General features: G+C 62.4%; 112 protein-coding genes (1 of these 112 cut by a window edge). 63 read left to right on the plus strand and 49 right to left on the minus strand.

The features are described from left to right. Window positions 1–364: the 5' end (the start) of an alanine racemase gene (alr, locus tag QMY55_RS00975; protein WP_283486869.1), read on the minus strand. It extends 743 nt beyond the left edge of the window; the window shows 364 of its 1,107 coding nt (coding positions 1–364); the start codon lies at window positions 362–364; its stop codon lies beyond the left edge, outside the window. 132 nt (window positions 365–496) lie between these two features. Between alr and lplT the strand changes: the two genes are divergently transcribed. After that, the gene (gene lplT / locus QMY55_RS00980) at window positions 497–1,798 is read left to right on the plus strand and encodes a lysophospholipid transporter LplT (RefSeq protein ID WP_283486870.1); all 1,302 of its coding nucleotides are present in this window, start codon (window positions 497–499) and stop codon (window positions 1,796–1,798) included. A gap of 78 nt (window positions 1,799–1,876) precedes the next feature. After that, window positions 1,877–2,764, plus strand: a complete 888-nt coding sequence (locus QMY55_RS00985; protein ID WP_283486871.1) for a DMT family transporter — start codon at window positions 1,877–1,879, stop codon at window positions 2,762–2,764. Between the two features lie 51 nt (window positions 2,765–2,815). Here the strand turns inward: QMY55_RS00985 and QMY55_RS00990 are convergent, their stop codons facing one another. Together QMY55_RS00990 and QMY55_RS00995 are read right to left on the minus strand one after the other, a co-directional pair. Beyond that, on the minus strand, window positions 2,816–3,331 hold the full coding sequence (locus tag QMY55_RS00990) for an AmiS/UreI family transporter (protein WP_283486872.1): 516 nt from the start codon (window positions 3,329–3,331) through the stop codon (window positions 2,816–2,818). Window positions 3,332–3,444: 113 nt separating this feature from the next. Next, window positions 3,445–4,596, minus strand: coding sequence for a helix-turn-helix domain-containing protein (locus QMY55_RS00995; RefSeq protein WP_283488855.1), 1,152 nt, complete (start codon window positions 4,594–4,596; stop codon window positions 3,445–3,447). A gap of 161 nt (window positions 4,597–4,757) precedes the next feature. Here QMY55_RS00995 and QMY55_RS01000 point away from each other — a divergent pair, with 161 nt between their 5' ends. After that, window positions 4,758–6,884 (plus strand): PQQ-dependent dehydrogenase, methanol/ethanol family, encoded by a 2,127-nt coding sequence (locus QMY55_RS01000; RefSeq protein WP_283486873.1) that lies wholly within the window; start codon window positions 4,758–4,760, stop codon window positions 6,882–6,884. Window positions 6,885–7,229: 345 nt separating this feature from the next. Next, on the plus strand, window positions 7,230–8,660 hold the full coding sequence (locus QMY55_RS01005) for an aldehyde dehydrogenase family protein (RefSeq protein WP_283486874.1): 1,431 nt from the start codon (window positions 7,230–7,232) through the stop codon (window positions 8,658–8,660). A 55-nt stretch (window positions 8,661–8,715) separates the two neighbouring features. On the opposite strand, the gene QMY55_RS01010 is transcribed toward QMY55_RS01005, so the two are convergent. From QMY55_RS01010 to QMY55_RS01035, 6 genes are all read right to left on the minus strand, one after another. After that, window positions 8,716–9,504 (minus strand): ProQ/FinO family protein, encoded by a 789-nt coding sequence (locus QMY55_RS01010; RefSeq protein WP_283486875.1) that lies wholly within the window; start codon window positions 9,502–9,504, stop codon window positions 8,716–8,718. A gap of 97 nt (window positions 9,505–9,601) precedes the next feature. After that, window positions 9,602–10,855 carry a glycolate oxidase subunit GlcF gene (gene glcF / locus QMY55_RS01015; RefSeq protein ID WP_283486876.1) on the minus strand — a complete coding sequence of 418 codons (1,254 nt, stop codon included), beginning with the start codon at window positions 10,853–10,855 and terminating at the stop codon, window positions 9,602–9,604. Window positions 10,856–10,872: 17 nt separating this feature from the next. After that, a complete protein-coding gene (gene glcE / locus QMY55_RS01020) occupies window positions 10,873–12,024 on the minus strand; it encodes a glycolate oxidase subunit GlcE (protein WP_283486877.1) in 1,152 nt (383 codons plus the stop codon). A gap of 130 nt (window positions 12,025–12,154) precedes the next feature. Further along, the gene (locus tag QMY55_RS01025; protein WP_283486878.1) at window positions 12,155–13,498 is read right to left on the minus strand and encodes an ammonium transporter; all 1,344 of its coding nucleotides are present in this window, start codon (window positions 13,496–13,498) and stop codon (window positions 12,155–12,157) included. A 29-nt stretch (window positions 13,499–13,527) separates the two neighbouring features. After that, on the minus strand, window positions 13,528–13,866 hold the full coding sequence (gene glnK, locus QMY55_RS01030; RefSeq protein WP_283486879.1) for a P-II family nitrogen regulator: 339 nt from the start codon (window positions 13,864–13,866) through the stop codon (window positions 13,528–13,530). A gap of 18 nt (window positions 13,867–13,884) precedes the next feature. Further along, on the minus strand, window positions 13,885–14,637 hold the full coding sequence (locus tag QMY55_RS01035) for a TorF family putative porin (RefSeq protein ID WP_283486880.1): 753 nt from the start codon (window positions 14,635–14,637) through the stop codon (window positions 13,885–13,887). Window positions 14,638–15,133: 496 nt separating this feature from the next. Here QMY55_RS01035 and QMY55_RS01040 point away from each other — a divergent pair, with 496 nt between their 5' ends. Further along, complete coding sequence (locus tag QMY55_RS01040; protein WP_283486881.1) at window positions 15,134–15,652, plus strand: DUF2165 family protein; 519 nt, start codon at window positions 15,134–15,136, stop codon at window positions 15,650–15,652. 76 nt (window positions 15,653–15,728) lie between these two features. Here QMY55_RS01040 and QMY55_RS01045 read toward each other — a convergent pair whose 3' ends face one another. The 3 genes from QMY55_RS01045 to QMY55_RS01055 form a co-directional block, all read right to left on the minus strand. After that, window positions 15,729–17,057 carry a sulfatase family protein gene (locus QMY55_RS01045; RefSeq protein WP_283486882.1) on the minus strand — a complete coding sequence of 443 codons (1,329 nt, stop codon included), beginning with the start codon at window positions 17,055–17,057 and terminating at the stop codon, window positions 15,729–15,731. Window positions 17,058–17,264: 207 nt separating this feature from the next. Then, window positions 17,265–18,257 carry a Bug family tripartite tricarboxylate transporter substrate binding protein gene (locus QMY55_RS01050; protein ID WP_283486883.1) on the minus strand — a complete coding sequence of 331 codons (993 nt, stop codon included), beginning with the start codon at window positions 18,255–18,257 and terminating at the stop codon, window positions 17,265–17,267. 44 nt (window positions 18,258–18,301) lie between these two features. Beyond that, complete coding sequence (locus tag QMY55_RS01055) at window positions 18,302–19,288, minus strand: Bug family tripartite tricarboxylate transporter substrate binding protein (protein WP_283486884.1); 987 nt, start codon at window positions 19,286–19,288, stop codon at window positions 18,302–18,304. Between the two features lie 93 nt (window positions 19,289–19,381). On the opposite strand from QMY55_RS01055, the gene QMY55_RS01060 reads away from it, so the two are divergent. Together QMY55_RS01060 and QMY55_RS01065 are read left to right on the plus strand one after the other, a co-directional pair. Then, the gene (locus QMY55_RS01060) at window positions 19,382–19,918 is read left to right on the plus strand and encodes a MarR family winged helix-turn-helix transcriptional regulator (RefSeq protein WP_283486885.1); all 537 of its coding nucleotides are present in this window, start codon (window positions 19,382–19,384) and stop codon (window positions 19,916–19,918) included. A gap of 85 nt (window positions 19,919–20,003) precedes the next feature. After that, window positions 20,004–21,548 carry a YifB family Mg chelatase-like AAA ATPase gene (locus QMY55_RS01065; protein ID WP_283486886.1) on the plus strand — a complete coding sequence of 515 codons (1,545 nt, stop codon included), beginning with the start codon at window positions 20,004–20,006 and terminating at the stop codon, window positions 21,546–21,548. Window positions 21,549–21,561: 13 nt separating this feature from the next. Here QMY55_RS01065 and QMY55_RS01070 read toward each other — a convergent pair whose 3' ends face one another. After that, on the minus strand, window positions 21,562–22,491 hold the full coding sequence (locus tag QMY55_RS01070) for a LysR substrate-binding domain-containing protein (RefSeq protein WP_283486887.1): 930 nt from the start codon (window positions 22,489–22,491) through the stop codon (window positions 21,562–21,564). Window positions 22,492–22,599: 108 nt separating this feature from the next. Between QMY55_RS01070 and QMY55_RS01075 the strand changes: the two genes are divergently transcribed. The 4 genes from QMY55_RS01075 (at window position 22,600) to QMY55_RS01090 (ending at window position 26,830) form a co-directional block, all read left to right on the plus strand. Further along, the gene (locus QMY55_RS01075; protein ID WP_328517812.1) at window positions 22,600–23,805 is read left to right on the plus strand and encodes a YbfB/YjiJ family MFS transporter; all 1,206 of its coding nucleotides are present in this window, start codon (window positions 22,600–22,602) and stop codon (window positions 23,803–23,805) included. Between the two features lie 108 nt (window positions 23,806–23,913). Then, window positions 23,914–24,978 carry an NAD(P)H-dependent flavin oxidoreductase gene (locus QMY55_RS01080; RefSeq protein ID WP_283486889.1) on the plus strand — a complete coding sequence of 355 codons (1,065 nt, stop codon included), beginning with the start codon at window positions 23,914–23,916 and terminating at the stop codon, window positions 24,976–24,978. A gap of 141 nt (window positions 24,979–25,119) precedes the next feature. Beyond that, window positions 25,120–25,977, plus strand: coding sequence for an SDR family NAD(P)-dependent oxidoreductase (locus QMY55_RS01085; protein ID WP_283486890.1), 858 nt, complete (start codon window positions 25,120–25,122; stop codon window positions 25,975–25,977). 55 nt (window positions 25,978–26,032) lie between these two features. After that, on the plus strand, window positions 26,033–26,830 hold the full coding sequence (locus QMY55_RS01090; RefSeq protein ID WP_283486891.1) for a hypothetical protein: 798 nt from the start codon (window positions 26,033–26,035) through the stop codon (window positions 26,828–26,830). Window positions 26,831–26,957: 127 nt separating this feature from the next. Here QMY55_RS01090 and QMY55_RS01095 read toward each other — a convergent pair whose 3' ends face one another. The 4 genes from QMY55_RS01095 to QMY55_RS01110 form a co-directional block, all read right to left on the minus strand. Next, entirely contained in the window at window positions 26,958–27,701 is a 744-nt protein-coding gene (locus QMY55_RS01095) for an ABC transporter ATP-binding protein (protein WP_283486892.1), read from the minus strand. A gap of 171 nt (window positions 27,702–27,872) precedes the next feature. Further along, a complete protein-coding gene (locus QMY55_RS01100; protein WP_283486893.1) occupies window positions 27,873–28,646 on the minus strand; it encodes an ABC transporter ATP-binding protein in 774 nt (257 codons plus the stop codon). Continuing rightward, window positions 28,643–30,562 carry an ABC transporter permease gene (locus QMY55_RS01105; protein WP_283486894.1) on the minus strand — a complete coding sequence of 640 codons (1,920 nt, stop codon included), beginning with the start codon at window positions 30,560–30,562 and terminating at the stop codon, window positions 28,643–28,645. The genes QMY55_RS01100 and QMY55_RS01105 overlap by 4 nt, the downstream gene beginning before the upstream one ends. A 104-nt stretch (window positions 30,563–30,666) precedes the next feature. Beyond that, the gene (locus QMY55_RS01110; protein ID WP_283486895.1) at window positions 30,667–31,869 is read right to left on the minus strand and encodes an ABC transporter substrate-binding protein; all 1,203 of its coding nucleotides are present in this window, start codon (window positions 31,867–31,869) and stop codon (window positions 30,667–30,669) included. Between the two features lie 391 nt (window positions 31,870–32,260). On the opposite strand from QMY55_RS01110, the gene QMY55_RS01115 reads away from it, so the two are divergent. Then, complete coding sequence (locus QMY55_RS01115) at window positions 32,261–33,034, plus strand: ferredoxin--NADP reductase (RefSeq protein ID WP_283486896.1); 774 nt, start codon at window positions 32,261–32,263, stop codon at window positions 33,032–33,034. Window positions 33,035–33,127: 93 nt separating this feature from the next. On the opposite strand, the gene QMY55_RS01120 is transcribed toward QMY55_RS01115, so the two are convergent. Next, window positions 33,128–34,075, minus strand: a complete 948-nt coding sequence (locus QMY55_RS01120; protein ID WP_283486897.1) for a LysR family transcriptional regulator — start codon at window positions 34,073–34,075, stop codon at window positions 33,128–33,130. A 63-nt stretch (window positions 34,076–34,138) separates the two neighbouring features. Continuing rightward, window positions 34,139–35,122, minus strand: coding sequence for a YihY/virulence factor BrkB family protein (locus tag QMY55_RS01125; protein ID WP_407650585.1), 984 nt, complete (start codon window positions 35,120–35,122; stop codon window positions 34,139–34,141). A 379-nt stretch (window positions 35,123–35,501) separates the two neighbouring features. Between QMY55_RS01125 and QMY55_RS01130 the strand changes: the two genes are divergently transcribed. Then, window positions 35,502–37,067, plus strand: a complete 1,566-nt coding sequence (locus QMY55_RS01130; protein ID WP_283486898.1) for an acetyl-CoA hydrolase/transferase family protein — start codon at window positions 35,502–35,504, stop codon at window positions 37,065–37,067. A gap of 88 nt (window positions 37,068–37,155) precedes the next feature. Here the strand turns inward: QMY55_RS01130 and QMY55_RS01135 are convergent, their stop codons facing one another. Then, complete coding sequence (locus tag QMY55_RS01135; protein ID WP_283486899.1) at window positions 37,156–37,848, minus strand: LrgB family protein; 693 nt, start codon at window positions 37,846–37,848, stop codon at window positions 37,156–37,158. A gap of 4 nt (window positions 37,849–37,852) precedes the next feature. Further along, the gene (locus QMY55_RS01140; protein WP_283486900.1) at window positions 37,853–38,323 is read right to left on the minus strand and encodes a CidA/LrgA family protein; all 471 of its coding nucleotides are present in this window, start codon (window positions 38,321–38,323) and stop codon (window positions 37,853–37,855) included. A gap of 76 nt (window positions 38,324–38,399) precedes the next feature. Between QMY55_RS01140 and QMY55_RS01145 the strand changes: the two genes are divergently transcribed. Together QMY55_RS01145 and QMY55_RS01150 are read left to right on the plus strand one after the other, a co-directional pair. Next, entirely contained in the window at window positions 38,400–39,317 is a 918-nt protein-coding gene (locus QMY55_RS01145; RefSeq protein WP_283486901.1) for a LysR family transcriptional regulator, read from the plus strand. Between the two features lie 90 nt (window positions 39,318–39,407). Continuing rightward, on the plus strand, window positions 39,408–40,046 hold the full coding sequence (locus tag QMY55_RS01150) for a pseudouridine synthase (protein ID WP_283486902.1): 639 nt from the start codon (window positions 39,408–39,410) through the stop codon (window positions 40,044–40,046). Between the two features lie 9 nt (window positions 40,047–40,055). Here the strand turns inward: QMY55_RS01150 and QMY55_RS01155 are convergent, their stop codons facing one another. The 3 genes from QMY55_RS01155 to QMY55_RS01165 form a co-directional block, all read right to left on the minus strand. Then, window positions 40,056–41,159: a hypothetical protein gene (locus QMY55_RS01155; RefSeq protein WP_283486903.1), complete on the minus strand. Its 1,104-nt coding sequence runs from the start codon at window positions 41,157–41,159 to the stop codon at window positions 40,056–40,058. 134 nt (window positions 41,160–41,293) lie between these two features. After that, complete coding sequence (locus QMY55_RS01160; protein WP_283486904.1) at window positions 41,294–41,806, minus strand: hypothetical protein; 513 nt, start codon at window positions 41,804–41,806, stop codon at window positions 41,294–41,296. A 136-nt stretch (window positions 41,807–41,942) separates the two neighbouring features. Continuing rightward, window positions 41,943–42,581: an MBL fold metallo-hydrolase gene (locus QMY55_RS01165; protein WP_283486905.1), complete on the minus strand. Its 639-nt coding sequence runs from the start codon at window positions 42,579–42,581 to the stop codon at window positions 41,943–41,945. Between the two features lie 347 nt (window positions 42,582–42,928). Here QMY55_RS01165 and QMY55_RS01170 point away from each other — a divergent pair, with 347 nt between their 5' ends. Continuing rightward, window positions 42,929–44,527 (plus strand): Re/Si-specific NAD(P)(+) transhydrogenase subunit alpha, encoded by a 1,599-nt coding sequence (locus QMY55_RS01170; RefSeq protein ID WP_283486906.1) that lies wholly within the window; start codon window positions 42,929–42,931, stop codon window positions 44,525–44,527. A 26-nt stretch (window positions 44,528–44,553) separates the two neighbouring features. Further along, complete coding sequence (pntB, locus tag QMY55_RS01175; protein WP_283486907.1) at window positions 44,554–45,966, plus strand: Re/Si-specific NAD(P)(+) transhydrogenase subunit beta; 1,413 nt, start codon at window positions 44,554–44,556, stop codon at window positions 45,964–45,966. Window positions 45,967–46,068: 102 nt separating this feature from the next. Here the strand turns inward: pntB and QMY55_RS01180 are convergent, their stop codons facing one another. Then, window positions 46,069–46,695, minus strand: a complete 627-nt coding sequence (locus QMY55_RS01180; RefSeq protein WP_283486908.1) for a LysE family translocator — start codon at window positions 46,693–46,695, stop codon at window positions 46,069–46,071. Window positions 46,696–46,800: 105 nt separating this feature from the next. Between QMY55_RS01180 and QMY55_RS01185 the strand changes: the two genes are divergently transcribed. Continuing rightward, on the plus strand, window positions 46,801–47,256 hold the full coding sequence (locus QMY55_RS01185; protein ID WP_283486909.1) for an Lrp/AsnC family transcriptional regulator: 456 nt from the start codon (window positions 46,801–46,803) through the stop codon (window positions 47,254–47,256). 58 nt (window positions 47,257–47,314) lie between these two features. On the opposite strand, the gene QMY55_RS01190 is transcribed toward QMY55_RS01185, so the two are convergent. Beyond that, a complete protein-coding gene (locus QMY55_RS01190) occupies window positions 47,315–48,118 on the minus strand; it encodes an exodeoxyribonuclease III (RefSeq protein ID WP_283486910.1) in 804 nt (267 codons plus the stop codon). 10 nt (window positions 48,119–48,128) lie between these two features. Here QMY55_RS01190 and pyrE point away from each other — a divergent pair, with 10 nt between their 5' ends. Next, window positions 48,129–48,830, plus strand: a complete 702-nt coding sequence (gene pyrE, locus QMY55_RS01195; RefSeq protein ID WP_283486911.1) for an orotate phosphoribosyltransferase — start codon at window positions 48,129–48,131, stop codon at window positions 48,828–48,830. Between the two features lie 8 nt (window positions 48,831–48,838). Beyond that, complete coding sequence (locus tag QMY55_RS01200; protein ID WP_283486912.1) at window positions 48,839–49,501, plus strand: DUF4124 domain-containing protein; 663 nt, start codon at window positions 48,839–48,841, stop codon at window positions 49,499–49,501. A gap of 6 nt (window positions 49,502–49,507) precedes the next feature. On the opposite strand, the gene QMY55_RS01205 is transcribed toward QMY55_RS01200, so the two are convergent. The 5 genes from QMY55_RS01205 to QMY55_RS01225 all read right to left on the minus strand — a co-directional run bounded on the left by QMY55_RS01205 (window position 49,508) and on the right by QMY55_RS01225 (window position 53,229). Continuing rightward, window positions 49,508–49,855 carry a hypothetical protein gene (locus QMY55_RS01205; protein ID WP_283486913.1) on the minus strand — a complete coding sequence of 116 codons (348 nt, stop codon included), beginning with the start codon at window positions 49,853–49,855 and terminating at the stop codon, window positions 49,508–49,510. A 66-nt stretch (window positions 49,856–49,921) separates the two neighbouring features. Beyond that, window positions 49,922–50,188 carry a hypothetical protein gene (locus QMY55_RS01210; RefSeq protein ID WP_283486914.1) on the minus strand — a complete coding sequence of 89 codons (267 nt, stop codon included), beginning with the start codon at window positions 50,186–50,188 and terminating at the stop codon, window positions 49,922–49,924. An 88-nt stretch (window positions 50,189–50,276) separates the two neighbouring features. Next, window positions 50,277–51,419, minus strand: a complete 1,143-nt coding sequence (locus tag QMY55_RS01215; protein ID WP_283486915.1) for an HPP family protein — start codon at window positions 51,417–51,419, stop codon at window positions 50,277–50,279. 106 nt (window positions 51,420–51,525) lie between these two features. Continuing rightward, on the minus strand, window positions 51,526–52,041 hold the full coding sequence (locus tag QMY55_RS01220) for a nitroreductase family protein (protein ID WP_328517816.1): 516 nt from the start codon (window positions 52,039–52,041) through the stop codon (window positions 51,526–51,528). 147 nt (window positions 52,042–52,188) lie between these two features. Continuing rightward, window positions 52,189–53,229 (minus strand): hypothetical protein, encoded by a 1,041-nt coding sequence (locus tag QMY55_RS01225; RefSeq protein ID WP_283486917.1) that lies wholly within the window; start codon window positions 53,227–53,229, stop codon window positions 52,189–52,191. Window positions 53,230–53,527: 298 nt separating this feature from the next. Between QMY55_RS01225 and serA the strand changes: the two genes are divergently transcribed. Continuing rightward, window positions 53,528–54,757 carry a phosphoglycerate dehydrogenase gene (gene serA / locus QMY55_RS01230; RefSeq protein ID WP_283486918.1) on the plus strand — a complete coding sequence of 410 codons (1,230 nt, stop codon included), beginning with the start codon at window positions 53,528–53,530 and terminating at the stop codon, window positions 54,755–54,757. Window positions 54,758–54,842: 85 nt separating this feature from the next. Here serA and QMY55_RS01235 read toward each other — a convergent pair whose 3' ends face one another. Continuing rightward, on the minus strand, window positions 54,843–55,340 hold the full coding sequence (locus QMY55_RS01235; protein ID WP_283486919.1) for a YcxB family protein: 498 nt from the start codon (window positions 55,338–55,340) through the stop codon (window positions 54,843–54,845). Between the two features lie 97 nt (window positions 55,341–55,437). On the opposite strand from QMY55_RS01235, the gene QMY55_RS01240 reads away from it, so the two are divergent. From QMY55_RS01240 to QMY55_RS01260, 5 genes are all read left to right on the plus strand, one after another. After that, window positions 55,438–56,268 (plus strand): hypothetical protein, encoded by an 831-nt coding sequence (locus tag QMY55_RS01240; RefSeq protein WP_283486920.1) that lies wholly within the window; start codon window positions 55,438–55,440, stop codon window positions 56,266–56,268. 447 nt (window positions 56,269–56,715) lie between these two features. Beyond that, a complete protein-coding gene (locus QMY55_RS01245) occupies window positions 56,716–58,023 on the plus strand; it encodes a hypothetical protein (protein ID WP_283486921.1) in 1,308 nt (435 codons plus the stop codon). Window positions 58,024–58,068: 45 nt separating this feature from the next. Continuing rightward, a complete protein-coding gene (locus QMY55_RS01250; protein WP_283486922.1) occupies window positions 58,069–59,406 on the plus strand; it encodes a hypothetical protein in 1,338 nt (445 codons plus the stop codon). Window positions 59,407–59,921: 515 nt separating this feature from the next. Beyond that, a complete protein-coding gene (locus QMY55_RS01255) occupies window positions 59,922–61,922 on the plus strand; it encodes an OPT family oligopeptide transporter (protein WP_283486923.1) in 2,001 nt (666 codons plus the stop codon). 135 nt (window positions 61,923–62,057) lie between these two features. Continuing rightward, window positions 62,058–62,510: an acyl-CoA thioesterase gene (locus tag QMY55_RS01260; RefSeq protein ID WP_283486924.1), complete on the plus strand. Its 453-nt coding sequence runs from the start codon at window positions 62,058–62,060 to the stop codon at window positions 62,508–62,510. Here QMY55_RS01260 and QMY55_RS01265 read toward each other — a convergent pair. The 5 genes from QMY55_RS01265 to gatC form a co-directional block, all read right to left on the minus strand. Beyond that, window positions 62,507–63,307: an alpha/beta hydrolase gene (locus QMY55_RS01265; protein WP_283486925.1), complete on the minus strand. Its 801-nt coding sequence runs from the start codon at window positions 63,305–63,307 to the stop codon at window positions 62,507–62,509. The two genes, QMY55_RS01260 and QMY55_RS01265, sit on opposite strands and share 4 nt — an antisense overlap. Window positions 63,308–63,668: 361 nt before the next feature. Next, window positions 63,669–64,361 carry an excinuclease ABC subunit A gene (locus QMY55_RS01270; protein ID WP_283486926.1) on the minus strand — a complete coding sequence of 231 codons (693 nt, stop codon included), beginning with the start codon at window positions 64,359–64,361 and terminating at the stop codon, window positions 63,669–63,671. Window positions 64,362–64,513: 152 nt separating this feature from the next. Then, window positions 64,514–65,971, minus strand: coding sequence for an Asp-tRNA(Asn)/Glu-tRNA(Gln) amidotransferase subunit GatB (gene gatB, locus QMY55_RS01275; RefSeq protein WP_283486927.1), 1,458 nt, complete (start codon window positions 65,969–65,971; stop codon window positions 64,514–64,516). Window positions 65,972–66,085: 114 nt separating this feature from the next. Continuing rightward, window positions 66,086–67,576, minus strand: coding sequence for an Asp-tRNA(Asn)/Glu-tRNA(Gln) amidotransferase subunit GatA (gatA, locus tag QMY55_RS01280; RefSeq protein ID WP_283486928.1), 1,491 nt, complete (start codon window positions 67,574–67,576; stop codon window positions 66,086–66,088). Window positions 67,577–67,597: 21 nt separating this feature from the next. Then, window positions 67,598–67,897 (minus strand): Asp-tRNA(Asn)/Glu-tRNA(Gln) amidotransferase subunit GatC, encoded by a 300-nt coding sequence (gatC, locus tag QMY55_RS01285; protein ID WP_283486929.1) that lies wholly within the window; start codon window positions 67,895–67,897, stop codon window positions 67,598–67,600. Between the two features lie 213 nt (window positions 67,898–68,110). On the opposite strand from gatC, the gene QMY55_RS01290 reads away from it, so the two are divergent. From QMY55_RS01290 to mrdA, 4 genes are all read left to right on the plus strand, one after another. Continuing rightward, window positions 68,111–69,154, plus strand: a complete 1,044-nt coding sequence (locus QMY55_RS01290) for a rod shape-determining protein (protein ID WP_283486930.1) — start codon at window positions 68,111–68,113, stop codon at window positions 69,152–69,154. Window positions 69,155–69,326: 172 nt separating this feature from the next. Beyond that, window positions 69,327–70,310, plus strand: a complete 984-nt coding sequence (gene mreC, locus QMY55_RS01295) for a rod shape-determining protein MreC (protein ID WP_283486931.1) — start codon at window positions 69,327–69,329, stop codon at window positions 70,308–70,310. Next, a complete protein-coding gene (gene mreD, locus QMY55_RS01300) occupies window positions 70,307–70,825 on the plus strand; it encodes a rod shape-determining protein MreD (RefSeq protein ID WP_283486932.1) in 519 nt (172 codons plus the stop codon). The genes mreC and mreD overlap by 4 nt, the downstream gene beginning before the upstream one ends. Before the next feature lie 142 nt (window positions 70,826–70,967). Further along, window positions 70,968–72,920, plus strand: a complete 1,953-nt coding sequence (gene mrdA, locus QMY55_RS01305; protein ID WP_283486933.1) for a penicillin-binding protein 2 — start codon at window positions 70,968–70,970, stop codon at window positions 72,918–72,920. A gap of 34 nt (window positions 72,921–72,954) precedes the next feature. Here the strand turns inward: mrdA and QMY55_RS01310 are convergent, their stop codons facing one another. Continuing rightward, complete coding sequence (locus QMY55_RS01310; protein WP_283486934.1) at window positions 72,955–73,713, minus strand: sulfite exporter TauE/SafE family protein; 759 nt, start codon at window positions 73,711–73,713, stop codon at window positions 72,955–72,957. A gap of 453 nt (window positions 73,714–74,166) precedes the next feature. After that, on the minus strand, window positions 74,167–75,897 hold the full coding sequence (locus QMY55_RS01315) for a GMC family oxidoreductase (RefSeq protein ID WP_283486935.1): 1,731 nt from the start codon (window positions 75,895–75,897) through the stop codon (window positions 74,167–74,169). Window positions 75,898–76,186: 289 nt separating this feature from the next. Between QMY55_RS01315 and QMY55_RS01320 the strand changes: the two genes are divergently transcribed. The 5 genes from QMY55_RS01320 (at window position 76,187) to QMY55_RS01340 (ending at window position 80,613) form a co-directional block, all read left to right on the plus strand. Beyond that, a complete protein-coding gene (locus tag QMY55_RS01320; protein ID WP_283486936.1) occupies window positions 76,187–77,314 on the plus strand; it encodes an MlaE family ABC transporter permease in 1,128 nt (375 codons plus the stop codon). Between the two features lie 119 nt (window positions 77,315–77,433). Continuing rightward, window positions 77,434–78,294: an ABC transporter ATP-binding protein gene (locus QMY55_RS01325; RefSeq protein ID WP_407650586.1), complete on the plus strand. Its 861-nt coding sequence runs from the start codon at window positions 77,434–77,436 to the stop codon at window positions 78,292–78,294. Next, complete coding sequence (locus QMY55_RS01330) at window positions 78,294–79,247, plus strand: MlaD family protein (RefSeq protein ID WP_283486937.1); 954 nt, start codon at window positions 78,294–78,296, stop codon at window positions 79,245–79,247. The genes QMY55_RS01325 and QMY55_RS01330 overlap by 1 nt, the downstream gene beginning before the upstream one ends. 28 nt (window positions 79,248–79,275) lie before the next feature. Beyond that, complete coding sequence (locus tag QMY55_RS01335; protein WP_283486938.1) at window positions 79,276–79,953, plus strand: ABC-type transport auxiliary lipoprotein family protein; 678 nt, start codon at window positions 79,276–79,278, stop codon at window positions 79,951–79,953. A gap of 162 nt (window positions 79,954–80,115) precedes the next feature. After that, window positions 80,116–80,613, plus strand: coding sequence for a hemerythrin domain-containing protein (locus QMY55_RS01340; protein WP_283486939.1), 498 nt, complete (start codon window positions 80,116–80,118; stop codon window positions 80,611–80,613). Window positions 80,614–80,733: 120 nt separating this feature from the next. Here QMY55_RS01340 and QMY55_RS01345 read toward each other — a convergent pair whose 3' ends face one another. Continuing rightward, window positions 80,734–81,378 carry a MarC family protein gene (locus QMY55_RS01345; protein WP_283486940.1) on the minus strand — a complete coding sequence of 215 codons (645 nt, stop codon included), beginning with the start codon at window positions 81,376–81,378 and terminating at the stop codon, window positions 80,734–80,736. Window positions 81,379–81,620: 242 nt separating this feature from the next. Between QMY55_RS01345 and QMY55_RS01350 the strand changes: the two genes are divergently transcribed. Further along, the gene (locus QMY55_RS01350) at window positions 81,621–82,316 is read left to right on the plus strand and encodes a dienelactone hydrolase family protein (protein WP_283486941.1); all 696 of its coding nucleotides are present in this window, start codon (window positions 81,621–81,623) and stop codon (window positions 82,314–82,316) included. Window positions 82,317–82,396: 80 nt separating this feature from the next. On the opposite strand, the gene QMY55_RS01355 is transcribed toward QMY55_RS01350, so the two are convergent. The 3 genes from QMY55_RS01355 to hemB form a co-directional block, all read right to left on the minus strand. After that, a complete protein-coding gene (locus QMY55_RS01355; RefSeq protein ID WP_283486942.1) occupies window positions 82,397–82,900 on the minus strand; it encodes a hypothetical protein in 504 nt (167 codons plus the stop codon). A gap of 224 nt (window positions 82,901–83,124) precedes the next feature. After that, on the minus strand, window positions 83,125–84,297 hold the full coding sequence (locus QMY55_RS01360; RefSeq protein WP_283486943.1) for a magnesium transporter CorA family protein: 1,173 nt from the start codon (window positions 84,295–84,297) through the stop codon (window positions 83,125–83,127). 116 nt (window positions 84,298–84,413) lie between these two features. Next, a complete protein-coding gene (gene hemB, locus QMY55_RS01365) occupies window positions 84,414–85,424 on the minus strand; it encodes a porphobilinogen synthase (protein ID WP_283486944.1) in 1,011 nt (336 codons plus the stop codon). Between the two features lie 139 nt (window positions 85,425–85,563). Here hemB and QMY55_RS01370 point away from each other — a divergent pair, with 139 nt between their 5' ends. The 21 genes from QMY55_RS01370 (at window position 85,564) to QMY55_RS01470 (ending at window position 100,530) form a co-directional block, all read left to right on the plus strand. Then, a complete protein-coding gene (locus tag QMY55_RS01370) occupies window positions 85,564–85,980 on the plus strand; it encodes a CopD family protein (protein ID WP_283486945.1) in 417 nt (138 codons plus the stop codon). Window positions 85,981–86,052: 72 nt separating this feature from the next. Then, window positions 86,053–87,150 (plus strand): VanZ family protein, encoded by a 1,098-nt coding sequence (locus QMY55_RS01375; protein WP_283488858.1) that lies wholly within the window; start codon window positions 86,053–86,055, stop codon window positions 87,148–87,150. A gap of 12 nt (window positions 87,151–87,162) precedes the next feature. After that, the gene (locus QMY55_RS01380; RefSeq protein WP_283486946.1) at window positions 87,163–87,519 is read left to right on the plus strand and encodes a (2Fe-2S) ferredoxin domain-containing protein; all 357 of its coding nucleotides are present in this window, start codon (window positions 87,163–87,165) and stop codon (window positions 87,517–87,519) included. 151 nt (window positions 87,520–87,670) lie between these two features. After that, the gene (locus QMY55_RS01385) at window positions 87,671–88,309 is read left to right on the plus strand and encodes an alpha/beta hydrolase (RefSeq protein ID WP_283486947.1); all 639 of its coding nucleotides are present in this window, start codon (window positions 87,671–87,673) and stop codon (window positions 88,307–88,309) included. Between the two features lie 151 nt (window positions 88,310–88,460). Further along, a complete protein-coding gene (locus QMY55_RS01390) occupies window positions 88,461–89,633 on the plus strand; it encodes a D-alanyl-D-alanine carboxypeptidase family protein (RefSeq protein ID WP_283486948.1) in 1,173 nt (390 codons plus the stop codon). A 236-nt stretch (window positions 89,634–89,869) separates the two neighbouring features. After that, window positions 89,870–90,247, plus strand: a complete 378-nt coding sequence (rpsL, locus tag QMY55_RS01395; RefSeq protein WP_012202325.1) for a 30S ribosomal protein S12 — start codon at window positions 89,870–89,872, stop codon at window positions 90,245–90,247. Window positions 90,248–90,413: 166 nt separating this feature from the next. Next, complete coding sequence (gene rpsG / locus QMY55_RS01400; RefSeq protein WP_283486949.1) at window positions 90,414–90,887, plus strand: 30S ribosomal protein S7; 474 nt, start codon at window positions 90,414–90,416, stop codon at window positions 90,885–90,887. 144 nt (window positions 90,888–91,031) lie between these two features. Further along, window positions 91,032–93,140 (plus strand): elongation factor G, encoded by a 2,109-nt coding sequence (fusA, locus tag QMY55_RS01405; protein ID WP_283486950.1) that lies wholly within the window; start codon window positions 91,032–91,034, stop codon window positions 93,138–93,140. Between the two features lie 178 nt (window positions 93,141–93,318). Next, a complete protein-coding gene (gene tuf / locus QMY55_RS01410) occupies window positions 93,319–94,509 on the plus strand; it encodes an elongation factor Tu (RefSeq protein WP_283486951.1) in 1,191 nt (396 codons plus the stop codon). Between the two features lie 25 nt (window positions 94,510–94,534). After that, on the plus strand, window positions 94,535–94,846 hold the full coding sequence (rpsJ, locus tag QMY55_RS01415) for a 30S ribosomal protein S10 (RefSeq protein ID WP_003059431.1): 312 nt from the start codon (window positions 94,535–94,537) through the stop codon (window positions 94,844–94,846). Between the two features lie 212 nt (window positions 94,847–95,058). Next, window positions 95,059–95,733 carry a 50S ribosomal protein L3 gene (gene rplC, locus QMY55_RS01420; RefSeq protein WP_003059417.1) on the plus strand — a complete coding sequence of 225 codons (675 nt, stop codon included), beginning with the start codon at window positions 95,059–95,061 and terminating at the stop codon, window positions 95,731–95,733. Then, window positions 95,733–96,356, plus strand: a complete 624-nt coding sequence (gene rplD / locus QMY55_RS01425) for a 50S ribosomal protein L4 (protein ID WP_283486954.1) — start codon at window positions 95,733–95,735, stop codon at window positions 96,354–96,356. Before rplC ends, rplD begins: the two co-directional genes overlap by 1 nt. Next, window positions 96,353–96,667, plus strand: coding sequence for a 50S ribosomal protein L23 (rplW, locus tag QMY55_RS01430; RefSeq protein ID WP_003059415.1), 315 nt, complete (start codon window positions 96,353–96,355; stop codon window positions 96,665–96,667). Before rplD ends, rplW begins: the two co-directional genes overlap by 4 nt. 2 nt (window positions 96,668–96,669) lie before the next feature. After that, a complete protein-coding gene (rplB, locus tag QMY55_RS01435) occupies window positions 96,670–97,494 on the plus strand; it encodes a 50S ribosomal protein L2 (protein WP_003059414.1) in 825 nt (274 codons plus the stop codon). 10 nt (window positions 97,495–97,504) lie between these two features. After that, window positions 97,505–97,780 carry a 30S ribosomal protein S19 gene (rpsS, locus tag QMY55_RS01440; protein WP_010467177.1) on the plus strand — a complete coding sequence of 92 codons (276 nt, stop codon included), beginning with the start codon at window positions 97,505–97,507 and terminating at the stop codon, window positions 97,778–97,780. A 10-nt stretch (window positions 97,781–97,790) separates the two neighbouring features. Further along, window positions 97,791–98,123 carry a 50S ribosomal protein L22 gene (gene rplV / locus QMY55_RS01445; RefSeq protein ID WP_003059408.1) on the plus strand — a complete coding sequence of 111 codons (333 nt, stop codon included), beginning with the start codon at window positions 97,791–97,793 and terminating at the stop codon, window positions 98,121–98,123. A 16-nt stretch (window positions 98,124–98,139) separates the two neighbouring features. Beyond that, complete coding sequence (gene rpsC / locus QMY55_RS01450; protein WP_283486955.1) at window positions 98,140–99,000, plus strand: 30S ribosomal protein S3; 861 nt, start codon at window positions 98,140–98,142, stop codon at window positions 98,998–99,000. Window positions 99,001–99,002: 2 nt separating this feature from the next. Beyond that, window positions 99,003–99,419, plus strand: a complete 417-nt coding sequence (gene rplP, locus QMY55_RS01455) for a 50S ribosomal protein L16 (protein ID WP_003059405.1) — start codon at window positions 99,003–99,005, stop codon at window positions 99,417–99,419. A gap of 10 nt (window positions 99,420–99,429) precedes the next feature. Then, window positions 99,430–99,627: a 50S ribosomal protein L29 gene (gene rpmC, locus QMY55_RS01460; protein ID WP_166309895.1), complete on the plus strand. Its 198-nt coding sequence runs from the start codon at window positions 99,430–99,432 to the stop codon at window positions 99,625–99,627. Window positions 99,628–99,636: 9 nt separating this feature from the next. Further along, window positions 99,637–99,906, plus strand: coding sequence for a 30S ribosomal protein S17 (rpsQ, locus tag QMY55_RS01465; protein WP_003059401.1), 270 nt, complete (start codon window positions 99,637–99,639; stop codon window positions 99,904–99,906). Window positions 99,907–100,023: 117 nt separating this feature from the next. Beyond that, window positions 100,024–100,530: a peroxiredoxin gene (locus QMY55_RS01470; protein WP_283486956.1), complete on the plus strand. Its 507-nt coding sequence runs from the start codon at window positions 100,024–100,026 to the stop codon at window positions 100,528–100,530. 176 nt (window positions 100,531–100,706) lie between these two features. On the opposite strand, the gene QMY55_RS01475 is transcribed toward QMY55_RS01470, so the two are convergent. Next, on the minus strand, window positions 100,707–101,195 hold the full coding sequence (locus tag QMY55_RS01475; RefSeq protein WP_283486957.1) for a GNAT family N-acetyltransferase: 489 nt from the start codon (window positions 101,193–101,195) through the stop codon (window positions 100,707–100,709). Window positions 101,196–101,290: 95 nt separating this feature from the next. Then, entirely contained in the window at window positions 101,291–101,983 is a 693-nt protein-coding gene (locus QMY55_RS01480) for a cytochrome b/b6 domain-containing protein (protein ID WP_283486958.1), read from the minus strand. 138 nt (window positions 101,984–102,121) lie between these two features. Here QMY55_RS01480 and QMY55_RS01485 point away from each other — a divergent pair, with 138 nt between their 5' ends. Then, window positions 102,122–102,568, plus strand: coding sequence for a c-type cytochrome (locus QMY55_RS01485; RefSeq protein ID WP_283486959.1), 447 nt, complete (start codon window positions 102,122–102,124; stop codon window positions 102,566–102,568). Window positions 102,569–102,746: 178 nt separating this feature from the next. Here QMY55_RS01485 and QMY55_RS01490 read toward each other — a convergent pair whose 3' ends face one another. Beyond that, a complete protein-coding gene (locus QMY55_RS01490; protein ID WP_283486960.1) occupies window positions 102,747–103,259 on the minus strand; it encodes a TlpA disulfide reductase family protein in 513 nt (170 codons plus the stop codon). 152 nt (window positions 103,260–103,411) lie between these two features. Between QMY55_RS01490 and QMY55_RS01495 the strand changes: the two genes are divergently transcribed. From QMY55_RS01495 to QMY55_RS01515, 5 genes are all read left to right on the plus strand, one after another. Continuing rightward, window positions 103,412–103,984, plus strand: coding sequence for a hypothetical protein (locus QMY55_RS01495; RefSeq protein WP_283486961.1), 573 nt, complete (start codon window positions 103,412–103,414; stop codon window positions 103,982–103,984). Between the two features lie 100 nt (window positions 103,985–104,084). Next, window positions 104,085–104,540: a PTS sugar transporter subunit IIA gene (locus QMY55_RS01500; protein ID WP_283486962.1), complete on the plus strand. Its 456-nt coding sequence runs from the start codon at window positions 104,085–104,087 to the stop codon at window positions 104,538–104,540. Further along, window positions 104,509–104,778, plus strand: a complete 270-nt coding sequence (locus QMY55_RS01505; protein WP_283486963.1) for an HPr family phosphocarrier protein — start codon at window positions 104,509–104,511, stop codon at window positions 104,776–104,778. The genes QMY55_RS01500 and QMY55_RS01505 overlap by 32 nt, the downstream gene beginning before the upstream one ends. Before the next feature lie 191 nt (window positions 104,779–104,969). Next, complete coding sequence (gene ptsP / locus QMY55_RS01510; RefSeq protein WP_283486964.1) at window positions 104,970–106,742, plus strand: phosphoenolpyruvate--protein phosphotransferase; 1,773 nt, start codon at window positions 104,970–104,972, stop codon at window positions 106,740–106,742. 83 nt (window positions 106,743–106,825) lie between these two features. Further along, the gene (locus tag QMY55_RS01515; protein ID WP_283486965.1) at window positions 106,826–107,875 is read left to right on the plus strand and encodes a YwqG family protein; all 1,050 of its coding nucleotides are present in this window, start codon (window positions 106,826–106,828) and stop codon (window positions 107,873–107,875) included. A 576-nt stretch (window positions 107,876–108,451) separates the two neighbouring features. Here the strand turns inward: QMY55_RS01515 and lipA are convergent. The 3 genes from lipA to QMY55_RS01530 are packed head-to-tail and all read right to left on the minus strand — an operon-like array spanning window position 108,452 to window position 110,503. After that, complete coding sequence (gene lipA, locus QMY55_RS01520; protein ID WP_283486966.1) at window positions 108,452–109,432, minus strand: lipoyl synthase; 981 nt, start codon at window positions 109,430–109,432, stop codon at window positions 108,452–108,454. Between the two features lie 10 nt (window positions 109,433–109,442). Then, the gene (gene lipB, locus QMY55_RS01525; protein WP_283488859.1) at window positions 109,443–110,135 is read right to left on the minus strand and encodes a lipoyl(octanoyl) transferase LipB; all 693 of its coding nucleotides are present in this window, start codon (window positions 110,133–110,135) and stop codon (window positions 109,443–109,445) included. Window positions 110,136–110,182: 47 nt separating this feature from the next. After that, window positions 110,183–110,503 (minus strand): YbeD family protein, encoded by a 321-nt coding sequence (locus tag QMY55_RS01530; protein WP_283486967.1) that lies wholly within the window; start codon window positions 110,501–110,503, stop codon window positions 110,183–110,185. Between the last annotated feature and the right edge of the window lie 4 nt (window positions 110,504–110,507).

The raw sequence follows: 110,507 nt of genomic DNA on the forward strand, positions 1-110,507 counted from the left end.
GGAAGATACGGTGGCCGACCTGGGTCTTGTGGGCGGCCAGCCAGTCTATCTGTTCATCGCAGTGCACGGCATGCCAGATGGACAGGCGCGAGCACAGTTCCAGGTCGCGCGGCTCGAACACACCTTCGAGCAAAAGAATGGGGCCGCGCCAGCCCAGAGCGCGTATGCGCTGGGCTTCTTCGAGCTCCAGCATGGCAAAGCCGTCGGTTGCCCGCAGGCCCTCAAACACGTTTTCGATACCGTGGCCGTAAGCGTTGGCTTTGACGACAGACCACAATTTGGCGTCGGGGACGGCTTGCCGCACCCGCTCCAGATTGTGGCGAACGGCTTCAGGATGAATGGTGGCAATGATGGGACGGGGCATGGTTTTTCTCAATCAGACCAGTGGGATTCTGGCACTCCCTGCCGAAGCCTGCGTGATATAACCGCCAGTCACTTGCCACAGGGTCTCTTATTTCACCAGCATTGGTCCATCCAGTGTCGGTTCAGCTAATTCATGAAGCGCGGTTTCTACACCATCATGTCAGCGCAGTTTTTCAGCTCGCTGGCAGACAACGCCTTGTTTGTGACCGCTGTCGAGCTGTTGCGTGCCAATGGTGCTCCCGAGTGGCAACGTGCTGCCCTGGTGCCCATGTTCGCTCTGTTCTATGTGGTCCTGGCGCCCTTTGTCGGAGCGTTTGCCGACGCCTTGCCCAAGGGTCGGGTCATGTTCATCAGCAATGCCATCAAGGTGGTCGGCTGTCTGATGATGCTTTTCGGTCATCACCCGCTGATGGCGTATGCGGTCATCGGCCTGGGGGCTGCGGCCTATTCGCCGGCCAAGTACGGCATCCTGACCGAGCTGCTGCCTGCATCCCAGCTGGTCAAGGCCAATGGCTGGATCGAGGGCTTGACCATCACCTCCATCATCCTGGGCGTGCTGGTGGGCGGCCAACTGGTCGGGCCGATGATTTCCGATCACCTGCTGGCGCTGGATTTCCCTTACTTCGATACCGGCATAGATACGCCGGCCGAGGCGGCGATTGCCGTGCTCATCCTCATTTACGTGCTGGCGGCCTGGTTCAATCTGCATATTCCGCTGACCGGCGTGGCCATGCGTCCGCTGCGTCAGGACCCCAACAAGAGCCTGATGGCCAATGTGCTGGGCCTGCTGCCCGACTTCTGGCGCTGCAGCAGGCGCCTGTGGGGCGACAAGCTGGGCCAGATTTCTCTGTCCACCACCACGCTGTTCTGGGGCGCGTCGGGCAATCTGCGCTATATCGTGCTGGCCTGGGGCGCAGCGGCCCTGGGCTACAGCACCACCCAGGCATCGGCCCTGGTGGGCGTGGTGGCCATAGGTACGGCCGTGGGTGCCGTCATTGCCTCCATGCGCATGCGTCTGGACAATGCCACGCGGGTCATTCCGCTGGGCGTGATCATGGGCTTGCTCGTGGTCTGCATGATCTTCATCAACAATCTGTGGGTGGCCGTGCCATTCCTGATCGTGCTGGGCGGCCTCGGCGGCTTCCTGGTAGTGCCCATGAATGCATTGCTGCAGCACCGCGGCCACAACCTGATGGGCGCGGGCCGCTCGATTGCCGTGCAGAACTTCAACGAGCAGCTGGCCATCCTGGCCATGGGTGCGTTCTACAGCCTGTCCACCAAGATGGGCCTCACGGCCTTCGGTGCGATCACGGTTTTCGGCCTGCTGGTGGCCGGCACCATGGTGCTGATCGGCATGTGGCACCGCTATAACTGCAGGCAGCATCCGCAGGAGGTGGAAAAGCTGCTGGAAGTCGCCCGCCGCGATTGCCATTAAAGCCTGCGGCCACTGGCTGCAGAGATATTGAATTGATAGCTTCTAGCGCTTGGTTGACGGGCGCTAGAAGCATTTTTTATGCATAGTCCACTGCCTGTTTTCGCGCTATTGCTCAACGCCCTGATCTGGGGGCTTTCCTGGTGGCCGTTTCGTGCCATGCATGAGGCGGGTCTGCATCCGCTGTGGGCCACGGCCTTTATGTATGCGCTGGTACTGGCGGGCTTGCTGTGTCTGCGCCCTGCCGCGCTGAAGCAGGCCTGGAAGTACCCGGTGCTGATCCTGCTGGCGGCCAGCTCGGGCCTGAACAATATGGCTTTCAACTGGGCCGTGACGGTGGGCGATGTGGTACGCGTGATCCTGCTGTTCTATCTGATGCCCGCCTGGGCCGTGCTGCTGGCCTGGAGGATTCTGGGCGAAAAGCCCACGCCCATGGCGCTTCTGCGCCTGCTGTTGGCATTCGGTGGCGTGGTGCTGGTGCTGCTGCCGGCCGATGCTTCGCTGTCAGGGCTGTTTGCCGGACTGTCGCTGGCCGACGGGCTGGCCGTATTCGGCGGCTTTATGTTTGCGCTGACCAATGTGCTGCTGCGCCGCTTTCAGAGCATTCCTGCCCAGGCCCGCATGCTGGCCATGTTTGCCGGTTGCATGAGCATGGGTCTGCTGACCGCACTGGCAGCCAGCAGCCTGGGCGTGGTGCCGGCTTTCCCGGCCCTGGACAGCAGTTGGGTGACGGTGGCCCTGGGCTTGGCCGTGTTGCTGATGCTGGGCAACTGGGCACTGCAGTTTGGCGCGGCGCGCCTGCCTTCGGGCGTGACCTCGGTGGTCATGCTCTCCGAGGTGGTATTTGCCAGCGTTTCTTCGGTGCTGATCGCCCATGAGACTCTGTCGGGACGCACCTTGGCTGGTGGCGCGCTCATCATGGCTGCGGCGCTGCTGGCGTCTCTGGGTAATCTCAGAAAGCGTCGCTAAAACAGGCTGCAGCGCTTGCTCATCAAGCGCTGCAAGCTATGCTTTTGATACTCAGGCGAGCTTTCCGGCCAGAACCAGATAACCGGGCAGCCAGCCCGTCAGAATTCCCTGCGCAATGCACAGCCAGCCCGTGGGGCGGTCGATGCGCTTTTGCAGGCCCAGCAGCACAAAGAACAAGCCCCAGAGCACGGCCCAGGCCGCCCAGTTGATGCCCATCCACCAGTCCAGCGTGGAATGCGCGTCAGCCAAGGTATCCAGTGCCACGGGCACGGCGGTGATGGCGATGAACAGGCTGAACCAGCCCAGGCCGCGGCCATCGGCGCCGCTGAAGCGGTTGAACGCCACCCACAGATAGGTGAAGGCAAACAGCAGGGTCAGCGCGCCGCCCTTGACCGAGGCCGCATCAGTCGCAGGGCCGAAGATGCTGGCCATGCCTATGCATAGCGACACCACCCCGGTGAAGATATTGATGACCCAGATTTCCTTGTCGGCGATGCGTCCCAGCATCCACAGGCCGTTCAGGCACAGCACGGCGCCCACGTAGAACAACGACAAACCCAACCACATATGCGCTCCTCGGCTGCACGCTGGTGCAGCGCGGCCAGGATTGTGGGGCCGTGCGGGTCGGGCCAGAACCTTGGGTAAACGCAAAAGAGTCTTGCGCCATGGTCAGGAATGAGTCAGGAATGCTCAGCCCGAGCGCCGCGCAGGCGGCGGTACAGCGTGCCGCGCGAGATCCCCAGGGCGCGTGCGGCCTGGGAGACATTGCCGCCGTGGAGGCCCAGCGTTTCCCTGATCAGCTGTACGCTGTGCTCGCGCAGCGTCGCCAAGGGCTGCGCCTCGGCGACGGCAGTTGCTTCCGTGGCGACGGGGATGGCATCGTCTTCCGCGGCGCTGGCGTCCAGGTGCGTGCCCAGGCCGTGCGAGGTTTGCAGCTGCGCCTGCATCCAGACGCCCAGGCCGCTGGCCAGGCGCAGCGGTGTGGGGCCGGGCTGACCGCTCAGGCGCAGCAAGCAGGATAGATCATGGCCCAGCAGCTCCTGTGCGCTGCACCTGTCATGCACGGACTGGCCGATAAGCTGGGCGGCGGTGCCGTTCATCCAGGCGATGCTGCCATCGGCGGCCACGCCCATCAGCGCCTGCAGTGGCGTGTGCAGCAGGGCCGGCGTCACCTGAAAGCGCAGCACCAGATGCTCGTGGGACTGCGCCTGCAGCAAGGTGTTTTCGATGGTCGATGCATACATGCCGACCACGGGGCCGGCGTCGAAACTGAAATGCTGGTTCTCCACCATCAGATTGAGCACACCGGCCAGGCGGCCATGCACGTCGCGTATGGGAGCCGCTGCGCAGCGGAAGGCGTGCAGCTCGTCGAAGTAGTGCTCGCCGTTGCTGACGGTGCAGGCCTGACCCGTGGCGGCGACGATGCCGGGGGCGGTCGTGCCGATGGCCTGTTCGGACATGTTCAGGCCGACCCGCTCGTCGCGGGGCCGCATGGGCGCCGGGGAGATATGGAGCACGATGCCCTTGCCGTCGGTCAGCAGCACGCGCGTGCCGGTGCCTGCCAGCGCTTGTTCCAGGGTCGGCAGCTCGTGCCGCAGTGCCAGCAGCAGGCCGCGGCAGCGCTCCTGCGTGGCATGCAGCCGACTGGGACTGACGGGAGCCAGCGGCAGCCGTCGTCGATTACGGTGCTGGCGCTGGCTGCGCAGCCAGGACTGGATGACGGCCTCGCTGACCAGGCCCGAGGGGCGTATGCCGGCCTCGAAGAACTGGCGGCGCGCCTGCAAGGCCCGCTCTGCCCCGGTGTTCGAGAAGCACTGCTGTAGCGCGTCCATCGCGCGTGGCTCGCCAAAGCTCATGTCATTTCCAGGCAGTCCGAAGGAGGGACCAATGTGTCCCGCAATGGAACAGTTTCGGCCTGGGGAAATCCCGATCGTGAAGAAAAACAGGCGATACACCATGCTTTGCGGCATAGCAATCACAACAGGAGACATCGATGGAACGGCTGATCGACAACTCTCGCGGACGGCCAGGCCGCATGCTTTGGCTGCTGGCCGCCTGCCTGGGCAGCGCAGCGGCTTTCGCACAGACCGACCCCGCAGTCCAGGCCGCTGCCGCCGTGCAGCGCGTCGACGGGGCCTTCATCCGCGCCAATGCCGCCAAGACGCCCGACTGGCCCACCACCGGCGTGGACTATGCGGAGACCCGCTACAGCCGCCTCGATCAGATCAATGCCGCCAACGTCAAGGACCTGGGCCTGGCATGGTCGTACAACCTCGAATCCACGCGCGGCGTGGAGGCCACGCCTGTCGTCGTGGACGGCATCATGTACGTCAGCGCCTCGTGGAGCGTGGTGCACGCCATCGACACCCGCACCGGCCAGAGGATCTGGACCTATGACCCGCAGATCGACCGCAGCACCGGCTTCAAGGGCTGCTGCGATGTCGTCAACCGCGGCGTGGCGCTGTGGAAGGGCAAGGTCTTTGTGGGTGCCTGGGACGGCCGCCTGATCGCGCTCGATGCCGCCACCGGCAAGGAGGTCTGGCACAAGAACACCTTCGAGGGGCAAAAGGGGTCGCTCACCATCACGGGCGCGCCGCGCGTGTTCAAGGGCAAGGTCATCATCGGCAACGGCGGCGCCGAATATGGCGTGCGCGGCTATATCACGGCCTATGACGCCGAGACCGGCGAGCAGAAATGGCGCTGGTTCAGCGTGCCCGGCGATCCGTCCAAACCCTTCGAGGACGAATCCATGAAGCGCGCTGCCAAGACCTGGGACCCCAGCGGCAAGTGGTGGGAAGCCGGTGGCGGCGGCACCATGTGGGACAGCATGACCTTCGATGCCGAGCTCAACACCATGTATGTGGGCACGGGCAACGGCTCGCCCTGGTCGCACAAGCTGCGCAGCCCCAAGGGCGGCGACAACCTGTATCTGGCTTCCATCGTGGCCCTGGACCCCGACACCGGCAAATACAAGTGGCACTACCAGGAAACGCCGGGCGACAACTGGGACTACACCTCCACCCAGCCCATGATCCTGGCCGACATCAAGATCGCCGGCAAGCCGCGCAAGGTCATATTGCATGCGCCCAAGAACGGTTTCTTCTTCGTGCTCGATCGCATCAACGGCAAGTTCATCTCGGCCAAGAACTTCGTACCCGTGAACTGGGCCAGCGGCTACGACAAGAACGGCAAGCCCATGAACATTGCCGCGGCGCGCGACGGCAGCAAGCCCCATGATGCGGTGCCGGGCCCGTATGGCGCGCACAACTGGCACCCCATGTCCTTCAACCCCCAGACGGGCCTGGTGTATCTGCCTGCGCAGAACGTGCCCGTCAACCTGATGGACGACAAGAACTGGGAGTTCAACCAGGCCGGGCCGGGCAAGCCCCAGTCGGGCACCGGCTGGAACACGGCCAAGTTCTTCAATGCCGAGCCGCCCAAGAGCCAGCCCTTCGGCCGCCTGCTGGCCTGGGACCCCGTTGCGCAAAAGGCCGCCTGGAGCGTGGAGCATGTCTCGCCCTGGAACGGCGGCACGCTGACCACGGCAGGCAATGTGGTGTTCCAGGGCACGGCGGACGGCCGTCTCGTGGCCTATAACGCGACCAGCGGCGAAAAACTCTGGGAAACGCCCACGGGCACCGGCGTGGTGGCCGCGCCCAGCACCTATATGGTGGACGGCAAGCAGTATGTCTCGGTGGCTGTGGGCTGGGGCGGGGTCTACGGTCTGGCTGCGCGCGCCACCGAGCGCCAGGGCCCGGGCACGGTCTACACCTTCGCCGTGGGCGGCAAGGCCAAGATGCCGGAATTCGTGGCCCAGCGCACGGGCCAATTGCTGCAGGGCGTGAAATACGATGCCGCCAAGGTCGAGGCCGGCACCATGCTGTATGTGGCCAACTGCGTGTTCTGCCACGGCGTGCCGGGTGTGGACCGCGGCGGCAATATTCCCAATCTGGGCTATATGGACGCGAGCTATATCGAGAACCTGCCCAACTTCATCTTCAAGGGCCCGGCCATGGCGCGCGGCATGCCGGACTTCACGGGCAAGCTGTCGGGAGATGACGTGGAGTCCATCAAGGCCTTCATCCAAGGCACGGCGGACGCCATCCGGCCCAAGAACTAAGAACGTGTTGATGATCTCCTCGCGCCGCGACAGAGACTTTGCGGGATGGGATACAAGGCGCGATACCGCAGCAATAGCCACGCTATTGCGAGGATTCGCAACGCCGCAGACCGCCCGCAAAGCCACCGTCCCGAAGGGTTGGAGCGAAATCGGGCGATTTCTGCGCGCTGTCTCTTGCTTGCACCCCGGTGCAAGCGGCGAGCCATCCGCTTCGAACTCATCCCGATTGCGCTCCAACGCGGCTGCGTAGAGATCGTCAACACGTTCTAACGCCTGTTTTTCACCGCGCCGGTGCGCTTGAACCGCGCACCGGCTGCCTTACGAGTCAGTACCAAGGAATCTTTCATGCAAGACCATCTGCAGTTCTATATCGACGGCCAATGGGTGAATCCGGTCAGCCCGCGCAGCCTGGACGTCATCAATCCCTCCAACGAGCAAGCCATCGCCCGCATCAGCATGGGCTCGGCCGCCGATGTGGACAAGGCCGTGGCCGCTGCGCGCCGCGCCTTCGAGAGCTATTCGCGCAGCAGCCGTGAAGAGCGCCTGGCCCTGCTGGCCAAGGTGCTGGAGGTCTACCAGCGCCGTTACGGCGACTTCGTGCAGACCATCTCGCAGGAGATGGGGGCGCCGCTGTGGTTGTCCAAGGCGGCGCAGGCCGCCATGGGTGTGGCCCATCTGGGCTCCACCATCGAGGTCCTCAAGAACTTCGCCTTCGAACATGTGCAGGGCAGCACCGCCGTCGTGCACGAGCCCGTGGGCGTGGTCGGCATGATCACGCCCTGGAACTGGCCCATCAACCAGATCATGTGCAAGGTTGCCCCGGCCCTGGCCGCTGGCTGCACCATGGTGCTCAAGCCTTCGGAGGTCGCGCCGCTCAATGCCCTGCTCGTGGCCGAGGTGCTGCACGAGGCCGGCGTGCCGGCCGGCGTCTTCAACCTCGTCAACGGCGACGGCCCCGGCGTGGGCGAGGTCATGTCCTCCCACCCCGACATAGACATGATGACCTTCACGGGTTCCACGCGCGCGGGCATTGCCGTGGCCAAGGCCGCGGCCGACAGCGTCAAGCGCGTGGCCCAGGAGCTGGGCGGCAAGTCCGCCAACATCGTGCTGGATGACGCCAATCTGCAAAAGGCCGTGACCCAGGGCGTGCAGGCGGTGCTGATGAATTCGGGCCAGAGCTGCAACGCCCCCACGCGCATGTTCGTGCCGCGTGCCCTGCATGGGCAGGCCGTGGAGATCGCGCGCAGCGTCGCCGCAGCAGCGACCGTGGCCGATGCGCTGGCCGAGGGCATGCACATGGGTCCCGTGGTCAGCGAGGCGCAATGGGGCAAGATCCAGGCCCTGATCCGCAAGGGCATTGAAGAGGGCGCGACCCTGGTGGCGGGCGGCACGGGCCGCCCCGAGGGGCTGACCCGGGGCTATTTCGTCAAACCCACGGTGTTCGCCGACGTGAGCAATGAGATGACCATCGCGCGCGAGGAGATCTTCGGTCCCGTGCTGGTGATGATTCCCTACGATGACGAGGAAGACGCCATCCGCATGGCCAACGACACGGTGTACGGCCTCTCGGGCTATGTGCAGTCGGCCAGCCTGGAGCGCGCGCGCCGTGTGGCCGCGCGCCTGCGCACGGGCATGGTGCACCTCAACGGCGCGGGGCCCGACTTCAATGCGCCGTTCGGTGGCTACAAGCAGTCAGGCAATGGCCGTGAATGGGGCGAGCACGGTTTCCGCGATTTCCTGGAAACCAAGGCCGTCATGGGCTACGGCGCGGCCTGATCTTTTCAACTTTGCTAGCTGCTGGCGCTTCTCTGGTAAGCGCTAGCGGCTATTTTTATTGATTTTTCTGCTGGCGGCGGCGCGCACGTTCCAGCTGTTGCACGACCTGACGCGGGTTCATGCCGTACATCTCGGCAAATTCCTGCTCCGAAGTCTGACCGCTGAGCTCGAAGGAGCGCAGCAGCGCCTCGTCCTTGGCGGCACGGGCATCGGCTTCTGCCAGGGCTTGCGCGACCAGGGTGTTGGTGGCTTCGTTCTTGCCCAGAACGCGCTCGGCATATTCCTCGCGGCTCAGGCCCGAGGCCTCGTAGGCCAGGGCAATGCGGTTGCGCAGCTTGGGCGTCAGGTCTTCCTGGGTGCGCTGCTGGCGGCGGCGGAAGACTTCGATCAGCGCATGGTGCACATGCTCGGGCAGCGTGGCTTCCACGGGTCGGCCGCTCAGGTCATGGCGCTGCTGGCCGCTGGCCATGGCGGCCAGATAGCGACCCGAGCGCGTGTGCTGCTGCAGCGCGGTCTTGAGGGCGTCCTTGTCCAGCTCGGGGTGAGCGGCCAGCAAGTCTTCGAAGATGCCGCGCTTGAAAGGCAGCAATTGCTCGCCAAACAGGGCAGGGTACCACTGGGCCAGTTGCTCCAGCAGCGGATTGGCCGGGCGCTGAGCCTGCTGGGGCTGGGCAGCCTGGGCCGGCTTGGCGGCATTGCCATCACGGCCACCGCCACGGCGGCCGTCGCTACGGCGCGAGCGGCGCACGGCTGTACCTTGCTGCTCTTGTGCAACGCTTTGGGCTTCGGGCTGCTGGGCAGCCTGGGCTTGCTGTTCTTGTGGTTGAGACAGGATTTCAGTCATGGCAAAGCCCGTGGGCTAAGGGGAAAAACCCCCAATCATGCCAGCATCGGCAAACTGCAGTGGCAATCGGGGGTGTCGGGCCGCTCCTGGAACCTGTTTACGCCGTCGCCAATGACTGGTCCAGCAGCTCTACCCAGTGCATCACCGGCACATCGGTGCCGTTTTGCAGGTGAACGATGCAGCCCATATTGGCCGAGAGAATGGCGGCTGGTTTGGCCGGCGCGAAAGGCTCGTCCAGCGCGGCAATCTTGCGCTCGCGCAGCTGATGCGAAATCTCGGGCTGCAGCACCGAATAAGTGCCGGCGGAGCCGCAGCACAGATGCGACTCGGTACGCGCCACGCGCACGTCGAAGCCCAGCTCGCGCAGTGCGCCTTCCACGCCGCCGCGCAGCTTCTGGGCATGCTGCAGCGTGCAGGGCGGGTGGTAGCCCACGGGCGCCTTGGGCGTCTGCAACTGGCCTTGCAACCTGGCTACCAGTTCGGGCAGCATGGCCGGCAGCAGCTCGCTCAGATCGCGGGTCAGCGCGCTGATGCGCGCGGCCTTTTCCGCGTACTGCGGCTCCAGCCGCAGCAGATGGCCGTATTCCTTGACGGTGGCGCCGCAGCCCGAGGCGTTCATCACGATGGCCTCGACCTCGCCGCGCTCCACCAGCGGCCACCAGGCGTCGATATTGGCGCGCATCTGGGCCTTGCCGCCATCCTGGTCGTTGAGGTGGAACTTCACCGCGCCGCAGCAGCCGGCCTTGTCGGCAATCACGGTCTGCACGCCCACGGCGTCCAGCACGCGCGCCGTGGCGTAGTTGATGCGCGGCATCATGGCCGGCTGCACGCAGCCGGCCAGCAGCAGCACCTTGCGGGCATGTTCGCGCGTGGGCCATGTGCCTGCGTCCTGTGCGGCAGGGATTTTTTCGGCCAGCGACTCGGGCAGCAAGCCCTTGACGGCGCGGCCCAGCTTGAGTGCAGGGGCGAACAGCGAGGAGTTCATGCCCTCCTTGAGCAGCCAGCGCTGCAGCTTTTCACCCGCGGGGCGCTCGACCTGCTCATCGACGATCTTGCGGCCTATGTCGACCAGATGGCCGTACTGCACGCCGCTGGGGCAGGTGGATTCGCAGTTGCGGCAGGTCAGGCAGCGGTCCAGGTGCTCCTGGGTGGAGCGCGTGGGCGTCTGACCTTCGAGCACCTGCTTGATGAGGTAGATGCGGCCGCGCGGGCCGTCGAGTTCGTCGCCCAGGGTCTGGTAGGTGGGGCAGGTGGCGGTACAGAAGCCGCAGTGCACGCATTTGCGCAAAATGGCTTCGGCCTCCAGCCCTTCGGGTGTGGCGCGGTATTCAGGAGCGAGATTGGTTTGCATGGTTCTTCTCCTGTTTCTTACCAGTTCGCCGACAGCCGGCCCACGTTGAAGATGCCCGCAGGGTCGAACGCCTGCTTGAGCCGGGCATGAATCTGGGCCGCGGTGCGGCCTGCTGCGCTGCTTTGGGCGTGAGCATCAAGATCGCTGATTCCCGATATCTGGTCTGCGCTTTCAGCTCTGAAAAGCGAAGCAGATCCGCCCACGGACTGGGCCAGTTGCTGCAGTGCTGCGGCCGCCGAGCGCGGCGCGCGCACCCAGCGTTGGGCGCCATGCCAGTCTATGAACGGACCCACGGCATCCGCAGGCAGTTGCAGCGGTGCGGTGGTGGCGGGTACGGACAGTCGCCACAGGCAGTGGTCGGCGGCGCGCTCCTGAAACCAGGGCAGGTTCAGATCGCGGCTGGCACTCCAGTCGGCGGCTACGGCATCGCTGTCCAGCCGCTCGCCACCCAGGCGCTGGCAGGCGGCCTGCACGGCCGCGCGCGCACCGCGCAGGCGCAGGTAGAGCGTGCCGCCGCTGCCTTCTTCCTGCAGCCAGTTGCTGGCGTTCAGCGGCAGCGGCTGGCCGCCCCACTGGTTGAGCCATTGCAACGCCTGCTGCTGGCTGCAATCGGCAAAGCGCAGCGTGGCCTCGGCAGGAGCCACGGGTAGCACCTTGAGGCTGACCTCGGTAATCAGGCCCAGAGTGCCCCAGCTGCCCGCCATCAGCCGCGATACGTCATAACCGGCCACGTTCTTCATCACCTGACCGCCATAGCGCAAGACTTCGCCCTGGCCGTTGATCATCTCCAGGCCCAGCACAAAGTCACGCACGGCACCCACATTGGCGCGCGAGGGGCCGGACAGGCCTGCGGCCACCATGCCGCCCACGGTGCTGCCGGGGCCAAAGTGCGGTGGCTCGAAGGCCAGGCATTGGCCCTGGGCTGCCAGCGCGGCTTCCAGCTCGGTCAGGGGAGTGCCGGCGAGCACGGTGACTACCAGCTCGCTGGGCTCGTAGCTGACGATGCCGCTGAGCGCCCGGGTGTCCAGCAGCTCGCCCTGCAGAGACAGACCGTGGAAATCCTTGCTGCCGCCGCCGCGAATGCGCAGAGGGGTCTTGTCATGGGTAGCGGCGCGAATGCGCTCGCTGATGGCTTTGATGTGGCTGGTGGCTGAATCCATGGCCTGCATGGTAGCGGCTGCGCCTTTGCGCGGGGCGAGAGGCGGCTGTGATTTTTTTGAAACGAGCGCTTGAATAAAAAAGCCCCGCAGCACAAGCTGCGGGGCAACGTAATGAAACTGAACAGAAGGCCGCGGTGTCTCAGCGTGTATAGGCGACCTCCCCATGAGAGGTGATATCCAGGCCTTGGCGCTCGGACTCTTCGGAGACACGCAGTCCCACGGTCAGAGAGGCAATCTTGTAGGCCACCAGGGAAACCACGCCGGACCAGACGATGGTCAGCAGCACGCTCTTGAGCTGTACCCACACTTGATGGGCCATGTTGTAGCCATCGGGCTCGATGCCACCCAGACCCTTGGCGCAGAAAACGCCGGTCAGGATGGCCCCCAGAATGCCGCCGACGCCGTGGACGCCGAACACGTCGCAGACATCGTCAACACCCAGCAGGCGCTTGAGGCCCGAGACACCCCACAGGCACAGAGGCCCGGCGATGAGGCCCATCACGATGGAGCCCATGGGGCCGACAAAGCCGGCGGCAGGGGTGATGCAGACCAGACCGGCCACGGCACCCGATGCGGCGCCCAGCATGGAGGCCTTGCCGCGGTGCAGCACCTCGGCCGAGAGCCAGGACAGGGCGGCTGCGCCGGTGGCCAGGATGGTGTTGATGAAAGCCAGACCGGCGATGCCGTTGGCAGCACCGGCGGAGCCGGCGTTGAAGCCGAACCAGCCCACCCACAGCAGGGATGCACCCACCATGGTCAGCGTCAGGCTGTGCGGGGGCAGGGCTTCCTTGCCGAAGCCGATGCGCTTGCCCAGCATATAGGCGCCCACCAGACCGGCGATAGCGGCGTTGATGTGCACCACGGTGCCGCCGGCAAAGTCCAGCGCGCCGTCTTCGGCCAGTAGACCGCCGCCCCACACCATATGGGCCATGGGAATGTAGGCAAAGCTGAACCACAGCACCGAGAACACGATCACGGCCGCGAACTTGATACGTTCGGCAAACGCGCCCACGATCAGCGCCACGGTAATGGCGGCAAAGGTGGATTGAAAGGCCACGAACACATATTCGGGAATGGTCTTGAGGGCACTGGACAAGGTGTCCGGCGTGATGCCCAGCAGAAACAGCTTGTCAAAGCTGCCAAAGAACTTGCCTTCGCCGCCAAAAGCCAGCGTGTAGCCGTAGATGGCCCACAGCACGGTGATCAGCGAGAAGATGACAAACACCTGGGCCAGCACGGACAGCATGTTCTTGCTGCGTACCAGGCCGCCATAGAACAGGGCCAGGCCGGGGATGACCATCAGAATCACCAACATGGTGGAGGTCAGCATCCAGGCCGTGTCGCCCGCGCTCAGCGTGGGCACGGTCTCCACTGCAGCGGCAACGGCGGGAGCCGCTGCAGGCACGGCATCCTGCGCCCATCCAGCTGCGCTGGCAGCCAGCAGGCCCAGTCCCAGGCCTGCGCTCAAAAGCTTCTTGGTCATGACTGTTTTCCTTGGAAAGCGTGAGGCAGTTACAGCGCCGATTCGCCGGTTTCGCCGGTACGGATGCGGATGGATTGCTCCAGCGGTTGCACAAAGATCTTGCCGTCGCCGATCTTGCCGGTGCGGGCCGCGCCTTCGATGGCATCGATCACGGACTCCAGCAGATCATCGGCAATGGCGACTTCGATCTTGAGCTTGGGCAGAAAGTCCACCACGTACTCGGCACCACGGTACAGCTCGGTATGGCCTTTCTGGCGGCCAAAGCCCTTGACTTCGGTGACGGTGATGCCTTGCACACCGATCTGGGAAAGCGCTTCGCGGACTTCGTCCAGCTTGAAGGGTTTGATGATGGCGGTCACCATTTTCATGACAGTCTCCTCAGCAAATCAAAAAGTCTTGGCCAGCGTCACGATCAGACGCGCCTTGTTCACATCACCGAAATAGGCCTTTTTGTTGGCACCTGCCACGACCGCAGCGAGGGAGAAGCCGTCTCCGAGGTCATAGGCACCGCCCGCGCTGTAGTCCACATAGTTGGGTACGCCCAGGCTTTTGATATCGCTGGAGAAATGCGTGTAGCCCAGCGATGCCTTCAGTGTCACCTTGGGGGCGACTTCCTGGCTGTAGGACAGCTGCAGATAGCCGGTGTTGCGGCCCTTGAGACCCGAGCCATCACGTGCGCCAGCCCAGCCGAAATAGTCCTTGGAGACGGTGTGCGAGTACTTGGCCGTGAAAGGCCCGTAAGTACCCGAGCCATAGATCTCGGTGGTGTTGCCACGGGTGTTGCCCGAGTAGACATAGGTCAGTGCACCCACATCCCAGTCGATGTCGCCTGCCTTGAACTTGTAGCCGCCGTAGACGTCGGTTTCCAGCGAGTTGCCGGGCAGCCAGTCCACCGAGGAGTTCCAGTTGCCCACATAGAAGCCGCTGTCGCCAAAGCTGTAGTCAAAACCGCCCTGCAGCGCGGGCTTGACGGCGCGGCTGCGGCTGCTGTCCTGGTCCTGACCACGGAACTTGTAGTTGGTGGTCAGCGCCACATTGGCCGACAGCTGTGCATGGGCCCACAGGGGCGAGGCCAGCACACAGGCCAGGGCTGAGGTTTTGGCGAAGGTTTTGAAACGGCTGGCAGCGAGACTGGGCATTCGGGGTTCCTCCGGTTTGCAAAAAATTCTTGGACAAAGCGGATAAAGCACAGACCGTGCCAACTCTTGCTTCCGCTCACAACGACTGGGCAGCCGTCTGGAACCCCATGAAATCTGCACCGCTTGCATGCAGGCCTGGGCCGAGATGGTCACGAGTTCAGGACGCTGCCAGGGGCGTTGCAGAGAAAAGGCACCAAAAAAGTGCATTCCATGGAGAGGTAGAGGGAGTTGCGTACATTTATTGACATATATCGGCGTCTGGAAAGACAATCGAGCCCCTTCCTGGTGCGGTACTCGATCCAGTCGGTCCGAGAGTTTCCCCAGCTCTCAACCGGCTTCAGGTTTTCCAGTCCCGATCCCCGCGCCTTCTGTGCCCTGCGCACATGTCTCTTTGGCCAATCCCGTTGGCACCCTGCTCTGCTGCCGGGCGAACGTTATGCGTTCGCCGCCGCGTAGCTGTCTGCAAATCCTCATCCATCACAATTCGGAGTCTCGAATGATCATTCGTCTGTCCAAAGCCGCCATGGTGCTTGCCATGGCTTTCTTCGCCACGCTGGTTGCCTTCGGCAACATCACCGACTACGCCACCAACTTCGCGTTTGTCCACCATGTGTTCCTGATGGACACCACCTTCCCCGGCAACGGCATCATGTACCGCTCCATCCAGCAGGAATGGATACATCACGCGGGCTATATCGGCATCATTGCGCTGGAGGGCAGCACCGCCATCCTGTGCTGGATCGGCGGCATCAAGCTGCTCAAGGCCCGCAATGCCCGGCCTGCAGCGTTTCGCGCCTCCAAGGCCTGGGCCATCGGAGGCTTGACACTGGGCTTTCTGACCTGGCAAGTAGCCTTCATGTCCGTGGGCGGAGAGTGGTTCGGCATGTGGATGTCCAAGCAATGGAATGGCGTGCCCGATGCCTTCCGCTTCTTCATCACGCTGCTGATTGTGCTCATCTACCTGACCATGGATAACGATGCCCTGCCTGAGTCGCAGGACAGCGTGGCACGCTGAAATTCACCATTCCGTGAAATGAAAAAAGCCTGCTGGCAGTGCACCGGCAGGCTTTGAATAGAAGATCGCTTCAGGCTCAGTAACTGGCCTGAGGCAGGTCGTTCCTGGTGAACACCAGCGAGACCTTGGCCTCTTCGGGGATCGGCGGCAGGCTCTGGTTCCACTGCTGCCAGGCGGCGCGCAGTTCGGCCAGTTTCTGCGGCTCGCGATCACGCAGATTGGCGCGCTCGCGAGGGTCAACCGCAATATTGAACAGGTACTCTATGCCCTCGACTTGCAGATATTTCCAGTCACCGCGGATCAGCGCTTTTTGCTCGCGATGCTTCATGCGCCAGGCCAGGTCGCGCTCGGGCGTCCAGCGCGGGTTCTGCATCAGCGGCAGCAGGCTGATGCCGTCCTGCGGATAGTCGGGGTGGGCGTTCACGCCGGCAGCAGCCAGGAAGGTGGTGGACCAATCCATGGTCAGGTTGGGTGTGTCGCAGACGGCACCCGCAGTCATGCGGGCCGGCCAGCGGGCCAACAAGGGCACGCGGATGCCGCCCTCCAGCAGGTCCATCTTCTGGCCGACAAAAGGCCAGTTGTTGGAGAAGCGTTCACCACCGTTGTCGCTGGTGAAGACGATGAGCGTGTTCTCGCTCATGCCTTGCTCCTCCAGCGCATCGAGCAGCCAGCCTATGCCCTCGTCCATGTGGTGGATCATGCGCTGGTAGGTGGCGATGGAGCCGCCGTCCACATGCTTGCCCATGCCCTTGAGGCGCTCGGACTCCGCGCGGTCTTCGCGCGTCAGCCAGGGCCAGTGCGGGGCGCTGTAATGCAGCGACAGGTAAAAAGGCTTGTCGGCCGACTGGCGCTTGATGAAGTCCACGGCGCGGCGGCTCAGCAGATCGGTCAGATAGCCGTCTTCCTCATGCGGCTCTTCGTTGAGCCAGAAGTCGGGGCGGCCGCGCGGATCGCAATGCGCGAAGTAGTCGGCGCCACCGGCGTGAAAGCCGTAGAACTCCTCATAGCCCGATTGACGTGGACCAAAGTGTGGCGGGTAGCCCAGATGCCATTTGCCCACCAGGGCCGTGGCGTAACCGGCATCGCGCAGCAGCGAGGCCACCGTGGGGTGATCGGGCGGCAGGCCCAGCACCTTGTCGCCATGCGCGCTGGCAATCGGCTCCTCGGCCGCGCCGCGCAGACGGTATTGCCAGCGACCCGTGGCCAGCGCAAAACGCGTGGGCGAGCAGACGGCAGAGTTGGCGTAGCCGCGCGTGAAGCGCAGGCCCTGGGCGGCCATGGCGTCCAGTCTTGGCGATACGTCGGTGGCATTGTTGTGCGCATCGCGTGCGCCGGTACAGCCCAGGTCGGCGTAGCCCAGGTCGTCGGCAAGGATGAAGATCAGATTGGGGCGGGGATCGGTCATGGAAGAAATCAGGGAAAGCTAAAAACAGAAGCTGGCAGCGCCTGTCAACAAAGGGTTTGAGTGTGTTTTCAATATAAAACCCATGATTTAAAAGAGCAGGCAGCTCCTAAAAAGGCATGTCTCAAGCGAGAGACGCCGAGCAAGAGCCGCCTCGCGGCGACGGCGTCGTCCCCCTCAGGGGGAAGGCGCGCAGCGCCTCAGGGGGATTCAAGGTCTGAAGCCTGAACGCTGCACCACGGGTGCCCACTGCGTGCGATAGGCCTTGAGCATGGTCTCGGTCTGCGCGGCGCTGCTGACCACGGGGATCAGATTGGAGGCCGCAAACTTCTGCTGGGTGTCGGGATCCTTCATGACCTCCTGCACCAGCTCGGACAGGCGCTGCACCGTGGCCGGCGCTATGCTTTGCGGCGCGAACAAGGTGTTCCAGCCCGTGCCGACCAGGTTCACGCCCAGTTCCTTGAGCGTGGGAATGTTCGGCGCCATGGGACTGCGCTTTTCGCCTGAAGTGGCCAGCACGCGCAGCTTGCCTGCTTCGATCTGGGGGATTTGCGTATCGAAGGTGTCCACGGCGATCGGCACCTGGCCGCCCATCAGGTCGGTGAGCAGCGGGCCAGATCCCTTGTAGCCCACGACCTCGACGGGCACCTTGGCTGCCTCACCCAGCATCAGCGCGAAGAAGTGCGGCAGGCTGCCCGTGGCGGGGACGCCGAAATTGGCCTGTTGCGGATTGGCCTTGATCCAGGCCAGCAGGTGCGAAAGCTCCTTGACCGGCACGGCGCTGGCCACGGCCAGACCGAACTCGTAGCGGTTCACCTCGCTGATCGCACGGAAGTCCTTTTCCGGGTCGTAGCCAGAGTCATGAAAGACCAGCGGCGCCACCACCATGACGGCGGGGTTGGCCAGCAGGATGGCGGGTTGGGCTGCCGGAGCGTTTTTCACATACTGGGCCGAGAGGCGGCCGCCGGCTCCGGGCTTGTTTTCCACGATCACGGGGCTGCCGAGTTTGGCCTGCAGCTTGTCTGCCACCAGACGCGCCACGCGGTCGGTGGCGCCGCCTGGCGGGTAGCCCACGACAATGCGCAGCGGCGTCTTGGCGGGGAACAGCGGTGCTGCGGTCTGGGCCTGCGTCACAGCGGGCATCAGTGCGCAGGCGGTCAGCACGGCGCCTAGCGCCAGCTTGCTCAATTCTCTTCGCTGCATGGGGGTGTCTCCTGGTGTTTGGGGGCGGATGGCGGTTCTGCCATTTATTCAGCCTTGAGCTGAATTTTGCGGGTCAACGCTTCCCATTTCCCGGAGAGCTCCTTGGCTTTTTGCTGGGCCTGATCGGCAGTGCTGCCCACCATCTCGATGTCCACCGGCTTCACGCGATCTTGTTGTTCCGGCGAGCGGATGGCGACTTCCATGGCCTCTAGAAAGCGCTTCTGTATATCGGCGGGCACTCCCTTGGGGGCGGCCAGGAACAGCCAGAAAGTGCCATCGAATTCGGGGTAGCCTGACTCGGCAATCGTGGGCAACTGCGGCATCAGCGTGGAGCGCTGCTTGCCCGAGGTGGCCAGGGCCGTCACGCGGCCGCTCTGGATCTGCGGCAGCACGGTAGGGGCCGCCAGAAAACCGCAGTCCACCTGTCCGCCCATGAGGTCCTGCATGGCCGGGGCCGGGCCTTTGTAGGGGATATGCACCATCTTCACCCCGGTGGTGGAGAGCAGGGATTCCATGACCAGATGTCCTGGGGAGCCGGCTCCACCCGTCGCATAAGTCAGCTCCCGGGTCTTGGCCGCATCGATCATGTCTTTGACGGATTTGAAGCCAAGCTTGGGGTTGCAGATCAGCGTCTGTGAAAACCTGGCCGCGGCATTGAGCACCACGATGGCGTCGCTGGAGTAGCCAATGTTCTTGTAGATATGTTTGTTGACGGTCAGCACCGGGTCCATGGCCCACAGCCATGTATAGCCGTCAGCGGCCGCTCGGGCCACTTCGGCGGCTCCGATATTGCCGTTGGCTCCGGCTCGGTTTTCCACGATCACGGGCTGGCCCAGCGCCTTCTGCACTGCGGCAGCCAGAGGGCGGATCGCGATGTCGGAGGGGCCGGCCGGAGGGTTGGGAACGATGATGCGTATGGGCTTGAGAGGCCAGTTCTGAGTCGCATGCGCCGCTGTCGGCAGCGCGGGTGCCAGCAAAGAGGCTGCCGCCAGCGCGGCCAGGGCTCGGCGGATGATCGGACGGCGGGGCATGGTGTGTCTCCTGGTCGTTGTTCTGGAGGCCACTGTAAGCAGTGGCCGGATAATGGATCTAATCCATCATTCCTAGAGAAAACCCATAGCCCCATGTCCAAGGATCAGCGCCATCCATGGCGACAACCATCGCAGCTGGACGATCTGTTCCTCTATCAGCTCGCTCGCCTGATGAGTGCGGCAGGCAGCATGGTCGTGCGCCTGTGCGAGGGCGGATACGGCATCACCCGTCGTGAATGGCGCATGATAGGTTTGCTGGCGGAAAAGGGGCCCTTGCGGCCATCACAGCTTGCAGAACATGCACAGCTGGACCGCACCCGGACTTCACGCACCATCTCTGGCTTGATCGAGAAGGGCCTGCTGCAGAAACAGAGCATTGCTGCTGACAGGCGTCAGGCGCTGGTACAACTCACATCGTCGGGGATCAAGCTGCATGGGCAGCTGTTTCCGCAGGTTCAGGCCATCAATCAGGAACTGCTCGGTGATGTGAGCGATGCCGAGCTGCAAATGCTCTCCACGGTGTTTGAGCGCATCGGCCAGACGGCGGCGGGCATGGAGCAGCGGGGAGATTTTCCCAAGGCCGAACGCAGGCTAGGTCGGGCTTACGTGACCAAGGCGCTGAAGGACTAGCGGCGGTTGGGGCTGTGCTCATCCCTATTGCCTCCGGCACGGACTCCCGCATACCCTAGGCGCTCATCATGGAGCGAGGGCGCTTATGGGACTTGCACTGATTCAAAGCCGTGCCTTGCTGGGCCTGGATGCGCCCGGCGTCACCGTGGAAGTCCATCTGGCCAACGGCCTGCCGTCGTTCACCTTGGTGGGGCTGGCCGATGTGGAAGTCAAGGAAGCGCGCGAACGCGTGCGTGCGGCCATCGTCAATGCGGGGCTGGAGTTCCCCAATAACAAGCGCATCACCGTCAACCTCGCACCTGCCGATTTGCCCAAGGATTCCGGACGCTTTGATTTGCCGATTGCCCTGGGCATTCTGGCGGCCAGTGGCCAGATTGACGCGGCCAGGCTGGCGGATTACGAGTTTGCGGGCGAGCTTTCGCTGACCGGCGCGCTGCGCCCGGTGCGCGGGGCTCTGGCCACGGCGCTGGCCCTGCAACGTCAGCAGCACAGCGTGCGGCTGGTACTGCCGCCAGAAAGCGCGCAGGAGGCCGCTTTTGTTCCGGCCATCGAAGTCTTCAGCGCCTTGCATCTGCTCGATGTGGTGCGGCAGTTCATCGCCCATGAAGCGCAGCCTGATCTGGAGGCCGATCAAGCGACAGCGGCCGGCTGGCAGCGCGTGCAGACCTTATCCGCGCAAGCGCAGAGCCATGGACTGGATCTGCGCGAGGTACGCGGTCAGGTACAGGCCAAGCGCGCTCTTGAAATTGCAGCTGCTGGCGCGCATGGGGTCTTGATGATCGGCCCGCCGGGCTCTGGAAAGTCCATGCTGGCCCAGCGTTTTGCCAGCCTGCTGCCGCCCATGAGCGACGAGGAGGCACTGGAGGCGGCGGCCGTCGCCAGCCTCTGCGGTCGTTTTAGCGCCGCGCAATGGCGTCAGCGCCCGTTTGCATCGCCCCATCACACGGCCAGCTCGGTGGCGCTGGTTGGTGGTGGCTCGCCGCCCCGGCCCGGAGAGATTTCATACGCCCATGGCGGTGCGCTATTTTTAGATGAGCTGCCCGAGTTTGCCCGCAGTGCGCTGGAGGCCTTGCGCGAGCCGTTGGAGACGGGGCGTATCACCATCGTCAGGGCGGCGCAGCGCGCGGAATTTCCGGCGCGCTTTCAGCTGATTGCGGCCATGAATCCCTGCCCCTGCGGCTACTGGGGTTCGCGTGTGCGGGCCTGTCGCTGCACGCCCGATCAGGTAGCGCGCTATCAGGCTCGCATCAGCGGGCCGCTGCTGGACCGCATCGATCTGCATGTGGAAGTGGCGGCGCTGCCGCCGCAGGAGCTGCTGGCTGTGGCTGAAGGCGAAAGCAGTGCCGATGTGCAGCAACGCGTGGCCCAGGCGCGTGAACGGGCCATGCAGCGCCAGGGCCAGCCCAACCATTTGCTGCAGGGCGCGCAGCTTGATGCTCATCTGCAGCTCGACCCGGATGCGTTGGCCTTTGCCCACAAGGCTGCAGCCCGTCTGGGCTGGTCCGCACGCGGCACGCACCGCGCGCTGAAGGTGGCGCGCACGATTGCCGATCTAGCAGGCTCGGACGGCATCGCCCAGGCCCATGTGGCCGAGGCATTGCAGTACCGTAGAGCCCTGATGCAGGCCTGAAGCCGGACCATCCTCAGGCCGCCATGGCCAGCGGCACTGGCCGCGATTCGCGGCTTTGCGGATCCACGCCGAGCACTTTGGCAAACGCATGGACGGCAGGCGACCAGCCCTCCAGCGCGCCGCTCACAAAACAGGTGTCTACCCAGGCCAGCTCGCGGCCGGTCTTGCCGGGCAGGGTCATCCAGTGCACATCAAAGCGCTGTTGCTGGGCCTCGACCAGGGAGCGAGACAACAGCGCATAGCCCATGCCAGCAGCCACGCAGCCCAGAATGGTGTCCAGCATGCCCAGCTCCATGATGCGTACGGCGCTGATGCCCATGGAGGCCATCAGCAGCTCTATGCGCTGACGGTAGCTGCAGCCCTGGCGGAAAGCGAGGAACACCGAAGCGCAGAAATCATCGGCGCTCGGAAACTGCTTCAGAGGCTTGTTGCTGACCAGCACCAACTCCTCGCGGAACACGGGCCAGGAATGCAGATCGCTTTGCGGTGCCGCGCCGTTGATGAAGGCGCAGTCGATACGCCCGGCTCTCAGCTCGTCCAGCTGGCTGGCAGTGGGGCTGACCGCCAGTTCCAGATCAATGCCCGGGTGCTGCTGGCGCAACCGGGCCAGCAGCGGCGGCAGGCGCAGTGCGGCCGTGGTTTCCATCGAACCTATGCGCAGCACGCCGGTGATGGGGCCCAGCGCAAACTGCGGCGATTGCAGCAGGGCCAGAGCATGATCGTGGGACTGGAGCATCTGCCGCGCATACTGCAGCAAGGTATGGCCGGCAGGCGTGGGAAATACCGGATTGGCACGCACCAGCAGTTGTGCGCCTACTTCGTCTTCCAGTTTCTTGATATGGGCCGTGACATTGGATTGCACGGTATGCAGTCGCTGGGCCGCAATACCAAAGCTGCCGCTTTCGCAGACGGCCTCGAACATGCGCAGGGATTTGAGTTGCATGGCAGTCCTTGTAATCTCAAATAAAGATGCTGTTTATCATTTTGAATCATTGGACATGATTGCTGCGCTGCGCGTAATCTTGCCCCAATACCGCAATGGGAATGCCCTGTGATCGCGCGCAAAGAACTTCCTCTCCTGTTGACCGGCTTCATGGCCACGCTCAGTGGTGTGGGGCTGGCACGTTTTGCCTATACGGCACTGATGCCGCAGATGGTGCATGCCGGCTGGTTCAGTGGCGAGCAGGTCGCCTATCTGGGGGCTGCCAATCTGCTGGGTTATCTGATCGGGGCTCTGGCCGCTGCGCCCTGGGCCGAGCGCATGGGGGCCTTGCGTGTGCTGGTGATCTGCTGGGTGGCTGTGGCATTGAGCTTTGCCGGTTGCAGCCTGCCCCTGCCCATGGCCGTGTTCTTTGTCTGGCGGCTGGTATCGGGTATTGCCGGGGCTGCCCTCATGGTACTGGGGCCGTCGGTGGCCATGGCGGCTGTGGTGCCGGCGCGTCGTGCGGCCCTGGGGCCGCTGATGTTCTGCGGCATTGGTGTGGGTGCGCTGCTGGCCGCCACGTTGGTGCCCATGTTTGCACGCAGCAGCCTGGGTGCCGTCTGGTGGGCTCTGACCTTGCTCAGCGCCATGGCCGCCTGGGTGGGTTGGCAGGCGGCACGACAGATAGGCGTGCATGCGCCTGTGGCCATCACGCCTATGCATATACCCACGGCAAGCGCCGCACCGCGTACCGCGATCTGGAGCACGGCCGTGGTGATGGTGTTTCTGGCCTATACCTGCGATGCCTTCGGCTTTGTGCCGCACACCGTGTTCTGGGTGGATTATCTGGATCGTGAGCTGCAGCTGGGTGCGGGCTATGCCTCCACACAATGGGCATTCTTTGGCCTGGGTGCGATTGCCGGGCCGCTGTGCGCGGCGCTTTGCGCAACACGTTGGGGCTGGTGGGGAACGGCCACGGGTGCCTATCTGGTCAAGGCCACGGCCATCGGTCTGCCGCTGTTGCTGACGGGCTTTGGCGCCCATGCCATCTCTGGCTTTCTGGTGGGGGCGCTTTCGCCCGGCATGTCGGCCATCACCTCCGGTTATCTGATGCAATTGATAGGCCCCGATCAGCACAAGAAAATGTGGGGCTATGCCACGGCGGGCTTTGCGCTGCTGCAGGCCACCTCCGGCTATCTGATGGCCTTCATCTATGCGAGCGTGGGCAGCTATCGCCCGCTGTTCGCGCTGGGCTGTGCGGGGCTGACCTTGGGTGCCCTGCTGGTGTTCTGCAGCCGCTTGAGCCGCGTGCATGCGAATGCAAAATTTCAGTAGGACTTGCGCAGACAAGCCGGGCCGCGGCTGCGGATGCACCAGGGCTGCGGTCTTGAGGTGCGGCTCTTGGCCCAACCCGATTTGCGTAAGTGGTGTTCAGGAAATGCGATGACTTCTCTACCTTCATGGATGGCCAATCTGGGCCTGCTGTCTCCGATCATTCAAGCGCCCATGGCCGGGACTTCAACGCCGCAACTGGCTGCCGCCGTCAGCAACGCGGGTGCTCTGGGGTCGGTAGGCATAGGTGCTTACGGCGTGGATCAGGCACGCCAGCATATTGAGCAGACCCTGGCGCTGACGGATCGCCCTTTCAACGTCAATCTGTTCTGCCACCAGGCCGCTGCAGCCGATGCCATGCGCGAAGCGCAGTGGCTCCAGTATCTGGCGCCGGAATTTGCCCGCTTCGGCGCGCAGGCCCCGTCCGTGCTGCGCTGCATCTATGAGTCCGCCGTGGGCAATGCGCCGCTGCAAGCCATGCTGTTGGAGCTGCGCCCGGCCGTGGTGAGCTTTCATTTCGGCCTGCCCGAGCAAAGCTTTATCGACGCGCTGCGAGCTGCGGGCATCACCACGCTGGCTTGCGCCACCCATCTCGATGAAGCGCGCCAGATCGAGCAGGCCGGCGTGGATGTGATCGTGGCCCAGGGCATGGAGGCGGGTGGCCATCGCGGGGCTTTTGTACCCGAGCAGGACAGATTGATGGGCGTGTTCGCATTGGTGCAGTTGCTGGCGCGTGAATGCAGCCTGCCCGTGGTGGCAGCGGGCGGCATCATGGACGGCGCAGGCGTTGCCGCAGCGCTGCAACTGGGGGCCAGCGCCGTGCAGATGGGCACGGCCTTCATTCTTTGCCCGGAGTCGGCTGCCAGCGCCGCCTACCGGGCCGAGTTGCAAAGCGAGCAGGCCCAGCACACGGCCATCACGGCAGCGATTTCGGGCCGGCCCGCACGCGGCATGTTCAACCGCTTGCACCAACTGGGGCGTGACTATATTGGCGAGTTGCCCGCATATCCCATGGTCTATGACGCGGGCAAGGCACTGCACCAGGCGGCAGCGGCCCAGGGCAGCAGCGACTATGCCGCGCATTGGGCAGGCCAGGGCGCGCCGTTGGCGCGGGCCATGCCCGCAGCGCAGCTGGTGCAGACCCTGGTGCAGGAGCTGGAAGAACATAGAAGTTGATAGCTGCTGGCGCTTGCTGGCATTGAGTTGCAAGCTGCTTTCATTGAAATATGGCAAGCGCCGCCCCTAGTCCTTATAGAGGTAGCCAGCAGCCAGAACTTGCTCCAAATTGATCCGATCAATCACAAGACGGAGACCGGAATGAGCAAGGCTTTGGTATGCGTAGTCACGGGTGCCAGTCGTGGCGTGGGCCGCGGTGTGGCGCTGGCACTGGGAGCTGCGGGTGCGACGGTCTATGTGACGGGGCGCAGCGTGAAAGAGGGCGACTCGCCCTTGCCCGGTACCGTAGGCCAGACGGCGGCCGATGTGACGGCTGCGGGCGGCACGGGCATTGCCGTGGCCTGCGACCATGGTGATGACGCCCAGGTGGCAGCACTGTTCGAGCGCGTGCGTCGCGAGCATGGTCGGCTCGACATCCTGGTCAATTGCGCGATCGCGATTCCCGATGCGCTGACCGTGCCCGGTCCGTTCTGGCAAAAGCCGCTGAAGATGACCGAGCTGCTCGATGTGGGCCTGCGCTCCACCTACGTGGCCAGCCATTGCGCGGCCGGCCTGCTGATTGCGGCGCGTGGCCTGGTGGTCAATATCTCGTCGGCAGGTAGCCGCTGCTATATGCACGGCCCGGCCTATGGCGTAGGCAAGGCCGGCACGGACAAGATGAGCTTTGACATGGCCCATGATTTCAAGCCTGCCGGCGTGAGCGTGGTCTCGCTCTGGCCCGGTCTGGTCAGGACAGAGCGCTCCGAACGCGTCTGTGCGGCGGAGCCCGAGAAATATGGCGACAGCTTTGACAGCGCCGAAACTCCGCAGTTCATAGGCCGGGTGGTGCTGGCCCTGTATGGCGATGCCGAATGCCTGGAAAAGCGCTCGGGCGGCGTGTTCTACACAGCCGAGCTGGCAAGCCAGTACGGCGTGCAGGACATCGACGGCGCGCAGCCGCCGTCGCCGCGCGCCTACTTCGGCACGCCACCGGAGTTCAGCCCGGTGGTGGTGGAATAGTGCGCTTCACTATCATCGGCAGTGCTTGTTCAATTTCCCTCCAGGTGCTTCAAGCATGAAGAAATTTGCCATTGCGTTGCTGATGCTCTGCGGCCCGGTTTTTGCGGTGCTGGCGCAGGTTGATCGCACCCACAAGCCCGCGGAGGACGCCCGTTGGATCACGCTGATCGTGCAGGCCCAGGAAGGTCTGCAGCCCTTGCCCATCTCACTGAAGTACGAAGCGCAGAAATGCAAGGAAGAGAGGCCCTACGGTGTGGGCGGGCAGTCGCAAAGCGGCAGCATGCTCATGCGGGCACTGAGCTTTGAAAAGCCATCATGGACCAAGAAGGCAGGCAGTCATGACTACCTGCTGAGCTTTGCCCTGGATGGCGGAGGTGACTGCCAATGGCAGCTGCAGTCGCTAGAGTTCAGGCTGCAGTACCAGAGCCGGGATCCCCGGGCCAAAAACCAGCAGGCCCAGTCAGGCCAAATCGATATTGATTTTCGCAATGACAAATCGGCGTTGCGCCGCGCCGATGTGCGCATGAAGCTGGACTATTTCCCGGTGCTGGTGCTAGGTGATGACGCCGCGAAAAACCAGCTCAAGCTGCGCGCCAAGATGCTGTACTTGCTACCCCACTTTGATCCGCCAGAGTCCGGCATCATCGTGCTGCGCTCCCAGGTTTTTGAGGACATGACGCTGATCGCGCGCCAGAGCCCGGAAGATCGCTACAGCTATCTTCTTCAATACCCGGATGGGTCGACGGGCAAGGCTTCGTCCCAGGACACCATTGGCGTGGAGGACAGCCGCATGCAATGCCTGCTGGAGACGGGCAAGCCCGTCTGCGGCAAATACCCTGGGGACGCCGATTAAGACTCTCTGACACAACCCTTGATACGTCGTTGCTTCGCCTTGCTGTACTCTGGAACTGCCTGTGGCTTCGCGCCTCGTCTCAAACGCATGCTGGGTCGTGTCAGCGGCTCCAAGACCAGGCCTTGATTCACACGCCCAGATATTGCTTGCGCACCGCCGCGTCGGCCGCCAGTTTGCGCATGGGAGCCTGGTGCACGATCTGGCCCTTTTCCAGCACATAGGCGCGGTCGGCCACGACCTCGGCGAACGGCAGGTTCTGCTCGCTGAGCAAGATGCCTATGCCTTGCGCCTTGAGCTCCAGAATCGTGCGCGCCATCTGCTCGACGATGACGGGGGCCACGCCTTCCGAAGGCTCGTCCAGCAGCACCAGATAGGGTTGGCCCATCAGCGTGCGCGCCACGCTCAGCATCTGCTGCTCGCCGCCGCTCATGCGCCCGCCTGGGCGGGCGGGCATCTCGCCGAGGTTGGGAAACAGCGCAAACAGCTTCTCGGGCGTCCAGTGCGGAACTGCAGTGCCATCGGGCCATTGACGCGGTTTTTGCCGGCCGACTTCCAGGTTCTCCAGCACCGTGAGTTCGGTGAAGATGCGCCGGTCTTCGGGTACATAGCCGAGACCGCGCCGGGCAATCTGGTGCGAGGCTTTTTGAGCAATGGATTCGCCCATGAAGCGGATGCGTCCTTCGCGGCGCGGCACCAGGGCGGCAATGCTTTTGAGCGTGGTGGATTTGCCCGCACCGTTACGCCCCATCAGCGCGACGACTTCGCCCCGGCCCACGTTCAGCGCTACGTCGTGCAGGATATGGGCCGCGCCATACCAGGCATTGAGACCGTCGACTTCAAGTAATTTACTGTTCTGGCCCTTGTCCATCATGCGCTGCCTGCTATGTTTTTCATTAAAAATGATATGGAATGGCAATCATCGTTGGTTGCCGGTGAAGCGGACGAGATTTTGGCGAGTGGCACCGAGCAAGAGCCGCCTCGCGGCGATGGTGCCGTCTCCCTCCAGCGCGTAGCGCTAGAGAGGGGGAAGGCGCGAAGCGCCTCAGGGGGAGGGTAGGTCATGCTTTTCCAGAACAAGGCCCGTGCCCAGGTACGCCTGCTGCACGCGGGCGTCGTCGCGTATGGTTTGCGGCGTACCTTCGGCCAGCAGCTTGCCGCGCACCAGCACGGCCACGCGGTCGGCCTGGCCGAAGACCACATCCATGCTGTGCTCGGTAAACAGCACGCCCATGCGGCGTTCCTGCGCAATGCGGCGCGTGAGTTCCATCAGTGCCACGCGCTCGCCCGGGGCCATGCCGGCCGTGGGTTCGTCCATCAGCAGCAATTGCGGGTCATGGGCCAGGGCCATGGCCAGTTCCACACGCTTGACATCGCCATAGGCCAGATCGCTGCAGGAGCGATAGGCCTGAGCCTGCATATTGACCTGGGACAGCAAGGCCAGTGCATGATCGCGGCGGTGGCTGGCGGCGCGGGGCCACCAGTGAAAAATCATGCGGTCGGCCGACAGCAGCGCCATCTGCACGTTCTCGATCACGGTCAGCGAGGCAAAAGTCTGGGCAATCTGGAAGGTGCGGCCCACGCCCAGGCGCCAGATGGCGCGCGGCGGCAGGCCGGTGATGTTTTTGCCATTGAGCAGCACCTGGCCGCTGTCGGGCGCCAACTGGCCGCCAACCATATTGAAGGTCGTGCTCTTGCCCGCACCATTGGGGCCAATCAGGGCCAGCAGCTCACCGGGCTGCAGGGCAAACGATACGCTTTGCACGGCTTTCACGCCGCCAAAGGACTTGCTGATGTTCTCCACCTGCAGCAGGCTCATGATGCCTCTCCCTGCGGTTGGGCAGGCCGTAGTCTGGCCCACAGCAACTGGGCATACCCGGCCAGGCCTTGCGGTGCCAGCAGCACCAGGATCAGCATGATGGTGCCCAGCAGCGCACGCCAGTATTCGGTGTTGCGGGCCACGGTGTCATGCAGCCAGGTAAAGGCCGCTGCGCCCACCACGGGGCCGGCCAGAGTCTGCACGCCGCCCAGCAGCACCATGACCAGACCATCGACGGACTTCGTGACCGACAGGGCATCGGGCGCCACGCCGCCCTTGCTGAACGCAAACAGCGCGCCTGCCAGGCCTGCGAACAGGCCGGCAATCACAAACGCCGTCCATTGCACGCGGCGCACATCGATGCCGATCGCATCGGCGCGCAAGGCCGAATCGCGCGCGGCGCGCAGTGCATAGCCCAAGGGCGAGAACAGCATGCGCCGCAGCAGCCAGATGCCCAGCGCACACAAGGCCAGGGCGAGCCAGTAGAAGGCCGGTCCATTCGAGGCCCATTCGGGTGGCCACACGCCGGTCACGCCATTGCTGCCGCCCGTGAAGTCATCCCACTGGAAGACTATGGCCCAGCTGATCTGCGCAAAAGCCAGCGTCAGCATGGTCAGATAGACGCCCGACAGGCGCACGCAGAACCAGCCGTAGAGCAGGGCGCCGGCAGCAGCCGCCAGCGGCCCCAGCAGCAGGGCGGCAGGCATGGACAGGTCCAGATTGCGTACCAGCAGCGCGGCGCCATAGGCACCCAGGCCGAAGTAGGCGGCATGGCCGAAGGAGTGCATGCCGCCGGGGCCGAGGATGAAGTGCAGGCTGGCCGCAAACAGCGCGGCGATGAAGATATCGGTCAGCAGCACGGTGCTGTAGCTGCCGCTATCGCCACTCAAATTGCCGCTCAGCAGTGGCAGCAGCACCAGGGCAACCAGCAGCGCCACCCAGCCCGAGGTGGCGGCGCGCCCGGAGGGTTGCAGCGGCCGCTCGGGCTCGCCGCCATTGCGGCTCAGCGACTGAGGCTTGCCCAGCAGTCCCCAGGGTCGCCAGACCAGCACCACGGCCATCACCAGAAACTCGACGACCAGTGTGAGCTTGGAAAACGAAATTTCCACACCGCCAATTTCCTGCACCCCCAGCCAGATGCAGATGGCCTTGAGCTCGGCCACCAGCAGCGCCGCGATGAATGCACCGGGAATGCTGCCCATGCCGCCCACGACCACCACCACAAAGGCTGCGCCAATGGTCAGCATGTCGGCCTCCAGGCTGGCGGGCTCGCGCGGCAGCTGCAGCGCGCCGCCCAGGCCCGCCAGCAGCGTACCCAGTGCGAAAACGGCGGTGAACAACCAGGCCTGGTTGACACCCAAAGCACCGACCATCTCGCGGTCCTGTGTGGCGGCGCGCACCAGGGTGCCGAAGCGGGTTCTGGTCAGCAAAAGCGTCAAACCCAACAGCACGCATGGGCCAACAGCTATCAAAAACAGATCGTAGCAGGGGAACTGGCGGCCCAGGATCTCGATCGAACCTTCCAGTCCTGCAGCACGCGGGCCGAACAGCTCTTCCGGCCCCCACAGCCACAGAGTGGCATCCTTGATGACCAGCACCAGTGCAAATGTGGCCAGCAACTGAAACAGCTCGGGCGACTTGTAGATGCGGCGCAGCAGCGCCATCTCGGTGATGGCCCCCAGCACGCCGCAGGCCAGCGGAGCCAGCAGCAGCGCGGGCCAGAAGCCGATATGGGGAGAGAGCTGATCCACGCTGCTGTAGGCGATGAAAGCCCCCAGCATGTAGAACGAGCCATGGGCGAAGTTGATGGTACGGGTGACGCCAAAGATCAGCGACAGTCCGACCGACACCAGAAATAGCGACGATGCGCTGGCCAGCCCGTTGAGCAATTGGGCCAGCAGGCCGGATGCGCTCATGCGGCGGTGCTCCTGTTCATCAGCTTGTCTCCTTGCACAGATGGGTGCAGATGCGAAAAAGCCACCCTTCGCGGGTGGCTTGTCCATTTTCGCAAAAGCGGCGCTCAGTTGGCAGTTGCCGGACGCAGCTTTTTCACTTCGTCGTCGCTGGGCTGGTAGTTCTTGCCGTCGGCATAGCGGTAGTCGACCAGCACGCCACGGCCCAGCTTGCTGTCGTAGGCCGTCTTGCCTATGTAGGCGCCCATGGTGGACTGGTTGTCCTGTGCGCGATAGGTGATGGGGCCGAATGGCGTGTTCACCTCCAGGCCCTTGAAGGCGGCGATCAGTTTCTCGGTATCGGGGTCGCCATGGGTCTTGCGCAGGCCTGCGGCAATCGACTGGATGGCGTTGTAGCCCACGATGGTGCCCAGGCGCGGGTAGTCCTTGAACCTGGCCTGATAGGCCTTGAGGAAGGCGCTGTGCTCGGGCGTGTTGATCGAATACCAGGGGTAGCCGGTTACGGTCCAGCCCACGGGCGCTTCTTTCTTGAGCGGGTCCAGGTATTCGGGCTCGGCCGTCAGCAGGCCCACGACCTCACGGCCCTTGAACAGACCGCGCGTATTGCCCTCGCGCACGAACTTGCCCAGGTCGGTGGCAAACAGCACGTTGAAGATGGCATCGGGCTTGGCGTCGGCAAGCGCCTGCACCACGGAGCCGGCGTCGATCTTGCCCAGCGCGGGTGCCTGCTCGGCCACGAATTCGATATCGGGCTGCTTCTCCTTCATCAGCTTCTTGAAGGTGGCAATAGCGGACTGGCCGTATTCGTAGTTGGGGTAGACGATGGCCCAGCGTTTTTTCTTGAGCTTGAGCGCTTCTTCCACCAGCATGGCCGTCTGCATATAGGTGGAGCCGCGCAGGCGATAGGTGTAGTGGTTGCCGCTGGCCCAAACCACCTTGTCGGTCAGCGTCTCGGAAGCCAGGAAAAAGCGCTTTTTCTGCTTGGCGTAGTCGGTCAGCGCCAGGCCTACGTGTGACAGAAAGCTGCCCGTGAGCACATCGATCTTTTCGCGCGTGTACAGCTCCTCGGCGGCACGCACGGCATCTCCCGGCGTGGCGTTGTCGTCGCGCACGATCAGCTGCAGCTTCTTGCCTGCAATGCCGCCTGCGGCATTGACCTGCTCCACGGCCAGCTCCATGCCTTTTTTATAGGGTTCCAGGAAGGCGGGCTGGGCCTTGTAGCTATTGATCTCGCCAATCTTGATGACGCCTTGCGCCCAGGCGGGCATTGCGGCCAGTGTCAGCAGGGGCAGGGTCCAGCGCAGCTGCATTGTCTTTCTCCTCGGTGGCGAGTGTGCGGCCATGGCCGGGTGTGCGCATGCCGCTCTCGATTATTAATGCTCAGATTGAGTATTAGTATGGACAAATAAAGCGCTTTCATCAAAGCGCAGAGAGAGGGGCATCGTAGAACAGTGCTTTGCACGCGTCAAGAATGCAACATGGCAGGCCCACCGCCAGAGGCGTCATTCTGCTTATCACTAATCGGTATCAAGACATTGGCAGGTAACACAACCGTTTTATGCCATCTTGCGGGACAATACAGGCAAGTCCCGCTTGGCAACCGGCAGCCAAAGCGCTAGCAGCCACTTTGCTGTTGCGCCCCGCCAGCCCAGCATTTGCCGCGCAGGTTTTCTGCTCCCAGTTTTTATTTTCAGACGAATCATGAGTGCTTTTCTCGAAGAACGCGTGCTGTCCGTCCACCACTGGACCGACCGTCTTTTCTCTTTCACGACGACCCGCGATACCTCGCTGCGCTTTTCCAACGGCCACTTCACCATGATTGGCCTGAAGGTGGACGGCAAGAATCTGCTGCGTGCCTATTCCATCGCCAGCCCCAACTACGAAGAACATCTGGAGTTCCTGTCCATCAAGGTGCCTGACGGCCCTCTGACCTCCAAGCTGCAGAACATCAAGGTGGGCGACACCATCATCGTGGGCAAGAAGCCCACGGGTACGCTGCTGATCGACTATCTGCTGCCCGGCAAGAACCTCTACATGATAGGCACCGGCACCGGCCTGGCCCCCTGGCTGTCCGTGGCGCGCGACCCCGAAACCTACGACAAGTTCGAGAAGGTGGTGGTGGTGCACGGCGTGCGTCAAGTCAACGAACTGGCATATCAGGAACTGTTCGAGAAGGAACTGCCCGAGCATGAGTTCCTGGGCGAGATCGTCAAGGACCAACTGGTCTACTACCCCACGGTGACGCGCGAGCCTTTCCGTAACCACGGCCGCATCTCCACCCAGATCAACAACGGCACCTTCCCCCAGAACATCGGCCTGCCCGATCTCAACCCCGAGACCGACCGCGTCATGCTCTGCGGCAGCCCTGCCATGCTGTCCGAACTCAAGGAACTGCTGGAGAAGCGCGGCTTCAAGGAAGGCAATACCACCACGCCTGGTGACTTCGTCATCGAGCGCGCCTTCGTCGAGAAGTAAGCGTCAGCGCCGAGCTCTGCTCGGCGCTCCGCCCCAAGCCACGCCCCGGTCTCTGTGAAAGAGACTGGGCGTGGCTTTTTTGATGGCCAAGCTTCAGTTCTTGAGGGCAACCGAAGGCACGCCGAACGGCAGCAGGCCGCTGACGCTGCGGTTGGTGTTTTCGGCCAGAAAGTCCAGCAGCGCCCGCACGCGCGCCGGCATGAACTGGCGCGAGGGCATGGTGGCATAGAGCGTGAAGACGCCGGTGGTCCACTCGGGTAGCAACTGCACCAACTGGCCTTCGCACAGGGCGCGGGCGATCAGATCCGAGGGCTGGGCGCTGATGCCCGCGCCATCGAGGGTGGCGCGCAGCAAGGTGCCCGTGTGGTTGGCCACCAGCAGCGGCGTCACGAGCACTTCCTCTTCGGGCCTTGTGTTGTCGATGCGACGCAGGCGCAGCATATAGCCGCGTGCAAAAGCGTAGCTGCGCAGCAGCATCTGGTGCTGCGCGAGGTCCTGTGGCGTGCGCGGCGTGCCATGCTGCTCCAGATAGCGGGGAGAGGCGCAGACCATGCCGTAGGTGCTGACGATGGGGCGCGCGATCACATTGGCGTCATAGCCTTCGGCGGCACTGACAAAGGTGATGTCGTATTCGCCCAGCGCAGCCTCGGTCGAGGATTCGACGACCACCTCGATAGACACCTTGGGATAGATCTGGTGAAACTCCGTCACCAGCGGCGCAAGAATATGCTCGGCGAAAACGGGCGGCATGAGCACGCGCACCAGGCCCGACAGCTCGGCCGTGTGCGCCTGGGCCATGGAAAAAGCATCATCCACCTCGACCAGAATGCCGCGCACGCGCTGCAGATAGGCCTCGCCCGCCTCCGTCAAGGTCACGCTGCGCGTGGTGCGCTGCATCAAGCGGGTACCCAGATGCTGCTCCAGGTCGGCAACCAGCCGGGTGACGGTGGGCACGGACATATCCAGTTTGCGTGCAGCCGCAGAGAAGCCGCCTTCATCGGCAACGGACTGGAAGACACGCATGGTGAGCAGACGATCCATGAGGTGATGCTCTTATTGAATGGATAGCGCTTATCGTAAGCAGATAAAGGGCTGGAGGCCTGTTTAGATGTTTTCCCCGGCGTGCTCGGGCAGGCGCTCCGACCCCGTGGCTTCGGACTTGCCCGGTTTGCCGCGCAGCGCAAATGGTTTGTGGAATTTCACCCCGGCGCGGCTGCAGGCCTTGGCCGTGGCTGCAGAGAACAGCAAGATGGCCGAGGTGAAGTAGAACCACATCAGCACCACCACCAGCGAGCCCGCTGCGCCATAGGCCGAAACCACGGCAGCGGTGGACAGATACCAGGCCAGGGCCTGCTTGCCGACGGTAAAGAGTATGGCGCCCATGATGGAGCCCAGCAGCAGGTACTTCAGGGTCGGCTTGAGGCCGGCCCCCATGCGCATCAGCCCCAGGAACAGCAGCACCTCGATGCCGAAGGAAATGCTTTCGTTGATCAAGCCCACCAGCGGGCCCAGCGGCACCAGTTGCAGCTCGTCATTGGCCCATTTGGTGACCATCTGGATGACGGTGGACAGCACCATGGACACCAGCAGCAAAAAGCCCAGCCCGGCCACATAGCTGAGGCCCCGCAGGCGCGAGACCGCCATGCTCCACCAGGCGGCCTTGGTCTTGGGCACAGGCTCCTCGCCCATGGACCAGAGCTTGTCCAGCGAGGCCTGCAGCTCCACGAACACGCCGGTAGCGCCCGAGAGCATCATCACCAGGCCGAGGATGGAGGCCAGAGACCCTTCACTCGAGCTCTTGGCACTGGATAGCGCGCTCTGAATCACCTGGGCCGCGCGCTCGCCCACAACGCCTTGCACCTGCTGAATCAGCGTGCTTTCCACATAGCTGCGGTCCATCCACCAGCCCAGCAGGCCGACCACGGCCAGCAGCAGTGGCGCCAGACTCAGCATGCCGTAGAAGGACATGGCGGCGCTCATACGCAGACCGTCGGCCTGCAGCCAGAGCTGCACGGCGTCTATCAGCGGCTGAAAGGGTTTGCTCCAGCGCATCAGGCGCTGTTTCCACAAAGAAAAATCCAGAGGCATAAGGCATTGTGTCCGCAAGCGCTGTAATTCCCCTGTCAGCCCAGGCCGCCCCTGGCTGCTGCCTGCATGGGGCTTAAGCCGCTGTCGGATATAGAAATCATCAAAATTGATAGCGCATTGCGCATGTTCCATCTTGAGATTCTGATGGAATTTTTTTGAAAGCTCTATTCGGCAAGCGGAAGATGCTACTGTTTTTGAAATATCGGCTTTGTTGGCGTTCTCTGTTTGCCGGGGATGAGTACCCGGGTTTGTACTAGTCAACTACGCTGGAGTCTGCTGCGTGAGCGTGGTTCACTTCGGGTTTGCACCGATTACGGTGCAAGCATTGAACGATAAGAAACGTCGCCTTCCGGGCGGCACCGCACGACGAGACATTCCCATGCACACCACTTTCACCCAGGCATCCCCCGCGGATCGCGTGCTTTGCGCGGCCCTGCGCGAACGCATCATGACGGCCGACCAGGCGGCCAGCCTGATCCAGTCCGGCATGACGCTGGGCATGAGCGGCTTCACGCCCGCAGGCGCACCCAAGGCCGTGCCCCAGGCGCTGGCGCGCCGCATCGAGGAGCAGAACGCCAACGGCGGCAATTTCCGCATCAGCCTGTGGACCGGCGCGTCCACCTCGGCAGAGCTGGACGGGGCTCTGGCCAAGGTGCACGGCATAGAGCGCCGCCTGCCCTATCAAAGCGACCCCACGGTGCGCAAAGAGATCAACGAGGGGCGCATGCAGTATGTGGATATCCACCTGTCCCATGTGGCGCAGTACGTGTGGTTCGGTTTCCTTGGTCACCTCGATGTGGCGGTGATCGAGGTGGCAGGCATCCTGCCCGATGGGCGCCTGATTCCATCGACCTCGGTGGGCAACAACAAGACCTGGCTGGAGCAGGCCGACAAGATCATTCTGGAGGTCAACAGCGCCCAGCCCGCCGAGCTGGAAGGCATGCACGATATCTACTACGGCGCCGCCGTGCCGCCCCGGCGCAAGCCCATTCCCATGGAGCACCCGTTCGACCGCATCGGCGAGCCCTATCTGCACTGCGATATGAGCAAGGTGATTGCCGTGGTGCCCACGGCCCAGCGCGACAGGCTGGCGGCCTTCACGGCACCCGACGAGGACTCCCGGCGCATTGCCGAGCACATCATCGACTTTCTGCAGCACGAGGTGAAAGTGGGCCGCCTGCCGCCCGAGCTGCTGCCGTTGCAGTCGGGCGTGGGCAATATCGCCAACGCCGTGCTGGCGGGCCTCAACAACGGCCCGTTCGAGCATCTGAACGCCTATACCGAGGTGCTGCAGGACGGCATGCTGGACATGCTGGAGTCGGGCAAGCTCGATACCGCATCGACGACCTCGCTGGCGCTCAGCCCCGCAGCCATGGAGCGCTTCCTTGCCAATATCGAGTTCTACCGCCAGCGCATCATGCTGCGCCCGCAGGAGATCTCCAACCATCCCGAGCTGATACGCCGCATGGGCCTGATCTCGATGAATGCGCTGATCGAGGCCGATATGTACGGCAACGTCAACAGCACGCACATCATGGGCTCGTCCATCATGAATGGCATAGGCGGCAGCGGTGACTTTGCGCGCAATGCCTATCTGTCCATCTTCATGACGCCGTCCACGGCCAAGGGCGGCAAGATCAGCTGCATCGTGCCCATGGTGTCTCACGTCGATCACACCGAGCATGACGTGCAGGTCATAGTCACCGAGCAAGGTCTGGCCGATCTGCGCGGGCTGGCTCCCGTGCAGCGCGCGCGCCTGGTCATCGAAAAATGCGTGCATCCCGACTACAAGGACGCCATGACCGACTATCTGGACCGTGCCCTGCAAGGCGCGCCGGGCAAGCACACACCGCATCTGCTGGACGAAGCCTATGCATGGCACCAGCGCTACCTCAAGACCGGCACCATGCAGCCAGAGCAGCAACCGGCGCTGCGTCTGGCCTGAAGCCAACAAAAAAAGAGCTGCCGAGGCAGCTATTTTTGCATCAAATCAGCCTGCAGCGCTTGTCCAGTAAGCGCTGTCAGCTATCAAATCAGAATAGCAGCGTTTTGATCCAGGGCGCGGCCAGCACATTCAGGGCGCCGGCGATCAGCATCACCAGCGAGGCCATCACGGCCTGCACTTCCCCGGTCTGGCGGGCGCGTGCCACGCCGCTGCCGTGGGCCGCACCGCCCCAGCTGGCACCGGTGGCCAGTTTGCTGCGGATATTGGGCAGAAAGCGCAGCACGGTCTGGCCCAGCAGCATGGCGCTGACGCCGGTCAGCAGCACAAACAGCGCCGCCAGATCGGTGGGGCCGCCCAGCACTTTCTCGGCCTCGATGGCAAATGGCGTGGTGATGGAGCGCACGACCAAGCCTTTTTCCAGATCTTCGGACAGGCCAAACCACTGGGCAAACAAGACCGAGGTGCCTATGGACACGGCGGTGGCAGCGACCACGCCGGTGGTGATGGACATCCAGTGTTTCTGCAGCAGCTTGCGGTGCTCGTACAGCGGCAGCGCAAAAGCCACGGTGGTCGGGCCCAGCAGCCAGACCAGCCAGTGCGTCTGGGCGTAATACTGGGGAAAGCTCACCTGGGTCAGCGCGGCCAGTGCAATCAGCGCCACGGGCGTGGCGATGATGGGCATGAGCAGCACGTTGCGGTACTGGCGATAGAGGCGCTTGTTGACCCAGTAGCAGGCAATGGTGATGACCAGAGAGAGCAGGCCTATCATTTCATGGGACATGCTCTCACTCCTTGCCTGCCAGGGTCCGACGGGCACTGGCCGTGGATTTGCGGCGGGCCAGCCACAGCTCCAGGCGGTAGACGCGCTCCACCGCCAGGGCGGTCACGGCCATCACGCAGGCCGTGCTGGCCACGATGACGACCAGGATGCGCAGGCCCTGCTGGCGGATCAGGTCGGGGTATTCGGTCACCACCAGCATGGCGGGCACGAAGAACAGCAGCATCTCGGCCATCAGCCAGTTGGTGCCGGCCTGCAGCCAGCTGGCTTTGATCAGGCCCGAGAAAAGCCCGAGCGCCAGTAGCGCGAAGCCGATCAGGCCTGCGGGCAGGCTCCAGCCAAAATGCTGGCGCAGCGTATCCATGGCGATCCAGATGGCGCTGAGCACCGCGATCTGCAGCACGGCCTTGGCGGCCTGACTCCAGCGCGAAATAAAGGCAGACTCCTTGAGGGCAGGAGCTTCCGGAAAATGGGACATACAGAAATTCTAGGGTTTTTACCTATATTCTGAAAATGACTTATTTTTATTTTTTCGATTCATTCAAGGAATGCACATGGATTTGCGAGCACTGCGCTATTTCATCGAGGTAGTCCGGCAGAACGGCTTCACGCGTGCCGCCGAGTCCCTGCATGTGACGCAGCCCACGATCAGCAAGATGGTCAAGGCGCTGGAGGAAGAGCTGGGCGGCCCGCTGCTGCTGCGCGAGGGCCGGGGCGTGCAGCTGACCGATGCGGGCCAGGTCGTCTATGACCGGGGGCTGGAAATACTGGATCAGGCCAAGCTGCTGCGCCAGCAGGTGGCCGAGGTGGACAACATCACGCGCGGCGAGCTGTCGGTGGGCATCATGCCCACCACCGGCCACTACATGGTGCCGGTGATAGCGCTGTTCCAGCAGCGTTATCCGGGCGTGGATCTGCAGGTTAACGAGCAGGGCGCCCGCGCCCAGTACCAGCTGATCCAGGAAGGCAAGCTGGACATGGCGCTGGGCCTGTTCTCTGCCCCCGATCCGGCGCTGGAGCGCTACACCGTGGCGCGCCAGAAAACCCGTGTCGTGCTGCCCGTGCACCGCGTGGCGGACTCCGCCCAGCCCATGCGCTGGCAGGACCTGCGTGATCTGCCCTTTGTGCTCTACACCTCGGACTTTGCGCTGCACGAGCATGTGCTGCAGCAGTGCGAGGCCGCAGGCTTTTCGCCCAAGGTCAAGCTGCAGACCCGCTACTGGGACTTCATAGGCCATCTGGTCGCCGCCGACGTGGGCGTGGCCGTGATGTTCGAGCATGTCATTGCCCGCTACAACCCCGAGCGCGTGGCCAGCCGCCCGCTGGTCGAGCCTGAGATTTCCTGGGATGTGGCGCTGATGTGGCGCCACGGCCATCTGTCCCGCGCCGCGCAGGCCTGGCTGGACTGCGTGCGCGAGGTCTATCCGCGGCCCTTGATCGGGGCGGAGTTCCCGGATTTTCAAAAAACATAGCTGCCTGCGCTTGATTCTCAAGTGCTTGAGCGCGATTTGGCATTTCTGGCCGGACAGCGAGGCCATTGGGCTGGCGCTAAGCTTTGGGCCATGCCCCGTCCGTTTCCGCCCAGCCGCAGCTCTTCACGTCCCACTGCCACCCGCCGTGCCGGCCCGCAGCGCCAGGCCGCGCCCAGGCCCGAGGTCACAAGGCTGCTGTGCTTTCACAAGCCCTATGGCGTGCTGAGCCAGTTCACGCCCGAGGGCAAATGGCAGGGTCTCAAGGACTGGATCGCCGTGCCCGGCGTCTATGTGGCGGGGCGGCTCGATGCCGACAGCGAAGGCCTGTTGCTGCTGACCAATGACGGCCAGTTGCAGGCACGCATTGCCGATCCGCGCCACAAGATGGAAAAGACCTATTGGGTGCAGGTCGAGGGCGTGCCGGCCGACGCCGCGCTGCAGCGCCTGCGCGATGGCGTGGAACTGAACGACGGCAAGACCCTGCCCGCCAGGGTGCGGCTGATAGAGCCGCAGCCCGATATGTGGCCGCGCAACCCGCCGATTCGCGTGCGCCAGAACATACCCGACTGCTGGATCGAGCTCATCATCCGCGAAGGCCGGAACCGCCAGGTGCGCCGCATGACGGCAGCCATCGGCCATCCCACGCTGCGCCTGGTGCGCATGGCGGTCGGGCCGTATTCGATAGCGGGGCTGGAGCCCGGGCAGTGGGTGGATGTGTCGCCGGTCTAGGGCGCGGCTTCAGCGCAGGGCATCAAGCCTGGAAAGATCATCTCCTTCAGGCAACTTCACGGCCTGCCAGCCTTGCAGCAGCAGCCAGTTGCTGCGCTGGGGGCTGAACCAGTTGTGCTCCACCTCCACGGGTTGCAGACGCCCTTTGAGCGCCTCCATGGCGGTGCGCAGGTCTGCGGCTCTGCTTTGCACGCAGCCCCGCATCTCCTGCACCAGCTGCTGGCGCTGGCTGAACAGGAGGCTGCGCGCCATTTGGTTCGGCGATGGCTGGCACTGTGCATAGGCCAGCAAGCTGGGGTCAGGAGTGTCGCCACTGGCGACCATGTCCAGCGTTTGCTGATGCAGGCTCAGTTGCTCGTCAGGCATCAGGCCCGCCAGCTGAATCTCCAGCGCTGCCCCATGAAAGCGGTAGCGTGCGGGCACGGCGTCCAGCAAGGTGTAGCTGCTGCCGTTGCGTGATCTGGCGTGGTAGCGGACGACACGACTGCCTTGCTGCAGCAGCGGCTGCACCAGCGCCATCAGCGCTTCGCGGCCCGGCCCATCATCGGTAGTGAGCGGAATGCGCAGCTGCGTGCTGGGGTAGCCGCGCCATTCCTCGCGCCAGACCATCCAGCCCGCCGTGTTGGGCGCAAAAAAGATTAGCACGATGACGGTGAACATAGGCACCAGCCATGAGGCCAACGCCCAGGTGGCCTTGATATCGGCGGCGGCTTCCGCGCCCTTCCCTGTGCTGAGCAGATTGCCGACCAGCCGCACCAGCGTGCCCAGACTCACCACAAAGGCAATCCCTACGCCCAGCGACAGCTGCTCCGGCGAGAACATGCGCTCGGGCAAATGGATCAGCGTCCACAGCATGGCCGCCACGCCCAGCCAGATGACCAGCGCCGACAAGCCATAGAACAGGGCCGGGTGGTTCTGCAGCTCGGCGTTCAGATCAAGAGCGGGGTTCTGCGCCTTGGCGCGCAGCAGCTGATGTCTGCGCCACCAGCGCAGCGGCTGCCACAGCAAGGCGCCGGCGATCAGGCCTGCAGCGATGGAGATCAGCGTCGCCGAAAATGCCCAGAGCATCAGCAGCCCCATCAACACCATCATCAAGCCCACCAACCAGATCATTGCTTCTGCCTCCCTATGTAATTGATAGCTGGCAGCGCATGATCTACCGAAACTAGAGCCTGTTTTTAACCCAAAAAGGAAAACGCGCTTGCTGCAGCCGCAGACAAGCGCGTTTCAGGGTGTGATGTGAGCGATTAAGAGCAGGCCTTGCTGCCCTTGGCGGCGTGGGCGCCAGCGGCCTTGGCATCGGCTTCGCTCATGTACTTGCCGCTCTTGGTTTTGCCGTAGTAGCGGTCGCCCTGGCAGTGATAGACCTTGGTGTTTTCATTGACCCAGACCTGGCCGGGGCCGCCGCCGGGCGCTGCACCTGCGGCCGGTGCCGCAGCTGCAGCAGGCTTGGCTGCCGCCGCAGGAGCTGCCGCTGGCGCGGCTGCGGGCGTGGGGCTGGTCGTCAGCTTGGCGGTGGCGTCCTTGTCTATGCCTTTATGGCCTTTGCAAGTGCCCTTGGAGCTGGCCGCGCTGACGCTGGTGCCGTCCTTGCACACAAAGGTTTGCATGGCCGCTGCCGCCGGGGCGGCTGCAGGTGCCGGTGCAGCCTTGGCCGCCGGAGCTGCAGCAGCGGGAGCCGCTGCCGGAGTTTGGGCAAAGCTGGCAAATGCGCCGCTGACCAGGGCCGAAGCCAGCAAGACTTTCCATGTGTTGCTCATAAAGACACTCCCAGATGGTTGGCATCACAAACGGTGTGACGCGCACATGCTGCTACCGCTGCAAGCAATCTGCAAGTACCAAGTGTGAACTTCTATGCAAGCTTGGGACTTCAGCCTTCTTTAAGCTCGGCGAAGTTCAGGTGCCGCTGACATAGGGATTCATCTTGCGTTCGCGGCCAAAGCTGCTTTCCGGGCCGTGACCGGGGATGAACACCGTCTGGTCACCCATGGGCCACAGGCGCTGCACGATGGAGTCAATCAGTTGCTGGTGGTTGCCCTGGGGAAAGTCCGTGCGGCCGATGCTGCCCGCGAACAGCACGTCGCCGACAAAGGCGCGGTCGATCTGTGGCGAGTGGAACACCACATGGCCAGGTGTGTGGCCGGGGCAGTGGCGCACATTGAGGCTCTCCTTGCCGATAGTCACCGTGTCGCCGTCATGCAGCCAGCGCGTGGGCACAAAGGGCTCGGAATGGGGAAAACCGAACATCGCACCCTGCTGGGGCAGGCCGTCAATCCAGAACTGGTCGCCTTCGTGCGGGCCGATGATGGGCAAATCGTGTTTGGCTGCCAGCTCGCTGGTGCCGCCCGCGTGGTCGATATGGGCATGGGTGAGCCAGATGGCCTTGAGGTTCAGGCCCAGGCGTTCCACCTCCCACTCGATCTGCTCGATATCGCCGCCAGGGTCGATGACGGCGGCATCCATGGTCTGGTCGCACCAGACCAGAGAGCAGTTTTGTTGGAAGGCAGTGACAGGAACGGTGTGATATTGCAACATGGGTGACTTGTATTTTTTGGGCGTTTGCGTAGTCTCGCGGGCAGAGAACATCGTCAAGCATGCCATGACAGACAGGGGGCACCACAAATGCCCTCCCGACTTCTAGAAGCATCCTCCATTTGCGCTAGCACAGATGCGCGTGCCCCAAGTTGGTGCGTGCTGCTACAAAGCTTTGTGCTGCAAGGCAGCGGGCCAACGCTCATCAAGAAGCGGCCCAACCCGGTTTCATTTTCAGGCCGAGCCATGCCCGAGCAGACTCCATTCCCGGTCTTGTCCACAACCGGAAGGAGGAGAGGGCGCCGCTGCGGCCTGGAGTCCAGATTCAAAACTCCAGGAGACTCTCTCTCATGTCCACCACCTCCAACCAACGCATAGGCGTGCTGCGGGAAACCTTTCCGCTGGAAAAGCGCGTGGCCACCGTGCCCGATGTGGTCGAAAAGCTCATCAAGCTGGGCTTTGGCGTCTGCATCGAATCCGGTGCCGGTGAGGCCGCCAATTTCAGCGACGATGCCTACCGCGCTGCGGGCGCCGAGGTACTGCCCGATGCTGCCGCCGTCTGGTCTGCGGCCGATATCGTCTTCAAGGTGCGGCCTCCCACCACGGAGGAGGTGGAGCTCATGCATGAAGGCCAGATCCTGCTGGACTTCATCTGGCCCGCCCAGAACCCTGATCTGATGCAGCAGCTGGCCGCCCGCAAGGTGACGGTGCTGGCCATAGACGCGCTGCCCCGCACCTTGAGCCGCGCGCAGAAGATGGATGCGCTGACCTCGATGGCAGGCGTTTCCGGCTATCGCGCCGTGATCGAGGCCGCCAATGCCTTCGGCCGCTATTTCAACGGCCAGATCACGGCGGCGGGCAAGGTGCCGCCGGCCAAGGTCTTTATCGCTGGCGCTGGTGTGGCAGGCTTGTCTGCCATTGGCACGGCGGCCAATCTGGGAGCCATCGTGCGCGCCAACGACACGCGCGCCGAGGTGGCCGACCAGGTTACCTCTCTGGGTGGCGAGTTCGTCAAGGTCGATTACGAAGAGGACGGTGCTGGCGGCGGTGGCTATGCCAAGGTCATGAGCGAGGGCTTCCAGGCCGCCCAGCGTCAGATGTATGCCCAGCAGGCCAGGGATGCCGACATCATCATCACCACGGCGCTGATCCCCGGCAAACCCGCGCCCAAGCTGATTACGGCCGAGATGGTGCAGAGCATGAAGCCCGGCAGCGTGATCGTGGACATGGCGGCCGAGCAAGGCGGCAACTGCGAGCTGACCGTGCCCAACGAGGCCGTGGTGCGCCACGGCGTGACCATCATCGGCTACACCGATCTGGCATCGCGCCTGGCCAAGCAGTCGTCCACCTTGTACGCCACCAATCTGCTGCGCCTGACCGAAGAGCTGTGCAAGGCCAAGGATGGCGTGGCCGTGGTCAATATGGAAGACGACGCGATCCGTGGCCTGACCGTGGTCAAGGATGGCGAAATCACCTGGCCCGCGCCGCCCATTGCCCAGGCGCCCAAGCCCGCAGCCAAGCCTGCTGCCGCAGCGGTGGAGCAGAAAAAAAGCGGCCATGGTCATGGTGCCAGCGGGCCGCTGCCGGCCAGGACGCTGGCCATCATCTTTGCCGTGGCGGCGGTGGTCTTCTGGTTGATCGGGGCTTATGCGCCAGCGGCCTTTCTCGGCCACTTCACGGTGTTCGTACTGGCCTGCTTCATCGGCTACATGGTGGTGTGGAACGTCACGCCCGCGCTGCACACGCCGCTGATGAGCGTGACCAACGCCATCTCCAGCATCATTGCCATCGGAGCCCTGGTGCAGATTGCGCCGCCAGAGACGGCTGGCACAGGCCGGCCTGATGAGCTGATTCGTTGGCTGGCCTTTGCTGCGATCGTGCTCACTGCTATCAATATGTTTGGCGGCTTTGCCGTCACCCGCCGCATGCTGGCCATGTTCCAGAAATAAGAAGAACGAGAAAAGAGAGAAACACCATGTCCCAAAGTCTCGCAACGGTGTCTTACCTGGGCGCCGCCATCTTGTTCATCCTGAGCCTGGGTGGTCTGTCCAACCCTGAAACTTCGCGCCGCGGCAATCTGTTCGGCATCATCGGCATGGCCCTGGCCGTGCTGGCCACCGTCTTCGGCCCGCGCGTCGGTCCCTCGGGCATGGCCTGGATCGTCGGTGCACTGGTCATCGGCGGTGGTATCGGTCTGTATGCGGCCAAGGTCGTGAAGATGACCCAGATGCCAGAACTCGTGGCACTGATGCACAGCCTGGTCGGGTTGGCCGCCTGCCTGGTGGGTTTTGCCAGCTATGTCGATACCTCGACCCAGCTGCAGGGCGCCGAGAAAGCCATTCATGAAGTCGAAATCTATGTCGGCATTCTGATTGGCGCCGTCACCTTCTCGGGCTCGCTGATCGCCTTTGGCAAGCTCAACGGCAAGATCGGCGGCAAGCCGCTGCTGCTGCCCGGCCGTCACTGGCTCAATCTGGTCGCGCTGCTGGTGGTGATCTATTTTGGCCGTGAGTTTCTGCATGCCGAAACTGTGGCCGACGGCATGCTGCCGCTGATCGTGATGACCGCCATTGCCCTGCTGTTCGGTGTGCACATGGTCATGGCCATCGGCGGTGCGGATATGCCGGTGGTCGTGTCCATGCTCAACAGCTACTCGGGCTGGGCCGCGGCAGCCACGGGCTTCATGCTCAGCAATGACTTGCTGATCGTGACCGGCGCGCTGGTGGGCTCCTCGGGCGCGATTCTTTCGTACATCATGTGCAATGCGATGAACCGCAATTTCATCAGCGTGATTGCGGGCGGCTTTGGCTCGGGTGCTCCGGCCAAGAAGGCCGATGGCGCTGCTGCCCAGCCTCAGGGCGAAGTCACGGCAGTGAGCGCCGCCGAGACCGCCGAGATGCTGCGCGACGCCAAGAGCGTCATCATCGTGCCCGGCTATGGCATGGCCGTAGCCCAGGCCCAGCACACCGTCAACGAAATCACGCGCACCCTGCGTGACAAGGGGGTGAGCGTGCGCTTTGCCATCCACCCCGTGGCAGGCCGTATGCCCGGGCATATGAACGTGTTGCTGGCCGAAGCCAAGGTGCCTTACGACATCGTGATGGAGATGGACGAGATCAACGAAGACTTCCCCGAGGCCGACGTGGCCATGGTCATCGGCGCCAACGACATCGTGAACCCTGCGGCCCAGGACGACCCGAGCAGTCCCATCGCCGGCATGCCGGTGCTGGAAGTGTGGAAGGGCAAGCAGTCCATCGTGATGAAGCGCTCCATGGCCTCGGGCTATGCGGGTGTGGACAATCCGCTGTTCTACAAGGACAACAATCGCATGTTGTTTGGCGATGCCAAGAAGATGCTCGATGAAGTCCTCACAGCTTTGAAAAGCTGACGAGCTGGAGAGTGCCCCTCTGAGGCACTTCACACCTTCCCCAGGCTTGGGGAAGTCTCTGTTTTGAATGCCTGCGGTTCTGTGCCGCAGGCATTTTGTTTTTCAGAGATGCTGGACGACGATCTCGCCCAGCAGCACTGCGGCGATCACCAGCATCAGCGTGCCGGACAGGCGCGAGACGGCGAGTGCAGCTGCGGGGCGCGAGCGCAGCACGCTTTGCGAGCCCCAGCCCACGCCAAAGTAGACCACTGTACAACTGGCCGTGTGGACGGCGCCCAGCATCATGATTTGTGCAAACACGGGCCAGTCGTCGCCGGGCCGCACAAACTGGGGCAGCAGGGCCAGCAGCAGCAACAGCTGCTTGGGGTTGAGGCCGCTGACGCTGGCGCCCTTGAGCGTCCAGTGCCAGCGTGTACCGGCCTCGGCATCGTCGCCGCTCTCGATGGCTGCCGGGCTGCGCCACAGGCCTATGCCCATCCAGGCCAGATAAAGCGCGCCGGTGGCAGTCAAGGCTGTGAGCAGGGCAGGGTTGCGCGCCACGAGTGCGCCCACACCTGCGGCCACGGCCAGCGTGGCCAGCAGCGCGCCGCAGGCCAGACCGGCGGTGGCGGGCAGCACCAGCCTGCGCCCGCGCAGACCTGCAGAAATCACATAAGCCCAGTCGGCACCAGGCGTGAGCACCAGAAGAAAGGAAACGGCCCAGAAGGCAGTCAGAGCGGCGAAGGACACGGGGTTCTCTCGAAAAGCGTTGATGGCGAGAGAATATGGAAGACAGGCGAGAATGTGCTCTCAATAAATGCTGGTGTATGGCTTGAAATTGGAAGAATCTGCCTTGTGAACGCACTTGATCGAAAAATTCTTGCGGCGCTGGAAAACGATGGCCGCCTGACTGTGACCGAGCTGGCCGAGCAGGTCGGCCTGAGCCTCTCGCCCTGCCATCGTCGCGTGCGTGCGCTGGAAGAGTCTGGCGTGATTCGCGGCTACCGTGCCGAGTTGGACCCGGCGGCGCTGGGGCTGGATTTTTCGTCGCTGGTCTTTGTCACGCTCAAGGACAGCAAGTCCGTCCCCGCTTTCGAGGAGGCCGTGGCCCAGCTGGACAATGTGATCCAGGCTCAGCGCTTGTTTGGTGACCCCGACTATCTGCTGCAGGTCGTCGTGCGTGATCTGCCTGCCTACCAGCGTCTCTATGACGAGCATCTGACGCGATTGCCCGGAGTGCTGCGCATGACCTCCACGCTGGTCATGAAGCATGTGGTGACCAACCGGCCGCTGACATCGGCGATGGAGTGAGCATCAAACAAAAACGCCTGCAATGCAGGCGTTTTTTGATAGCGAATCGCAGATCGGCTTAAAGCGTCATGTCATAGCCGATCGTGATGGGTGCATGGTCCGAGAATTTCTCGCCCTTGTAGATGGACTCCGTGCGGGCCAGTGCCGCAATCGCAGGGGTGGCCAGGTGGTAGTCCAGACGCCACCCCACGTTGTTCGCATAGGCCTGGCCCCGGTTGCTCCACCATGTGTAGCAGGCATCGGTGGTGTCGGGCTGCAGCTGACGGTAAACGTCAACCAGACCACCGGTGATTTCAGTCTTGTGCAACAACTTTGTCATCCAGTCGCGCTCTTCGGGCAGAAAGCCGCTGTTTTTCTGGTTGCCGCGCCAGTTCTTGAGGTCTTCCTTCTGGTGGGCGATGTTGATGTCGCCGCACAGCACAAAGTTGCGCTCGGCCTTGAGATTCATCAAATGTGTGTGCATCTTGGCCAGAAAGCGGAACTTGGCTTCCTGGCGCAGCTCGCCCGAGCTGCCGCTGGGGAAGTAGGTGCTGATGATGGACAGCTTGCGGCCGGGCGTGTCGAAGCGGGTCTCGACATAGCGGCCTTCGGCATCGAACTCCTCGGTATCGAAGCCCACGATGACCTCCGAAGGCTCGTGGCGGGTGTAGACGCCTACGCCCGAGTAGCCCTTCTTTTCGGCAAAGTGGAAGTAACCCTTCATGCCGGCCAACACCTCAAAGCGCCCGGCCATATCTGGAGCCTGGGCCTTGATTTCCTGGACGCAAATACAATCCGGCGCAGTGGCTGCTATCCAGGCTTCAGCGCCTTTGGTTGTGGCAGAGCGGATACCGTTGAGGTTGAGGCTGGTTAATTTGAACAAGGATGAATCCATGGTGGTAGATAAGCAGCCAATGGACGGTGCAGACCGTCTGGCGCAGGAATTTGTGCAGTTTGCCGTCGATGCGGGTGTGCTGCGCTTCGGCGAATTCAAGACCAAGGCCGGGCGCATGAGCCCGTACTTCTTCAACGCTGGCCTGTTCGATGACGGCGCCAAGATGGCACGTCTTGCTGAATTCTATGCAAAAGCCATTCTGGCCAGCGGCATGGAGTTCGATATGGTCTTCGGGCCTGCCTACAAGGGCATTCCCCTGGCTGCCACCGTGGCCGTGGAACTGGCACGTGCCGGCAAGAACGTGCCGTTTGCCTATAACCGCAAGGAAGCCAAGGACCATGGCGAAGGCGGCACCCTGGTGGGCGCTCCTCTGAAGGGCCGCGTGCTCATCATTGACGATGTGATGAGCGCCGGCACGGCCGCGCGCGAGTCGATTGCCATCATCAAGGCAGCAGGCGCCCAGCCCCATGCCGTGGCGATTGCGCTGGACCGCCAGGAAATGGCAACCGAGAATGGTCAGGACGTATCCCACAGCGCAGTGCAATATGTGCGCAATCAGCTGGGCATGAAGGTCTGTGCCATTGCCAAGCTGGCAGACTTGTTGCTTTATCTGGAGCAGCAAGGCGGCAATGCAGGCCGCGAGCATCATGAGCGCGTGCTGGCCTACCGCCAGCGCTACGGTGTCGAAGACAAGGAATAAACAGATCCATGAAGCAGGCGTGGCAGGCAAGAATCGGTGGCGTATTGCTGGTAGCAGCCTGGGCGGGGGCTGCTCTGGCCCAGGCTGGTGCGAATCAGGGTTCCATTTACGCCTGTACCGATGCCAAGGGGCGGCGCATCACGGCTGACCGTCCCATTGCCGACTGCGTGGACCGCGAGCAGCGTGTGCTGGGCAACACCGGCGTGGAATTGCGCCGCGTCAGCCCCACGCTCACCGAGCAGGAGCGCAGCGCGATCGATGCTCGCCGCCGCCAGGATCAGGCCGAGCAGGCCCGCGTGCGCGAGGAACGCTCGCGCGATCGCGCCATGCTGCTGCGCTATCCGAACCAGGCCAGCCATGATGCAGCGCGCAATGAGGCGCTGAGCCAGGTTAGCGATGTGAATGCCGTGGCCCAGCAGCGCCTGAGCGAGCTCAAGCAGCGTCGCACCAAGCTCAATACCGAGCTGGAGTTCTATCAGAACGACCCGAAGAAGGCTCCCGCCAATCTGCGCCGTCAGCTCAAGGACAACAGCGAGTCCCAGGAAGAGCAGCTGCGCTTCATCAAGCAGCAGGATGAAGAGCAGCAGCGCATCAACCAGCGCTTCGATGCGGAGCTGCAGCAGCTGCGCAGGCTCTGGGGCCAGGCGCAGGCCCCTGCTGTCGCGCGCTGAGCGCTGTCACTCAAATGGTTTGTGCAGGGCCATGACGCGGCCCAGCAGCAAGGCCGCAACCCAGGCCAGTCCGCCCACGATCAGGGGAATCTGCGTCAGCAGCGAAGCCTGCGCCATCAGCAGCAGCGCGTCGGCCCGCCATAGCGCACCATAGCCCTTGAGCAATCCATAGCCCAGCCACAGCAGCAAGCCTGCCGTGGCCAAGGCCGCCATGGAGCGCGAGGCGCGACCGTCGCGGCTGCCTACGGGAATGCGCAGCGCCCTGCGCCAGAGCCAGCCTACGGCAGCCAGTACCAGCAGCACGCAGGCAGCGACGGACAGCGGCAGCCATAGCGAAAGAGGAATCATCGACATGGCGCGGCACTTTATCCCAGACATGAAAAAACCCACCGAAGTGGGTTTCTCGCGAAAAGGCGCGAATCAGCAGGCTTTCCAGACGCCGGGGCTGCCTGTCACGGGCTGTATGCCCAGCACGACTTCATGACGCTGCAGCAGCTCGTCAAAGGTCTTGGTCGATTCGCTGCTGGCGGCGCTGCCTTCGTATTCCGTGGCGGCCTGAGCGGCGGTGAAGGAATGCGGGCCGAAGCTCTGCACGATGTTGCGCAGCTTGTCGAGGTTGGGGGTGAACACGGCGTTCATGGCAACTCCTTTAAGGCAATCAAGATTGGGGGTGAACACGGCGTTCATGGCAACTCCTTTAAGGCAATCAAGAGGGCTTGAGAAGCAGTGTAGTGCCCGGTGCCGGATGGGCAAGAGGCCAAGTCTCTAGGAACTTCTAGGAGTTGATGCTGAGCAAGGTGCGAATGACATCCGAGCGGGTGATGACGCCCACCAGCAGATCGCCGCGCTGCACGGCGATGAATTGCACGGTGTGGGAAGCCAGCTCGTGCAGCAGATCGCCAACCGGGGTGGATTCCTGCACGCAGAGTTCGGGCTCGCGCATCATGTCCTGGGCAATGGCCTGGGGTCCGCTCCGTCTGGCGGGGCGGCGCAGCCGCTGCCACAGGCTTTTTTGCTGCTGGTCGCGGTGGCCTTGCCAGAGCCAGTCAAACAGGTCGGCGCGCAGCACGCGGCCTATGAGCTGGCCTTTGTCGTCCACCACGGGCAGGCTTTTGACCAGATGGCGGTGAAACAGATCGGCCACGATCTCCAGAGAGGTCTGGGGGCTGACCGTCAGCAACTGGGACGACATGACCTGGCCGCAGCTGATGGCGGCAAAGCGGCGCTTGATGGCTTCTTCCTCGGCGGCAGCCAGCAGGTCGCCCAGGTCGTCGGTGGTGAGGTTGTAGGACTGGTCAAAGCGGGTCAGCAGGGCCTGAAGATCACCTTGCGACAGGGCCAGCTTGCCGGCCTGGGGCTGGGCGGCAACGGCCGGCGCGGCATGGGGGCGATGCAGATAGGCGCGGCCCGTGGCGCGATGAAACAGCACGCCGGCCAGCACCAGGCAGGCAGTCATCACCGCCATGGGCACCAGCAGCCACCAACCCAGGGGTAGCAGGCTGGAGGCCGACAGCACGGTCAGCAGTGCCACGGCGCCGCCTGGGGGGTGCAGGGCGCGGCAGGCCAGCATGATGGCGATGGCGCCGCCCACGGCCAGCGCGGCGCTCAGAGGCAGCGGCATGGACGGTGCCAGCTGCAGCAGGGTCAGCGTCCACAGTGCCGAGACGGTATTGCCCACCACGCAGTTCCAGGGCTGGGCCAGCGGGCTGCTGGGCACGGCAAATACCAGCACGGCCGTGGCGCCCAACGGGGCAAAAAGGAATAGCAGACCGGTATGGGCAAACCGATCGGCCCAGGCCAGCAGGCCGACGATGGCCATGCCCAGCGCGGCTCCCAGAATGGCGCGCAGCAGTTCTCTGCTGGAGGGGCGGGTGCTGACGGGCCCCAGTTGCAGCCACAGTGTTTGCAGTGCAGTCATTTTTTAATTGATAGCGGCTTGCGCAATGTCGTATTGGGTTTGCACGCATTTTCAATAAAAAGCCCCACCGGGCTGTCGGTGGGGCTTTGCGACCAGAGGCCTGCGTTCAGGCTGCGGTTTGCAGCGCTCCGGCGCTCAGCACCTCATCCAGGGACTTGCGGCCGGAGGGCACTTCGCGTTCGCGCAGGTCGTCGGGCAGCGTGGCTGCGTCGGCACGCAGGCCCACGGCGATCACGACCTCGGGTACCAGATTTGCGGGCAGGCCCAGCACCTGGCGCGCCTCGTCGGCCGAGAAGCCGCCCATGGCGTGGGTGGCCAGGCCCATGGCGTGGGCTTCCAGGGCCAGGTAGCCCCAGGCACAGCCCGCGTCAAAGCTGTGCTTGCCGGGGGAGGCTTCGGTATCGGACAGCAGCACGATCAACGCGCCGGCATTCAGGCACCAGCGGCGATTGAACTCGTTGGGGATGTTGGAGAAGGCCTCCCAGTTTGCATCGCCGCGCAGCGCATAGGCAAAGTGCCAGGGCTGCTTGTTGCTGGCCGAAGGCGCCCAGCGGGCGGCGTCCACCAGTTGCTCGACCTGGGCCGTGGTCAGTGCCTCGGGCACAAAGGCGCGGGGCGACATGCGCTGCAGAAACTGGGACTGGATGGGGGTGGCAGTGGTTCTGGTGGTCATTGTGAAATCCGACAAACAAAAAGGCCCGGCCTGCCATGTGCAAACCGGGCCAGCAACGATAGCGCAAGCAGGGCCAGTCTATCGGGCCTATGGGTTTCAGGACTTGTGATCGCGTTCGGCCTGCTGGCTCATCTGGCGCATGTGGCGCTCCATGCGGATCATCACCAGCACCATCACCACCATCACCAGGCAGGAGACCAGCATGGTCAGGAAGGCGGTCTCTATGCCGCCGAAGTCCCACTTCTGGGCATCGGGATCCTCGCCGCGCAGGGTCTGGGCCGTGCGGTCAAATGCCATGGTGTAGTTGGTCAGCAGCGTGGAGACGATCTGTGCGGCCGACTGCTGCTGCAGCTTGGCGCTGAGCTTTTCGTTGGCCAGCACCAGCTGCAGGCCGGCAGGCAGGCCCTTGATATAGGCGGCGTAGGAGCCTTCGCCATGCTCCATCTCGGCCATCTGGGCGCGATCGTTGATTTCGGTAGCCAGGTTGACGGGGTTGCTCAGCATCTCCTCGTCATCCGCTGCAGCGTCGGTCGCGGCCTCGGCGGCTGCATCGACCGCAGCGCGGGCCATCATGTCTTCACGCGTCAGATTGATGCGGCGGGCCGTCCAGGCCGCATCCACGGCAGCGGCGGCAGCGTCTGCAGCCTCCTTGTCGCAGCAGGAGTTTTCGCGGGCTTCGCGCATCTTGATCTGGCGTGCCACCTCGTCGGCCGAAGGCACGGCATCACCCTTGAGCAGCGGATGGATGGGCTCCAGACCCTGGCTGCTGTTTTCCTTCTCGATGCGCTTGCGGGCTGCCGTGTCCTTGTAGATGAAGCCGCGCAGCAGGCCGTCGGCCTTCTGGAAGGAGGGGCGCAGTTCCGGGTCGGCCAGACGCTTTTCAATGGCCACCTGGGTGGACATGCTGTTGAGGTCCCGGCCGGTCTCTTCTTCCATGAACTTCAGGTCGAGCTTGGCGTCCTTCCAGTCCAGCGGCGCCTGGGTGACCGAGGCCATGCTGGCCTCCTGCTTCTTGGGTTTGAAGTGATCCCAGGCCCAGATACCCATGCCCACGAGGGCAAAGACCATGAACGCGAGCAAAACAATGCGCACCAGGAAGACCATCAGGTCCTCGATGCGGCGAAAAACAGTAAACATGCCAACAATCCTTTAAAAAATAAGTCGCATGCTGCGCCTTCAGCTATGAAATTTGCAGCACCCTATGGGCGGGGATTCTAGAAAATGAAAGCGGAAGTCTTAGTTTTTTACAAATTCTTGATTCCGCTTGGTAGGCACTTGCTTCGCGTTTGTGCCGGTGAAATGCTTGCCTTGTGCATGAACAGGAATCTGGCGGGCGCTGGTCTGCGCGGCACAAATGCAACAGATTGCACCCAGAAGCCGTACCGAAATACCCAATTCGCTTTAATGGGGTTTTCACCGATCTAAGGACAGGCTCATGGGCAAGACATCGCTGGATAAATCGAAGATCAAGTTTCTGCTGCTGGAAGGTATTCACCCATCGGCGCTCAAGGTGCTGAGCGATGCGGGCTACACCAATGTGGAGGCGCTGTCCGGTGCGCTGGAGGGCGAGGAGCTCAAGCGCAAGATCGCCGATGTGCACTTTGTAGGCATCCGCTCGCGCACGCAGCTGACCGAGGAAGTGTTTGCCGCCGCGCAAAAGCTCGTGGCCGTAGGGTGTTTCTGCATCGGCACCAACCAGGTGGACCTCAACGCAGCGCGCGAGCGTGGTGTGGTGGTCTTCAACGCACCTTACTCGAACACCCGCTCCGTGGCCGAACTGGTGCTGGGCGAGGCCATCCTGCTGCTGCGCGGCATTCCCGAGAAGAACGCCGTATCCCACCGGGGCGGCTGGAAGAAGAGCGCAGAGAACTCCTTCGAGATTCGCGGCAAGACGCTGGGCATTGTCGGCTATGGCTCCATCGGTACGCAGCTGTCGGTGCTGGCCGAAGGCCTGGGCATGAAGGTCATCTTCCACGACGTGGTCACCAAGCTGCCGCTGGGCAACGCCCACCAGGCTGCCAGCCTGAACGAGCTGCTGGGCCGGGCCGATATCGTGACCCTGCATGTGCCCGAGCTGGCTTCCACCCACGGCATGCTGGGTGCGGCGCAGATTGCGGCCATGAAGCCGGGCAGCATTCTGATCAATGCTTCGCGCGGCACCGTGGTCGATATCGAGGCACTGGCCGAAGCCCTCAAGGCCGGCAAGCTGCTGGGTGCGGCCATCGACGTTTTTCCCAAGGAGCCCAAGAGCAACAAGGATGAGTTCCTCTCGCCGCTGCGCGGCATGGACAACGTCATCCTCACGCCGCATATCGGTGGCTCCACCATGGAGGCTCAGGCCAATATCGGCCTTGAAGTGGCGGAAAAACTGGTCAAGTACAGCGACAACGGAACGACCACCTCGGCCGTCAACTTCCCCGAAGTGGCACTGCCCGAGCACCCGGGCAACAACCGCATCCTGCATGTGCACGAGAACCGCCCCGGCATTCTCTCGGCCATCAACCAGGTGTTTGCCGACAACGGCATCAATATTGCCGGTCAGTACCTGCGTACCGACGAAAAGGTCGGCTATGTGGTGATCGATATCGACGCCAAGTCCTCGGCGCTGGCGCTGGAAAAGCTGGCGCAGATTGCTGGCACCATCCGCTGCCGGGTTCTGTTCTAAGGCCGCCAGCACAAAAAGGAAGCTTCGGCTTCCTTTTTTGATAGCTGCATGCGCTTTACAGGTAAGACCTTAAGGGCAAAAAAGCTTATTTTCTGGCTGGGCCCACATGAGCCTGGAGCTGGGAGCGCAGCTCTCCAAGAACGGCTTGATCGGGGTCTGCGACCTTGGGCACGATGTAATAGAGATTGGGTTGCAGATACAGCAGCATGAATTCGGCGTTCTCGGCCCATTGGATGAGAAAGTTCCAGGGCACTCTGGATTCTCCCTGGCTGGAGCGCATCGTCAGCTCACCATCGCTCAGCTCCAGTGTCTGGGCCTGATGCATGGCCGGATAGCGGCGATAGGCGCGTTGGGCCATGGGGCGGACATACATCTGAAAGCTGGAGGTGGCTACCAGCACATAAATGGCGCCACCCACGGCCAGCCAATAGGTCTTGAGCCGAAGGCTGGTCACAAAGATCAGCACGCCCAGGATGGCCATCAGATAACGCAGCCAGTGGGTCCAGCGGGGTCTGAGCTGGGCATGCAGGCGCAGTGCCGCGACATATTGCTCTTCGTCGATGTGATAGGTCAGAGAGGCCATGGCGGCGATGATACGGGCTGGCCCGGGCGTGCTGGCTCGACTCGCGCTGCCCGGCCGCTTGCCCTGATGGGGTTCTTGGATCAGTGAGAGTGAAACCATGAAACGTGGATTTTTTGTGCCTGCGGCGCAGGCAGACGGCGGTGAGCAACCCTACCGGCGGGGCAATTTCAGCTGCGCCCATGAATGGCTGGAAGACGTCGGCGGCATGGATGAGCTGCTGCAGGTGCTGGATGCGCTGAGCGCTGCCGACCCGCTGCACCGTTATCTGTGCACGCTGGATGACATCAGCCAGTGCAGCTATACCTGCGGACATGCGGGGCAGGATGACCGCCTGTATCTGGAGGAGACCGGTGAGGACGGCATGGACTGGGACGACCCTGTTCAGCTGGCCGCCTGGGAGCAGGCGTCGCTGCAGCATCGCATCCGCCAGATGGGCCATCCCGAGCTGATCCAAAGCTGGGATCAGGTCTGCGGCACGCTGGCCACGGCGGCCTGCGACGTGAAGGCCCTGTTGCAGGCCAACCGGGAGCCGGACGCGCTGCTTGACGATGTGGTCTATGTGCAGCGCATTCCGGTGCCGGCGGAGGACCTCAAGATCGCTGCCCAGCCCAATGGCTATTTCAGCGCCGACTGGGACACGTTTCAGAACCACGCCATCATCCGCCACCTAGCCGGGCAGCACGGTTATCGCTTTTTCGGCATGGGCGCAGCCTGGATGGGGTTTGTGCGGGCCGAGCCGTTGACAGCCGAACAGGCCGTGCGCCTGGTGGCTGACCTGCGGGATCTCTATGGCCGTGGACGGGAGCAGGTAGTTGCCCATGCGGGCTGGAGCGAGCTGCAGCAGCTGCTGCAAGGCCAGCGCCTGCTGATGCTGGGCTATGTGGAAAACCTGTCCGAGTCGCTGGGAATGGATGATGAGGAGTGCTGAGCTACTTGCAATCTGATAGCTGCTTGCGCTTGAGTATCAAGGGCTGGGGGCTTGAAAGGCATTGAGATTCCAGCGCTTGCGGAGTCTGGGCTGGGCGTTCCCGGTTACAAGAGCTTACCGTGTGCCGCTCTCGTCGGAATGTGTTTTTGAGGGGCGGTGCAGGTGCAGCGCTTAAGCTTGGGCGCAATCCCCCCTGTCCATGCTCCTGTCGCTGCACAACGGCCCCGGTGCTGGTTCAGGTTTTTCATTCACTTCCATGGCAACGCGCCAATGCTGCCGATAGACAACAACGGCCAGACCGTGCCTGACTTCACAGCCCAGGCCTGCGCCCAGAGCCGACACGACTTATGCAAATCAGGTTCAAGCCAGAAATTTGCCCTGTGGGATCGCTCCCTGTGCATCCGCAGTGGCGGCCTAGCTTGTTTGCGTAAGTCCTAGCCTATAAACATGGTCAAGACCTCCCGAACCTACTTCTGTCCGCAATGCGGGGCCCGGCGCAGTCATCCCGTCGCGGGCCTCAGCGGCCAGCATGTCTGCGAGAGCTGCGGTACCACGTTTGCGGTGGGGACCGGCGCTACTCCCGATGTCACTGCCTTGCCTTTGCAAGCGCACCGGCAACTGCTGGACAGGTACCGCAATGCCGTGATCGCGGTGGTGCTGGCGCTGGTGGCCGCCATGTTCCTGCTGCCGCTGCTGGTGGATCTGAAAAAAAGCAGCCGCACCGTGGCTGCGGCGCAGAGCCGGGGCAGAGCCGATATGTCGGCCCTGCATGAAGCGGGTGGCAAGTTCAGCCGCATTGATGTGTACAAAAACCGCACCGACCAGAACGAGGATGAATACCGGATCGAGGTCAGCGACATGCAAAGCGGTGCCGCCCTGTCGCAGCCACAGTTCTACCGTTTTCCCTGGATGCAGAACGGAGGGGAATTCAAGAACTTCAGCGACGGCAATCTCTATTTGCAGCTCAAGGAGGCGACGGTGCTGCGTTTTGACCCCGGGGCGCAGCAGTTTGTGGACCTCAGCCCTTTGCTGATGGCCCAGTTCCCGAGCGAGTTGGGCGTGGGCCTGGCCGGAGTTCGCTTCTCCTATGACGACAGGCCGGACTGCCTTCAGGTCGTGACCAATGATGGCCGCAAATACCATGTGTACTGGGTGGCGGGCCAGATTCTGGACGCCGAAGTCGCGAGCCAGCTCGATGAGCAGCGAGCTGCCAAGGCTCGCCAGACCCGCAAGTACTACCGCTATGCCCCCCTGGACAAGGGATCGTCGTTGGAGAAGCGCTTTCTGCTGGTGCAGTACTGGAACAAATACGAAAACGGCCAGCCCCAGTACCTGACCCACTTCGAGCTCAAGCCCCTGGAGGAAGCTGGGAGTTTTGATCGCGATGTCGGTGGCGGTTATGCCGTCAGCCATTATTCGGTCACTCGCGGTCTGGTGAGGCTGGAGGTGATCGATGCCACGCCGCGTTTCCAGGCCGAGGTGCTGGCGGAGAACGCCACACGTCTGTTGCTGTCCTATAGCGCCACGCCGGAGCAGGGCAAGGGGCGCATGCTGCAGTTGCTGGACAAGCAGAACAATCAGATCGTCTGGAGCCGGGATGTGGCCCAGATCCCTTTGCTGGCGCGCGAGCGCGGCGGCATCTATGCCAGGGCCCAGGGCCTGCCCTCGGGCTTTTTCATGCAGGGCAGCAGCCTGGAGCCCGGCTATCTGATGGATAACCAAGGGGAGCTGGTGCACGAGTTTTCGTGGCGCTAAGGGTTGCGCAGAACATAGAAAGAAAACACAGAAAGAGCACAGGACATGGCCGTACAGATCACAACCCTTGTCTGCCCACAATGCGGGTCGGGCCGCTGCACCAAGGCGGCGGGCACACCCAATCTGTTCGCCTGCAGTGCCTGCGGCACGGAGTTCGTACTCAGCGACAGCAACGCACCCAAGGAAATGCGTGTCATCCACAGCATGGATGCCGGGCAGTTCAACAGCCTCAAGAGCCTCAAATACCTGCCGCTGGGCCTTGGTGTGGTGGTGGCGCTGGCCGTTGCTGCCCCTCTGGTGCTGAGCATGCTGCGTGCGGCGGTACCGGCGGCGGTCGATCATGGGCAGTTGCAGGCATCCACCGTTTATGAAACGGCGAACGGCCAGTTCAATGTGGTGCGCGTGCTGGAAAAAACCGAGGGCCGCAGCGATGACTATCAGATCCTCGTCAACAGCCTGGACAACGGCAAGAAACTGGCCGAGCCGCTGGCGCTGAGCTACCAGCGCACCACGCTGTCGCAGAACCCGCAGCTTGCCCATTTTTCGGACGGCAGCATCTTTCTCATCATGAATGCGCAAAAGCTCTTTCGCCTCGACCAGAGCAGTGCGCGCTTTATGCCGCTGGACGACGAGCTGGTCAACCGCCATGCTTCGCAACTGGGCACGGGCATTTCCAGCATCGAGCTGGCCGGCAGCGACAAGCCCGATGCCCTGATCGTCACCAGCAACAGGGGCGAACGCTTCTACGTCTACTGGCTCACGCAGCAGATCCTGCCGCTGGCGCGGCTTTATGAGGACTTCCGGCAGCGGCCTTTTGCCAGCTATACCGAGACGCTGCAAAGCTATGCCTTTGCGACGCTGGACGTGGGCAGTGCCGCCAGCTCGCCCGGCCTGCTGGTGCGCTACACGCAGAAGGTGCGCGCCGGCGAATATCCGAAGCGGCCCGAGCTGAGCATGCAGTCCAGCCAGGAAGAGCAGGTCAAGGCGCTGTCCGGCGACTACCAGCGCATCACCGCGGACTGGGTGGTGATGGACAAGATGCTGCGTGAGTCTGGCGTGACCGAGTTGCGCCTGGTGGAGCCCGTGCAGAAACGTTATCGCGGCGTGGTGCTGGCACAGAACGCGCAGCGCGTGCTCATCGTCTTCAACACTACGCCGGTCACCGACCAGGGCCGTGTGCTGCAGCTGCTGGACCTGGCCACGGGCCAGCCGGTATGGAGCCGCACGCTGGAGCAACTGCCCCAGATCACGGGCAATGGCAGCTATCTGTCCGCCGATGGCCTGCCCTCAGGCTTTTATCTGCGCTCGGATGAGAGAACGCCCTCGCTGCTGATCGACAACCAGGGGCAGATCCTGCATGACTTCAGCCCCAAACGTGGCTGATGCTGTTTATTTGATCTGAGATCTGCTTGTCTTGTTGGCGGGCAAGACCTGGCCTTTGCTGCAGGTGCCAACGCAATGCATTTTTGATAGCTGCCTGCGCTGACTGTGTAAAGGGGAGGGCCTGATTCGGCATTCTCGGCCCGCTCAATGATGACGCGCCAGGGCAGCTTGCTCCTGCCCGTTCCCGATTGCATGCGCTGCATCGCTTGCCGCACGGTGAGCGCCCCGGGCAGGGTGATGCCGCGGAAGATAGCCCACGGAGGAATCGTGTAATGCGATGTCTGCCAACGCCAGTCAATAATGGCGGTAGTAAAGTCCCGGGCCCGGCATCAGCCTGCCGGTCAGGGCCTGGAGTTCGCATGCAGCCACTGGGCGCCGACATATGGGTCTTTGGAGACCGTGTAGGCCTGTTCGGTCAGGTGGGGAGGTATACGGGCCGGCAACAGCATGGCGCCGTCGGGAAAACCGGAGCGTGGGAGCAGAGAGCACACCGGCTCGCATCAACGATTGCAGTTATGGAAAAAAATACTTTATCGCGTGAATTCACGCTGCGCGGCGTCATTCTGGGCGCGCTCATCACGCTGGCCTTCACGGCGGCCAATGTCTATCTGGGCCTCAAGGTCGGGTTGACCTTTGCCTCGGCCATCCCGGCGGCCGTGATCTCCATGGCGCTGCTGTACCGCTTCAAGGATTCCAACATTCTCGAGAACAATCTGGTGCAGACCCAGGCCTCGGCCGCGGGCACGCTGTCGTCGGTGATCTTCGTGCTGCCGGCGCTGCTGATGCTGGGCCTGTGGTCGGGCTTTCCGTTCTGGCAGACGGCACTGATCTGCGCGGCCGGCGGCACGCTGGGCGTGCTCTACACCGTGCCGCTGCGCCGTGTGATGGTGGTGCAGTCCGATCTGCCCTATCCCGAAGGCGTGGCCGCAGCCGAGGTGCTGCGCGTGGGCGAGAGCCAGCGCCATCAAAGCGACGCCTCTGCCGGTACGCCGCGCTCGGGCCTGCGTGATCTGGGCTGGGGCGCGGCTCTGGCGGCGCTGTTCGGCTTTCTGAGCGGCGGCCTGCGCGTGCTGGGTGAGGCCATCAATCTCTGGATTCCCGTGGGCGGCGTGGCTCTGCGCGTGGCCGCAGGCTTTTCGCCGGCGCTGCTGGCCGCGGGTTACCTCATGGGCGCGGCTGCGGGTGTAGCCGTCTTGGTGGGTCTGGTGCTGTGCTGGGGTGTGGTCGTGCCCTGGCTCACGGCCCACGCCACACCGGCCGCTGGCCAGGCCGTCAGCGACCTGGCCAGCCAGCTGTGGAGCGGCAAGGCGCGCTTTCTGGGCGCCGGTGTGATCGGCATCTCGGCGCTGTGGACCGTGGGCACGCTGGCCGGTCCCATCATCCAGGCCATCCGCAGGCAGCCCGCTCGCGCGTCGGGCAGCTCGGCTGCGGCGGGCGACGAAACCGACAAGGACATGCCGCGCAGCTGGATGTTGCTCATCGGTCTGGCCGCGCTGGCCGTGCTGTTCCTGGTCGTCAACGGCTTTGTGCACGAGCATATGCCCGAGCTGTCGGATGCCGCGCGCTACGGGCTGGCGGCGCTATGCGTGCTGTTTGCCGCCGTGTTCGGCTTTTTGGTCGCGGCGGCCTGCGGCTATATGGCGGGCCTCGTGGGCTCGTCGGCCAGCCCCATTTCGGGCATAGGCATCATCGCCACCATTCTCATGGCGCTGGCGCTGCTGGGGCTGCATGCTACGGTGCCCGCCTTCGCGCAAAGCGTCTCGGGCCAGCTCGGTGTGGCGCTGGTTCTGTTCATGGTCTCCGTCATCCTGGCCATGGCCTCTATCTCCAACGACAACCTGCAGGATCTGAAGACCGGTTACCTGGTCGGCGCCACGCCCTGGCGTCAGCAGGTGGTGCTGATCATCGGCTGCCTGGTCGGCGCAGCCGTGATCCCGCCCGTGCTGGACCTGCTCTACAACGCCTACGGCTTTGCTGGCTCGTTGCCGCGCGCAGGCATGGACCCCAGCCAGGCGCTGGCTGCCCCCCAGGCCACACTGATGAAGCAGATCGCCACCGGCATCTTCAGTGGCTCGCTGGACTGGACCATGCTGGGTCTGGGCGTGGCGGTCGGCGTGGTCGTCATCGTGCTGGACGTGGTGCTGCGCAACAGTGGCAAGGGCGCGCTGCCGCCGCTGGCCGTGGGCCTGGGCATCTACCTGCCGCCCACCATCGGCCTGACGCTGACCATCGGTGCCGTGCTGGGCTTTTTCCTGCAGCGCGCCATCAAGGCCTACGGCCAGCGTCTGGGCAAGGACTGGGCGGCTGCGGCCGAAGAGCGCGGCTTGCTGCTGGCCTCGGGCCTGATCGTGGGAGAAAGCCTGATGGGCATAGTCATTGCCGCGCTGATCGGCTTCAGCGGCAAGGATGCGCCGCTGGCCATCGTGGGCGCGGATTTCGCCCCTGCCATGTGGCTGGGCCTGCTGTGCTTTGCGGCCCTGTGCGCCTTCTTCTACAAGCGGGTGCTGAGCCGCTAAAGTAGCCCGTAGAGGACTTACGCAAACAGGCCGGGCCGCTGAGGCGGATGCACAGGGAATGCACCCATGGTGCAAACGTCTTGTTTGAACCTGATTTGCGCAAGTCGTGCCGTTTTTTCTACCGCATCACCACCCATGGCCCGCATCCAATTCGAGCTTCCCGCGCAGTTTCTGTTCTCCACCGAGATGCAGATCTACATCAGCCACGTCAACCAGGGCGGCCATCTGGACAACGCCCAGTTGCTGACCCTGGTGTCCGAGGCGCGCGTGCGTTTTTTCAAGCATCTGGGCTACCGCGAGTCGGACGTACAAGGCCATGGCGTGGTGGTGGGCGACATCGTGGCCCAGTACAAGTCCGAAGGCTTTCACGGCGAGACCATGCGCGTGGAGATGACGCCGGCCGACCCCAACAAGTACGGCTTTGACCTGGTCTTTCGCATGACCGAGACAGCCAGCGCCCGCGAGGTGGCGCGCGGCAAGGTCGGCGTGGTGTTCGTGGCCAGGGGCGAACGCAAGGTGGCGGCTATTCCCGAGGCATTGCGGCTGGCGCTGTTCGGCGCTGATCCTCAAACCAGGCCGCTCGCCTAGCCGGCGGAATTCGCGAACCGCGCCACGGCATCCCACAGTGCGGGAGCCCGCAAAATGCTGGAGTGCCCCGTGTGCGGCAGGGTCAGCACTTCCACGGCTTTGCCCTTGAGGCTTGCCAGCAGGGCATCGGTGCGTGCAGGGGCCACCGTATCGTCGTGGCTGGCGCGCAGCACCAAAATGGGCCCCGAGTAGCCCTGCAGATGCGCGGCGGAATCAAACGGGTCGCGCAGCAGCAGCTTTACAGGCAGCCAGCCATACATGCCGCGTACCGTGTTGAGCATGCTGTCAAAAGGGGTGATCAGCACCAGCTGATCGGGTTGGCGTAGCTCCGCCACGGCAGAGGCCACGCCCGTGCCCAGGCTGCGCCCGATCACCGTGATGGGTTGCTGCGGGTGCAGATGCCTGACTTCATCGAACAGGGCCACGGCATCCTGCGTCAGCAGCGGCTCGGAAGGCTGGCCTTCGCTGGCGCCATAGCCGCGGTAAGCCAGCATATAGATATCGCTGTGGGGAAAGGTCTGCGTCAGGAGCGGCAGGTGGTGCTCGATGTTCTCGGCATTGCCGCCAAAGTAGAGCACCACGCCGCGGACCTTGCCCTCTGCCGGATGCCACTGCCAGCCGCGTAGCAGCACATCACGCTGCAGCGAGAAATTGGTCTGTTCCTGCGGCAGCTGCGTGAGCCCGCCCTGGAAAATCATGTTGCGCTGCTGCGCAAACATATAGCCGCAGATGCAAAGATAGAGCGCCACGCACAGGGCGATCAGCCAGAGCAGGAGCTTGAGCAGCTTGGAGGGCATGGATGGGTATGAAGTGATGCGGGGCTGCGCCGAATTGTGCGCAGATTTTTGTGACCCCTGTGTGCGCTTTATCTGGGCTTTATGTAAACGATGTTCTTTAAATTGATAGCTGGTAGCGCTTGTGGGGTTTGGGTAGGAGGCTGATTTCGCCACAAATCTTGTGGGCTGACCGCTCCCACCCGTCTGGCTGCAGGTTTGCCCGGAGCGAAGCGCAGGGACGCAGACAATCGGGTTGTGTTCTTTGCTCACTTTCTTGCACAAGCAAGAAAGTGAGTCGCCAGCCGGGGCGAAATCCCGGCCTCTGTCGTGAACGACGGAACGGTGCTGTTTTGATAGCTGCCCGTAGCAACCTAGCCTGTGTTCACACTCCTGGCAAAAAATACCCCGCCCTATGCTGATTCCGGCTGCTGCTGATGCACAGCTTGAGCCGCGCCTCCATGTACTGCCGCACTTCCGAGCGATCGCACATCTGCGCCAGGTCTTCCCAGTAGAGCAAGCTGGTGAAGGATGTCTTGGACGGCTCTGCGGTATCGGCCTCGGCCGCTCCCGCGGGCGCAGCCGGGGTGGGCACAAAGATCGGCACGTTCACGGGGGCATAGTGCTGCACGGGGCGGCCTGCGGCTTCTTCCTTGCGGCGTGAGGTCAGCACAAAGTAATGCTGTCTGGCGCCAGCCAGATGGGGCTTTTTCTCGGCGTCGAAGACCTTATCCAGTCGCTCCAGGCCTTTGGCCACATCGGCGGCATAGGTCCAATTCGTCAGGTACTTGGTTTCTATGAACAGAAACACCTGGCGTGCGGGGTCGGAGATCAACACGTCGGACAGCTTGCTGCGCAGGCGCTCATGGCACAGATAGGCGTGGGTGTCGAACGAGACATTGGGGCTGTGCAGGCCCAGGTCTTCGCGCCCCGAGACTTCCTGGATATAGCGGTTGAACAGCGTGATGCGCTTGGTGTAGCCGGGCGTGAATTCGTTGAAGAAGTAACCGGCAAAAAACTTGGTGCAGAGGTTGCGCTCTTTTTCGGATTCGATGAGGGAGGCGTTCGAGAAGATCACTGAATTTTTCCTGGGCAGGCGGCACAGGGCATGGGGAGCGGCAAATAACGAGGCCGCAGGCATATGCTGCCTGCGGCCCTTAGAGCGTGCTCACATTATCTGAGGTCACAGGCACGCCTGTAACGACGTGCTTGTAACAGAGTTGGCTGTTCTCAGGCCAGCTTGGCCTTGAGCAGCTCGTTGACCTGGCCGGGGTTGGCCTTGCCCTTGGAGGCCTTCATGACCTGACCGACCAGGGCGTTGAAGGCCTTGTCCTTGCCGGCGCGGTATTGCTCGACGTTGGCGGGGTTGGCCGCAATCACCTCGTTGATGATGGCTTCCAGCGCGCCGGTGTCGTTGGACTGCTTGAGGTCCTTGGCTTCGATGATGGCGTCCACATCGGAGCCTTCACCGGTCCACAGCGCCTCGAACACCTGCTTGGCCGAGTTGTTACTGATGACATTGCCGTGGATGCGGGCGATCAGGGTGCCCAGCTGCTCGGCGCTGACCTTGACCTGGTCCATGCCGATCTCTTCCATGTTCAGGCGGCGCGAGATCTCGCCCATCACCCAGTTGGACGCCAGCTTGGGCTGGCCGCAGGCCTTGGCGGCGGCTTCAAAGTAGGCGGCCATGGCCTGGCTTTGCGTCAGCGTGGTGGCGTCGTACTCGGGCAGACCGTAGCTTTCCACAAAGCGCGCGGCCATGGTGCGGGGCAGCTCGGGCATTTCGGCCTTGACCTGCGCCACCCATTCGGGCGCCACGACCAGCGGTGGCAGGTCGGGGTCGGGGAAGTAGCGGTAGTCGGCCGCGTCTTCCTTGGTGCGCATGGCGCGGGTCTCGCCCGTGTCGGGGTTGAACAGCACGGTGGCCTGCTGGATCTTGTGGCCGTCCTCGATCTGCTCGATCTGCCAGAGGATTTCGTAATCGATGGCGATCTGCATATTCCTGAACGAGTTCAGGTTCTTGATCTCGCGGCGTGTGCCCAGCGGCTGGCCAGGCTTGCGCACGGAGACGTTGGCGTCGCAGCGAAACGAGCCTTCCTGCATATTGCCGTCGCAGATGCCGATCCAGGTGACGATCTTGTGCAGTTCCTTGGCATAGGCCACGGCTTCGGCGGTGGAGCGGATATCGGGCTCGGTCACGATTTCCAGCAGCGGCGTGCCGGCGCGGTTCAAATCGATGCCGGACTGGCCGATGAACTCGTCGTGCACGGACTTGCCGGCATCTTCCTCCAGGTGGGCGCGCACCAGGCGCACGGTCTTGAGGACGTTGTTCTTGCCTTCTTCCAGGTAGAAGCTGACCTCGCCGCCCTGTACCACGGGGATCTCGAACTGGGAGATCTGGTAGCCCTTGGGCAGGTCGGGGTAGAAGTAGTTCTTGCGCGCGAAGATGGAACGCGGCGCAATCGTCGAGCCCAGCGACAGGCCGAGCTTGATCGCGCATTCCACGGCCTTTTTGTTCATCACCGGCAGCGTGCCGGGCAGGGCCAGGTCCACGGCGCAGGCCTGGGTGTTGGGCTCGGCGCCGAAGGCGGTGCTGGCACGGCTGAAGATCTTGCTGTTGGTCGCCAGCTGGGCGTGGGTTTCAAAGCCGATGACGACTTCGTAGCCATTGATCAGTTTCACAGTCATTGCTCTGTGTGTCCTAACTGCTAAAAGTGAAGCGGCTTGCGCATGATCTGTATGCGTTTCAGGCTTATTCGATGCTGAAATCCAATCAATACAAGCGCAAGCGGCTATAAATTTTTAAATGCCTTTGGGCTGCTTCAGGTGGAAGTCGGTGGCTTGCTGGAAGCGGTGAGCGGCGTTGAGCAGCCTGCTTTCGCTGAAGTAGTTGCCGATGAGCTGCAGGCCCACGGGCAGGCCGCCGTCGCCAAAGCCTGCGGGCAGGCTGAGACCGGGCAGGCCGGCCAGCGATGCGGGCAGGGTGAAGATGTCGGCCAGATAGTTGCTCACGGGGTCGGCCTTGCCGCCAATCGCCCAGGCCGTGGTGGGCGCGGCAGCGCCGGCGATGACGTCGCAGTCCTTGAAGGCGGCCTGGAAGTCGTCGGCAATCATGCGGCGGATCTTCTGCGCCTGCAGATAGTAGGCGTCGTAATAGCCTTCGGACAGCACGTAGGCGCCGATCATGATGCGGCGCTTGACCTCGTCGCCAAAGCCTTCGGCGCGGGTCTTTTTGTACATATCGTTGAGGTCTTCGTACTTGGCGGCGCGGTGGCCGAACTTCACGCCGTCAAAGCGCGACAGATTGGACGAAGCCTCGGCCGGAGCCAGGATGTAGTACACGGGCACGGACAGCTCGGTGCGCGGCAGGCTCACGGGCACCAGCTTGGCGCCCAGCTTCTCGTATTCCTTGAGCGCGGCGTCCACGGCGACGCGCACGTCGCCGGCCAGGCCTTCGCCGAAGAATTCGGCCGGAATGCCGATGCGCAGGCCTTCAATCGAGTCGTTCAGCTTGGCTGTGAAGTCTTCGGCCGGGTAGTCCAGGCTGGTGGAGTCGCGGTCCAGATCGGGGCCGCACATCTCGGAGAGCAGCAGCGCGCAATCTTCGGCGCTGCGGCCCATGGGGCCGGCCTGGTCGAGCGACGAGGCAAAGGCGATCATGCCGTAGCGGCTGGCGCGGCCGTAGGTGGGCTTGATGCCGGTGATGCCGCAAAACGATGCGGGCTGGCGGATCGAGCCGCCGGTGTCGGTGCCGGTCACGGCCGGGGCCAGGCGCGCGGCCACGGCAGCGGCCGAGCCGCCGGACGAGCCGCCGGGCACGCGATTCGTATCCCAGGGGTTGCGCACGGGCTGGGGCTCAGCAAAGCCCACGGGGGCCACGGCCGAGTTCTCGTTGGCGCCGCCCATGGCGAATTCGTCGCAATTGAGCTTGCCCAGGGTGACTACGCCGGCATCGGCGAGCTTCTTCACCACGGTGGCGTCGAACGGCGACTGGTAGCCTTCCAGCATCTTGCTGGCCGCGGTGCTGGGGAAGTCCTTGGTGACGAAGATGTCCTTGTGGGCAATGGGCACGCCGGCCAGCTTGCCGCCCTGGCCTGCGGCGATCAGGGCATCGGCGGCCCTGGCCTGGGCCAGGGTGGCGTCTTCATCGATGGAAACAAAAGCACCCAGGTTCTGGTGCTGCCTGGCGCGGGCCAGGAAATGCTGGGCGGCTTCGGTGGCCGAGACCTGTTTGGCGCGCAGTTGCGCGGCCAGCTCGGCCACGCTCAGGTGATGGAGTTCGGTTTGGCTCATTGTTCTTTGCTTCCTGCGCGTTTACTCGATGACCTTGGGCACCAGGAAGTAGCCTTTCTCGGCCGCCGGTGCGTTGTGCATATTGGCGTCGCGGTTGTCGGACTCGCTGACCAGATCGTCGCGCAGCCGCAAGGCGATGTCCTGGATGGCCGCCACCGGATGTGACAGCGGGCTGACGCCCGAGGTATCCACAGCCTGCATTTTTTCGACGATGCCGAAAAAGTTGTTAAGTTGCGCGAGCATGCGCTTACTTTCGTCTTGTGACAGTTCGAGGCGGGCCAGATTGGCGATACGCGCAATGTCTTGATCGTTCAGTGCCATAGAAATTATTTAACAGGGCAGCCGCATGTAAAGCAGTGTTTCTAACCCTGACAGTAGAAGTTATTCACAGGGGATACGGTATTATCTCGGCTTTGCCGCAATACCTCCGACCGGCTGGTCATTGTGCAAAAAAAGCCCACCCACCCAGACTCCCTTACCTTACACCCCGGCGACGGCCAGCCGATGCGCAAGCCGTGCCTGAGAGGACCTTGAATGTTCGGAGCTTTCCGTCGGTACTTCTCCACCGACCTTGCCATCGACCTTGGCACAGCCAACACCCTGATTTTCGCCCGAGACAAGGGCATTGTTCTTGACGAGCCTTCGGTCGTTGCCATCCGCCATGAGGGCGGCCCCCACGGCAAGAAGGTGATCCAGGCCGTTGGCCGCGAAGCCAAGGCCATGCTGGGCAAGGTGCCCGGCAATATCGAAGCCATCCGCCCGATGAAGGACGGCGTGATCGCTGACTTCGTGATCACCGAACAGATGATCAAGCAGTTCATCAAGATGGTGCATCCACGCTCGGTGCTGACGCCCAGCCCTCGCATCATCATCTGCGTGCCCTGCGGTTCCACCCAGGTCGAACGCCGCGCCATCAAGGATGCGGCCGAGGCTGCGGGTGCCACGGCCGTGTACCTGATCGAAGAGCCCATGGCCGCCGGCATCGGTGCAGGGCTGCCCGTGTCCGAAGCTTCGGGCTCCATGGTGGTGGACATCGGCGGCGGCACGACCGAAGTGGGCGTGATCTCGCTGGGCGGCATGGTTTACAAGGGTTCGGTGCGCGTGGGTGGCGACAAGTTCGATGAGGCCATCATCAGCTACATCCGCCGCAACTACGGCATGCTGATCGGCGAGCCTACGGCAGAAGCCATCAAGAAGCAGATCGGTTCGGCCTTCCCCGGCTCCGAGGTCAAGGAAATGGAAGTCAAGGGCCGCAACCTCTCCGAAGGCGTGCCCCGCAGCTTCACCATCTCTTCCAACGAAGTGCTGGAAGCGCTGACCGATCCGCTCAACCAGATCGTCTCTGCCGTGAAGAACGCGCTGGAGCAGACTCCTCCCGAGCTGGGCGCCGACATCGCCGAGCGCGGCATGATGCTGACCGGTGGCGGCGCGCTGCTGCGCGACCTGGACCGTCTGCTGGCCGAAGAAACAGGCCTGCCCGTGCTGGTGGCCGAAGAGCCTCTGACCTGCGTGGTGCGCGGCTGTGGCATGGCGCTGGAGACCATGGATCGCCAGGGCAGCATCTTCACCAGCGACTGATCGTCGCTGGGCATTGTGGAGTGCGGCAGTACGCGGCATAGTGCGCGTACTGCTACACCAATGACCAAACAGGGCTTGAGTCCGTGATACGCCTGCACACCGCGCTCTCTTTTTGCATGTCCTCTTCCCGGGCAGGGAAGCGGGCATTTTTGGTCACGCAAACGGGACGCTCATGACACTGGAAACGCTGGACCATCGCGCGCCATCGCTGTTCAAGCAGCAGGCCTCCCGCACCTCGCAGCTCGCCCTCTACAGCGCCTTGGCGCTGTTTTTGATGGTGGCCGATGCGCGTTTCAAGATCACGGCGCCAATTCGCACCGCAGTGTCTGCGGCGCTGGCTCCCGTGCAGTGGCTGGTGGCCCAGCCTGTGCAGGCCTATCAGAATGCCAGCCGTTATGCCGAGGTGCAGCAGCAGGCCGTAGCCCGCGAAGATGCCGCACGCAAGGAGCTGGTGGTGATGGCCCAGCGCGCCGAGCTGGCCGAAGAGCTGCTTCAGGAAAACACCCATCTGCGTGCCATGCTGGAGCTGCGCGAACGCAGCTTGACCCCGGGGCAGGTGGCTGAGGTGGTCTATGACAGTCCCGACCCTTACACGCGCCGCGTGGTGATCGACAAGGGACAGGTGGACAAGATCGAACCGGGCTCTCCGGTGCTCGACGAAAAAGGCGTGATCGGCCAGGTCACACGCGTCTATCCCACACGCGCCGAGGTCACGCTGCTGATCGACCGCGACCAGGCCATTCCCGTGTTCAACCCCCGTACCGGCGCGCGCAGCGTGGCCTATGGGGATGCCTCCTCTTCCCGTGCCGGTGGGCTGGAGCTGCGCTTCATGCCCAGCAATGCCGATGTGCAGGAGGGCGACCTGCTGACGACCAGCGGCGTCGATGGTCTCTACCCCCAGGGCCTGCCTGTTGCCAAGGTGGTGACGGTGGACCGCCGCGCCGACTCGGCGTTCACCCGTATTTATTGCGAGCCCGTGGGCCGGGTGCAGGGCGTGCGCCATGTGATGGTGCTCAAGCCGCTGAACCGCACCGAGCACCCCGAGGCTGCGAACATGGCCGCGCAGGCGGAAGCCGAAAAAGCTGACCGCGCTGCCAAGGTCCGCAGCAAGAAGGAAAAGGCAGCTGCCGAAAAAGCTGCAAAGGATCCCGCATGATCATGCCGCGCGGCCAGCAGCTGTTGCTGCCGGTCAATCCTCTTTTCATTGTCTTCACGCTGCTGCTGGCGCTGTTCATCAACATGCTGCCGCTGGGGCGCATCATCTGGTTGCCGGACTGGCTGATGGTGTTGCTGGCTTTCTGGAGCCTGAACCAGCCCCAGCGCGTGGGCCTGGGCATTGCTTTTGCGCTGGGTCTCATCATGGATGTGGACCGAGGCTCGCTGCTGGGCCAGCATGCAATGGCCTATACGCTGCTGGTCTTCGTGACGGGCTGGATGAGCCGCCGTCTGCTTTGGTTTTCAAGCCCCATACAGGCATTGCATCTGCTGCCGCTGTTTGCCCTGGCACATGGCGTGCAGGTGCTGCTGCGCGTGGCAGCGGGAGGCATCTTCCCTGGGCCCTGGTTTCTGTTGGCGGCGGTGATCGAGACCTTGCTGTGGCCGATAGTCAGCGTGCTGTTGCTGGCGCCGCAGCGTCGTGCGCCCGACAGCGACGAAAACCGTCCTCTGTGATGCAACACCCCCTGAGTCGCTTCGCGCCTTCCCCCTCTCTACGCGCTGCGCGCTATGGGAGGGGGACGCAGCCCTCGCTGCGGGGCGGCCCTTGCTCGGCTGCCCGCGCTTGGGACGCGCCAATTTCGCGGGTAACTGAATCATGATGGAGATTCGCAATACCGAAGCCGAGTTGCAGCGCTTTCGGCTGCGCGCCATTGTCATGAGTGGTGTGGTACTGCTGGCGTTTTGTCTGTTGGTGTCACGTCTGCTGGTATTGCAAGTGGAGCGCCATCAGGAGCTGGCCGAGCGTGCCGAGAGCAACCGCACGGCCGTGGTGCCCATCGTGCCCAATCGCGGGCAGATTCTCGACCGCAATGGTGTGGTGCTGGCGAGTAATTACTCTGCTTATACGCTTGAAATTACGCGCTCCAAGGTGTCGGACCTGGACGAAACCATCGACGGCTTGTCCGAGATTCTGGAGATCACGCCGCGCGATCGGCGCAAGTTCAAGCGCCTGGTGGATGACTCCAAAAGCTTCGAGTCCATCCCCATCCGCTCGCGTCTGACCGATGAGGAAGTCGCCAAGTTTGCGGCGCAGCGCTATCGTTTTCCGGGCGTGGATATCAAGGCACGGCTGTTCCGTACCTATCCGCTCAAGGAGACCGGCAGCCATTTGATTGGCTACATTGGCCGTATCAATCAGCGAGAAAAAGAAGAGATTGATGACTCTGACGATGCGGCCAACTATCGCGGTACCGAGGTCATAGGCAAGCTGGGCGCCGAGAAAAGCTACGAGAATCAGCTGCACGGCCAGACCGGCTGGGAGGAAATGGAAACCTCGGCCGGCGGTCATGCCGTGCGCCGCCTGGGCAGCCGCCCCGCCACGCCGGGTCATAGCCTGCAGTTGTCGGTGGACATCAAGCTGCAGAAAATGATCGAGGATCTCTACGGTAACCGCCGTGGTGTGGCCATCGCCCTGGACCCTCGCAATGGCGAAGTGCTGGCCATGGTCAGCAAGCCCACCTACGACCCCAATCTGTTTGTTGACGGTATCGACCAGGAAAACTGGAAGATGCTCAACGAGTCGCTGGATCGCCCCCTGCTCAACCGTTCCATGCGCGGCACCTACCCCGTGGGCTCGACCTACAAGCCCTTTATGGGCCTGGCCGGCATAGAAACCGGCAAGCGTACGCCGGGCACCGTGATTCAGGATGGCGGCTCCTGGACTTTCGGCGGCCATACCTTCCGCTCCGGCCACGCCCTGGGTCCGGTGGATCTGGCGCGTGCCATCCAGCATTCGAGCAACGTCTATTTCTACACCCTGGCCAACGAGATGGGTGTGGACGCGATTCATGACTTCATGAAGCCGCTGGGTTTTGGTCAGATCACCGGCATCGACCTGCCCGGCGAGGTGCGCGGTGTGCTGCCCAGCAAGGAGTGGAAGCGCAAGACCTACAAGCGCGCCGCCCAGCAGCAATGGTTTGCGGGCGAAACGATTTCTCTGGGTATCGGCCAGGGCTATAACAACTTCACCATTCTTCAGCTCTCGCATGCGCTGGCCACGCTGGTCAATAACGGCATGAGCTACACGCCTCATGTGGGCAAGGAACTGATCGACTCCGTTACCGGGGTGCGTTCGCCCATTGTTCAGCCAGCGCCTGTCAATCTGGGCTACAAGCAGAGCAATGTGGACGCGGTCAAGCGCGGCATGGTGGGCGTGGTGACCGGCGGCACGGGCCGCGGCGTGTTCGGCAGCGCTGCCTATCTGTCGGGTGGCAAGACCGGTACGGCCCAGGCCGTGACCGTGGGCCAGAAGGAAAAATACAACGCGGCACGTCTGGCCGAATACCAGCGCGACCACTCCCTGTATATCGCCTACGGCCCGGCGGATGCGCCCAAGATCGCCGTTGCGGTGATTGTGGAAAACGCCGGCTTTGGTGCTGCTGCCGCTGCGCCTATCGCGCGCCGTATTCTCGACTACTGGCTGGTGGGCAACTATCCCAGCGAGGCCGACATTGCAGCCGTGCGTGTGGGCAAGGCGGGAGCGCCCATAGGCACGCCCCGCCGCGTGGAAGATATCTCGGTGCTCTCCGAGGAGGAGATGACGCCTTGAACTTGATAGCGCTCAACGCTTGATGGGTCTGCGCTCAACGCAGAAAAGCGTCATATCCGGTCTTCAGAATCAGCAGACTGACCACGCCGATGAAGATGCTGCGCACAAAGCCCGTGCCATGGCGCAGGGCCATCCAGGTGCCCAGCATGCTGCCCAGCACATTGGCCACGGCTAGCGGCACGGCAAAGTGCCACCACACATGGCCCTTGAGCGAGAACAGCAGCAGGGCTGCGGCGTTGGAGGCCAGATTAAGCAGCTTGGCACTGGCAGAGGCGTTCAGGAAATCGTAGCCCAGCAGGCGCACGAACAGAAAGACGAAGAAGCTGCCCGTGCCCGGGCCGAAGAAGCCGTCGTAAAACCCGATGAGCAGGCCGATGGTGCTGGCGGTCAGCATCTCGGCACGCCCCGCAAGACGTGGCGTATGGTCGCGTCCCAGCTCCTTCTTGGCCAGGGTGTAGAGCAGCACGCCCAGCAAAATAAAGGGCAGCAGCTTTCGCAGAAAGTCCGGCGAGATCTGGGTGACGGCCCAGGCTCCGAAAAACGCGCCCACCAGCGTGGTGGCGATGGCCGGCAGCAGCGTGGCCCAGGTGATGTGCACGCGTTTGCTGTATTGCCAGGCCGAAATCGCCGTGCCCCAGACGGCCGCACTCTTGTTGGTGCCAAACAGTGTGGCCGGTGCGGTGTTGGGAAAGGCCGCGAACATGGCGGGCACCAGAATCAGGCCGCCACCGCCCACGATGGCATCCACAAAGCCGGCCAGCGCCGAGGCGAGAGAAACAAGAATCCATTCCATGAAGCAGTGCCTGAAAGTGGTGCACGGCGCTTGTGGATGAAAGGTCCGGCCATGCAAAGGTGAGACAGGGGCGCCGGACTGACCCTGGCGGCGGCGCCGATTGTGCACCGTCAGGACATAAAAAAAGCGCCACTGGGGCGCTTTTGAATGCATCTTTGATGCTTTTATAAATGTAGATCTGATTGTGTGTCGAGTTGTCTCCTCGGCCCCCCATGCTGCTTCGTGGAGCAGCGAGAGTGACGAGAATGTAAATGTTGCACCGCAGTGGTGCATTGGGGAATTCCCTTGGGTTGTATCAAAAAAGTCTTACAAATGAAACCGTCTTCTGGCCTACAAGAGAAATTTTTCTGATGTCTATCAAAAAGCATAGCTTGAGGCGATTGATACACAAAGGGTTTTAGTGAATTTTGCTGCAGCAGGGGAGTCGAGCGCAGGCTGCGGCACGGATTTGTTTTAAAGCGTTAGGCGAAACAACACTTCGGGCTCTGCGCTGCTAGTCCGAGAGTTTTCCTCGGGATCTTTGAGAATCCAGCCGGCAGCCTTCTCGGCCATCATCAGCGTCGGGCTGTTGGTGTTGCCGCTGGTGATGGTGGGCATGGCTCCGGCGTCGACCACGCGCAGACCCTGAATGCCGCGCACCCTGAAGCGACTGTCCAGCACGGCCATGGCATCGCTGCTCTTGCCCATCCTGGTGGTGCCTACGGGGTGAAAGATGGTGGTGGCGATATCGCCAGCCAGACGGGCCAGATCTTCGTCGCTCTGGTACTGCACGCCAGGCTTGAACTCCTCGGGCCGATAGGGCGCCAGTGCGGGCTGGCTGACGATGCGTCTGGTGACGCGCAGGCTGTCGGCGGCGACCTGGCGGTCTTCGGCGGTGGACAGATAGCGCGGCGCAATGGCCGGGGCCTGGCGGAAGTCCGCGCTTTGCAGCTGTACCGTGCCCCGGCTGCTGGGATTGAGGTTGCAGACGCTGGCGGTAAAGGCCGCAAAGTCGTGCAAGGGCTCGCCAAAGGCATCCAGGGACAGCGGCTGCACGTGATATTCCAGATTGGCGTGGGGCTGGCCGGGGTCGCTGCGCGTGAAGGCGCCCAGCTGGGAGGGCGCCATGCTCATGGGGCCGCTGCGCTTGAGGGCGTATTCCAGACCGATGGCCGCCTTGCCCATGAGGCTGCTGGCCATGGTGTTGAGAGTCTTGGCCCCTTGCACCTTGTAGACGGAGCGGATCTGCAGATGATCCTGCAGATTGGCGCCCACACCGGGCAGATCGCGTCTGACCTCGATGCCGTGGCGCTGCAGGAGCTCGCCCGGACCTATGCCCGAGAGCTGCAGAATCTGCGGCGAGTTGACGGCGCCGGCGCATAGCAGCACCTCGCGCTCGGCATGGACGGTGACCATCTCGCTGCCGGTCCAGACCTCGGCCCCGGTGCAGCGCTGGCCGCCACCCGGCAGATCTTGCAGCAACAGGCGGCTGACCTGGGCATGGGTCCACATCTCGAAATTGGGGCGGCCATAGCAGGTGGGGCGCAAAAAGGCCTTGGCGGTGTTCCAGCGCCATCCGCCTTTTTGATTGACCTCGAAATAGCCCACGCCCTCGTTGTCACCCCGATTGAAGTCATCGGTGGCGGGGATGCCGGCCTGCTGTGCGGCCTGAGCAAAAGCGTCCAGAATGTCCCAGCGCAGGCGCTGGCGCTCCACGCGCCACTCACCGCCGCCGCCAATGCTCTTGTTGCCGTGCAGGCGGCGGAATTCCTCGCTGACCTGGGCCAACTGATCGGCATCCAGCCGCCAGTGGTCTTCATGCTGGCGAAACGCGGGCAGCACCTGATCCCAGCGCCAGGTATCGTCGCCCGTCAGCTGGGCCCATTGCTCATAGTCGCGGGCCTGGCCGCGCATGTAGATCATGCCGTTGATGCTGGAGCAGCCGCCCAGGGTCTTGCCGCGCGGATAGCGCAGGCTGCGGCCGTTGAGGCCGGGGTCGGGCTCGGTCTGATAGAGCCAGTCGGTGCGCGGATTGCCTATGCAGTAGAGGTAGCCGACGGGAATGTGAATCCAGTGATAGTCGTCCTTGCGACCGGCCTCGATGAGCAGCACCCGGTGGTTTTTATTGCGGGACAGACGGTTGCACAGCAAGGAACCTGCTGTGCCGCCGCCGATGACGATGTAGTCAAAAGTGGTGTCGCTCATGGGCAGAGATCTAGGGCCGGAAAAAAACCATCGGCAGTGCCGGTGGCCAATTGATTGTGCGGAGCTGTCAGGAGGTGTCGATAGGGAAAGCCTGCTTGTACTCCTGTTTTTGAAGCGTCTTGCGCTGTATGGTTGCGGGGTTTAGCTGTTTTTTGATAAAAATTGCATAAGTTTGGGCATCGGCATGCGTCCTGCGCCTACGCCGCCTCATTGCGGGCGCGCAGCCAGCCGCCGCCGCCCCGCGTTATGCTGGGCGGCCTGCCCACTGTCTTTGTTCTAGGAAATTTCTTTGTCCAGCACTGACCCAAATCCTCAATGCCCGCTGCAGACCCTCGATGGTCGGCCATGGGCCGTGCCCGAGGGGCGCTGGAGTGCCGCAGAGCTGGGGGATCGCAAGCTCTGGCGGCAACTGGCCCCGCAGATTCGCGCTGTGCCCGCAACTGCCGGCTGGGATCTGCAGCAGTTGCAGTGGCTGGACCATGTGGGCGCCCAACTGCTGTGGGAACAGTGGGGCCGGCGCTGGCCCGAGCAGCTCAAGACCACGGACAATCAGCGCACCATGCTGGAGCGCGTGGCCAAGTTCAGCGATGTTCCCGAGCCCAAGCCCGAACCCTCGGGCCTGATGTGTCAGGTCAACAACCTGGGGCAACTGGTCATCAATGCGCGCGGCCATTTCTGGGATCTGACCGGATTGGTGGGGCAGTTGCTGCTCGACTGCCTGCGGCTGGCGCGCAACCCGCTGCGTGGCCCCTGGCGCGATATTTCGGGCCATCTCTATGCCACGGGCGCCACGGCCCTGCCCATCACGGCCCTGGTGGGCTTTCTGATCGGCGTGGTGCTAGCTTATCTGATGGCACTGCAGCTGCGCCAGTTCGGTGCCGAGTCCTTCATTGTCAATATTCTGGGCATCTCGCTGATCCGCGAGCTGGGGCCGCTGTTGGCCGCCATTTTGGTGGCAGGGCGCAGCGGCTCGGCCATCACGGCGCAGATCGGCGTGATGCGCGTGACCGAGGAACTCGATGCCATGCAGGTCATGGGCATCTCCAAGGGCTACCGCCTGGTCATGCCACGGGCGCTGGCGCTGGCCGTGTCCATGCCGCTGGTAGCCTTGTGGACCATTCTGGCGGCTTTGGCCGGAGGCATGGTGGCGGCGGATGTCACCATGGACATCACGCCTTCCTACTTCTTCCAGAGCCTGCCTTCCGCCGTGCAGATCGGCAATCTGGGGCTGGCCATGGGCAAATCCGTGGTCTTTGGCGTGCTGATCGCGCTGATCGGCTGCCACTGGGGTCTGAAGGTGGAGCCCAATACCCAGAGCCTGGGCCAGGGCACGACGGCATCGGTGGTGTCGTCCATCACCATGGTCATCATCGTGGATGCCATTTTTGCGATCTTGTTTAGGAATGTGGGGTTTTAGATGAGATACCCCCTGTGCGGCTTCGCCGCTTCCCCCAAGGGGGACGACGCCATCGCCGCGAGGCGGCTCTTGCTCGGCGTCACTGTGTTGGGCTGCGCCGGTTTCAGAGGGGGGCGCGTATGGCCGCAGTGATGCAAAACCGCCTGATCGACGGCGCTGTCGGTGGCTATCTGCCGCCGCAGGATGTGAAGCCTCTGGTGCAGGCCAAGGACTTGTGGACCGAGTTCGGCTCGGGCGAGAGCCGCTTTGCCGTGCACCAGGATTTGAACTTTGATGTCTATCCGGGCGAGATCCTGACCCTGGTCGGTGGCTCGGGCACGGGCAAGACGGTGCTGCTGCGCCAGATCCTGGGCCTGCTCTCGCCCTCGCGCGGCACGGTCACGATCGATGGACGGCCTTCGCGCGAGGTCATCAGCGGCGAGCTGGCGGCCAGCCATGTGGGCATGCTGTTCCAGCAGGGCGCGCTGTATTCGGCCTTCAATGTGCTGGACAACGTCGCGTTTGCGCTGCGCGAGCAGGGCACCCTGCCCCAGGCCGTGGTCCGCGACGCGGCCATGGTCAAGCTGCAGATGGTGGGGCTCAAGCCAGAACATGCGACGCGCATGCCTGCCGACCTGTCGGGTGGCATGATCAAGCGTGTGGCGCTGGCGCGCTCACTCATCATGGACCCGCCACTGCTGCTGCTGGACGAACCGACGGCCGGACTGGATCCCAAGGGCTCGGACGAGTTCTGCGAGCTGTTGCGCGACATTCATGCCGAACTGGGGCTGACCGTCATCATGGTCACCCATGATCTGGACACGCTGTTCGCACTGTCCACCCGCGTGGCCGTGCTGGCCGAAAAGCGCGTGCTGGTCACCGGTGCGCCGCGCGATGTGGCCCAGGTCAAGCACCCGTTTATCGAACACTTCTTCCAGGGAGAACGTGGCCGCCGTGCCATGGCCCCGGTGCAAGGCGGCGTTGCCGCAGAGGAAAGCTGATGGAAAACAAGTCCCATGCCATGGCGGCCGGCATTTTCGTGCTGGTCGTCGCAGCCCTGCTGGCAGGGCTGGCCGTCTGGCTGACGCGTGACAACCGGCAGTACCAGCTCTATGAAATGTCCACCAAGGATGGCGTCAGCGGCCTGCAGCCTCAGGCCACGGTGCGCTACAAGGGCGTGCCCGTGGGCAAGGTGGTGCGCATAGGCTTTGATCCGCAGATCCCCGGCAATGTGCTGATCCGCATCGCCGTGGGCGAGGACACGCCCGTGACCCCTGCGACCTATGCCCAGCTTGGCTACCAGGGCGTGACGGGGCTGGCGCATATCCAGCTTGACGATGATTCCAAGACACCGCAGCAGCTCAAGCCCGGCCCCAGCGGCTTGCCGCGCATGCCCATGAAGTCATCGCCGCTGAACATGCTGGCCGATCAGGGGCCGGTGCTGCTGGAGCGGGTGGACGAGATTTCGCGCCGCCTCAGCGCAATGCTGGATGAGGACAACCAGAAGCGCGTGAGCGAGGCACTGCAGAACATCGCGGCCGCCGCAGGCAGTGTCAACGAGCTGGCTGGCACCATGAACAAGGCGGCAGCAGGTTTTCCCCAGATCACGGCCGATGCCCACCAGACCTTGCAGTCGCTGACCAAGGCCGGCAACGCGGCCACGGGCGTGGCGGGCGACCTGCAGCAGACGGTGCGCCGCATCAACGCGCCTGACGGCCCGCTGCAACAGATCGCGGCAGGTACGCAGTCGCTGACCGTGGCGGCCGATGCGCTGGGTCGCAGCACTCTGCCACGCGTCAATCGCGCGGCCGATGATTTTTCGCGCGCCTCGCGCAGCCTGAGCAATATGGCCAGCCGTATCGGCGACAACCCGCAGTCCGTGCTCTATGGCGCGGGTGCCGGAGAGCCCGGCCCGGGCGAGCCCGGGTTTGCGGCTCCTGCCGCGGCCCATTGATCTGGCGAACAACGTCACAGGAACCGATATGGCACTACCTCTTCACTTCTCGACGGGACTGCTGCGCGCAGCGGCCCTGCCTGTGGTTGCGCTGGCGCTGGCCGCCTGCTCGGCCTTGCCCACGCCGCCCGTGCAGTCCGCCCGCTATGACCTGGGGTTGACCGACACCACGGTGCCCCTGGCCACGGCAGCCGCACCCAGTGTTGCGCCACCGCCGCTGGTGCTGGCCGAAGTCCAGACGCCTGCCGGAGCCGATAACTCCACGGCCATGCTCTATCGCCTGAACTACGCAGACAACCAGGAGCTGCGCAGCTATCAGCGCGCCCGCTGGAGCCTGCCGCCGGCCCAGATGCTGGAGCAGCGCCTGCGCACCCGCCTGGCGCTTGAGCGCCCGGTGCTATCGGAAAAAGACAATCTCAGCGCCAATCCCAATGACACGCGTTCTCTGGGGTTGCTGCGCCTGGAGATTGTGGAGTTCAGCCAGGTGTTCGACAGTGCCAGCAGCAGCCAGGCGGTGGTGCGGATTCGCGCCAGCCTGATCGCGCAGGATCGCCGTGGCGGCAATGTGCTGCTGGGGCAGCAACTGTTCAGTGCCCAGACCCCGGCCGCCACGGCCGATGCCGCGGGTGGCGCGCGGGCCATGGCCACTAGCGTGAACGAGCTGACCGTGCAACTGAGCAACTGGCTGCAGCGTTACGGCCGCTGATTGTCACGATCCGCTTTGAAAGCCCTGCAGTGCAGGGCTTTTTTTGATGGGCTCCGATTCGCGGTGCCATCGCAGCGCAGCTTTGCTGATATGGGTCAATGGCTGGGGGCGGCGATCTTTCTAAGCTGGGACTTCCGCAACTTGCAAAGCAAAGGAATCGCTATGGCCAGCCTGGAATGGACGCCTGCTCTGGTACTGGACCTGCCCGCCATGGATGCGGTCCATGAAGAATTTGTGGCGCTGCTGGGGCTGGTGGAAGCGGCTGACGATGCGCGGCTGTGTGCGCTATGGGATGAGCTGATCGTGCACACCCAGCATCACTTTGACCAGGAAGACCGCTGGATGCAGACCACGGGCTTTGCCACGGGCAATTGCCACAGCCAGCAGCACAAGGTGGTTCTGGCCGTCATGCGCGAAGGCGCTGCAAAGGGTGCGCAGGGCGATCTGGACACGATTCGTCACATGGCCGCAGAGCTCGGGCCCTGGTTCAGCCACCATGCGCAGAATATGGACGCGGCTCTCGCCCTGCACATGCGCCGCGTGGGCCTTGACCCGGTCAGCGGTGAAGTCCTGCTGTCCGAAGCCTTGCCTGCCGAGCCGATTACCGGCTGCGGCGGTGCTTGCAGCACAAGTGAGGACAAAGAAGAAGCTATCGCTTAAATCTGGCGCGGCCCATCTCAGGGACACCGAGGAAGGGCCGTCCCGCACCGAGGGTGTCGTCCCCCTTCCTTAGCGCGAAGCGCGTAGAGAAAGGGGGAAGCGGCAAAGCCGCTCAGGGGGTTATGGATAAATCGCAGGCGAAGCCAGTATGGGGAAGATCTTGATCAACCCGCCCGTCATCACCTCGATGGCCAGGGCTGCCAGGATCAGGCCCATGAGTCTTGTCATCACATTGATGCCGGTTCTGCCCAGAACGCGGGCAATCGGGTCGGCCAGCGAGAAGCATACCATGATGGCGAAGGCGACCACCACGCCATAGCCGACCAGCGCCACATGCTGCCAGATGCTGCGCGCCTGGTCCGCATAGATCACCACGGTGGACATGGCGGCAGGCCCTGTCAGCAACGGAATGGTCAGCGGTACCACGGCAATGCTGTTGCCTTCGGCGGCTTTTTCCACACCGGCTTCCAGCGTGGCGTTGTTCGGGCGCTCTTCCGCAGGGCGGGAGTTGAGCATGTTCATCGCACTGATCAGCAGCAGGCCGCCTCCGACCTGAAAGCTTTGCAGCGAGATATTGAAGAACTGCAGAATCTGCAGCCCCAGCAGGGCGCAGACGGCAATCACGCAAAAGGCCGCAATGGCCGCGGTGCGAATGGTCTGCCAGCGTTGGGTGGCGCTGAAGCCTGCGGTGTAGTGGATGAAAAAAGGAACGATGGCCAGCGGATTGATGATGGCCACCAGGGTGATGAGGGGCTTGAGATCCATGGCGGATTGCCTCCGGAAAGAGTGATCAGCGGCCTTGGCTGGAGCGGGTGTGGAGGCCTGACGTTGGGCTTGCGTGCATCGGTCTGGTCGGGCGAAGGTTCATGGCTGCATGGCTTGTGAAAGAATGGCTGGATTGCCGGGGCGCCTCAGCCATTACAGCATTCACCTTGTGATTTGCGTATCAAAGGCTGGTAGCGCCCGTCAGGTGTACGACTTGTGCAACAGAAATAGGAGCTAGAACAATGGGCAGCTTTGTTGAACTGACCGCCGTGGATGGAGCGAAGATCCCCGCATACGTGGCCAAGCCCGAGGGCGCAGCGCGTGGCGCCATCGTGGTGTTGCAGGAGATCTTTGGCGTGAATTCCCATATCCGCTCGGTGGCAGACCGCTATGCGGCCCAGGGCTATGTGGCGGTGGCCCCCGCCACGTTCCAGCGTGTGCAACCCGATGTGGAGCTGGGCTATACCGACGCTGACATGAAGCAGGGCTTTGCCCTCAAGACGGCCGTGGAGGCTTTGCCCGAGCCCGGCGTGCTGCGCGATGTGGAAGCTGCCGTGGCCCATGCAGCCGAGCTGGTACCCGGTGGCAAGGTGGGCGCGGTGGGCTTTTGCTGGGGCGGCCTGATGACCTGGCGCGCGGCCTGCAATCTGGACACGTTGTCGGCTGCTGTCTGCTATTACGGCGGCGGCATGACGGGCGAGCTGGAAGCCAGCCGTCAGGCGCTGTGCCCGGTGCTGGCGCACTTCGGTGCCAAGGATCACTACATTTCGCTGGAGTCCGTGGAAGCCTTCAAGCTGGCCCAGCCCAAGGTGGAAGTCCATATCTACGAAGCCGACCATGGCTTCAACTGCGATCAGCGTGGCTCGTACAACGAGGCGGCTTCAAAGAAGGCCAACGAACGTACGCTGGCCTTCTTTGCAGAACATCTTCAGGCTTGATTCGGATCAGCAGTAGCTAGCTGCTGCATGAAATGTGCTGCCGTAGTGGTCAAGCAAGAGGCGAATAACTGAGGCCGTGTTCAGATGGGAGAGGGTGCATAGTGAAACCCGACAGTGGCTCGACCCGAAGAGGGGTTGTGTCCAACCCATAGGCAGCTCTCACCGATTGTTTCCATGAACAAATCCACCTTGCCGCTCAGGACGTCAAACGCGACAGAGCAGGCGCCATCTTTTTTGCTGAAATGCACCAGCGAAGCCACGCTACCGCCTGCGAAGCGACCTAACAAAGCCTTGCTGCCCTGTTCATGAAACATGAACTGAGCTTGACCTTGCTTGGGCACCATGACACGGTCGCCCAACTGTAGGGTCTGACCTGAATATGCCGAGTGCGCCCGGCCGTTGCGCAGAATCAGAACCCCTTTGCTGCTTTGAAGCAGTCTGGCATGAGGAGGCTCTTCTTGGTCTGGTGCAGGCGCTGGGCACATTGCAGCACTATCGAGATCGAGAGCCCGGGAGAATCGGCCTGCCATCCATTGACGCAGAGACTGCTGAAAGCCAGATGCAAAGGCATTGAGTGCGAGCATAAATCCTCCTGATACAAGCATCACCAAGCATTGATGATGGGGATGTGTTACCAGGTGTGGTAAGCAAAAAACATGCCATGGATGAAGTATTTGATTTTTTTGTATAAGTAATTGATTTTATTTGATTATTTTTTCAATTTTTAAAAATTGAAGTCCTCTGTGTTGGCTGTGTTACATTGCGCGTAACGTAACGCTCAGGATCATTCACATGGAGGCCGTAGCGGTTACGGTTGGTCGTTATTTTCTAAATAGCGCCTGCGCCAGAAGTAAGCCACAAGCACCACGGTGATGATGGCCATGGACACCAGCGCCCAGATAAAGCCGTCCTTTTTATGCACAAAGGGGATGAACTCGAAGTTCATGCCAAAGATGCCGGCAATCAGGTTCAGCGGCAGAAAGATGGCCGTCACCGTGGTCAGCGTGCGCATGATGTCGTTGGCGCGGTTGCTCTGGGCCGAGAAGTGCATTTGCACGGCGGTTTCGGCGCTTTGTTCCATACGGTGAATGTGGTGGGTCACGCGCTCTATATGTTCGAGTACGTCGCGTGAGCGCACGCGCAGCAACTCGCGCTCATGCTGGCGCGCAGGCGTGCTCTCGGGTGGCCAGCCTTCCAGTGCCTCGGTCCAGTCCTGCATGGCGGCGCGCTGGTCTTCGCAGATCTCGTCGAGCTGGTGCAGCGCCAGGCGCACATCGAGCACGCTGGCCCAGTTGGAAAAGCGCTTGTTGGGCTTGAGCAGCGCCATCTGCCAGTGATCGATCTGCCGCGTCAGCGAACGGCGCAGGTCCAGATAGCCGTCCACCATGCCGTTGACCATGCGCAGCATCAGGTCGGCAGGCTCCACCGGCATCTTGCTGCTTTGCTGACGGCCGTCGCCCTTGCCCGGGCCTGTGATCAGGCGTTGCCAGAAGTTCTCCTGCACAAAGCAGTCGTCGGGGTGCACGGACAGCAGCACATGGTCATAGAGCGCAAAGCCCACGGGCTGGGTTTCCACGCGCTGCAGCACCGGCGCGTCGCGCTGGGGTTGGGCATGGGCCGGGCGGTGCGAGGGCGGGGCACTGGGTGTGGGGGGCACAGGGCTGGGGGCAGCGCTGGCAATGGATTCATGGGAGCCGTTGAGTGGCGGCAGATGGGCGTTGGCGAGACGGCGGAACACCAGGATGTCGTACACCGAGGTGTAGTCATAGTTGGAGGGCAGGGTCGGGTTCAGCAGGTCGGAGACATGCAGGTCCACCAGCGGCGTGCCGCCGACCTGGCTCAGCATGGCCTGTATGGCGGGCAGCTGGCTTTCCAGCTCCGAACGCATGCAGGAGACCCAGTAAAAGCCCGTCATGGGCTCCCGCGTGGGCAGGGTGTCGACGGGCTGGGCGTAGAGCGGGGAAATGTGCAGAACACGCATGACAGGAGTTTCAATGCAAAACGGCCCGGAGTGCACCCGGGCCGTGAAATCATGCCTTAATTGGCCTGAAGCGCAAGCACATCAAGCGCTTGCAGCTATCAAAACCATTACCGCCTTCAAAGGCCACGCAGCTTTTTGGCGGCGTCGATGGCGAAATAGGTCAGGATGCCGTCGGCGCCCGCGCGCTTGAAGGCCATCAGCGCTTCCATCATCACTTGGTCATGGTCCAGCCAGCCGTTGGCGGCAGCGGCCTTGAGCATGGCGTATTCACCGCTGACCTGGTAGGCGAAGGTGGGGACCTTGAACTCGTCCTTGACGCGGCGCACCACGTCCAGGTAGGGCATGCCGGGCTTGACCATGACCATGTCCGCGCCTTCGGCGATGTCCTGAGCCACTTCGCGCAGGGCTTCATCGGTGTTGGCGGGGTCCATCTGGTAGACGTTCTTGTCGGCCTTGCCCAGAGCGCCGCGGGTACCCACGGCGTCGCGGAAGGGGCCGTAGAAGGCGCTGGCGTACTTGGCGCTGTAGGCCATGATGCGGGTATAGATATGGCCTTGCAGCTCCAGCGCCTCGCGGATGGCGCCGATGCGGCCGTCCATCATGTCGCTGGGGGCCACCATGTCCACGCCGGCTTCGGCATGGGTCAGGGCCTGGCCGACCAATACTTCCACGGTTTCATCGTTGAGGATATAGCCGGTTTCGTCCAGGATGCCGTCCTGGCCGTGGCTGGTGTAGGGGTCCAGCGCCACGTCGGTCATCACGCCCAGGTCGGGGAATTCCTTCTTGAGCGCGCGCACCACGCGGGGGATCAGGCCGTCGGGGTTCAGGGCTTCCTTGCCGTCAGGGGTCTTGAGTGCGGTGTCGATCTGCGGGAACAGGGCCATCACCGGGATGCCCAGCTTCACGCATTCTTCGGCCACGGGCAGCAGCAGGTCCAGGCTCAGGCGGTCCACGCCGGGCATGGAGGGTACGGCTTCGCGCTTGTTCTGGCCTTCGTGCACGAACACGGGGTAGATGAAGTCGTGGGGCGTCAGCACGTTCTCACGCACCAGGTTGCGGGTAAAGGCGTCGCGGCGCAGACGGCGCGGGCGATTCTGGGGAAAGGGGGTAGGGCTGGACAGATGCATGGAGAAAATTGTGCCCCATTCAACATGGCTTGGCTTGCCACTGCGTGACTAATCCATGCTGGCTCTCACTTTGGCCCGGTTGAAGTAAAGAGTCGGCCCCTGTCAGCCAGGGCATGGCGGGCCGACTTACACTGACCGCATGCTCTGGGTCAAAGCCTTTCATATCGTGTTCGTGGCCAGCTGGTTCGCTGGTCTGTTCTATCTGCCGCGCATTTTTGTCAATATCGCCATGGTCACGCCGGGCTCGGTGGCCGAGCGTGATCGCCTGCTGCTGATGGCGCGCAAGCTGCTGCGCTTTACCACCCTGCTGGCCGTGCCCGCGCTGGGGCTGGGTCTGTGGCTCTGGCTGGGCTGGGGCTTTTCGGGCGGCTGGCTGCATGCCAAGCTGGCCGTGGTGCTGCTGGTCATTGGCTATCACCACAGCTGTGCCGTGCTGCTGCGCAAGCTGGCGGACAACAGCTGTCATAAAAGCCATCGCTGGTTCCGCTTCTACAACGAGGTGCCGGTGCTGCTCTTGGTTGCCGCCGTGATCCTGGTGGTGGTCAAGCCGTTTTGATGATATGTATGGTCGGGAGCTGTCGTGACTGAACCTGCGGTATCCGAGACGGTCCGTGCGCCTGTGATTTCCATGCGTCATACCTCGGCATGGCCGCTGGCGTTGATCTACGCGGTGCTGATCGTGTTCGCCAGCCTGTTTCCGTTCGATGGCTGGCGCGCGCAAGGCATTGATCCGCGCGTGTTCCTGTTCGCCAAGATCCCGCCGCCGTACTGGACCTGGTTCGACGTCAACATCAATATCGTGGGCTATGCGCCGCTGGGCTTCTTTCTGGCGCTGGCGTTGATGCGCTCGGGCAAGCCGGTGCTGTCCGTGCCGCTGGCCTTTGCCTGCGGCACGCTGCTGTCGCTGTGCATGGAGTTTCTGCAGATCTATCTGCCGCGCCGCGTACCGTCCAATCTGGACCTGGTGCTCAATGCGGGGGGCACCTTGGTTGGCGCGCTGCTGGCAGCGTTGTTGGAGAGGCTGGGCGCGCTGTCGCGCTGGAGCGCATTTCGCAGCAAATGGCTGGGCGACGATAGCGGGGGCGTGCTGGTGCTGCTGGCGCTGTGGCCGTTTGCCCTGTTGTTTCCGGCGGCCGTGCCCTTCGGCCTGGGGCAGGTGCTGGAGCGCCTCGATGAAACCTTGCAGGACTTGCTGCTGAGCACGCCATTCGAGGACTGGTTGCCGCTGGGCGACTTCGCCATGACGCCGCTGTCGCTGGTGACCGAGATGCTGTGCGTGATGCTGGGCCTGTGGATTCCCTGTCTGCTGGCCTACTGCGCCGTGCGCCACATGGGGCGGCGCGCGTTGGCCGCATTGGTGCTGGTGCTGCTGGGCGTGGGGGTGACGGCATTGTCGGCCGCGCTGAGCTGGGGGCCGGCCCATGCCTGGGAATGGGTGGACCTGCCGGTGCGCATAGGCGTCTGGGGCGGCCTGGGTCTGGCGGTGATTGCCTTGCCGGCCTCACGCCGCATGTGCGCCGTGCTATTGCTTTTGGTGCTGGTGCTGCATCTGAGCATCCTCAATCAGGCTCCCACCAATGTGTACTTTGCCCAGACCCTGCAGGCCTGGGAGCAGGGGCGTTTCATCCGCTTCTACGGACTGGGTCAATGGCTGGGCTGGCTCTGGCCTTACGTGACGCTGGTCTATGTGGTCGTGCGCGTGTCCCGGCGTCAGCAGCCTGCCTAGAATGGCCTCACTATGAGCGACACCCAGAACTCCAACCATGCTGCTGGCTACTATCAGCGCCATATCTTTTTCTGCCTCAACGAGCGCCCCAATGGCGAGGACTGCTGTGCGTTGCATGGCGCCAAGGCAGGCTTTGATCACTGCAAGCGCCGTGTCAAGGAAGAGGGGCTGGCCGGCAAGGGGCAGGTGCGCGTGAACAAGGCGGGCTGCCTGGACCGCTGCGCCGGCGGCCCGGTGGCCGTGGTCTATCCCGAAGCGGTCTGGTACACCTTTGTCGACGACAGCGATATCGACGAAATCGTCGAGTCCCACCTCAGGAACGGCAAGGTGGTGGAGCGCCTGGTGCTGCCTGACAGCGTGGGCAGGTGATGCCCTCCCCCTGAGGGGTGCGACACCTTCGGTGCGCGGCGGCGCTTCCTTGGTGTCCCTGATATGGAGCATGCCTGCTCGGGAACTTTAAGCGTTTTCAAGCGTCAGCCTAATAACAGCAAGCGCTGGCAGCTACAACTAGGATAGCGTAGTGAATTCTCAGACTGAACGACTGACGTTGACCGGCGGTGCCGGTGTGATCGAAGCCCTGCGCGATGCGCCGCAGATGGCCGAGGGGCAAGCCCCCAAAGGCGTGGCCGTCATCGCCCATCCCCATCCGCTGTTTGGCGGCACCATGGACAACAAGGTGGTGCAGACGCTGGCGCGGGCCTTTGTGCAATGCGGCTATACGGCTGTACGCTTCAATTTCCGGGGTGTAGGTGCCAGTGCCGGCGAGCATGATGCAGGCAAGGGCGAGGCCCAGGACCTGCTGGCCGTGGTGCGTCAGGTCGCGCCGCAAGGTCCCATCGCCCTGGCGGGCTTTTCCTTTGGCGCTTTTGTGACCAGCCATGCTCTGACCGAGCTGTGGCCCGAAGGCCGGGTGCAAAAGACCGTGCTGGTCGGCACGGCCGCCAGTCGCTTCGAGGTGGCTCCCATCCCCCAGGATGCGCATGAGCAGACCTTGGTCATCCATGGCGAGGCCGACGACACCGTCGAGCTGTCTGCCGTCATGGACTGGGCACGCCCGCAGATACTGCCTGTTACCGTGATCCCGCAGGTCGGGCATTTCTTTCACGGACAATTGCCCTTGCTCAAGAGCCTGGTGGTACGCCACCTGCAGTCACAGTAAGAGCCTCAGACAGATTGCCGGACGAACGTGAAATTCCACCGCGTCTTGCTTACCCTCTTTTCATAGCGCCAAGCCAAGGTATATCCTTGGCTTTGGCCGTTTTCGGCGGTAAATAACCGCGCCCATCTTTGCTTTAGCGAGAGTCGTCTTTATGAAGCCCATCTATTCCACACTGCGTGTTCTGGCCGTCGCTGCTGCAGTGGCTCCCGTGTTTGCCATGGCGCAGGTGGCTGCCCCCGTGCCGCCCGAAATCGCCGCCCGTAACTACCTGCTGGTGGATGTGACCGCCGGCCAGGTGCTGGGCGCCAAGGACATCGACGCTCCGGTCGAGCAGGCCTCGCTGACCAAGCTGATGTCGGCCTATGTGGTCTTCGACGCCTTGCGCGCCAAGAAAATCACGCTGGAGCAGACCATGCCCGTGAGCGAGCGCGCCTGGAAGATGCCTGGCTCGCGCATGTTCATCGACCCCAAGATGCAGGTGCCCGTCAACGACCTGATCAGCGGCATGATCATCCAGTCCGGCAACGATGCCACCATGGCGCTGGCTGAAGCCGTGGGCGGCACGGCGGAGAACTTCGTCAAGATGATGAATGACCAGGCCAAGGCTCTGGGCATGAAGAACACCGCCTACAAGAACCCCGAAGGTCTGACCGAGCCTGGTCACCTGACCACGGCGCGCGACCTCTCCATCCTGGCCCAGCGCCTCATGCATGACTTCCCCGAGTACATGCATTACTACGCGACCAAGCATTACGCCTATCCAGGCACGCCTGCCTCCAACGGCAGCAACCGCAACACGCTGCTGTTCCGCGACCCCACCGTGGACGGCCTCAAGACCGGCCACACCAGTGCCGCCGGCTATTGCCTGGTGGCCACGGCCAAGCGCGACTTGCCTAATGTGGGGCAGCGCCGCTTGCTGTCCATCGTGCTGGGCACCGCCAGCGAAAAGGCGCGCGCCAACGAAAGCCAGAAGCTGCTGAACTGGGGCTATACCGCCTATGACGCGGTCAAGCTGTTCGATGCCGACCAGCCCGTGGCTACGCCTGTGGTCTGGAAGGGGGCTGCCAATGCCGTCAAGATCGGTCGCGAAGGCGGCCCCATTGTGGTCAGCGTGCCTTCGGGCAGCGGCGGCAAGCTGACCACGGAAGTGGTTCGTCAGGACCCGCTGATCGCTCCTATCGCCAAGGGGCAGGCGATGGGCACGCTCAAGGTGAAGATGGGCGCCGACACCGTGGCCGAAGTGCCTCTGGTGGCGCTGGAGGCGGTGGAGCAGGCCGGCTTCTTTGGCCGTCTGTGGGACACCATCCGTCTTTGGATCAAGTAATTTTTTGAGGCCTGGTGCGAGTTCGCCTCGTGCCGGGCCATCTCTGAAGAATCCGCGAAGGTCTGGGCTGGCTAGGGCCATTGAGCGGCTGCAGTTGTGCAGTTTTTCGCAAGCTGGTACAGTCGAGGGCTTTTCGGAATTTCCGAAGGGATTCACGTTTTCGCATCAAAGTCAGTTTGCTGCGGATAAACCTTTTGCTTTCACGAAGCAAATTCACGTTTAGGGACGTTTAATTAATGCCAACCATTAACCAACTCGTGCGTCAGGGCCGCACGGTCGAAGTTGTTAAATCCAAGAGCCCTGCTATGGAAAACTGCCCCCAACGCCGTGGCGTGTGCACCCGTGTGTACACCACCACTCCTAAGAAGCCTAACTCGGCTCTGCGTAAGGTGGCTAAGGTTCGTCTGACCAACGGTTTCGAAGTGATTTCGTACATCGGCGGTGAAGGCCACAACCTGCAAGAGCACAGCGTTGTGCTGGTGCGCGGCGGCCGTGTGAAGGACTTGCCTGGTGTGCGTTACCACATCGTGCGCGGCTCTCTTGACCTGCAAGGCGTCAAGGACCGTAAGCAGTCCCGTTCCAAGTACGGTGCCAAGAAGCCTAAGGCTAAGTAATCAGCCCTGGTTTTTTGAAAACAAACGGTGTTTGATTCGCCTGACTGGCGCGGTCAAACGTAGTGACCCGAAGCGCAAATGTTTGCGTGGGTCGAGTAAGTGAGAGTTTTGAATAGCTCTCGCGGTGTCGAAAAGACGCCAACTGAAGCAAAGATAGAGGTAAAAAATGCCACGTCGTCGCGAAGTCCCCAAGCGTGAAATTCTGCCGGATCCCAAGTTCGGCAACGTAGAGCTGTCCAAATTCATGAACGTGATCATGGAAGGCGGCAAGAAGGCAGTTGCCGAGCGCATCATTTATGGCGCTCTGGAACTGATCGAAAAGAAGCACCCCGGCAAGGATCCTCTGGAAGCCTTCGTGGTTGCTATTAACAACGTCAAGCCCATGGTGGAAGTGAAGTCCCGCCGTGTGGGTGGCGCCAACTACCAAGTGCCCGTGGAAGTGCGTCCCGTCCGTCGTCTGGCTCTGGCCATGCGCTGGATCAAGGAAGCTTCGCGCAAGCGCGGTGAGAAGTCCATGGCTCAACGCCTGGCCAACGAACTGATGGAAGCCACCGAAGGCCGTGGCGGCGCTATGAAGCGCCGTGACGAAGTGCACCGCATGGCCGAAGCCAACAAGGCATTCAGCCACTTCCGCTTCTAATCGGAATCTCCTCAGGGATGCAGGGCCGCATGCAAAAAATTGCTGCGGCCTTGTCTCGATTCTGAGTGCCCCCATATAGAGCTGCTGCCCGGGTGTAACAAACGCTGCAGGCAGCACTCCCATACGATCAAGCAAGGATCCATCATGGCTCGCAAGACCCCCATCGGCCGCTACCGCAACATCGGTATCTCGGCTCACATCGACGCAGGTAAGACCACCACGACCGAACGTATCCTGTTCTACACAGGCGTGACCCACAAGCTGGGTGAGGTGCACGACGGCGCTGCCACGACCGACTGGATGGAACAGGAACAAGAGCGCGGCATCACGATTACGTCTGCTGCCGTGACCTGCTTCTGGAAGGGTATGGACCTGTCCTACCCCGAACACCGTTTCAACATCATCGATACCCCCGGCCACGTGGACTTCACGATTGAAGTGGAGCGTTCCATGCGCGTGCTGGACGGCGCTTGCATGGTGTACTGCGCTGTGGGTGGCGTACAGCCCCAGTCCGAAACCGTGTGGCGTCAGGCCAACAAGTACAAGGTGCCTCGTCTGGCCTTCGTGAACAAGATGGACCGTACCGGCGCCAACTTCTTCAAGGTCGTGGACCAGATCAAGACTCGCCTGAAGGGCAACCCCGTGCCTGTGGTGGTGCCAATCGGTGCCGAAGACAACTTCAAGGGTGTTGTGGACCTGCTGAAGATGAAGGCCATCCTGTGGGATGAAGCTTCTCAAGGCATGAAGTTCGATTACGCTGAAATCCCTGCCGATGTTCAGGAAACCGCTGAGAAGTGGCGCGAGAACATGGTGGAAGCTGCGGCTGAAGCCAGCGAAGACCTGATGAACAAGTACCTGGAAGAAGGTACTCTGTCCGAAGAGGACATCAAGAATGGTCTGCGTGCTCGTACCCTGGCTGTGGAAATTCAGCCCATGCTGTGCGGTACCGCCTTCAAGAACAAGGGTGTGCAGCGCATGCTGGACGCCGTGATCGACTATCTGCCTTCTCCTATCGACATTCCCGATGTGGAAGGCACCGATCCCGACGACGAAGAAAAGCGTCTGTCGCGCAAGGCTGATGACGAAGAGAAGTTCTCGGCCCTGGCTTTCAAGCTGATGACCGACCCCTTCGTGGGCCAGCTGACCTTCGTGCGCGTGTACTCTGGCGTTCTGTCCAAGGGCGACACCGTGCTGAACTCGGTCAAGGGCAAGAAGGAGCGTATCGGCCGTATCGTGCAGATGATGGCCAACGAGCGTATCGAAATCGAAGAACTGCGCGCTGGCGACATCGCTGCTTGCGTGGGTCTGAAGGACGTGACCACCGGTGAAACCCTGTGCGATGTGGCTGCTCCCATCGTGCTGGAGCGCATGGTCTTCCCCGAGCCCGTGATTGCACAGGCTGTGGAACCCAAGTCCAAGGCCGACCAGGAAAAGATGGGCATCGCCCTGTCGCGTCTGGCTGCTGAAGATCCTTCCTTCCGCGTGCGCACCGACGAAGAATCGGGTCAGACCATCATCGCCGGTATGGGCGAGCTGCACCTGGAAATCATCGTTGACCGCATGAAGCGTGAATTCAACGTGGAAGCCAACGTGGGCAAGCCTCAAGTGGCTTACCGCGAAACCGTGCGCAGCACTGTCAAGGATGTGGACGGCAAGTTCGTTCGTCAGTCCGGCGGTAAGGGTCAGTACGGTCACGTGGTGTTCACGCTGGAACCCCAGGAAGCCGGCAAGGGCTTCGAGTTCGTCGACGAAATCAAGGGTGGTGTGGTTCCTCGCGAATACATCCCTGCGGTGGAAAAGGGCGTGATCGAAGCTCTGACTTCTGGTGTGCTGGCTGGTTACCCCGTGGTGGACGTGAAGGTGCGTCTGACCTTCGGTTCGTACCACGACGTGGACTCGTCCGAAATGGCGTTCAAGATGGCCGCTATCTTCGGTTTCAAGGAAGCTGCTCGCAAGGCCAACCCCGTCATCCTGGAGCCCATGATGGCTGTGGAAGTGGAAACGCCTGAAGACTACGCTGGTACCGTGATGGGTGACTTGTCTTCCCGCCGCGGCATGGTGCAGGGCATGGACGACATGGTTGGTGGCGGCAAGGCCATCAAGGCTGAAGTGCCTCTGTCCGAAATGTTCGGCTACGCCACTCAGCTGCGTTCCATGACCCAAGGTCGTGCCAGCTACACCATGGAGTTCAAGCACTACTCTGAAGCTCCTCGCAATGTGGCTGAAGCCATCGTTGCTGCCCGCGCCAAGTAATTAGCGCAGGTTTGACGAATCGGTCATAATCCCCGGTTCTGATCGCAACAGCTCCTTGTGAGCTGTTGCGATTTTGCCGGTCTGCGATCCCATGCCGTCCTGTTTCCTGTGCGGGGCGAATCAGCAATGAGGTGCAGACCTTAAACATCACACAGGTTTTTGCTCTTTCGGAGAAATCATGGCAAAAGAAAAATTCGAACGTACCAAGCCCCACGTGAACGTGGGCACCATCGGTCACGTTGACCACGGCAAGACCACCCTGACTGCTGCTATCGCCACCGTGCTGTCCAAGCACTTCGGCGGTGAAGCCAAGGACTACTCGCAGATCGACAACGCGCCTGAAGAAAAGGCCCGTGGTATCACGATCAACACTTCGCACGTCGAGTACGAAACCGCTGCTCGTCACTACGCTCACGTGGACTGCCCCGGTCACGCTGACTATGTGAAGAACATGATTACCGGTGCTGCCCAGATGGACGGCGCTATCCTGGTTTGCTCCGCTGCTGACGGCCCCATGCCCCAGACTCGCGAGCACATCCTGCTGTCGCGCCAGGTGGGCGTGCCCTACATCATCGTGTTCCTGAACAAGGCCGACATGGTGGACGACGAAGAACTGCTGGAACTGGTCGAAATGGAAGTGCGCGAGCTGCTGTCCAAGTACGACTTCCCCGGTGATGACACTCCCATCATCCGCGGTTCCGCCAAGCTGGCTCTGGAAGGCGACCAATCCGACAAGGGTGAACCCGCTATCCTGCGCCTGGCCGAAGCTCTGGACACCTACATCCCCACTCCCGAGCGTGCTGTTGACGGCGCCTTCGTGATGCCTGTGGAAGACGTGTTCTCCATCTCCGGTCGTGGTACCGTGGTGACCGGCCGTATCGAGCGCGGCATCATCAAGGTTGGCGAAGAAATCGAAATCGTCGGTATCAAGGACACCGTCAAGACCACCGTGACCGGCGTGGAAATGTTCCGCAAGCTGCTGGACCAAGGTCAAGCTGGTGACAACGTGGGTCTGCTGCTGCGCGGCACCAAGCGTGAAGACGTGGAACGCGGCCAAGTGCTGTGCAAGCCCGGCTCCATCAAGCCCCACACCCACTTCACCGCTGAGGTGTATGTGCTGTCGAAGGACGAAGGCGGTCGCCACACTCCTTTCTTCAACAACTACCGTCCTCAGTTCTACTTCCGTACGACCGACGTGACCGGCTCCATCGAGCTGCCCGAAGGTAAGGAAATGGTGATGCCTGGCGATAACGTGTCGATCACCGTGAAGCTGATCGCTCCTATCGCTATGGAAGAAGGTCTGCGTTTCGCTATCCGCGAAGGTGGTCGTACTGTTGGTGCCGGTGTGGTTGCCAAGATCATTGCCTAATTCTTAGAAAAGCTAGGAATTAACAATGTCTAAGCAAAAGATCCGTATCCGCCTGAAGGCGTTCGACTACAAGCTGATCGACCAGTCTGCAGCCGAAATCGTTGACACCGCCAAGCGCACCGGCGCGATTGTCAAGGGTCCTGTGCCCCTGCCAACACGCATGAAGCGTTTCGACATCCTGCGTTCGCCTCACGTCAACAAGACCAGCCGCGACCAGTTCGAAATCCGCACTCACCAGCGTCTGATGGACATCGTTGACCCCACCGACAAGACGGTTGACGCTCTGATGAAGCTGGACCTGCCCGCAGGTGTGGACGTCGAAATCAAACTGCAATAAGAGTTTTGGAAACCCTCCGAGGTACATCCTTGGGGGTTTTTGAGGGTCTTTATTTAACGCGAACTTGCTTGAAAAAGCAGTTCGCGTTAAACTTTGGGGCTTCGCTTTTGATGCGAAGTTTTATTAACCTTCTTTTGTGTGCTAGGCCTGAAGGCTGAGGCGCAACGCTGGGCCAATTGCAGTTTCAGCGGCAAAAGTTTTGGAGCAAACAAATGAGTCTGAGCAACTCCCTGGGGTTGCTGGGTCGCAAGGTGGGCATGATGCGTCTGTTCACTGATGATGGGGACGCAGTGCCTGTCACAGTGGTGGATGTTTCTAACAACCGCGTGACTCAGGTCAAAACCCAAGAGAACGATGGCTATGTGGCCCTGCAGGTCACTTTCGGTGCACGCAAGGCTTCTCGCGTGACCAAGCCTCAAGCTGGCCACCTCGCCAAGGCGGGTGTTGAAGCCGGTGAAGTGACCCGTGAATTCCGCGTGACTGATGAAACCGCTGGCAAGTACGCCGCTGGTGCTGTTCTGCCTGTGGCTGAACTGTTCAGCGTTGGCCAGAAGGTGGACGTGCAAGGCACTTCCATCGGTAAGGGTTACGCCGGCACGATCAAGCGTCACAACTTCTCGTCGCAGCGCGCTTCGCACGGTAACAGCCGTTCGCACAATGTCCCCGGCTCGATCGGTATGGCACAGGACCCCGGTCGTGTGTTCCCCGGCAAGCGTATGACCGGCCACATGGGCGACGAAACCGTCACTACTCAAAACCTCGACGTGGTTCGTATCGACGAAGCACGCCAACTGCTGTTGATCAAGGGTGCTATTCCTGGCGCCAAGGGTGGCTTCGTTTCCGTGCGCCCCGCGATCAAGGCTAAAGCTTCCAAAGGAGCGAACTAATGCAGCTCGAACTCCTGAATGAACAAGGCCAGGCTGCTTCCAAGGTGGAAGCTCCCGAGACTGTGTTCGGTCGTGAATTCAACGAAGATCTGGTCCACCAGCTGGTGACTGCCTACCGTGCCAACGCACGTCAAGGCACTCGCGCTCAGAAGGACCGTGAACAAGTGCGTCACACCACTGCCAAGCCTTTCAAGCAAAAGGGTACAGGCCGTGCACGTGCTGGTATGTCCTCCTCGCCTCTGTGGCGTGGCGGCGGTCGCATCTTCCCTAACCTGCCCGAAGAAAACTTCTCGCAGAAGATCAACAAGAAGATGTACCGCGCCGGTATGGCTTCCATCCTGTCTCAGCTGGCCCGCGAAGGCCGTCTGGCAGTTGTGGAATCCCTGACGCTGGATACCCCCAAGACCAAGGTGCTGGCAGACAAGTTCAAGGCTATGAACGTGTCTTCGTCGGTGATGGTGATCGCTGAAGAAATCGACGAGAACCTGTACCTGGCATCCCGCAATCTGAAGAACGTGTTCGTGGTTGAGCCGCGCTATGCAGACCCCGTGTCGCTGGTGCACTACAAGAAAGTGCTCGTCACCAAGGGTGCGATCGACAAACTCAAGGAGATGTTCGCATGAGCACTACCAAGTTTGACGAAGGTCGTCTGATGCAAGTGCTGGTCGCTCCCATCGTGTCCGAAAAGGCCACTCTGGTTGCTGAAAAGTCCAATGCTGTGACATTCAAGGTGCTGCAGAACGCTACCAAGCCCGAAATCAAGGCCGCTGTGGAATTGATGTTCAAGGTTGAAGTGGCTGGCGTGTCTGTGGTGAACACCAAGGGCAAGACCAAGCGCTTTGGCAAGACCGTGGGCCGTCGCGACAACGTTCGCAAGGCATACGTGATGCTCAAGCCTGGTCAAGAGCTGAACCTGTCCGGGGAGGCTGCGTAATCATGGCTGTTATCAAGCTCAAACCTACGACCCCCGGCCAACGCGGCGCGGTGAAGGTTACTCGCGACCACCTGCACAAGGGTGAGGGCTTTGCCCCCCTGCTGGAAGCTCAATTCCAGAAGGCCGGTCGTAATAACAACGGTCACATCACGACTCGCCACAAGGGCGGTGGTCACAAGCACCACTACCGTGTGGTGGACTTCAAGCGCAACAAGGACGGTATCCCCGCCAAGGTTGAGCGCATTGAATACGACCCCAACCGTACTGCTCACATCGCTCTGGTGTGCTATGCAGACGGCGAGCGTCGCTACGTCATTGCTCCTCGCAACCTGGAAGTGGGCGCCACCATCATCAGCGGCTCCGAAGCTCCTATCCGCGTGGGCAACACCCTGCCTATCCGCAACATCCCCGTGGGCTCGACCATCCACTGCATCGAACTGAAGATCGGTGCCGGTGCTCAGATCGCTCGCTCGGCTGGTACCTCCGCCACTCTGCTGGCTCGCGAAGGCATCTACGCTCAAGTGCGTATGCGTTCGGGCGAAGTCCGCAAGGTGCACATCGAGTGCCGCGCCACCATCGGTGAAGTTGCCAACGAAGAACACAGCCTGCGCCGTCTGGGCAAGGCCGGTGTGAAGCGTTGGATGGGTATTCGTCCTACCGTCCGCGGTACGGTCATGAACCCTGTCGACCACCCGCACGGTGGTGGTGAAGGTAAGACCGGTGAAGGCCGTCACCCAGTTGACCCATGGGGCAATCTGACGAAGGGCTACCGCACCCGTAACAACAAGCGCACACAGACCATGATCGTGTCGCGCCGTAAGAAGTAAGGGGTAGCAAATGACTCGTTCTCTTAAAAAGGGTCCGTTTGTTGACCATCACTTGCTGGCCAAGGTCGAAAAGGCCGTTGCCACCAAGGATAAGAAGCCAGTGAAGACCTGGTCGCGTCGCTCCATGGTTCTGCCCGAGTTCATCGGTCTGACCATCGCCGTGCACAACGGCAAGCAACACGTGCCGGTTTATGTGACTGACCAGATGGTCGGCCACAAGCTGGGTGAATTCGCGCTGACTCGTACCTTCAAGGGTCACCCTGCGGACAAGAAAGCCAAGAAGTAAGGAATAGAACATGTCTGAAACACGTGCTGTTCTCCGTGGCGTCCGCCTGTCTGTTGACAAGGGTCGCCTGGTCGCGGATCTGATCCGCGGCAAGAAGGTGGATCAAGCTCTGAACATTCTCCAGTTCACGCAGAAAAAAGCTGCCGTGATCGTGAAGAAGGTTCTGGAATCCGCTATCGCCAACGCTGAGCACAATGACGGCGCCGATATCGACGAACTGAAGGTCAAGACCATCTACGTCGAACAAGGCACCACGCTCAAGCGTTTCACTGCTCGCGCCAAGGGCCGTGGTAACCGCATCAGCAAGCCTACCTGCCACATCTACGTGACAGTGGGTAACTGAGGCCTTAAGGAAGAATATGGGACAGAAAATCCATCCTACCGGCTTCCGTCTGGCGGTGAGCCGCAACTGGGCAAGCCGCTGGTACGCTAGCAACCGTGACTTCGCCGGCATGCTGGCCGAAGACATCAAGGTGCGTGAGTACCTGAAGGCCAAGCTGAAGAACGCTGCCGTGGCTCGCGTTCTGATCGAGCGTCCTGCCAAGAACGCCCGCATCACCATCTTCTCGGCTCGTCCGGGCGTGGTGATCGGCAAGAAGGGTGAAGACATCGAGGCGCTGAAGAAGGAACTCGCTACCCGTCTGGGCGTGCCTGTCGCAGTGAACATCGAAGAAGTGCGCAAGCCTGAAATCGATGCCAAGCTGATCGCTGACTCCATCTGCCAGCAGCTGGAAAAGCGCATCATGTTCCGCCGCGCCATGAAGCGTGCCATGCAGAACGCCATGCGTCTGGGTGCTCAAGGCATCAAGATCATGTCGTCCGGTCGTCTGAACGGTATCGAAATCGCTCGTACCGAGTGGTACCGTGAAGGCCGCGTGCCTCTTCACACTCTGCGTGCTGACATCGACTATGGCTTCTCCGAAGCCAAGACGACTTACGGCATCATCGGCGTGAAGGTCTGGGTCTACAAGGGTGATACCTTGGGCCGCAACGACCTGCCCGCCGTGGAAACGCCCCGTCCTGACGACGAGCGTCGTCCTCGTGGTCCCCGTCGCGACGGTCGTCGTGATGGCGCTGGCCGCGGTGGTCGCCGTCCCGCTGGTACCAATGCCGCTCCTGCCGATGGCAGCGACAAGCCTGCTGGCGCTGGTGCTGATTCCGTTAAGCGCGTTCGTAAGGCTGACGCGCCCGCTACAGCAGCGGACGGTAAAGGAGAATAAACATGCTGCAACCTGCACGCCGCAAGTTCCGTAAGGAGCAAAAAGGCCGCAACACCGGCATCGCTACCCGTGGCAACTCCGTTGCTTTCGGCGATTTCGGTTTGAAGTCTACTGACCGTGGTCGTCTGACCGCACGCCAGATCGAAGCTGCACGTCGTGCAATTTCCCGTCACGTCAAGCGTGGTGGTCGTATCTGGATCCGCGTGTTCCCGGACAAGCCCATCTCTACCAAGCCCGCCGAAGTGCGTATGGGTAACGGTAAGGGCAACCCCGAGTACTACGTGGCCGAAATCCAGCCCGGCAAGGTGATCTACGAAATCGTGGGTGTGCCTGAAGAGCTGGCCCGTGAAGCGTTCCGCCTGGCTGCTGCGAAGCTGCCTCTGCGCACGACCTTCGTGTCCCGTCACATTGGTGCTTAAGGAGATCAACATGACGAAATCTGCTGAACTCCGCCAAAAAGACGTGGCTGGTCTGGAAGCTGAAGTGAAGTCCCTGCAAAAGGCTCACTTCGGTCTGCGCATGCAAAAGGCCACGCAACAACTGGGCAACACTGCGACCCTCAAGGCCACGCGCCGCGACATCGCTCGTGCCAAGACCATCCTTGCTGAAAAGCAAGCCGCCAAGTAAGGAGCCGACATGACGGAAGCTAAAACATCCCTCAAGCGCACCTTGATTGGCAAGGTGGTCAGCGACAAGCGTGCCAAGACCGTGACCGTTCTGGTGGAACGCCGCGTCAAGCACCCCATCTACGACAAGATCATGATCAAGTCGAGCAAGTACCACGCTCACGACGAGCAAGGTGAGTACAAGCTGGGTGACGTGGTTGAAATCACCGAGAGCCGTCCTCTCTCCAAGACCAAGAACTGGGTTGCTACCCGCTTGGTGCAAAAGGCTGCTCTGGTGTAAGCCTAACTGGCACCACCGGCTGCAACGCCTCTAAAAACGACCCACAATGCGTGGGTCGTTTTTTTATTTGGGCCGTCAATTCCGGTGGCCCATGCTGATGCAACCAAGGAGAAATTCATGATCAAAGTTGGAGACACACTGCCCACCGTCACACTGACCGAGTATGTGGAAGTGGAAGGTAACGGCTGCAGCATCGGCCCCAACCCCGTCAAGCTGCCTGAAGCCCTGGCCGGCAAGACCATTGCCCTGTTTGCCGTGCCCGGCGCTTTCACACCCACCTGCTCCGAAAAGCACCTGCCTGGCTACGTGGCTCAGGCCGATGCGCTCAAGGCTGCGGGCGTGGATGAAATCTGGTGCCTGGCGGTGAATGACGCCTTTGTGATGGGCGCCTGGGGCCGTGACCAGAAGGTTGGCGGCAAGGTGCGCATGATTGCCGACGGCGATGCCGCATTTGCCAAGGCGACCGGCCTGACGCTGGACCTTAACGGCAAGGGCCTGGGTCTGCGCGCCAACCGCTTCTCCATGCTGGTCAAGGACGGCAAGGTTGCCACGCTGAACGTGGAAGGCCCGGGCAAGTTCGAAGTCAGCGGCGCCGACACCCTGCTGGCCCAGGCCAAGGCCTGATCAAATGCTCCCCTGAGTCGCTAGCGCGCCTTCCCCCTGAAGGGGGACGAAGGCGCCCCCGCCGCGAGGCGGCTCTTGCTCGGCCTCCCTCTGCTCTGGAGTGCGCCGGCTTTATGGGGAGTGCTCGATATGAAAAGGCATTGCCAATTCGGCAATGCCTTTTTTGCATTCAGAGCTCAGAACAGATCCGCCTTGAGGTAATGCGCACCAGGAAGCGGGTTGTGATAGTAGGGGTCGATGGACTCGAAACCCAGGTCCACATACAACGCGCGGGCGGCCTCCATATCGTCCAGGGTGTCGAGCAGCACATGGTCATAGCCGGCCTGACGTGCGGCGTCGAGCATGGCTTCGGCCAGTTGACGACCCAGGCCAAAGCCGCGAAAGGCCTTGCGCACATACAGGCGCTTCATTTCGGCAGCGTTGGGGTAGTCGCAGTCGTCAAGCGGGCGCAGAGCACAGCAGCCTGCCAGTGCGCCGTCCACGCGAGCCAGCAGAATCTGACCGCGAGGTGCGGCATAGTCGCCGGGGAGGTCAGCGATTTCGGATTCGAATCCTTGAAATTTCAGGTCAATGTTCAGGCTGTCTGCATACTCCTGAAAGATCTGGCGCACTGCATCCATTTCTTCGGGGGCTGGAGCCAGCAAGTCCACGGCAGGCTTGTCCACGGCAACTAGGCAATGATGAAAGAAGACTCAGTGTAGCGGCAAGAACGAAACAGGGTGAAAGCGTTGCCTTGCTCAGCGTCTGTAAAGGTGTTTTATTAAAAGGATGCCACCTGGCCCAGCTGATGCACCCACCAGGCAAGGCCGCTGGAGACCAGGGCCAGCACGGCGGCCAGCAGTCGGGTGCCAAGGCTGTCGCGTGCGGAGGTGACCGGGGACTCCAGCTGCTTGTCGCCGCTGATCATGGCAGGCACCAGGCGGTGGCCGCGCAGGCTGTACCAGGCGATGGCAACGAGGTGCAGGCCGACCAGCGCATAAATCAGATACTGCCCCCAATGCGCGTGGTAATGCGTGGCCGTGGAGATGGTCTCGCCCGAGACGAAGCGCGTCAGCGGCCCGCTGAAGGCAATTTCATCATCTGCCAGCAACCCGCTTGCGACCTGCGCTATCAGAGCCACGAGCATGGTCAGCGCGGAAAGCGCGCCCAGCGGGTTATGGCCGGCGCGGTCGCTGACATGGGCTGCACCGCGCAGATAACGCGAGAGTGCGGAGGGCGAGGGCAGCAGTTGCATCAGCCGCGACCAGTAGCCGCCCACCAGTGCCCAGAGCAGCCGAAAGATCAGCAGGGCCAGCACGACCTGCCCCAGGATCAGATGCCAGTTCATCGCATTGCCGCCGAGTTTGGCGGTCACCACCAGCGCCACGATGCATAGAGCCAGCAGCCAGTGAAACAGGCGCGTGGGCAGATCCCAGATGCGAATGGTGTGAGTGGCGGGGCGAGTGGGCGTCATGTGCTTGTGGAGGGAAGTGGTGCCTGCAGCATTGTGCCTTGCGACGCAGGCCGCAGTGCGTTGTCGACACAAGCGTCTGCGATACTGCGCGGACTGTCCGCTCGAGGCAGCTTGTCGATACTCAGAAAGGATGACCCGATGAAAGTTTTCTCCACCCTGGCTTTGGCTGCAGTGATTGCCACCGTGGCCCTGCCAGCGTCGGCCCAGTTTGCGAAGCCTGAAGATGCCATCAAGTACCGTCAGAGCGCTTTGAGCGTGCTGGGCACGCATTTCGGCCGCCTGGGCGCCATGGCCAATGGCAAGATGGCTTATGACGCCAAGAGCGCGCAGGAGAGCGCCGAGATCGTGGCCTTCATGTCCAAGCTGCCATGGGCTGGCTTTGGTGCCGGCACCGAAGGTGGCAAGTCCAAGCCCGAAGTGTGGAAGGAACAGGCCAAGTTCCATGATCTGTCGGACAAGATGCAGGCCGAAGCGGTCAAGCTCAATGCCGCCGCCAAGGTGGGCAATGTGGACAGTCTCAAGGCCGCTTTTGGCCCCGCTGCCAATAGCTGCAAGAGCTGCCACGACAGCTTCCGGAACAAGTAACCCCCCTGAGCCGCTGCGCGGCTTCCCCCAGGGGCAGCATCATTCGATGCTCCAGGCATGAAAAAACCGACCATTGGTCGGTTTTTTTGTGAGCTACTGCCGCTTGCTATTTCTATGTTTCAGGTGCTTTTGATATTGAAGTGACCTGCTATCAAGCGCTGCCAGCTATGGTTTTGAATCAAGCTGCAGCCGGCTCTGCCAGAAGCTTCTCGATCAGCTTGTGCAGCTCTTCGAAGTTGGGTGCTCCCACATAGCTCTTCACGATTTCACCGCGCTTGTTGACGATGAAGGTCGAGGGCGTGAGCTGCACATCGCCCCAGGCTTTGGCCACGCCGCCAGTGTTGTCCAGCGCTACGTTGAAAGGCAGCTTGCGCGACTCGACAAAGTTCACCACATAGCTGGGTGGGTCGTAGCTCATGGCCACGGCCAGGGTGTCGAAGCCCTTGTCCTTGTATTTGTTGTGCGTGCTGATGATCTCGGGCATCTCCGCCACGCAGGTGGTGCAGCTGGTGGCCCAGAAGTTGACCAGCGTGACCTTGCCCTTGAGGTCGGCCGTCGTCTTCTGGCTGCCGTCCAGCAGCACGAATGTGGACTGAGGTGCAGCCGACTGACCGGCGCCCGAATACACCCAGGCTCCGACGCCAATGACGGCGGCAGCCACTACGCCTGCGATCCAATGTTTGCTTGCCATGGTGGGATTGTGCACAAATGATCAGCACCTTGCTGGTCTGCAGGTTTGGAGCTCCAGTCTTGCGTAAAAGTTCAATCTGTCCTCTGCCTGCCCCGGGTCAACCCTAGGGCTTTATGGCGCAAGCCCCTGTGGGGGCTAAAGATAATGCCGATATGAGAACTTCGGGACTGGCAGCTTCGGCAATGCTGGCCTGCAGCATCGTGCTGCTGGCGGCCTGCAGTCCTGCGCTCAATTGGCGTACGGTGCAGCTCAAGGACGCTGCGCTGCAGATCACTCTGCCTTGCGATCCGCAGGCAGCTACGCGCCCGGTTCCCATGGGGCCCGCGGTAGTGCAGCTGTCGGTGCTGGGCTGCGAAGCCCAAGGCTCGACCTATGCGGTCTCGCACTTTCAGCTCGCTGATCCGGCTGGTGCGGCCAGGGCGCTGGGTTACTGGCAGCAGGCGGTGCTCAATCAGCTGCGCTCCGAGACTGACCCCGGCAGTGCGGCGGTATTGCAAGCGCAAGGAGATGGTCCCTGGGTGCCCAGGGGCGCACTGAATCTGCCGCAATCCCGGCGCATCACTTTCGAGGGACTAAGCAGCCAGGGTCAGAAAGTGACAGGGCATGGTCTCTGGTTTGCGCGTATCGAAGGGACGGGTGTGCGGCTTTATCACGCGGTGATCTATGGGCGCAAGGCGCAGCCCGCCGAGGCCGATATGTTCTTTTCAGGGCTGCAGCTGCAGTAGGGCGCTGGTCCGACGCCATGTCCCCTTGCTTTTACCTACGCCACGAGACCCAGACTTCGGCCTTCAAGCGCCATAATTTGCCATCAAGAACTGTGATTACATGACCACGCGCATTCTTTTGCTCACCCACGCACCGCTGGCTTCCGCTCTGCGCGAGTGTGCCCTGCACGTCTTTGCCGACAGCGCAGACGATGTGCTGGCGCTGGATGTCCCCGCCAGCGAGGCGCCCGAGGCCACGCTGGAGCGTGCCCAGGCCTTGCTGGCCGCTCACGGCGGCATGGAGGTCTCCACATTGGTGCTGACCGATTTGTTCGGTGCCACGCCCTGCAATGTGGCTCAGCGCCTGACGGCCCAGTTGCCTGCGCGGCTGGTGGCCGGGGTGAATCTGCCCATGCTGTTGCGCTCCATCGGCTATCGACATGAGCCGCTGGACGAGCTGGTGTCCCGGGCCATGGTGGGCGGCAGCCAGGGAGTGATGCAGGTGGCCAGCAGTTCCCGACAAAATCAAAGCGCACGACCCTCTCATGATCAAGACCAACATCACCATCAGCAATAAATTGGGCCTGCACGCCCGTGCGTCGGCCAAGCTCACCAAGCTGGCCGGCAGCTTTCCCTGCGAAGTCTGGCTGACCAAGGGCGAGCGCCGCGTCAATGCCAAAAGCATCATGGGAGTGATGATGCTGGCCGCGGGCATTGGCTCGGAGCTGGAGCTGGAAACCGATGGCGAGCAGGAGCAGCAGGCCACCGATGCCTTGGTGGCGCTGATCGACGACAAATTTGGTGAAGGTCAGTAAGAACTGGTCTCACAGGGCGTCTGGGGCATGGCCGCCAGATGCAGGATTGACGATAGGCAAGGGTGGAAGCTAGCCCCTGCCGCTCGTAGCAAAGAGCAGGTTTTCATGCCGGCATGCGGCAGGGATACGTGCTGTCTGCTGCGAAAAAAAGAGCAAAAAGCAATCGCGGTTTTCGCGAAAGGGCATTCGCTATGACATTTGCCATCCATGGTCTGGCCGTATCCAGGGGCATTGCGATTGGGCGCGCGGTGGTGGTCGCTTCCAGTCGCATGGAGGTGGTGCACTACTTCATCCGCCCCGATCAGGTGGAGGCGGAGATTGCGCGAGCCAGGGGCGCGCGCAATGCCGTGATCGAAGAGCTGCGCCGCCTGCAGGAGGAAATGCCCAAGGATGCACCTGGCGAGCTGGATGCGTTGCTGGACGTGCATCTGATGCTGCTGCAGGACCAGGCGCTGGCCGAGGCCATCCGCAACTGGATTTCCGAGCGCCTGTACAACGCCGAATGGGCGTTAACCACCCAGCTGGAAATCATCTCGCGCCAGTTTGACGAGATGGACGATGAGTACCTGCGCGAGCGCAAGGCCGATCTGGAGCAAGTGGTAGAGCGCATCTTGCGGCATATGAAAGGTGCGGCCAGCCCCGTCTCTCCAGCCGTGGAGCCCGCGCCAACGCGCGCGGCAGACCCGCTGGGGCAGCTGGAGCTTGATGGCACTGCGGACACTCCGCTGGTGCTGGTGGCGCAGGATCTGTCACCGGCCGACATGCTGCAGTTCAAGAGCAAGGTGTTTGCCGGCTTCATCACGGCCGTGGGCGGTAAGACCAGCCACACGGCGATTGTGGCGCGCAGCATGGACATCCCCGCCGTGGTGGGGGCGCGTGCCGCCAGCCAGCTGATACGCCAGGATGACTGGGTCATCATCGACGGCAACGAGGGCGTGGTCATCGTCGACCCTACGCCCATCATCCTGGCCGAATATGGCTTCCGTCAGCGCCAGAACGAGCTGGAGCGAGAGCGTTTGTCGCGCCTGCGCTATACGCCATCGCTGACGATGGATGGACAAAAGGTCGAGCTGCTGGCCAATATCGAGCAGCCCAGCGATGGCGTGGCCGCCGTGCGTGCTGGCGCTGTGGGCGTGGGGCTGTTCCGTACCGAGTTTCTTTTCATGGGCCGCAGCGGCAATCTGCCCGGCGAGGAAGAGCAGTACCGGGCCTATCGCGAAATCATCGACAGCATGCAGGGCATGCCTGTCACCATCCGCACGCTGGATGTGGGCGCCGACAAGCCGCTGGACAAGGCCCAGCCCAAGGACTATTACCTGAACCCCGCGCTGGGGCTGCGCGCCATCCGCTGGAGCCTGGCTGACCCGGTCATGTTCCGCACCCAGTTGCGCGCCATCTTGCGGGCGGCGGCCTATGGTCAGGTCAAGCTGCTGTTTCCCATGTTGGCGCATCGCAGCGAAATCGAGCTGACGCTGGCGCAGTTGCGTCAGGCGCAGGCCGAGCTGGATGCGCGCGGTATTTCCTATGGTCCGGTCAAGCTGGGCGCGATGATCGAGATCCCGGCGGCGGCCCTGACGGTGCGCAGCTTCCTCAAATATTTCGATTTTCTGTCCATAGGCACGAACGACCTGATCCAGTACACGCTGGCCATCGACCGTGCCGATGAGGCGGTGGCCCATCTCTACGACCCCATGCACCCCGCAGTGCTGCGGCTGGTGGCCGAGGTCATCGCGGCCTGCAATGCGGCGGGCAAGGAAATCTGCGTCTGCGGCGAAATGGCCGGTGACCTGAGCATGACGCGGCTGCTGCTGGGCCTGGGCCTGCGCAGCTTTTCCATGCACCCCGCGCAGATTCTGGCCGTCAAGCAGGAGGTGCTGCGCGCCGATGCGCAAAAGCTGGAGTCCTGGGCGGAGCAGGTCATGGACAGCGAAAGTCCTGCCGAGTTGCTCAACGTCGCGGCCTGAGGTTCTGGAGCGACGCGGCACGAGAGTCCGTGTCCTTGCTGGCCGTATGCTTGGCGCGTAGACCCACAGACAAGGACCGTGTGATGAACTATTGCTCCGAGCAGGAAATAGCCCAGGCCATAGAGCCGGTGCTGGAAGATGCCGAACTGGCGCGCCAGTTGGCGGCTCAGTCCCGCCCTGCGGTCTGGCTACAGACCCAGCTGGCGCAGGGCGAGGATGAAATTCCGCTCGGCGCAACCAAGCTGGGAGGCTGCCCTGATTTGCCTGCACAGACGCGCTGGCCGGAGCGTGGCCCTTATCCCGATACGCATCAGCGCGTGGAGTCTCTCCGCGCAGACAGCGTGGCGCCCAATAGTCGCTGGCGCTGGGCCAAGCCGGAACAGGCGCAAAAATTCCGCGCCGAGGCACTGCAGCATGTCGAGCGGCTGCTGAACCCGTTTCCGCTGCATTTTCTGGCCCAGATCAACTTTGCCGATGTCTGGGCTGCCGGGCCTGTCGATGAGGATATGCCGCGCTCAGGCCTGTTGTCGCTGTTCTATGACCTTGAGGAGCAGCCCTGGGGCTACGACCCGGCGGACGCCTGTTCGCTGAAGGCGCTGTGGCATGAAGCCGGCAGCCAGCTGCAGCGCCATGAGCAACCGGCGGCGCTGCAGGCCATCAGTGCCGACTGGCAGATCAAGCCTGCGACCTGTGAGTTGCACGCCTGTCGTGCGCCTTTGTCCATGGAGTCGGCCCAGTGGAACGCGCTGCAGCTGCCACTGACCGAAGAGCAGGAGGATGCTTTTGCCGAGTGGTGGTTTGACGAGGCGCAGAACGACGCCAGCAACGACGGCGAAGACGCCTGCTGTCATCGCATCGGAGGCTGGCCCACGCCGGTGCAGGGAGATATGCAGACCGAATGCGCGCTGGTGGCTGCCGGACAGTACTGCGGCAATGGCCAGGCCTATCAGGATCCTGCGTTGCAGGCCGTACGGGAGACTGCGGGCCAGTGGCTGTTGCTGCTGCAGCTGGGCACCGATGAAAAACTGGGCATGAACTGGGGCGATAACGGCCAGCTCTATCTGTGGATCCGCCGGGACGATCTGCGTGCCCGCCGTTTTGACAAGGCGTGGCTGGTGCTGCAATGCCATTGATAAGCCTGCTTGGCTGTCCCGAGGCGGCACAGCATTTTGTGAAAATTTAATTGATATTGATTCTCATTTGGTGTTAAGATTCGAGCCAGCTTGCAGCGCAGAACTCTGGTGGGGTACACACGCTGCGCAGCTCAGTTTCATCGTGGGGCGACTCGTCAGGCCAGTTCAGCCTGCAGTCGTTTTTGCCAGCCAGCGGTTTGCCGGTTAGCCAGGCTTTTTTTGCGATGCATGCTGGGGTGATATGAAATTCATAGCTGCTTGCGCAAGCGCAGCAGGTATATGAAGTCAAAGGTGCTATGAAATCGTTGGTATGAATGCGCTGGAAGCTCCTGATTCGGGAGCTTTTTTATTGCCTGTCCCTGCCTTGCATCTTGCTCAATGGTGCGGACCAAGCCCGCAATTTCTCGAGAGCAAAATCTTTTCATTGATTGGAGATCTCCGAAGAGTCGCCAGATACCGCTGCAGCGCTGCTCATGGCCCTGGCCATCTGCTTTGACTGAAGACGCTGTTCTGGCCCAGCCTTGAGCATGAAAAAAGCAGCCGCGAGGGCTGCTTTTGCTTTGAGTGTCCAGGTGCTTAGACGCCGGCGGCATGCGCCTGCTGATCGGCGTGGTAGCTCGAGCGCACCATGGCGCCCACGGCGGCATGGGTGAAGCCCATCTTGTAGGCCTCTTCCTCGAACATCTTGAAGGTGTCGGGGTGCACATAGCGGCGCACGGGCAGGTGGCTGTTGGTAGGTGCCAGGTACTGGCCGATGGTCAGCATGTCGATGTTGTGGGCGCGCATATCGCGCATCACCTGCAGGATTTCCTCGTCGGTCTCGCCCAGACCCACCATGATGCCGCTCTTGGTCGGCACGTCAGGGTGCAGTTCCTTGAACTTCTTGAGCAGATTCAGGCTGAACTGGTAGTCGGAACCGGGGCGCGCTTCCTTGTACAGGCGCGGTGCGGTTTCCAGGTTGTGGTTCATCACATCGGGCGGAGCCGACTTGAGGATTTCCAGAGCACGGTCATCGCGGCCGCGGAAGTCGGGCACCAGGATCTCGATCTGCGTCTCGGGTGAGAGTTCGCGGATGTTCTTGATGCATTCCACAAAGTGGCCCGAGCCACCGTCACGCAGATCGTCGCGGTCCACACTGGTGATCACCACGTACTTCAGGCGCAGCGCGGCAATGGTGCGTGCCAGGTTCAGCGGCTCGTTCACATCCAGCGGATCGGGGCGGCCATGGCCCACGTCGCAGAACGGGCAGCGGCGCGTGCACTTGTCGCCCATGATCATGAAGGTGGCCGTGCCCTTGCCGAAGCATTCGCCGATATTGGGGCAGGAGGCTTCCTCGCAGACCGTGTGCAGATTGTTCTTGCGCAGAATGTCCTTGATTTCGTAAAAGCGAGTGCTGGGGCTGCCCGCCTTGACGCGGATCCACTCGGGCTTCTTGAGCACTTCGGCCTGCTCGACCTTCACGGGGATGCGCGAGAGCTTGGCGGCAGCCTTCTGCTTGGCCAGCGGGTTGTAATCGGCTTGGGATTGCGCTTCGCGCACGACTTCATTGGTGCTCATGATCTTGCCTTCAGGGAGTCAGACGCGCTTTCAGCTGGCGGCCCAGCACATGCGCGGCCTCGTCCCAGGTTGTCTGTACGCCGATTGTAGAAAGGTCCACGGTTCTCAGTCCTGCGTATCCGCAAGGGTTGATTCGCAAATAAGGTTCCAAATCCATATCGACATTGAGGGCCACTCCGTGGTAGGTGCTGTGACGGCTCACTTTGATGCCAAGGGCCGCAATCTTGCCCAGGCCTTCGAAATGCGGCTCGGGCGCCGGGCTGCCGGGCTCGCGCTGCTGGGGGCGCTGCTCCAGCATGGCGTGGCTGCGCGGGTCGTCGAGGCGCACATAGATGCCTGGGGCGCCGGCCACGCGGTGACCGGTGACGCCGAAGTGCTCCAGCGTGCGGATCACGGCATCTTCCAGTCGGTATACATACTCTTTGACGAAGTAGCCCATGCGCTGCAGGTCGAGCAGCGGATAGGCCACGACCTGTCCGGGGCCGTGATAGGTCACCTGGCCGCCGCGATTGGTGGCTACCACCGGGATATCACCGGGATGCAGCAAGTGATCACTTTTCCCGGCAAGCCCTTGTGTGAAATGCGGGCTGTGCTCGCAAATCCATAGCTCGTCACGCGTGCCCGCATCACGGGTACGTGTGAACTCCTGCATGGCGGCGACCGTCGCCTCATAACCTGTGCGCCCCAGTGTGCGCAAGTCCATCGGCTCGGGGGCAATAGCTGGCTGCGCGGCGCTGGCTTGTGCCTGGCTCACAGAACCACCTTCACCAGAGGGTGAGAGGTCAGGGCGCGATAGGTGTCGTCCAGTTGCTCGCGGCTGGTGGCGGTGATGGTGATGGTGACGCCCAGGTATTTGCCGCCCGAGCTGGGGCGCAGCTCGATGGTGGTGGCGTCGAAGCTGGGGTCGAACTTCTCTGCAATCTTGGTGATCTCGTGCACCAGATGATCGTCTTTGATGCCCATGACCTTGATGGGGAACAGGCTTGGATACTCGATCAGCGAATCCTTGCGCGGATCTTCGGGCTGGGTTGGCTCGTTGACGGCTGGGGGATTGGTGTTGGAGTCGCTCATGGTT

It is taken from the genome of Comamonas resistens (assembly GCF_030064165.1).
In the GTDB taxonomy this organism is placed as follows: Bacteria; Pseudomonadota; Gammaproteobacteria; order Burkholderiales; family Burkholderiaceae_C; genus Comamonas; species Comamonas resistens.

Excerpts from the sequence above, each read along its gene's own strand:
- lplT (WP_283486870.1), top strand. The coding sequence starts at position 497 with ATGAAGCGCGGTTTCTACACCATCATGTCAGCGCAGTTTTTCAGCTCG.
- QMY55_RS00985 (WP_283486871.1), top strand. The coding sequence starts at position 1,877 with ATGCATAGTCCACTGCCTGTTTTCGCGCTATTGCTCAACGCCCTGATC.
- QMY55_RS00990 (WP_283486872.1), bottom strand. The coding sequence starts at position 3,331 with ATGTGGTTGGGTTTGTCGTTGTTCTACGTGGGCGCCGTGCTGTGCCTG.
- QMY55_RS00995 (WP_283488855.1), bottom strand. The coding sequence starts at position 4,596 with ATGGACGCGCTACAGCAGTGCTTCTCGAACACCGGGGCAGAGCGGGCC.
- QMY55_RS01000 (WP_283486873.1), top strand. The coding sequence starts at position 4,758 with ATGGAACGGCTGATCGACAACTCTCGCGGACGGCCAGGCCGCATGCTT.
- QMY55_RS01005 (WP_283486874.1), top strand. The coding sequence starts at position 7,230 with ATGCAAGACCATCTGCAGTTCTATATCGACGGCCAATGGGTGAATCCG.
- QMY55_RS01010 (WP_283486875.1), bottom strand. The coding sequence starts at position 9,504 with ATGACTGAAATCCTGTCTCAACCACAAGAACAGCAAGCCCAGGCTGCC.
- glcF (WP_283486876.1), bottom strand. The coding sequence starts at position 10,855 with ATGCAAACCAATCTCGCTCCTGAATACCGCGCCACACCCGAAGGGCTG.
- glcE (WP_283486877.1), bottom strand. The coding sequence starts at position 12,024 with ATGCAGGCCATGGATTCAGCCACCAGCCACATCAAAGCCATCAGCGAG.
- QMY55_RS01025 (WP_283486878.1), bottom strand. The coding sequence starts at position 13,498 with ATGACCAAGAAGCTTTTGAGCGCAGGCCTGGGACTGGGCCTGCTGGCT.
- glnK (WP_283486879.1), bottom strand. The coding sequence starts at position 13,866 with ATGAAAATGGTGACCGCCATCATCAAACCCTTCAAGCTGGACGAAGTC.
- QMY55_RS01035 (WP_283486880.1), bottom strand. The coding sequence starts at position 14,637 with ATGCCCAGTCTCGCTGCCAGCCGTTTCAAAACCTTCGCCAAAACCTCA.
- QMY55_RS01040 (WP_283486881.1), top strand. The coding sequence starts at position 15,134 with ATGATCATTCGTCTGTCCAAAGCCGCCATGGTGCTTGCCATGGCTTTC.
- QMY55_RS01045 (WP_283486882.1), bottom strand. The coding sequence starts at position 17,057 with ATGACCGATCCCCGCCCCAATCTGATCTTCATCCTTGCCGACGACCTG.
- QMY55_RS01050 (WP_283486883.1), bottom strand. The coding sequence starts at position 18,257 with ATGCAGCGAAGAGAATTGAGCAAGCTGGCGCTAGGCGCCGTGCTGACC.
- QMY55_RS01055 (WP_283486884.1), bottom strand. The coding sequence starts at position 19,288 with ATGCCCCGCCGTCCGATCATCCGCCGAGCCCTGGCCGCGCTGGCGGCA.
- QMY55_RS01060 (WP_283486885.1), top strand. The coding sequence starts at position 19,382 with ATGTCCAAGGATCAGCGCCATCCATGGCGACAACCATCGCAGCTGGAC.
- QMY55_RS01065 (WP_283486886.1), top strand. The coding sequence starts at position 20,004 with ATGGGACTTGCACTGATTCAAAGCCGTGCCTTGCTGGGCCTGGATGCG.
- QMY55_RS01070 (WP_283486887.1), bottom strand. The coding sequence starts at position 22,491 with ATGCAACTCAAATCCCTGCGCATGTTCGAGGCCGTCTGCGAAAGCGGC.
- QMY55_RS01080 (WP_283486889.1), top strand. The coding sequence starts at position 23,914 with ATGACTTCTCTACCTTCATGGATGGCCAATCTGGGCCTGCTGTCTCCG.
- QMY55_RS01085 (WP_283486890.1), top strand. The coding sequence starts at position 25,120 with ATGAGCAAGGCTTTGGTATGCGTAGTCACGGGTGCCAGTCGTGGCGTG.
- QMY55_RS01090 (WP_283486891.1), top strand. The coding sequence starts at position 26,033 with ATGAAGAAATTTGCCATTGCGTTGCTGATGCTCTGCGGCCCGGTTTTT.
- QMY55_RS01095 (WP_283486892.1), bottom strand. The coding sequence starts at position 27,701 with ATGATGGACAAGGGCCAGAACAGTAAATTACTTGAAGTCGACGGTCTC.
- QMY55_RS01100 (WP_283486893.1), bottom strand. The coding sequence starts at position 28,646 with ATGAGCCTGCTGCAGGTGGAGAACATCAGCAAGTCCTTTGGCGGCGTG.
- QMY55_RS01105 (WP_283486894.1), bottom strand. The coding sequence starts at position 30,562 with ATGAGCGCATCCGGCCTGCTGGCCCAATTGCTCAACGGGCTGGCCAGC.
- QMY55_RS01110 (WP_283486895.1), bottom strand. The coding sequence starts at position 31,869 with ATGCAGCTGCGCTGGACCCTGCCCCTGCTGACACTGGCCGCAATGCCC.
- QMY55_RS01115 (WP_283486896.1), top strand. The coding sequence starts at position 32,261 with ATGAGTGCTTTTCTCGAAGAACGCGTGCTGTCCGTCCACCACTGGACC.
- QMY55_RS01120 (WP_283486897.1), bottom strand. The coding sequence starts at position 34,075 with ATGGATCGTCTGCTCACCATGCGTGTCTTCCAGTCCGTTGCCGATGAA.
- QMY55_RS01125 (WP_407650585.1), bottom strand. The coding sequence starts at position 35,122 with ATGCCTCTGGATTTTTCTTTGTGGAAACAGCGCCTGATGCGCTGGAGC.
- QMY55_RS01130 (WP_283486898.1), top strand. The coding sequence starts at position 35,502 with ATGCACACCACTTTCACCCAGGCATCCCCCGCGGATCGCGTGCTTTGC.
- QMY55_RS01135 (WP_283486899.1), bottom strand. The coding sequence starts at position 37,848 with ATGTCCCATGAAATGATAGGCCTGCTCTCTCTGGTCATCACCATTGCC.
- QMY55_RS01140 (WP_283486900.1), bottom strand. The coding sequence starts at position 38,323 with ATGTCCCATTTTCCGGAAGCTCCTGCCCTCAAGGAGTCTGCCTTTATT.
- QMY55_RS01145 (WP_283486901.1), top strand. The coding sequence starts at position 38,400 with ATGGATTTGCGAGCACTGCGCTATTTCATCGAGGTAGTCCGGCAGAAC.
- QMY55_RS01150 (WP_283486902.1), top strand. The coding sequence starts at position 39,408 with ATGCCCCGTCCGTTTCCGCCCAGCCGCAGCTCTTCACGTCCCACTGCC.
- QMY55_RS01155 (WP_283486903.1), bottom strand. The coding sequence starts at position 41,159 with ATGATCTGGTTGGTGGGCTTGATGATGGTGTTGATGGGGCTGCTGATG.
- QMY55_RS01160 (WP_283486904.1), bottom strand. The coding sequence starts at position 41,806 with ATGAGCAACACATGGAAAGTCTTGCTGGCTTCGGCCCTGGTCAGCGGC.
- QMY55_RS01165 (WP_283486905.1), bottom strand. The coding sequence starts at position 42,581 with ATGTTGCAATATCACACCGTTCCTGTCACTGCCTTCCAACAAAACTGC.
- QMY55_RS01170 (WP_283486906.1), top strand. The coding sequence starts at position 42,929 with ATGTCCACCACCTCCAACCAACGCATAGGCGTGCTGCGGGAAACCTTT.
- pntB (WP_283486907.1), top strand. The coding sequence starts at position 44,554 with ATGTCCCAAAGTCTCGCAACGGTGTCTTACCTGGGCGCCGCCATCTTG.
- pyrE (WP_283486911.1), top strand. The coding sequence starts at position 48,129 with ATGGTGGTAGATAAGCAGCCAATGGACGGTGCAGACCGTCTGGCGCAG.
- QMY55_RS01200 (WP_283486912.1), top strand. The coding sequence starts at position 48,839 with ATGAAGCAGGCGTGGCAGGCAAGAATCGGTGGCGTATTGCTGGTAGCA.
- QMY55_RS01205 (WP_283486913.1), bottom strand. The coding sequence starts at position 49,855 with ATGTCGATGATTCCTCTTTCGCTATGGCTGCCGCTGTCCGTCGCTGCC.
- QMY55_RS01210 (WP_283486914.1), bottom strand. The coding sequence starts at position 50,188 with ATGAACGCCGTGTTCACCCCCAATCTTGATTGCCTTAAAGGAGTTGCC.
- QMY55_RS01215 (WP_283486915.1), bottom strand. The coding sequence starts at position 51,419 with ATGACTGCACTGCAAACACTGTGGCTGCAACTGGGGCCCGTCAGCACC.
- QMY55_RS01220 (WP_328517816.1), bottom strand. The coding sequence starts at position 52,041 with ATGTCGCCCCGCGCCTTTGTGCCCGAGGCACTGACCACGGCCCAGGTC.
- QMY55_RS01225 (WP_283486917.1), bottom strand. The coding sequence starts at position 53,229 with ATGTTTACTGTTTTTCGCCGCATCGAGGACCTGATGGTCTTCCTGGTG.
- serA (WP_283486918.1), top strand. The coding sequence starts at position 53,528 with ATGGGCAAGACATCGCTGGATAAATCGAAGATCAAGTTTCTGCTGCTG.
- QMY55_RS01235 (WP_283486919.1), bottom strand. The coding sequence starts at position 55,340 with ATGGCCTCTCTGACCTATCACATCGACGAAGAGCAATATGTCGCGGCA.
- QMY55_RS01240 (WP_283486920.1), top strand. The coding sequence starts at position 55,438 with ATGAAACGTGGATTTTTTGTGCCTGCGGCGCAGGCAGACGGCGGTGAG.
- QMY55_RS01245 (WP_283486921.1), top strand. The coding sequence starts at position 56,716 with ATGGTCAAGACCTCCCGAACCTACTTCTGTCCGCAATGCGGGGCCCGG.
- QMY55_RS01250 (WP_283486922.1), top strand. The coding sequence starts at position 58,069 with ATGGCCGTACAGATCACAACCCTTGTCTGCCCACAATGCGGGTCGGGC.
- QMY55_RS01255 (WP_283486923.1), top strand. The coding sequence starts at position 59,922 with ATGGAAAAAAATACTTTATCGCGTGAATTCACGCTGCGCGGCGTCATT.
- QMY55_RS01260 (WP_283486924.1), top strand. The coding sequence starts at position 62,058 with ATGGCCCGCATCCAATTCGAGCTTCCCGCGCAGTTTCTGTTCTCCACC.
- QMY55_RS01265 (WP_283486925.1), bottom strand. The coding sequence starts at position 63,307 with ATGCCCTCCAAGCTGCTCAAGCTCCTGCTCTGGCTGATCGCCCTGTGC.
- gatB (WP_283486927.1), bottom strand. The coding sequence starts at position 65,971 with ATGACTGTGAAACTGATCAATGGCTACGAAGTCGTCATCGGCTTTGAA.
- gatA (WP_283486928.1), bottom strand. The coding sequence starts at position 67,576 with ATGAGCCAAACCGAACTCCATCACCTGAGCGTGGCCGAGCTGGCCGCG.
- gatC (WP_283486929.1), bottom strand. The coding sequence starts at position 67,897 with ATGGCACTGAACGATCAAGACATTGCGCGTATCGCCAATCTGGCCCGC.
- QMY55_RS01290 (WP_283486930.1), top strand. The coding sequence starts at position 68,111 with ATGTTCGGAGCTTTCCGTCGGTACTTCTCCACCGACCTTGCCATCGAC.
- mreC (WP_283486931.1), top strand. The coding sequence starts at position 69,327 with ATGACACTGGAAACGCTGGACCATCGCGCGCCATCGCTGTTCAAGCAG.
- mreD (WP_283486932.1), top strand. The coding sequence starts at position 70,307 with ATGATCATGCCGCGCGGCCAGCAGCTGTTGCTGCCGGTCAATCCTCTT.
- mrdA (WP_283486933.1), top strand. The coding sequence starts at position 70,968 with ATGATGGAGATTCGCAATACCGAAGCCGAGTTGCAGCGCTTTCGGCTG.
- QMY55_RS01310 (WP_283486934.1), bottom strand. The coding sequence starts at position 73,713 with ATGGAATGGATTCTTGTTTCTCTCGCCTCGGCGCTGGCCGGCTTTGTG.
- QMY55_RS01315 (WP_283486935.1), bottom strand. The coding sequence starts at position 75,897 with ATGAGCGACACCACTTTTGACTACATCGTCATCGGCGGCGGCACAGCA.
- QMY55_RS01325 (WP_407650586.1), top strand. The coding sequence starts at position 77,434 with ATGGCCGCAGTGATGCAAAACCGCCTGATCGACGGCGCTGTCGGTGGC.
- QMY55_RS01330 (WP_283486937.1), top strand. The coding sequence starts at position 78,294 with ATGGAAAACAAGTCCCATGCCATGGCGGCCGGCATTTTCGTGCTGGTC.
- QMY55_RS01335 (WP_283486938.1), top strand. The coding sequence starts at position 79,276 with ATGGCACTACCTCTTCACTTCTCGACGGGACTGCTGCGCGCAGCGGCC.
- QMY55_RS01340 (WP_283486939.1), top strand. The coding sequence starts at position 80,116 with ATGGCCAGCCTGGAATGGACGCCTGCTCTGGTACTGGACCTGCCCGCC.
- QMY55_RS01345 (WP_283486940.1), bottom strand. The coding sequence starts at position 81,378 with ATGGATCTCAAGCCCCTCATCACCCTGGTGGCCATCATCAATCCGCTG.
- QMY55_RS01350 (WP_283486941.1), top strand. The coding sequence starts at position 81,621 with ATGGGCAGCTTTGTTGAACTGACCGCCGTGGATGGAGCGAAGATCCCC.
- QMY55_RS01355 (WP_283486942.1), bottom strand. The coding sequence starts at position 82,900 with ATGCTCGCACTCAATGCCTTTGCATCTGGCTTTCAGCAGTCTCTGCGT.
- QMY55_RS01360 (WP_283486943.1), bottom strand. The coding sequence starts at position 84,297 with ATGCGTGTTCTGCACATTTCCCCGCTCTACGCCCAGCCCGTCGACACC.
- hemB (WP_283486944.1), bottom strand. The coding sequence starts at position 85,424 with ATGCATCTGTCCAGCCCTACCCCCTTTCCCCAGAATCGCCCGCGCCGT.
- QMY55_RS01370 (WP_283486945.1), top strand. The coding sequence starts at position 85,564 with ATGCTCTGGGTCAAAGCCTTTCATATCGTGTTCGTGGCCAGCTGGTTC.
- QMY55_RS01375 (WP_283488858.1), top strand. The coding sequence starts at position 86,053 with ATGCGTCATACCTCGGCATGGCCGCTGGCGTTGATCTACGCGGTGCTG.
- QMY55_RS01380 (WP_283486946.1), top strand. The coding sequence starts at position 87,163 with ATGAGCGACACCCAGAACTCCAACCATGCTGCTGGCTACTATCAGCGC.
- QMY55_RS01390 (WP_283486948.1), top strand. The coding sequence starts at position 88,461 with ATGAAGCCCATCTATTCCACACTGCGTGTTCTGGCCGTCGCTGCTGCA.
- rpsL (WP_012202325.1), top strand. The coding sequence starts at position 89,870 with ATGCCAACCATTAACCAACTCGTGCGTCAGGGCCGCACGGTCGAAGTT.
- rpsG (WP_283486949.1), top strand. The coding sequence starts at position 90,414 with ATGCCACGTCGTCGCGAAGTCCCCAAGCGTGAAATTCTGCCGGATCCC.
- fusA (WP_283486950.1), top strand. The coding sequence starts at position 91,032 with ATGGCTCGCAAGACCCCCATCGGCCGCTACCGCAACATCGGTATCTCG.
- tuf (WP_283486951.1), top strand. The coding sequence starts at position 93,319 with ATGGCAAAAGAAAAATTCGAACGTACCAAGCCCCACGTGAACGTGGGC.
- rpsJ (WP_003059431.1), top strand. The coding sequence starts at position 94,535 with ATGTCTAAGCAAAAGATCCGTATCCGCCTGAAGGCGTTCGACTACAAG.
- rplC (WP_003059417.1), top strand. The coding sequence starts at position 95,059 with ATGAGTCTGAGCAACTCCCTGGGGTTGCTGGGTCGCAAGGTGGGCATG.
- rplD (WP_283486954.1), top strand. The coding sequence starts at position 95,733 with ATGCAGCTCGAACTCCTGAATGAACAAGGCCAGGCTGCTTCCAAGGTG.
- rplW (WP_003059415.1), top strand. The coding sequence starts at position 96,353 with ATGAGCACTACCAAGTTTGACGAAGGTCGTCTGATGCAAGTGCTGGTC.
- rplB (WP_003059414.1), top strand. The coding sequence starts at position 96,670 with ATGGCTGTTATCAAGCTCAAACCTACGACCCCCGGCCAACGCGGCGCG.
- rpsS (WP_010467177.1), top strand. The coding sequence starts at position 97,505 with ATGACTCGTTCTCTTAAAAAGGGTCCGTTTGTTGACCATCACTTGCTG.
- rplV (WP_003059408.1), top strand. The coding sequence starts at position 97,791 with ATGTCTGAAACACGTGCTGTTCTCCGTGGCGTCCGCCTGTCTGTTGAC.
- rpsC (WP_283486955.1), top strand. The coding sequence starts at position 98,140 with ATGGGACAGAAAATCCATCCTACCGGCTTCCGTCTGGCGGTGAGCCGC.
- rplP (WP_003059405.1), top strand. The coding sequence starts at position 99,003 with ATGCTGCAACCTGCACGCCGCAAGTTCCGTAAGGAGCAAAAAGGCCGC.
- rpmC (WP_166309895.1), top strand. The coding sequence starts at position 99,430 with ATGACGAAATCTGCTGAACTCCGCCAAAAAGACGTGGCTGGTCTGGAA.
- rpsQ (WP_003059401.1), top strand. The coding sequence starts at position 99,637 with ATGACGGAAGCTAAAACATCCCTCAAGCGCACCTTGATTGGCAAGGTG.
- QMY55_RS01470 (WP_283486956.1), top strand. The coding sequence starts at position 100,024 with ATGATCAAAGTTGGAGACACACTGCCCACCGTCACACTGACCGAGTAT.
- QMY55_RS01480 (WP_283486958.1), bottom strand. The coding sequence starts at position 101,983 with ATGACGCCCACTCGCCCCGCCACTCACACCATTCGCATCTGGGATCTG.
- QMY55_RS01485 (WP_283486959.1), top strand. The coding sequence starts at position 102,122 with ATGAAAGTTTTCTCCACCCTGGCTTTGGCTGCAGTGATTGCCACCGTG.
- QMY55_RS01490 (WP_283486960.1), bottom strand. The coding sequence starts at position 103,259 with ATGGCAAGCAAACATTGGATCGCAGGCGTAGTGGCTGCCGCCGTCATT.
- QMY55_RS01495 (WP_283486961.1), top strand. The coding sequence starts at position 103,412 with ATGAGAACTTCGGGACTGGCAGCTTCGGCAATGCTGGCCTGCAGCATC.
- QMY55_RS01500 (WP_283486962.1), top strand. The coding sequence starts at position 104,085 with ATGACCACGCGCATTCTTTTGCTCACCCACGCACCGCTGGCTTCCGCT.
- QMY55_RS01505 (WP_283486963.1), top strand. The coding sequence starts at position 104,509 with ATGATCAAGACCAACATCACCATCAGCAATAAATTGGGCCTGCACGCC.
- ptsP (WP_283486964.1), top strand. The coding sequence starts at position 104,970 with ATGACATTTGCCATCCATGGTCTGGCCGTATCCAGGGGCATTGCGATT.
- QMY55_RS01515 (WP_283486965.1), top strand. The coding sequence starts at position 106,826 with ATGAACTATTGCTCCGAGCAGGAAATAGCCCAGGCCATAGAGCCGGTG.
- lipA (WP_283486966.1), bottom strand. The coding sequence starts at position 109,432 with ATGAGCACCAATGAAGTCGTGCGCGAAGCGCAATCCCAAGCCGATTAC.
- lipB (WP_283488859.1), bottom strand. The coding sequence starts at position 110,135 with ATGGACTTGCGCACACTGGGGCGCACAGGTTATGAGGCGACGGTCGCC.
- QMY55_RS01530 (WP_283486967.1), bottom strand. The coding sequence starts at position 110,503 with ATGAGCGACTCCAACACCAATCCCCCAGCCGTCAACGAGCCAACCCAG.